The following is a 96,815-nucleotide window of genomic DNA, read 5'->3' on the forward strand; positions in this document are numbered from 1 at the left end:
CGAAGTAGCCTCATTTTCATTGAAGATTTTGAAGAATATATTCATTTTTAGCATCAAATAAAGTTATGATATTAGCATCAAATAATTTGACGTTCAATACTTTGTTCTCCATTGGGTTTTTGGTTTTGTTCAGGGTTTATGGGAGATGTGCTGGGTTTCGGGGAGAAACGGGGGAATTGTTATTTAGTTACATTTGTTGTACTCCCCCCATAAACCCTGAACACTTTCACCCCCTCCAATCTCCCACCATTCCTACATTTCAATTTTTATACCCATAAACCTTGAACACTATTTTTGACCAAAAATGATGGTATCAAATACCACTTATGCGTTCAAGGTTTAGTGTAATTTCCCTTAAACCTTGAACATTTTGCCCCTTTTAAATTTCCAATTTATTTCCCATAGAAATTCTTCATATTTCCCTGTTTTCATCCTGTTATCAAATCACCTCTAAAGCATGTATTTATCTAGGTTTACAGTCTTTTTATTTTTCCTTCATTTCTTGCAATAATTCCCCTTTCAGGTCGGATAGCGAAGCATCAATAATTCAAGGTTTATGAGGTTTTGTTCAAGGTTTAGTGTCATAAGAGCTTCTTCATATATTCCTTGTATTTATCCTTGTATCTCTCATTATTACTGGTCTTAGTCCTGTTTTCTTCTTCATTTATCCCCATAAAGTTTGAACAGATAAGTAGTATCTGATACTTCTTATCTGTTTAAGATTTAGTGTCTTTTCCATTAAAGATTGAACAGAACTTTTTCATTATTATAATAGGACTAACTAGCTATCGCTCCGAATGGCTTTATTCCTAGGTTCCTGGCATTTCTATTGATTGAGTATTTCCTATTATTTTCTTATCTATTTGCTACTTCGAAGCATGAAAAAAGAGCTAGGGATTTTCTCATTAGCTCTCTATTTTGCTTGGTTTATTCTGTTTTTGCTTCTCCCTTTTGGGTTTCCAGGCTTTATTCTCCATTGGGTTTTTGGTTTTGTTCAGGGTTTATGGGGTTTGGGCTGGTTTTCGGGGAGAAACGGGGGAATTGTTATTTAATTACATTTGTTGGGACAAAAGGACGCACGTCTCCACATGGCTCGAGAGGACTTTTATAATGTCAACTCAACCTACTTTCGTTTAGGTAACATATTATAATAACTTCGACCGAGTTTCACCCTTATTTTTACCATATTATGTTAAAAATCATACAACTTCCTAAGACATATCGTTGACAACCGAAAGGTTGTGGGGATAGGTGGAATATTAAGTAATAATTTCATTGAAAGCTGTGTTATTGTCAATGCAGCAAATTATTGAACGGTTATGTAGCAATAACACACCTCCATTATCTTTTCTTAATATGACTAAACTGTATCTAGTGCGTATAATCTATAATAGTTACACTATCGCCTAGTTTTTTAATAATTGCTTCTTTCATTTCCTTAGCGTGTGGACAGGCAAAACCAATGGGATTCCCTTTCGTAATACAAGAGCACAAAACTATTGTATCAGCACCTCTTTTAACCATTTCTGCAGCTCTTGTTACTGCTTTTTTGCCAGGGCATCCTCCGCAAGTATTAAACCCTATAATCTCAATATCTCCTTCTACTCCTTCGAATGCACACTTTTTTTCTTTAATGACTTTAAAATCTGTTGTTCCAGGACACATATCCTCTGTTTGCATACATCTAATTAATCCAACCTCCATAAAAAATTCCTCCTTAATATAATCTTTTAAAAAATAGTAACTAATTTATTTTAAAGAATTTCAAATTCATTCTTATTGAATTTTAACAATCCTTCATCTCGCATATTAGATAGCTCACGTGACAGTGCACTTCTATCTACACAAAGATAAAATGCAAGTCCTTCTCGGTTATAAGGTATTAAAAATTTTTTTGAATGATTCATTTGAACTTGTGTATTGAAAAATGCTAATAACTTTTCTCTTGTAGTACGTTTTGATAATATCTCCATTTTTTGATTCAGCCTTATATTTTTTCTTGCAATCATAAAAAGCATATTTTCCATCAGATTCCAATGAAAAACACAGGCATTATTACACGTTTTGATGATTCGTTTACAATCAATAAACATTATTTCGCAATTCTCAGTGGCTTGCACTGTAATAGGACATTCATAAATATCAGCATATGCAAATGCTTCTGCAAAAATATCATTAATACCTAAATGAGAAAGAATATTGATATTACCTTCGATATCTTCTTTTATTATTTGAATGCCACCTGACAAAACTATTCCAACATAGTGAATATGCGTACCTTGTTGTATTATCAAATCCTTTTTTTTATAATAATTAACCTTTGCAGATAGACAATTTAAAATACTTTCCAAATCATTCAAATTAAAATTATTGAACAATTCATTATTTTGTAGTTGCTTAAGATATTTCTTCATAGCTCACCTCTTATGTTGCAAATGCAACAGACATCTTATGTTCATTATACTATACTAATACTATAAAAAACAAGGAGGACTTCAAAATGATTAGAAAAATAATAAAAATAGATGAAGATAAATGTAATGGTTGCGGATTATGTGTTACAGCCTGTCACGAAGGAGCCATTGGTATGGTAAACGGAAAAGCAAAGCTTCTTCGTGATGATTATTGTGACGGACTTGGTGACTGTTTACCGGCTTGCCCAACCAATGCAATCAGTTTTGAAGAAAGAGAAGCAGTAGCATATGATGAGGCGGCGGTAAAGATGAATATGGAAAATAAGCAACCTCAAAATTTGGCTTGTGGTTGTCCTGGTACTCAATCAAAAACGTTCAAGCGTAATGTTATTAGTGAAACCAAGGCAGAAACATCTGCAACAATACAAACCCAATTGAACCAGTGGCCAGTACAAATTAAACTTGCTCCACCAAACGCACCTTACTTTAATAATGCTCACCTACTAATTGCAGCCGACTGTACAGCATATGCATATGGCAATTTTCACAATGAATTTATGAAAAACAAAATAACCCTTATAGGCTGTCCAAAGCTGGATGAAGGTGATTACAGCGAAAAGTTCACTGCCATACTAAAAATGAATAATATAAAATCTTTGACAGTAGTAAGAATGGAAGTTCCATGCTGTGGTGGTATTGAAAATGCTGTTAAGACAGCCCTTCAAAACAGTGGAAAACTCATTCCTTGGCAAGTCATAACAATTTCAACTGATGGCAAAATTCTTGAAGCATAATTCATAAACTATATATCTTTACACCCGCAAAGTCTAGGACACTAAATCTTGCGGGTGTTCTTATTTTTTCTATATCAAAAAGTATTCTTAATTCTTAGTTTAGACTATGATAAATACATTTGTTTCAAAAAGTTTATCCCTGCATCCGTTTTATAATAATTGTCTCTTATTTTACAAATTGCTTCCTGCGAAATTTCATCTTCATATATATTGATTAAAAAATCTGCTTCAACAAGAATTTGAAAATCTATGCCATCAATAGCTGTATATGTATGATGATGTCCTACAATAAAACACACTCTTGAAATTATAGTGTCTTCAAAATCAAGCTTTTCAAGTAATTCCTTTGCTAAAGCAGGTCCTTCAATTTGTTGATACTTTCCTGAACTCGAATTATATTTCTGCTCACTTAATTTAATTCCAATATCATGAACAATTGCTGCAATTTCTAAAACTTCTTGGTTTAAGCAATCTACCTTCTCCATCTCTCCAATTGTTTTTGCGAAGCTATATACTTTCATAAAATGATTAATTCTTTTCACATCACTTGCATAATATTTAATCATTTCATTTATTAAAACAGATTTTTTATCCATGCTGTATCCCTCCGTTTATAAAACAACTCCTGACAAAGGCTATCAATTGTCAGGAGTTATATATTGTTTATTTATTAATTTTATGACATGAATAACTTAATATCATCCTCAACTGTACCAATACCTGCAATACCGAATTTCTCAACCAAAACCTTTGCCACATTAGGAGACAAAAAGCCAGGTAGTGTTGGTCCTAGATGTATGTTTTTCACACCTAGATACAGTAATGCCAAAAGAACAATAACTGCTTTCTGTTCATACCAAGCTATATTAAAGGCAATTGGTAACTTATTGATATCGTCCAGACCGAAAACTTCCTTAAGTTTTAGTGCTATAACTGCTAGTGAATAAGAGTCATTACACTGACCTGCATCAAGTACTCTTGGAATTCCGCCAATGTCACCTAAATTCAATTTGTTATAACGATATTTAGCACAACCCGCAGTAAGTATTATAGTATCCTTTGGAAGCTTTTCAGCAAATTCTGTATAATACTCTCTTGACTTCATTCTTCCATCGCACCCTGCCATAACAAAGAACTTCTTAATTGCACCAGATTTAACAGCCTCAACAACTTTGTCCGCAAGTGCAATCACCTGATTGTGAGCAAAGCCGCCTACAATGCTTCCCGTCTCAATTTCTTCTGGCGAAGGCAGTGTCTTAGCAAGTGCTATGATTTGTGAAAAGTCTTTTTTTCCATTTTCATCGGCTTCAATATGTGTGCAGCCAGGATAACCGGTAGCTCCAGTAGTAAAAATTCTGCCCCTTACTTCTTCGCTTCTAGGCGGAACAATACAGTTCGTTGTAAAAAGAATAGGGCCACGGAAGGATACGAATTCGTCAAGCTGTTTCCACCATGCGTTTCCGTAATTTCCTGCAAAGTTGTCATATTTCTTGAAAGCAGGGTAATAATGTGCAGGAAGCATCTCACTATGAGTATATACGTCAACGCCTGTGCCCTTAGTTTGCTCAAGAAGCTGCTCAAGATCAGTTAAATCATGACCCGAAATAAGAATGGCAGGATTTTTTCTTACCCCGATATTTACCTCGGTAATCTCTGGATTTCCAAATCTCGTTGTATGTGCCTCATCCAACAAAGCCATTACCTTAACACCGTATTCTCCGGTCTTGAGTGTTAATGCAACAAGGTCATCAGCTGTAAGAGAATCGTCTAGTGTTGCCGCCAATGCTTCGTAAATAAAAGCATTAATATCTAAATCCTCTTTGCCAATATTCTTTGCGTGTTCGCCATAAGCCGCCATACCCTTAAGTCCATAAATAATCATTTCACGCAAGGAACGAATGTCTTCATTCTCTGTTGAAAGCACACCCACGGATGTTGCTTTTTCAATCATAGTTTCTCTTGAATCCACCGTGAATATTGATGCATCGTGCAAATCTTTGACTTTGACAGTATTTTTCAGTTCATCTCTTAGCACTATCATTTTCTTAATTTGATTTTCAATATGACTGTCGTCAAAATTTGCGTTGGTAATAGTCATAAATAAGCTGCTTAAAACTTCATAATTAGTCTTATCCAGATTATTAATATCAACCTTTCCTTTTACAACAATATCTGAAATGCCTTTAAGTGTGTATATCAGAAGGTCCTGAAGCTTTGCAACCTCTTCATTCTTTCCGCAAACACCTTTCACTGTACAACCTGTGTTTTTTGCTGTTTCTTGACATTGATAACAAAACATACTCATTTTAAATCCTCCTTTTATTATTAAAATTTTTAGAAATTAGAATTACAAATCTATTCATATTTATTATACTGCTAAATTTTGCATAAGTATGTTGCAAAAGCAACATAACTGAACTAATCTACAAATTTTTTAAAAATATGGGCTGTCGAATCAATTTAGCATATAATATAAACACAGAATCAAAAAAGCCTCAGAAAATCATTAGCCTATAAAATAAGACTAATGATTTTTTAAAACTCCCTAGTCAACTAGTAATTTATTGTTATTATTTCCCTTTATACGACAACTTCAAACCATAATATTAATTAATATTATTGACCTAAAATTGCTTTTAAATCTTCTTCAGGTGTTGAAATAGGTTTTAAACCAAATTTGTCAACTAATACTTGTAATATATTTGGTGTAATAAATGCAGGTAGTGTTGGTCCAAGACGAATATCTTTAATCCCTAAAGATAATAACGTAAGAAGTATACCCACTGCTTTTTGTTCATACCAAGAAAGAACTAATGAAAGTGGTAACTCATTTACTCCACAGTTAAACGCTTCTGCGAGTGTAAGAGCAACCTTAATAGCTGAATATGAATCACTACATTGACCACAATCAAGCACTCTTGGGAAACCTGCTACTGTTCCTAAATCAAGTTTATTAAAACGGTATTTACCACAGGCTAAAGTTAAAATAATAGTATCCTTTGGAGTTTTTTCTGCAAATTCTGTATAGTAATTTCTACCTGGTTTTGCTCCGTCACACCCTCCTATCAAAAAGAAGTGTTTAATTTTGCCGCCTTTAACCGCCTCTACGATTTCATTAGCATGACTTAAAATAGCATTATGGGCAAAGCCAATGGTAATTCTCTTTTCAGGCTCATCTTCTTGCCATCCACCTAATTCTAATGCTTTTTGAATAATAGAAGTAAAATTTTTTTTACCATTAACTTCTTCAATATGTGGACATTCAGGCATCCCAACTATACTTGTTGTAAATAATCTATCTTTATAGCTGTCTCTTGGTTTTTGTATACAGTTAGTAGTCATTAGTATACATCCAGGAATTCCGTCAAACTCCTCTTGCTGTTTCTGCCATGCACCTCCAAAGTTACCAATTAAATTCTTATGCTTTTTCAATTCTGGATATGCATTTGCAGGAAGCATTTCACAGTGAGTATAAATATTAATGCCTTTACCTTCTGTTTGTTCTAAAAGTTCCTTTAAATCCTTGTAATCATGTCCTGAAACTATAATAAATGGACCTTTTTTCTTTGTAATTAATACTTCTGTTGGCTCAGGATCACCAAAAGGACTAGTAACAGCAGAATCTAATACTTCCATACATTTAAAGTTGGTTTTACCAAGTTCCATGTTTAAATTAAATAAATCTTCAACCGTTAAACTCTCATCAATCGTACCCGCTAAGCCTTTGTAAAAGAAATTATTGACTTCATCCTCAAATTTGCCGAGTATATAAGCATGATGCGCATATGCAGCCATTCCTTTAAATGCGTATATTAACAATTCTCTTAAAGAACGTATATCCATATCTAATTTTTCATCAGACATAATCCCTATATTCTTAGCATCTGCCACCATTTCTTCCATAGTGTTTGGTGCTCTGTAATTTGCCGCTTTAGGTACATTTTCAATTTCACCAACTGCATTTTTAAGTTCTTCTTTTATTTCTTCGGCTTTTTTAATATACTCTACAAATCTAGTCGGATCAAAATTAACATTAGTAAGAGTAGAAAACATAGTATCTACCACAAACTTATTGATTTCACTCCTAATTTTTAACCCTTTCTCCAAATTTTTTTGACCATAAAAACCAATACCTTTCAATTCATGGATAAGTACATCTTGTAAATTAGCAACCGTAGGATTTTTACCACATACACCTGATTTTACACAGCCTTTAGCACCTAATGTTTGCTCACATTGATAACAGAACATTGAATTTTCCATAATAAACCTCCTAGTATTTTGGGATAGTTATATTATTTCCAGAATGAATAAAATATATTATAAAATATCAAAACTCCGCAAAAATGCTGCGGAGTTCAGTTTTTATTAGGATAATAATCCTTTTTTACATAAAATTTTCTGAATTGCTTTTAAAGCCTGTATATCTCTAATACATCTAAATATTATTTACTCTCATTATAAATATAACCCCATCAATGAATTTTATGATGAGGCAATACATATTAACTATTACATTGATATTCAATTGTTATTACAGATACAGGGCAACCGTCTCTTGCTTCTAATGCTGAATTCTCTGCATCTGATGGTATAGGATCAACATAAACTTCAGCCGGACCATCATCACCCATACGAAATACTTCTGGACACATAGACACACAAAGCCCACAGGAAATACAACCTTCTCTATCAATTTCTGCTTTCATCTCATTCACCCTTTCATATTTTTACATTTTGGGAGCTGGTGCTTTTACAACAATAAGCTCCAATGTTTCATGATGCATATTTTTCACATTCATCTTCGTTTGAAACGGTATTTTTAATAAAGTACCTGCCTCATACTCATGGATATCCTGATCATTAAGTCCTATTGAAAGCTTTCCTCTAATAACTGTCATATAAACGTTTGAATTAGAAAAATGTTCAGGAAGCCCTTCATCTTTATTGAAAATCATGTGAAGATAATGTACATTTTCGTCAAATACAACTTTCTCAACAGCTTTTTCATTGCCTCTAGCCAGTTCAAATATTTGTTCAATCAATATTTAACACCTCCAACCCAATTATTATTTCAATATATTTAGAATTTAATACTACAAATCAATATACATTTATTATACTGTTAACCTTTGCAAAAATATGTTGCAAATGCAACAAATATTATTATTTTTTGCTATAATCAATATTCTCTTTATAAGTTTGTGCTTAAAGATTAAGATGATTTTATATATGCTTTAATATTGTTATTTTTCGGTTATCAATGCTGATAATGCCGTCAAGTTGCATTTTTTTAATTTCTCTAAAAAGCGAAGGACGCTGTACTCCGAGATAATCGGCAAATTCTTTTTTACTAAAAGGCAAATACACTGTTTGCGAATGTTGAGCGATTGATTGTTGTAATAAATACTCATAAATATTCTGGCGAAGTGTTTTTCGTGAAAACATAGCAATTTTGTGATTAAGTCCAAGAGAATTTTGCGATAATGATCTTACATATGACATTACAAAATCATAATTGTGAAGTAATATTTCTACAGCTGTTTTTTCTATATGAATAAGACTACATTCAGATGAACAATATATGTTAAGAGGGTAGATATTATTAGTGGCAAATAACAGATTTGCACCAATAATACTATCCTTTTTAAATTCAAACATTATTGTTGAAGAACCACTCTCGGTAAGAGAATAAGCTGTAAGACTGCCCGTAACGACAATATCGAGAGAGTTACATAAACAGCCTTGATTATATAAGGTTTCCCCTTTTGCATACTTTTTAATTTTGATTTGACCTTGAGAAACGAGTAATTCAATATCAGTAACAGGTTTCAAAATCGGAACACATTTTATAATGTCAATATCTTTCATACTATGCCCCCTTTTTTATATTGAGTTCTCACGGAAACTCTTAGTTGCCCATGAATACTCTCTTGTCTTAATTTATTTTTTTCTTAATTCCCCCAACTTTTTTGCATAAAAGCCTTGACAAATGTATAGAAATTTGCGGCATCCTCCTAAAAACATACTTTTTTGGAGGATTATATTATGCTTAAAAATTGGACATCTCATGCTGAATATCAGCAATTTATTATTTCAAATTTCTCATCATCTAATCAAACTTTTTATAAAAGAGTTTTAGAATTAGAATCATCTATTTCTAAACTATATTGTTTAGATTTAGATATACTTGGAGAAATATTGAAGCCTTATTATTCTAACACGGGCAGGCCTGCCGCCCAATGTCGTCAACTTAAGAGAAAATGATAATTTAATAAAAAAAACACTTGACAATAGTGGAAAATTTTGCAGCCTCGCTATAGAGAAATAAATTTATAGCGAGGTTTTACATTATGAAAAATACTAGATTATTATCTTTAATTTTAAAAGAAACAAACGATTTAATTACTTCAAGTGAGTACAAAGAAGCATACAGCTTAGGTAACTCATTCTCAAGGAATAGAAAACTATCCTTTTCAAATACGGTTCATTTTATTTGCTCCGCATTGCGAAAATCCATCTCTTCTGAAATTGATAATTTTATTGAAGATCATAAATGTTTAAAATTTCCGTCAATAACAAAACAAGCATTTTCTAAGGCAAGACAAAATATATCACCAGAAGCCTTTAATGAATTATGCAGACTTTTTGTTGATAAATTTTATAGTATAAATAAAAATTTAAACACTTGGAATGGTTTTAATATTCTAGCTGTAGATGGAACTAGTCTACAAGTGCCAGATACAAAAGAATGTGGTGAATATTTTGGATTAAGCAGTAATCAAAATAAGACAAGAACTGCTATTGCGACGGCGTCAGCCTTATATGATGTATTAAATGACATTATTGTAGATTCTAGAATTACTAAATATAAGACAAGTGAAAGACATATTGCAAAACAACATATAGAGTCAATAGGAGATAAATTCTGTCCTCGAAAAAGCATTGTTATTTTTGATAGAGGCTATCCTTCATATGATATGTTTGATTATTTAAATTCCAAGGAATTACTATTTTTAATGCGAGTATCAACATCTTTTAAACTTGCACAATCAATAGATTCCCCTGACTTTATTTTAAAATATAAAGTTAAAGGTGAAATAAAAAAAATAAGAGTAGTAAAAGTTAAGCTGTCAGATGAGGTGACAGAAACTTTAGTGACTAACATCTATGATGATACTATTACGCCTTTAAAATTCAAAGAACTCTATTTCTTAAGATGGGGCGTTGAATCTAAATATAAAGAATTAAAATGCAGTCTTAAAATCGAAGAATTTTCAGGTACTAAGCCAATTGCCATAAAGCAAGATTTTTACGTTTCTATTTATTTATCGATGATTGCAGCTCTTATAAAAAAAGATGCCGATGCTGCGATATCAAATGATAATAAGGATAAAGATTTAAATTCAATATATCAATCAAATAGGAATTTTATTTTGGGACAGGTATTCAAACGAATTATAGCTTTATTAGTTAAATCTAGATTAAGAAATAAGCTGTTAGAATTAATACTTGAAAAAGCTATAAAAATACGCTCACAAATACGTTGCAACCGATCTTGTGAGCGCAAAAACAAACATCCAAGAAAAAAGCACCATCATAATATTAAATCCTGTTTTTAATATTAAATATAAATAAATACATATTTAAAATTCACTTTATCCAGTGGATTTATTTAGTGTACCATTTTTTAAGATAAATTAAAATAGACATCAAAAATGATTTCTTTCAATTTATTTTTGCATAGCTTAATCTACTAAGTTGACGACATTGGCCTGCCGCCCTTCAACCTGAAATATTTCGTTCCTTTTCATTAATGCTTTTTCTGAAAGAAACTAGTATTACAAATTGGGTAAAAAAATTAAATTGTGATGAATTCCTTGCAATATGCATCGGTTGCACCGCCGGTAAAACACCATCACTTGGTGCTCATTATGATTTTATATCTAGACTTTGGATGTCTGACTTAGCATCTGATAGAAAAAGGCTTAAAATTGTACGACCTTACAAGAAAAAACCATCTAAAGTAAAATCACCAGGACAAAATAAGAAGCTTCCTAATAAAAAATCTGGATCTGTGAAAAAAATATGCGATTTTTTTGAAACAGACCATTCATTTTCACTTAGAGCTGAAAAATTGCTTCAACACATATTTTCTCTTGTTGCTGTTAAACCATCATTTGATCTTAATCTAATAAAACAACAGAATCTTACACTCGCTGGTGATGGCACATGTGTTCATTGTCATTCATCTTATTATGGTTCAAAAGTTTGTAACTGTCGTGAAAATGGTATTTACGATTGTAAATGTGCCCGTAAACTTTCTGATGTTGATGCTAATTGGGGCTGGGATAGTCATGAAAACCGTTGGTTTTACGGTTATACTCTTTATGCGCTATCTACTTATAACCCTGAATATAAAATATATTTACCAGTATATCTACGCTTTGTAGAAGCAAGTAGACATGATAGTATAACTGGAGTAGTTGCATTGGCTGAATTTAGAGAACTGTTACCGCAGTTCAAAATATCAAATTATGTGCTTGACTCAGCCAATGATAACTATCCTACATATGAATTATGCTCCAAATGGAACATTAATCCCTTCATTGATTTGAATTCCAAAAATAAAGGAAATTCAAAATATCCTACATCCTTATCAATTAATGAAAAGGGTGTTCCAATATGCATAGGCGGCCATGAAATGATTTATAATGGCTTTGAAAAAAGCCGTTCAAGAGTTAAATGGCGCTGTCCTTTAGCATGTAAAAAAATTAAATCATGTTCTTGTACTGACCAATGCTCGCCTTCGGCATATGGCCGAGTAATATATACTAAACCATCATGGGATTTACGTTTATTTACAAAAATCCCTCGTGGTTCAAAACAATATAAAGAAATTTATAAAACCAGAACCTGTTCCGAAAGAATCAACAATCGTATTCTTAATGACTATAAAATTCATTCTTTAAAAATACGTGGTAAAAAGCGTTATTCTTTCATGACTATGATTGCTAGCATCAATATTCATCTTGACGCTAGAATTAAAGCCTTTGGATTTTCTATCTTAAATTTATTAAAATAGACTTTCAATCAAATTGAATATTTTTTTAAACTTACATTTGTAGGTTTGTTTGCTATGCCTATTTTTAAATAAAAACTAAAGTTTTTATTTAAAAATACTACTTGTATAAATAATCACAATTACTAAATTAGTTTCCGTGACTACTCATATTATATCAAAAAGAAACATTGGTGTCTATTATCTCATATAAAAATCACTTATAATCGGATTATTAAATAACAAGGGGGATTTAAAATGGATATATTCACTATAGCAATCTGGATAGGAACAATTATTTTTCTTATTTTTTCTTTGACAAAAAACAGAGAAAAAACAAAAAACGCACTTAGAATGGCTTTTGGCATGGGCAAAAGTATGATTCTCAGTATATTGTCAATTATTTTACTAATAGGTCTTGTTTTGGCACTACTTCCACCTGAACAAATTGCAGGATATGTTGAGAATCAAAATGTTTTAATTGCTACCATCGTATCTGCACTGTTTGGGACAATTACTCTTATTCCTGCTTTTATTGCATTTCCTCTTGTTGGAACACTTATTGGTGCAGGTGTTGGGGTTGTCCCTTCTATTGCTTTTTTAACAACATTAACTATGGTTGGAGTGGTTACATTTCCACTTGAAAAAAAAGAATTCGGAATGAAATTTACAGTTGTCAGAAATGGACTTAGCTTTGTATTTGCTATAGTTATAGCACTTGTTATGGGGGTGATAATATGATAAAGATTACAAAGATACTTAAAGAAAATTTATTTACAGCAATAATTATTATTGCATACGTATTAATATTTATTCTTAAACCTGAAACTGGTATGACTGCGGTAGGCAACAGTGGGTACTATTTAAAAGAAATGCTTATGATTATGCCGGTTATTTTTGTTTTAACAGCCTTGCTTGATGTATGGGTGCCAAAAGAAACAATAATGAAATATCTTGGTAGGCAATCAAAATTTAAAGGCACTATTCTATCATTCCTTCTTGGAGGAATATCTGCCGGACCTATTTATGCTGCTTTTCCAGTCTGTATTATGTTGCATAAAAAAGGAGCATCAATAAAAAATATTGTCATAATACTCAGTTCTTGGGCGGTTATAAAAATCCCTATGCTTCTAAATGAAATAAAATTTCTAGGAATTGAATTTATGGTTGTTCGTTGGATTCTCACTGTTATTGCCATTGTTATTTTCTCATGGATAACTTCGAAAATTGTTAAAGATGAAGATATACCAAGCGAGTCCACACCTGAACAAGAAGGGGTAATAATAAATCGAAATGCTTGCATGGGTTGTTCTCTATGTGTAAAGAACTATCCAGAACTTTTTGAAATAAGTAATAAAAAAGCACAAGTTAAAAAATACGATTTCATTCTTGATGATATAAAACTTAATAAAGCAATTGATAATTGTCCTGTTAAAGCTATTAGCTTTTATAAAAGATAAACTGATAAAAATCTGCTAATCCAATCTAAAGTAAGAATTAAAGCTACGATTTCATATCGTAGCTTTAATTCTTATAAAAATATATTTTAATATATAATCCAAAATAGTAATTCAATCATCCGTTTATTTACTATTGTATTTAAATGCTCAGCACGAGTGTATTCGATAGAGTTGCTATAAATTCATCAGTTATGCTTAATATTATCCCTAAAATTTTAATATAGGGTGATTTGTTTATTTGGCTCACCCTATATCTCCACATCAATCTCCATCCCAGATTTAAAGGCAACAGTGACTTTTTCATCATAAACAGTAATTTTTTCTATCAGCTTGCGGACTATCTGTTCATCATACTTATTGAACGTCAAATTATTTGATGCTAATATCATAACTTTATTTGATGCTAAAAATGAATATATTCTTCAAAATCTTCAATGAAAATGAGGCTACTTCGTTACGGTTTATGATGATAAATATTCTGAATATTACAAAAAAATCCACAAATACCTTATTGATATTTGCAGATTTTACTTTTATCCAAGTTCAGTTTCATTAACAGCAAGCATTATTATGTCACTATCAATTGTATTCATATTTTTTGTATTGCCTATCATAAGGCTAGAATCACAGATTTTATTAACAATTCTAGGAACTCCGTTCGAAGCGTTAGCAATTGCTTCAAGAGCGGTATCATCAAAAATATCAGTATTACATTTAGCACCAGTAAGCTTTGCTAATATATAGTCTTTAGTTTCTGATTTTGTGAGATTATCTAAATTATAATTCATTGTTATACGTTGTCTTAAAGGCTCATTAGCAACTAGCCTCATGGTATTATTTAACTGAGGAAGCCCCACAAGAAGTACTATTGCACGATCTCTTGAATCCATGTCAAAATTAAAAAGCATTTTTAAATCATTAAGTATTCCATTACTTACATAATTAGCTTCATCAATAATTATTACAGGAGTTATACGTTTTTCAACTGAATATCTAGTTATTTCATTTTGGATAATTTTGAAATTATCAATTTTTCTGCACATTGGCTCTAGTCCAAGCTGGGCAGCCATATTTTTATAAAATTCTGCAACAGTAAGTGTAGAAAGGGAACTATAAATAACTTTATAAAGTGATGAATTAAGGCTATTAGACCAGTTTCTTATTATTGTAGTTTTACCTCGCCCTGGACCTCCGGTCAGGATTCCGAAACCTTTATTATTAAGTAAATAATTAAGTCTACAAATAACTTCTTTATAGTCAGAAGTTTCTACTACTATTTCCTTAGAATTTTTTATAAACGGATTAAAATCCATTCCATATCTACTTATATAATCCATTATTCTTGACCTCCAGTAAGTTTTATTTTTTCCCTTTTTATAACAGAATTATCATGCTTATTTAAAAGCTTTATTTCTGTAAGTTCAGAAGTGTTTTTATCAACTACATAAATTTTGCTTAAATCAGGTGAATATCTTAGGGTTATTCTTTGTTTTGAGTATCTATAATCAACTTCATATTCTGTTTCATCTATCATAACTACGTTATCGGCTGATACTCTTCTTTCATATTCAAGTAAAAAGGAAGTTTCAATTTGTTCATCTGTAAGCCTTTTAATCATGTGAGATTCCTTGAAAAACCTGTCCTGTGGAGATAGTCCATCTAGAGAAGAATGTATATGCTGATTATAGCTATTAACATATGAAATAAGGCTTATCCTAAGTTCATCTAAATTATTAAAATCATTCATATTAAGCTGGGACATCCATTGATCTTTTAATGTACGAAACCACCTTTCAATTTTAGCTTTTGATTGTGGGGTATAGGGTGCACAATAACTAATAGTTGTACCTATTCTAGCTGCTAAAAGTTCCATTTGCTTGTTCTTATATGAAGCACCATTATCAAAGTTTAAGATTTTAGGTTTCCCGAATCGTGTAACAGCAGATTTTAAAACAGACATAAGATTTACAAAATTATCATTAAAAAATACATCTATTCCTGTTATGTATCTTGAAGCATCATCAATAAGTGCTATTATGTAAACGCGTTTCTTTTTACCATCTACCTTCAAATAAGGTCCAACGCTGCTGTCACCACACCATACTTCATTTATATGAGCACGCTCATATCTTTTCATATCTTTATTTTTAGAATATTTATTCTCAAGCTTAAGAACATTAACATACCTATTAATTGTTGAAAGTGAAATATCTCCTTTAACAATAGTTCCATTGTTAATAAGCTTTTGATAGATAAGTGTTGCTGGGATTCTTGGATATTCTTGTTTTAAATATTTAATCTGTTCTGTAATATCAGAATCTAATTTACGTGTTCTTCCAGTGTCGCATCGTTTTACAGGTATGAGTGCCTCAAAGCCCTTATTCTTGTAATTGTAATACCAACGTTCAAGAGTAGCAGCAGCTACCTTAGTATCTTCACCATCTGGAGTCTGATATACTTTGCCTGCGGCATCTCGGAAAAATTGTTTAACACTTTTATTTTCATCATAAGTACCACTTATCAGAGGAGCCAAGATTCCGTACCTGAAAAGTGCTATTTCTTTTCTAGTTTTTTCGTCCATATTTTGAAAAAGCCTCCTTTGTTTTATTACAATATAAGCTTATATCTACATAAATTAACAGTAAAACTAAGTTATGTGGTTTTACGAAAATAAAATATTATTGATGCATTTAATTTGCATAAATTGTCTTTTAAAGTTTTTTAAACATTGCTTTGAAATACTTAAATCTAATGAAATTTTAAATGAAGTAATACGTTCCTTCCAATGCTCTAGATATTGTTTTATTATATAAAAAATATTGCTTTCATCGATAAATTCATTAGCTATCATAATGGGTTCAAAAGAAGCTTTGGAATTATAAGCATTAATAATTGAAATATGATCACATAAAAGAATTTGAGAATAAGGTACAATACACTCTGGAAATATAGCATGAGTTTTATTGCAACATGTACACTTTGCTCTAAGAATTGTTATAGATATCTTGCCATCACTGTTTTTAACAGTTCTCTTGTAGTAACCATGCTTTACAAGCTACCCGGACCTTCCGCAGGAACAAGTAAGTTTGTGAAAATCTATGTCTTTAATAAATTTATCATAGGATTTTTGCGTTAATGACTTGATTTTTGAATCTAAATTAGATATGATTTTTGTATCATAAATATTAGTTATCATAGAATTTATGGTTAGCAGAGCAACAAAACTTTGGTCGGTGGTGTTGCTCTGCTTTTTTCCTTTCTAAGAATAATATAAAATAATAATATACTAAAAAAGGCAAGCATTAAATACTTTGACTAAAATTTAGTCATGCAAATAATGCTTGCTCTTTATTTATTTTGAAGATATTTAAATTTTTTAACATCATATAAAATGCTATTCTATATGGGAGCAGCTGAAACTTCAATCTCTAGTTGATTATATACATTGGATATTTCATTTTCCTCATAAGGAAAATTAAACATAATTGACTCATCTTCTTTTCTGTCGATTCTTTTTAATCTAATTAGCATATCTGTCCTCCATCCTATTTTTTAATTGAAAATACATCTGCACCATACTTTGCTATTAATGATGCATTGATTATTATCTTAAATGCAGTATCATCGATAAGTTCTTTATCTGCTATCTCACTGATTCTTATATATTCTTTTCCTGACCATATGGTTTTTGCTGTTTGGTAAAGGGCATAGCCTTCTGTACTAATTTGTCTAAGATGTATCTGTGAAAAATCAAATCCATTTAGGCAAACTGCATTCTCCGAGATATCCCATAGTACTTCATTAGCAGTTAGAAGAAATATTACTGCAAGGTGGCTTGGTGTCCTTTCCCATATTTCAATATCTTGCTTATAATGTGCATAATAAAATCTTTCTTTATGATTGTGATTTACAAATAATTCACCTGTAAATCTATTGTTAAGTAATTTCAATCTGTTTTTTAGAGCATAATTTTTTATTCTTCCAAAGCAATCTCTTATCAGATCCGTATATTCAATTTCATCTGCCTCTAGTTTTTCTTTAAAACAAAAACAATCATTAGTGTTACATCTGCTTTTAACCTTGGCTATACAGCCATTACAAATCTTAATACCTCCCTTACAATTAAAATGATTATTAATGACTATACCACTTCTTCTTTGAGGAAAATTAGGTGCCAGCATCATCAGCTGCTCTATCCCTCCTAGTGATGTACCATACATAAAATATCTTGACATTGTTCTCAGTCCTTTCTTTCTATTAGTTTTTGAAATAAAAAAGAGGCGAAGCCTATCGGTCATAAGTTGACCGAAGACTTCGCCTCTTTGGGTTTCTTTATTTAGTTTAAAATTTATATAAAACAAAAGCACCAAGAGTTTTTCATCTCAGTGCTATTGAAGTTTTTTCATGTTATTGATAGTATAAAATATATGCTCATTTTATGCTAATGGTATAACCTATTTTTTCACTATCGCAATACTCAAAACAATAATCATTTCATAATTAATCCTTTATCTATCGCATCTTGGATTATTTGATGACAGCATTTCCCTAGCGGATTTTTCTTTTGACATTGTGAGTTACTCATTGCTCCAGTAATCTCTAAAACCTCTTTCATACTGATAGCTCCATGTTTTACTACCGCATTTATTACTTCTTCTTCTGTAACTTCACTACAATAACATGCATATTTAGGATTTGCATCATTTTTAAACCATATTGGTACTTTTACTTGCTGTTTATTAAATTTAATGTTAGATTCTGTGTTATAGTAAGTAATATCACATTCCTTACTCATACATAAAAAATAATCACTATCCTCAACTTGTTCGACTAATTCGTTAAGTATCAAATGTTTTACTGTAACTTTTTTTACAGCATTACCTCCCTCACCGCATACAGGGCATAAATTGCTTTTTCCTACGCTACTGTTAGAATTTGAATGTTCTTCACAACAAGACTTATTAAGACTTTTTTCTTCCATTATTTTTCGCTGACCTCCTTTGATTTTATTTTTTCATTTTCTAATATTTCGCAAGTGCATTTCCTTGCTGTGTTTTCTTCTGCTATAGATTACCCAAGTTGAATAAGGACTTTATTCTTTCGTCTGCAATATAGTACTAAATATTCTTTTCTTCTTGTGTGGATTTCACAAAATTGCACCGCTTTAAACATTTTAATTGCATTGATAAAGACTTTAAGAGCACCCTATATCTTGTGCCAGTTCACCTTCATTCATCTCCCCATTTACTAGAGAAAGAATATTTTTGTACCGTGCCGGATTCGATAATCCATGGAAAAACCTTGTATATACCTCAATCTGTCCATCTGTTGTTTGCATATTTTACCTCCCAGAAAAAAACGATATATAATTAACCCTTCAGATACTATTTTTGAAATCAATAATTCGTGCACTTTTTGTGGTTTTAGGATTATTAATTACTAAGTAATGTACTGTTAGTAACGTAAAGAAATCGCTATATGGCGATATTTAATATCACTGTAATGATAGGTACAGTTTAGGCAGGGGGATCAGTAGCTGATATAATATCACCGTTATCTGCACAAATGTCAGACAAATCCTACGGAAATCACCTTACTACCTCTTTTCTATATTTAATATCTAGAGTGGTAGCTACTACTATTGCTTATGTGATTGTAGGCTTTTATGATTGAATTATCAATAATAAAAGGAAGCATTTTATAATTTATTCCTTTTATTATTGCAAGATTAGTATGATCCATATCTAGATTGTTTTAGATTTCAACAGAAGAAGCAATCTCTATTTTTGGTACTGTTTTACATTTTTAAATTCTTGAAACAAAATCATATATGATAACAATATTGTGCCTGAAACTACAAATATATCTGCAAAATTAAAAATCGCAAAATTTATCAATGTAAAGTTAAAGAAATCAATTACAAAATTTAATCTAACCCTATCAATTAGATTTCCCAGTGCACCACATATTATAAAAACAAGAGAAAAGTTGAATAGAAACATACTTTTTCTTAAGTTTTTTATTAAATAGAATATTAGACCTAAAACAACAATCGATGAAATAATTATTAAAAAAATTTGATTGTTCTGTAATATGCTAAATGCTGCTCCAGTGTTTCTTGCATAGGTTAAGTGAAATATATCTTGTATTAAAGGATATGAACCAATTGGCTTAAGATATAGTTCTGCTAGATACTTGGTATACTGGTCGATAAATAATAATATAATAGCTAATAAAATATAAAACATAATTTCCCTCCAATTATTTTAGGTACTAATCTAGTAAACATACCATTATTTTTTTAATAAATTTTCTAATCTCATACTTCATCTTCATTCAATATTATTACAGATATTTTAAGCGTATATACTAATTACTTATATTAACTATACTTGAATATTTGTTGTTCACATATTCATTGTATCGAAATTGTTTAATAGCGCCATTTAATTATCATAACCATTATACAATATCATCATTAATTATTGTTCTTAATTTAAACTATAAAAATAATATATATATATAATGTTTTGGGAGAGATAATTATATGAGTAAAATTATGAACACAATACTAATTACAGGGGGTTCGGGTTATCTTACTGCTTGGATGGGGATTCTTACTGGCATTTTATTCTCATTTTTTATTAAAGATAGAGGGAGACGCTTTAAAGGAACTGTACTTGGTTTTATTGGTGGATTGATGTTAGCCATTGTTTGTTTTGACTTACTTCCAGAGTCATTTGAGGCAGGCAGTATTTATATAGCTTCAATTGGAATTACTTTTGGACTAGTTTTAGCTGTATTATTAGATGGAAAATTAGGTCATGATCATATACATGCTACCAACAATAAAAAGGATAGGTTTTTAAAAGCAGGCATATTTATGGCCATAGCTATAGGAATACACAATATACCAAGTGGTATTGCACTAGGATCTTTATTATCAACTTCTCCAATTAAAGGCCTCCATCTTACTATAGCTCTAATATTACATGGGATTCCTGAAGGCCTTGCTGTAGGGATTTTTTTTAGAGAAAGTAGCCTAAGTACATTTTCTCTTGTTGTAATATCTATTATAACTTCAATTCCAATGGGCTTAGGAGCCTTACTTGGAGGTATGATGAGTAAAATTTCACTTGTTGTAATCAGTATAAGTCTTGCTTTTGCAAGTGGAATGATTTTATACATTATTTGCAGCGAAACCCTGCCAAATGCCAGAGAGACATGGAAAGGCAGGTTATCCACCATTGGAATTGTAGTTGGTGTGATTGTTGGCTTATTAATTGTATCCTTTTTAGGTTAGATTATTTTATAATTTATCATTAGTTTTCATAATCCTCATAGCATTTATAATAGCAAGGATTGAAACACCTACATCTGCAAAAACAGCTTCCCACATAGTAGCTATTCCACCTGCACCTAGAATAAGTACTATTGCCCTAACTCCCATAGCAAGTGCTATATTCTGCCAAACTATCCTTCTAATTTTTTTGCTATTTTTATTGCAGTAACTATTTTAAATGGTTCATCTGTCATTATTACAACATCAGCAGCTTCTATTGCCGCATCCGAACTAACAATGTCGTCAACTTAAGAGAAAATGATAATTTAATAAAAAAAACACTTGACAATAGTGGAAAATTTTGCAGCCTCGCTATAGAGAAATAAATTTATAGCGAGGTTTTACATTATGAAAAATACTAGATTATTATCTTTAATTTTAAAAGAAACAAACGATTTAATTACTTCAAGTGAGTACAAAGAAGCATACAGCTTAGGTAACTCATTCTCAAGGAATAGAAAACTATCCTTTTCAAATACGGTTCATTTTATTTGCTCCGCATTGCGAAAATCCATCTCTTCTGAAATTGATAATTTTATTGAAGATCATAAATGTTTAAAATTTCCGTCAATAACAAAACAAGCATTTTCTAAGGCAAGACAAAATATATCACCAGAAGCCTTTAATGAATTATGCAGACTTTTTGTTGATAAATTTTATAGTATAAATAAAAATTTAAACACTTGGAATGGTTTTAATATTCTAGCTGTAGATGGAACTAGTCTACAAGTGCCAGATACAAAAGAATGTGGTGAATATTTTGGATTAAGCAGTAATCAAAATAAGACAAGAACTGCTATTGCGACGGCGTCAGCCTTATATGATGTATTAAATGACATTATTGTAGATGCTAGAATTACTAAATATAAGACAAGTGAAAGACATATTGCAAAACAACATATAGAGTCAATAGGAGATAAATTCTGTCCTCGAAAAAGCATTGTTATTTTTGATAGAGGCTATCCTTCATATGATATGTTTGATTATTTAAATTCCAAGAAATTACTATTTTTAATGCGAGTATCAACATCTTTTAAACTTGCACAATCAATAGATTCCCCTGACTTTATTTTAAAATATAAAGTTAAAGGTGAAATAAAAAAAATAAGAGTAGTAAAAGTTAAGCTGTCAGATGAGGTGACAGAAACTTTAGTGACTAACATCTATGATGATACTATTACGCCTTTAAAATTCAAAGAACTCTATTTCTTAAGATGGGGCGTTGAATCTAAATATAAAGAATTAAAATGCAGTCTTAAAATCGAAGAATTTTCAGGTACTAAGCCAATTGCCATAAAGCAAGATTTTTACGTTTCTATTTATTTATCGATGATTGCAGCTCTTATAAAAAAAGATGCCGATGCTGCGATATCAAATGATAATAAGGATAAAGATTTAAATTCAATATATCAATCAAATAGGAATTTTATTTTGGGACAGGTATTCAAACGAATTATAGCTTTATTAGTTAAATCTAGATTAAGAAATAAGCTGTTAGAATTAATACTTGAAAAAGCTATAAAAATACGCTCACAAATACGTTGCAACCGATCTTGTGAGCGCAAAAACAAACATCCAAGAAAAAAGCACCATCATAATATTAAATCCTGTTTTTAATATTAAATATAAATAAATACATATTTAAAATTCACTTTATCCAGTGGATTTATTTAGTGTACCATTTTTTAAGATAAATTAAAATAGACATCAAAAATGATTTCTTTCAATTTATTTTTACATAGCTTAATCTACTAAGTTGACGACATTGTCCGAACTAAGCCCTCGCATGGCTATCCCTATATTTGCTCTTGCTAGTACTGGTGCATCATTGATTCCATCTCCTACAAAAGCGAGTTTTCCTTTAGTTGATTTATCTTTATCTAACCTTTCTAATTGTTCAACCTTCTGGTCTGGAAGAAGTTCTCCATGTACCTCTTCTATACCCAAAAATCTCCCTACCTTTTCACCAACAGATTTAGCATCTCCAGTAAGCATAACTATCTTTTTTACTCCAATTTTTTTAAGCTCGTTTATTGCTCTTTTTAATCATGTTTAACTTCATCAAAAATTACAATATACCCTGCATATTCTTTATCTATTGCTATATGAACCACTGTACCTAAAATTGCCGATTAAGATATATTCCACTCCCAATCGGCATTAAAAGGATTACTAATTATAGATTCTTTACATTCAAAGCTCTAAAAGCATTTAATACTGCGATGATAGTTACACCTACATCTGCAAATATAGCTGCCCACATAGTAGTTATTCCAAAAGCACTCAAAATAAGAACAATTATTTTTATTCCAATTGCAAATACTATGTTTTGATGTGCAATTTTTAGTGTCTTTTTAGAAATTTTCATTGCAGTAGCAATTTTCGATGGCTCATCAGTCATAATTACAATATCAGCAGCTTCAATGGCTGCATCAGAACCTAAACCACCCATTGCTATTCCAATGTCTGCACGGGCTAATACAGGTGCATCATTGATTCCGTCACCAACAAAAGCAAGTTTACCTTTTTTAGATTTTTGCGAAAATAATTCTTCTAGTTTTTCAACTTTGTCTGCTGGCAATAGTTCTGCATAAACCTTATCAAGACCAAGCTCTTTAGCAACTTTTGAACCAACACTTTTATTATCACCTGTCAACATAACTGTTTGTTTAATATTAGCTGCCTTAAGTTCCTTGATTGCTTGTGCTGAATCTTCCTTTACCTCATCGGCAATTAGAATATAACCTATATATTTGTTATTAACAGCAACATGTACAGCAGTACCGATCAGCTCTCCCTTGAAATAAGGGATATCCATCATTTTCATAAGTTTGATATTTCCTGCCATAACCTTTTTGCCATCTACTGTTGCAATAACACCATGACCTGATATCTCTTCTACATCTGAAATACGTCCATTGTCTATTTCTTTGCCATATGCACGTTTCAGTGAAAGTGAAATCGGATGATTGGAATAGCTTTCCACATATGCAGTTAATTCTAGTAGCTCTTCTTTGGAAACTCCTTCTGGATGAATTTCCTGTACATTAAATACACCTTTCGTTAGTGTTCCAGTTTTATCAAAAACAACAATTTCAGTTTCTGCTAAAGCCTCTAAATAGTTACTACCCTTGACTAAAATACCTTTTTTTGAAGCTCCACCTATTCCACCGAAGAAACTCAAAGGAATTGAAATAACTAAAGCACACGGACAGGATACCACAAGGAATGCTAGTGCTCTATATATCCAATCACTAAAAGTCGCCCCGTCTATAACAAGAGGCGGTATAATAGCTAGAAAAACTGCAATTATAACCACAACCGGTGTATAATATCTCGCAAACTTCGTAATAAATTGTTCTGAATTGGATTTTTTACTACTTGCATTTTCAACTAAATCAAGAATTTTACTTACTGTAGATTCTCCAAATTCCTTGGTAACCTCCGCTGTAATAACTCCATTAATGTTGATGCACCCACTTAGGATATCACTTCCAACTTCTACTTCACGAGGAACAGATTCGCCTGTTAGTGCCGATGTATCAATCATTGAACTTCCCTCAATTACCTTGCCATCAAGAGGAATTTTTTCTCCTGCTTTAATTACAATAATATCTCCAATTTGTACTTCATCTGGGTCAACTTTGACAAGTTCATCGCCTTTTTTAACATTTGCATAATCTGGTCGAATATCCATAAGGCTTGCAATTGACTTTCTCGACTTGCCAACTGCATAGCTTTGAAACAGTTCTCCAACTTGATAAAACAGCATAACTGCAACACCTTCAGGATACTCACCAATAAAAAATGCACCAATTGTTGCAATACTCATTAAAAAGTTTTCATCAAAAACTTGACCTTTAAAAATATTTTTTACAGCTCTTTTTACAACATCTCCGCCTACAATAATGTAACTTATTATAAAGAGAGCAATCTGTAACCATTCATTATTAAAATTAATAATTGTTGCTGCAACTAACACGGCTGCACCAATTATTATTCGCCATAGTCGTTTTGTCATACTAAACAGCCTCCTTTAAGCCTTTTTCATAGTTGTATCGGGTTCAATTTTTTTAACTATTTTTTCGGCCTCTGCTATTATTGTTGGCATTTTTTCATCCTCACCATCAATAACGAGTTTTGTGGTCATAAAGTTAACAGTAGCTTCTTTTACTCCATCAAGCTCATTAATAGCTTTTTCCATTTTTGCCGCGCAATTTGCACAATCCAAGCCTTCAAGTATAAATTTCTTTTTCATTATTAAATCCTCCTAAATATTATTTGTAATTTTATTTTAAATACTACAAGTCTTTTTCAAATTTTATTGAAACATAGCTCATTTGATATGAAGACTTAAATATCTGCCCAAATATCTTCAAAAAATATTCTATTATACCACATTACTACTTCTCGTTGATATGAATTAGACCTTGGTCAAATATTTCTCTTACATGATCATCAACTAATGAATAATATACTACTTTCCCTTCTTTTCTGTTTTTCACTAAATTAGCTTGTTTTAAGACTCTCAGCTGATGGGAAATTGCTGATTGTGTCATGTTAAGTAATAAAGCGATATCACAAACACACATTTCAGCTTCATGTAAAGCCCATAATATCCTGATTCGTGTTGAATCTCCAAATACTTTAAATAATTCTGCTAGATCATAAAGGCTTTCTTCTTGAGGCATTTTATCTCTAACTTGATTTACAATATCCTCATGAATTACATTGCAGTCACATCTTTCAATTGAATTAAATTTTTCAGTCATATTATCACCTCTTTTTAAATCATTTCATCTGAATACTTGAGCAAGCATTCATACGTTGTGTATTTATTATATTATTGTTTTTCTCATATGTCAATAGTTATATGAGCATTTATTCAAGTGTTTTTTATATTATTTGAAATATCTCAAAACCATCTATTACGACATTAATACCATAAAAGGGTGATTTCTATACAAACCTATTTTAAAAACACAAATATTGTAGGTTCTATAATAGTTTGAAATAAAATTTCAAACTATTAAAAAACTATAGTGGTAGCTGTTTCAAAACAACTACCACTACATTAGATTATATAAAATTCTTATCATCCCAGAGGATTATTTCTCCCTCTTTCTGAGCCATCAATTTTTCCACCTTTATAATGTCATCACTCTTTTTACCCTATGTCATCTATAAAGCACCCCAAAAATAGGGGTCAAAAAACGGTGTTTTTTCGCTCATTTTTTGCTCCAAAATCACTCTTGAACCACTATATGTTGTGGTCAACTTCTACTTTTCGCCCCCTGAACCACAATACGTCATCAGAATTATACTCTCAACGTGCTTAGTCTCAGGAAACATATCAACAGGTTGAGCTTTTCTCACTTCATATTTTTCGCTGCATAAATATTTCAAATCTCGTGCAAGAGTGCTTGGATCGCATGATACATAAACGATTTTTTTAGGTTCAGCCTTTATGATTGAATCAAGAAGAAACTTATCGCATCCTTTTCTTGGTGGATCAACAACTATAACATCCGCAGTAATACCTTTTTCTATAAGCTCTGGTATTACTTTTTCAGATTTTCCTGTATAGAATTCTGCATTATTAATATTATTTATTTCTGAATTTACTCTAGCACTTTTTATAGCTTCATCTACTATTTCTACACCATATACTTTTTTCGCTTTTTTAGATAAAAATAATGAAATACTGCCTGTTCCGCAGTAAGCATCAAATACTGTTTCATCGCTTTTTAAATCTGCATATTCTAATACTTTTTTATATAAAACTTCAGTCTGAACTGGATTTACTTGAAAAAATGATAATGGAGATATTCTAAATTTTAAATCACTTATACATTCTTCAATATAATCTGTTCCATACACTGTTATATTTGTATTTCCATAAACTCTACTTGTATTTGAATCATTTATATTTACTATTACACTTTTTAAAAATGTAACTTTAGATTTCAAATTTTCAATAAGTTTATCAAGCTTTGGTATTTTCTTTTTTGTAGAAACTAATATTATCATTAATTGATTTGTTTTAAATGCTTTTCTTATTATAATGTGTCTTATTATTCCTTTTTTATAAAATGCTCCATCTTTATTTGCTGGTTCTATATTATTTTCAGTCATCCACTCTTTAATTAAATTTACAATCATAGAATTTTCTTTAGGCTGAATCATACATGAATCTATATCTATTACATCATGTGTCTTTTCACTATAAAAACCTATTACTATTTTTCCATTAATTTTTGCTACTGGAAGCTGAACTTTATTTCTATAATTTAAAAAATCACGCATTCCTAAAGGATATTCTACTAAATCCGGATTTAATCCTCCAATTTTACTTATGCAGTCTCGTACTCTGTCATATTTAAAGTCAAGCTGCCCACTATAACTTAAATTTTGAAAGTTACACCCTCCACACTTTTCAAAATTTTTGCACTTTGCTTCTTCTCTTTTTTCAGATTTTTCTAGTATTTCTAAAACCTTAGCATATGCATACTTTTTCTTCTTTTTAGTTATTACTACTCTAGCTTTTTCTCCTTTTAATGCACCTAAAACAAATATAGGAAAGTTATCTATTTTAGCGACGCCCTCTCCTTCATAACCGAATGATTCTATATTAACTATATATTCTTTATTTATTTCTATCATAATAACCCTCTGAATTCATTAATTTTAAACTATATTTATTATACACTGAACTATTTAATTAAGTAAAATAAAAAAGCACCTTTCGGTGCTAATACAGAATCAGTTGCCATTTAATTCCATACACTATTAAGTATTCCATTTTTAGTCTGTAGTATACATTATATACTAAAACCATTAAAAGTAAATGTTAATTTTTTGTTAACATTTTTAAAATGTATAAAAAATAAGAGGCCTGTCACAGAATTTAAAACATCTGTGACAAACTTCTTATTTATATCTTAATCTATATTTAAGTCAAGATTATTCAACAACGCTTACCTTTAAAAGGTTAGTAGCTCCAATTTTGTCAACTGGAACTCCAGCTGCTAATACAACTGTATCTCCATCTTCAACAAACTTGTTTGCCTTTGCGATTTCAACTGATTTTTCTAACATTTCATCTGTTGATTCCATCTTGTCTGCTACGATTGGGAATACTCCCCATGAGAATACTAACTTCTTAGCAACTCTTTCGTCTGGTGTAACAGCGATAACTGGGCATTCTGGTCTGCACTGAGAAATTCTTCTTGCAGTAGCTCCGCTCTGTGTTGATGAGATAATTGCTTTAGCTTTTAATTCATTAGCTGCATTACATGCTGCTCTTGAAATAACTCCTGCTACAGCTGGTACATGATGTTTTGCTTTTGAAACTGATACTTTGTATTCTAATTGTTTTTCAGCTTCTTCACAAATTCTAGCCTGAGTTTTAACTGCTTCTACTGGATAATCTCCATTAGCACTTTCTCCTGAAAGCATAACAGCGTCTGTTCCATCAAAAATAGCATTAGCTATATCTGAAACTTCTGCTCTTGTTGGTCTTGGGTTTCTGATCATAGAATCAAGCATCTGAGTTGCTGTAACAACTGGCTTTCCAACTGCGTTACATTTCTTTATGATCATCTTCTGAACTCTAGGAACATTTTCTATTGGAATTTCAACTCCTAAGTCTCCTCTTGCAACCATGATTGCATCTGAAACTTCGATAATTGAATCTATATTATCTACTCCTTCTTGGCTTTCTATCTTAGGGCAGATTAATATGTCTTCTCCACCATGTTCAGTAAGAACTTTTCTTATTGCTAATACATCTTCAGCTTTTCTTACGAATGAAGCAGCAATTAAGTCAACTTTCATTTCGCATCCAAAGATTAAATCGTCCTTATCTTTTGCAGTCATTGCTGGTAATTTTATTGAAACTCCAGGAACGTTAACTCCCTTATGTGTTCCAACTAATCCAGTATTGTTAACACCACATTTAACAGCATTTCCTTCAACTGATTTAACTGTTAATCCAACTAAACCATCATCTATTAAAATTGTGTCTCCAGGCTTAACATCTTTTGCTAATCCTTCGTATGTAACAGCACACTTAGTTGTATCACCAATAACTGACATATCTCCAGCATATATAGTGAATTCAGAACCCTTTTGAAGTTCAACCTTGTTTGGTTTAAAGTCTCCAGTTCTGATTTCTGGTCCCTTTGTATCAAGAATGATTGCTATTTGCTTATTATGCTTCTTAGCAAGCTTTCTTACATTTTCAATTCTTCCTTTATGTTCTTCATGATCTCCATGTGAAAAATTATGTCTTGATGCATTCATTCCTGCTAAGACTATTTTTTCAAGAGTTTCAAGATCTTCACTAGCTGGTCCGATAGTACAAATCATTTTAGTTTTTCTCATTAACGTACACTCCTCTTTCTACTTAAAACTTATTTAAAATTAAATTTTGACTATATTTCAATCTGATAAAACATGAATCTATATTCTAAATTATAAACACATCGCCTTACCAACACTTATTGTACATAATCTAAGAGAATTTATCAATCGAATTTGACTATTTTTTTTTAATTCTCTAAATTAATTATATAAAAATACAAATTATAATACTATTTATATTATATTCTACAATTAACTTTATAATATTTAGTCAACTACTTTTACATTTTCTTTTCCAAATTTATTTTCAAAGATTTTTACAATATCAGTATCCAGTGATACCCATTTATCATGAGATACTCTAAACTTCTGTCTTTCCTTTGCTGCAAATATAAATACTGCATTTTCTCCTCTTACTGAATCGTTAACTATATGTTTAAGCATTGCATTTATCTTTTTAGCAGCACCTTTATTATCTGCTCTTATATAAACTTTTGCATTATCTATTTTTTCAAGAGGTTCTATAGATTCACAAATTACTCTTGTCTCTTCGTCCTCTTTAATGCTTAATCTTCCTTTGATTACTACAAGACTATCTGCTATACAAAGTTTTTTAACTCTTTCATACGTTCTAGCAAATACTATTACTTCTATATTCCCAGATAAATCTTCAAGCCTTAAAAAAGCCATTATAGTATTATTTCTTGTAACTTTCTGATTTACAGAGGATAATATTCCTCCTACTATAACTCTATCACCATCCATAAATACTTCGTCATTCTTGAAGATATCTATATCATCATTAGGCATATCATTATCAGTATTATTTTCACTTTTAGCAAAAATATCTGCAATCTGTGTGCTTACCTGAACACTTAAACTCTTTTTATAATCATCAAGAGGATGCCCAGTTATGTAAAGTCCTGTCATCTCTTTTTCCATAGATAGTAAATTCTTTTTAGTGAATTCCTTAATATCAGGATACTTTATCTGAGTTTTCTTTAATTCTGATGTTGCAAAAAGGCTTATTTGTCCATCAATATTTTTCTTTCTTTCATTTGATGTATTATCCATAAGTTTTTCATAAACAGCAAGCAGTTTTGACCTATATACATCAAATGTATCAAATGCTCCAGCTTTTATAAGACATTCAACTGCTCTTTTATTTACGCATGATAAATCAATTTTACTTACAAAATCTTGAAGTGATGTAAATTCTCCCTTTTTTTCACGTGTCTCTACAATTGAATCTATTACATTTGATCCCACATTTTTTATTGCAGCAAGCCCAAACTTTATATCATCATCTTTAACTGTAAACTTAGCTTTTCCCTCGTTTATGTTTGGAGGAATAACTCTTATGTTAAACTTTGATGCTTCTCTTATATAATGTGATACCTTATCACTTTTGGTTATTACTGAATTTAGCATTGCAGCAAGCATTTCAACAGGATAATATCTCATAAGATATGCTGTCTCATATCCTACAACTGCATATGCTGCTGCATGTGATTTATTAAATGCATAAGATGCAAAATCCATCATAGAATCAAATATCTTATTTGCTGCCTCTTCACTAATTCCGTTTCTTATACATCCAGGTACATTTACAGTTCCATCTTCATCTACAATTCCATTTATAAAGTTTTTACGCTCTTCTTCCATAACTTTATGTTTTTTCTTAGACATGGCTCTTCTTACCATGTCACTTCTACCCATAGAATACCCTGCAAGGTCTCTTACAGCCTGCATAACCTGTTCTTGGTATACAAGACACCCATATGTTACTTTAAGTATAGGTTCAAGCTCAGGAGTCGTATAAGTGACTTTTGAAGGATTTTGTTTTCCTTCTATATATTTTGGAATTTCAGCCATAGGACCTGGTCTATATAGTGATATACCTGCTATGATATCTTCAATAGAATCTGGCTTAAGTTCTTTCATAAATGATGTCATTCCTGATGATTCAAGTTGGAATACTCCTACAGTCTTTCCTTCTCCTATCATCTTAAAAACATTCTGATCGTCAAAATCTATCTTATCAAGAACTATGTTTCTATCCCTATTTTCCTTTATCATTCTTACTGCATCATTCATTACAGTAAGTGTTCTAAGTCCTAAGAAATCCATCTTTAAAAGTCCCAGTTCTTCAAGTGTCGTCATTCCAAACTGAGTTACTATCATATCTTCATTTTTTTGAAGCGGTACATATGAAACAAGTGGATTTGATGCAATTACAACTCCTGCTGCATGTGTAGATGAATGTCTTGGAAGTCCTTCAAGTCTTAATGATACATCTATAAGTTCTTTTACACGTTCATCAGTATCATATGCATTTTTAAATTCAGGATTTAATGTAAATGCACTCTGAATTGTAGTTCCTACTTTTGTAGGTATCATCTTTGCAACTTTATCAACTTCCGCATAGCTGTAATCCATTGCTCTTCCTACATCTCTTATACACTGACGTGCAGCCATTGTTCCAAAAGTTATTATCTGAGATACATTATCTTTTCCATATTTACGCACAACATAATCAATTACTTCCTGACGTCTTTCATAACAAAAATCACTATCTATATCTGGCATAGATACTCTCTCTGGATTAAGAAATCTCTCAAAGATAAGATTGTACTTAATAGGATCTATTTTAGTTATTCCAAGCGTATATGCAACTATTGAACCCGCTGCTGATCCTCTTCCTGGCCCTGTAGGAATTTTATTTTGATATGCAAAATGTATAAAATCCCATACTATAAGGAAATAGTCTACATATCCCATCTGCTTTATTATGCCAAGCTCATATTCAAGCCTATCTACATACATCTTTACTTTTTCATTTTTATCTTTGAGTTCATTTATTTTTGAATAATCAAGCTCTTTATTTTGCAAATCACTAAATTCATCATATCTCTCTATAAGCCCGCTATAACATAAATCTTTTAAATATGTATAAGGATTCTGTCCTTCTTTAAGTGGGTATTTAGGAAGTTTTGATTCATGAAATTTGTAATCGAAGTTGCAACTATCTGCTATTTTTATTGTATTTTCTAGAGCCTCTGGAACATATGAAAACATATCCCACATTTCTTCTGGAGACTTTAAATAAAATTGGTCAGATGGATATCTCCTTCTATGAGGATCATCAAGAGTTTTTCCGGTCTGTATACACATAAGAACATCATGTGCTTTAGAATCTTCTTTTGTAATATAATGAACATCATTTGTAGCTACAAGTGGTATACCTGTTTCCTCTGATATCTTTATGTTTAGTTCATTTGTCTTATGCTGTTCCTTCATGCCATGATTTTGAAGTTCTAAATAAAAATCACCGTTAAATATTTTACTATAAAAAATAGCAGTTTCTTTAGCTTTTTCATAATTTCCATTTAGTTCATATGACTGAACTTCACCAGCCAAACATGCACTTAAAGCAATAAGCCCTTCACTATGATTTTTAAGATACTCATGATCAACTCTAGGTTTATAATAAAAGCCATCAATTGAAGCCTTTGAAGCTATCTTCATAAGATTTTCATAACCTTTTTCATTCTTTACAAGAAGAACAAGATGATGATTTGAGTTTTCCCTATCAGCCTGTTTTATATACATTGATTTTGCAACAACATATATCTCACATCCAAGTATAGGTTTTATTCCTACATCTTTTGCCGCTTTATAAAAATCAACAAGACCATACATAACCCCATGGTCTGTAATTGCTACGCTCTTCATTCCCATTTCTTTAGCAGCCTTAATTATCTCCTTAATTTTTCCAGATCCATCAAGAAGACTGTATTCAGTATGAAGATGAAGATGACAAAATTCATTTTTGCTCAAACTTTTACACCTCCTCTTTTTTTATAGTATTTTATTCAAAATCAAGTGTTTTACTACATTCAATATATGGTTTTATAACCTTTTTAACTTCATTTACATGAAATGGATGTACATCATAAGTTAAATAATCTTCTTTATTATCAAAACGAGTTATAATTCCAACATCATAACTTCTATCACTTCTTATTAAGTCAACTCCTACTTCAAGTTTTCTAAGTACAGAAACTTTTCCATCCATTTTTAAGAACGTATTTTTTAAGAATTCTAAATTTTCTTTTGTAGGATTTTTTGCTTTAAATAATACTATATGTGTAAACATTGTTTTTCTCCCCTTTATTTTAGTTTTTAGTTTTTAATTCATCTGCTATTTTCTCTATTTTTCTAAGTCTATGATTTACACCTGATTTTCCTACAGGTGGATTTAGCATTGTTCCAAGTTCTTTTAATGATTCATCAGGATAGCTTAATCTAAGTTCTGCAACTGCTCTTAAATTTTCAGGAAGTCTTTTAAGACCAATTGTTGATTCAATAAGCTTTATACTTTCAACCTGTCTTACTGCCGCATTTACTGTCTTTGAAAGATTTGCTGTTTCACAGTTAACAAGTCTATTTACATTATTTCTCATTTCTTTTACAATTCTTATATTTTCAATTTGAAGAAGTGATGTATAAGCTCCTATTATATTTAAAAGATCTACTATCTGTTCTCCTTCTTTTATATAGACAATAAAACTATTCTTTCTCTGAATAACTTTTGAATTAAGTCCAAAAGAATTTATAAGATTCCTTAGTTCTTCAGCATATTCCTCTATATGAGTTACAAATTCAAGATGGTAAGTTTTTTCAGGATTACTTATACTTCCACCTCCTATAAATGCACCTCTTATATATGCTTTTTTAAGCTTATCATCTTTAGAAATATAGTCTTCAATTCTATAATCTATATTTATCATTCCGTCTATTTGTTTCAATATTCCAGTTTCCTTAAGCAGCTCCTTTACACCCATCTCTTCCGTTATAACTACCATGTAAATATTATTCTTTTTTAAAGAGTTACTCTTTTTGACCATAAGTCTTGAATGAATATTAAAATATTCTTTAAGAAGTGTAAATATTAATCTTGCACTTGCAGGATTTTCAGTTACCATTTTAAAACTGAGTCCACTTCCACTAAAAGCGAGTGCACCACTTACTTTCATAATTGCAGATATCTCCGATAAAGCTTCTTCTTTAGACATATCTACGTATCTGCATATTTCTCCTTTTACCTTAGATGAAAATGACATTTCTTTTTCCTTTCTGGTGTATCTATATTTTCTTTTTTTCTTCTTCTACTCTCTGTTTTATTCTCTGTGACAAATACATATATTCGATTATCTTCTTCTTATCATATAAAAGTTTCTTTTCCATTATTGTATCTGCAAGAACTTCAGCAAGTTTATCAGCATCATGTTTTATAAAACCATTCTCCATTTTTATAAGATTTTCTCCTATTATATTTACGCCCATTGACGATATCTTCTGCTTATCAATGTCTACAAGTTCTGAACCTTCTTTTTTATATCTTTCTTCTAATTCAGAAGATATTTCACCTGTATTTGCAATAACGTAATCTACAATATCAGATCCTCCATACTTTCTTAAAACTTTTAAATGATCAGATACTTTAAATCCTGTAGTTTCTCCAGGTTGAGTCATTATATTTGAAATATATATTTTAATCGCTTTTGATTTTCTTACCTCTTTTGCTATATCCTTTATTAAAAGATTTGATGTAATGCTTGTATAAAGGCTTCCAGGTCCCATTACAACTGCATCAGCTTCTCGTATAGCATCAAGAGCCTCTTTTAAAGGTTTTGCATTTTCAGGTATCATTTTAAATGTATCTATTTTCGAATTTTGTTTTACTGATTCTTTAGGAATTAGAGATTCTCCTTCTACAGTATTTCCATTTTCAAGAACTGCAACAAGCTTCATATTATCAAGTGTAACTGGTATAACCTTTCCTGTTACAGCAAGTACAGAACTCATCTTCTGAACAGCTTCTTCAAAATTATCCGAAATTCCATCCATAGCTGCAAGAAATAAATTACCAAAACTTTGATTTTTAAGTCTTCCATCTTTAAATCTATATTGAAGAAGATCCTCCATTATAGGTTCTGTATCTGCAAGTGCTAATATACAGTTTCTTATATCTCCTGGTGGAAGCATTCCAAGATCCTCTCTTAAATCTCCAGATCCTCCACCATCATCTCCTACTGTAACTATAGCTGTAATATTTGAAGTATAGTATTTAAGTCCACGAAGCATAGTAGAAAGTCCTGTTCCTCCGCCAATTACTACTATTTTAGGTCCTTTTATTAAAAGTCTCTTCTCATAAATAAGACTTTCAATCTTTCTACTATCAAGTGATACTTTTATATACCCTCTATTTACAAGTGCAATTATAGATTTCATTGTTTCTGCTACTGAAACATAAAGTACAAATACACCCGTAATATTTAAAAATATATAAAATATTAAATAATAAAAATTATATACTCTGTGAGTTACAAGTTCAGTAAATCCAAAAGCTATTAAAAGTATTCCAAATATACCAAAAGCAAGCCATCTCTTTACTCTTATTCCTGGTTTTAGCCAGTCACGCATTCTCATAGTTTCTTTTCTCCCATATGAAGATCTTCTGTTACATCCCTATGTTCAATTTTACAATCATAATTTGTTTCACTAAGCATTCTATTAAGCTCATTAGCTATTGCAACAGATCTATGTCTTCCTCCTGTACAACCTATAGAAATAATAAGCTGTCTTTTTCCTTCTTTTATATAATTTGGAATTAAATATTTAAGCATATCTAATAATTTATCTAAAAATGTTATTGTTTCCTGTTGCTTTAATACATAATTTCTTACTGGCTCATCATTGCCTGAATACTGTTTAAGCTCTGGAATATAAAAAGGATTTGGTATAAATCTAACATCAAAAACAAGATCAGAATCTACTGGTATTCCGTATTTAAATCCAAAACTAAGAACAGTTATAGAAAGTCTTCTCTTAACTTCAACATTATCTCCATAAAGCTCATTTATTTTTTCTCTTAAATCTTTTATAGCATATTTTGAAGTATCAACTATTATATCCGATATATCTTTTACTTTTCTTAATTTTTCTCTCTCTTCAGTTATTCCTGTTAAAACTCTTCCATCTGGAGATAGAGGATGACTTCTCCTTGTTTCTTTAAATCTTTTTATTAAAACCTCATCAGAAGCTTCTAAAAATAACACTTCATATTCAAATTCATTTCTCTTTAAATAATTGAGGCTTTCAAATAAATCATTAAAAAAGACACCACCTCTTATATCAATTACAAGTGCAACTTTTTCTATTTTGCCACTGCTCTGAGTACAAACTTCTGCAAATTTTGATATTAACTTAGGTGGAAGATTATCTACACAAAAATAACCTATATCTTCAAGTGTCCTTGTCGCCTGAGTTTTTCCAGCTCCCGAAAGACCGGTTACTATTACAAATCTCATTTTATTACCTCCTTTTATTACGATATTTTTTTATACATAAAAGTATATCATAATCATTTATTATTTAAAATAAAAGAAAAAAATCCCCTTTTTGGGATTTTATCTTGTAATTCTTTAATCTTCACCAATAATTCTAACTTCCGGGTAAAGATCTACATTGAAATTTTTCTTTACTTCTTCTTGAACATGTTTTATAACATTAAGTACATCAGAAGCGGTTGCATTATTTTTATTTATTACGAAACCTGCATGTTTTTCTGAAACACACGCACCTCCAACAGCATATCCCTTAAGTCCTGAATCTTGTATAAGCTTTCCAGCAAAATGACCTTCAGGTCTTTTAAATGTACTTCCTGCAGATGGATATTCAAGCGGTTGTTTTTCTTCTCTTCTTCTTGTAAGATCTTTTATTCTAGCAGTTATTTTCTCTTTGTCTCCCTTTTCTAATTTAAATACAGCATCTAATACTATATATCCTCTTTTCATTATTACAGATGTTCGATAACCTAATTCGAGTGAGTCACTAGTTATCGTTATTATATTATTCTTATCATCAAGTACTGTTACTTCTTTTATTACATTTGAAATTTCACCATTATATGCACCTGCATTCATAAATACAGCTCCGCCTACACTTCCAGGAATTCCACATGCAAATTCAAATCCAGTAAGTGATTCATTTTCAGCTTTTTCTGATACATCTTTTAATAATGCACCACACTCTGCTTTTATATCATTTTCAGATGTAAGAGTTATTTTATTTAACCTTGTAAGTTCTATTATAACACCTCTTACTCCTCCATCTTTTACTAGAATATTTGATCCATTTCCTATTACATAAAAAGGAATATTGTTCTTTTTACATACAGATATTGTTTTTTTTATCTGCTCTACATTATGAGGTACCAAAAGAATATCTGCAGGTCCTCCAACATTAAAGTTAATATGATCTTTCATCGGTTCATCAACTTTAATCTGTGATTTTTCGTAAATTATATTAAATAAATCCATATATTTTTTATACTGATTCATGATAAAACTCCTCAAAAACTGATATTGCTATTTTCTTTTAATAAAAAACGCTACTTTTTATTATATCATAAATTAATCACTTTGTTCATGTTTTTTGAAATATGAATAAATACTCTCTGCAGCCTTCTTATCTATCGATTCTGTATCAAGAAGATCCTCTAATGAAGCTTTTTTAATATTATCTATACTCTGAAATTTCATAAGAAGTGCCATCCTTCTTTTCTTTCCAACATTTGGTATATCATCAAGAATAGAATGAAGGATTCTTTTGTCTCTAAGTGATCTATGGTATGTTATCGCAAATCTATGAACCTCATCTTGTATTCTACGTATAAGCTGCATTAAATTGGATGTCCTATTTATATTAAGCTCTTTATTATTATAAATAATTCCTCGTGTTGCATGATAATCATCCTTTACAAGACCACATACAGGAATATCTATATCAAGCTTTCTTAACACATCAAGGGCTATATTTACCTGTCCTTTTCCTCCATCCATCATTATAAGATCAGGGAAATTAGAAAACTTTCCTGCTGAGAATTTAATGTTTCTCTTCTGTATTTCCTTAATTTCCTTTAAACCATGAACAAATCGTCTTTCTAATATTTCATACATGCTCTGATAATCATTAGAATTCTTAACTGTCTTTATTTTAAATCTTCTATAATCGCTGTTTTTAGGTTCTCCATTTTCAAAAACTATCATAGAACCTACAGAATCAACACCTTGAATATTTGAAATATCATATGCTTCTATTCTTTCTGGAAATACATCAAGTTCTAAAAGATCTTGTATTTCGTTAAGACATACTCTATTTATTTCTTTATCTATAAGTATTTTATCTTTAAATTGCTCTAATGTTATTTTTGCATTATTTCTTACAAGTTTAAGCATATCTTTTTTCTCACCTTTTATAGGTATTCTTACATATACTTTTGATCCTCTTTTTACTGTAAGAAATTCTTCTAAAATATCTATTTCATTACTTTCTGAAATATATATGTTTTTGGGAACAGATGATGTACCTTTATAAAACGAAACTATAAACTGAGAGATTATTTCATTATTATCTTCATCTGCTCCATTTTCAATAATAAAATGCTCTCTTCCCGTTATTTTTCCATCTCTTAGAAAAAATATCTGAACGCAGCAATCTTTTTCATCTTTATAAAGATCAATAAAATCTTCATCCGTTTCATTTGATCTAAAAACCTTCTGTTTTTCTTCTATAGCACTTATAGCAAGAATTTTATCTCTAAATAATGCTGCTTTTTCAAATTGAAGATTCTCTGATGCTTCATTCATATGTTCTTTAAGAGTATTTATAAAGCTTTTATCTTTTCCAGATAGTATATCAATAATTTGAGATATCATTTTTCCATACTCTTCTTTTGATATCATCCCATTACATGGTGCCTTACATTTTTTTATATGATAATTTAAACAAGGTCTTGTATATGCTGCACCTTCTTTAATATATTTTTTACATGTTCTAAGTGGGAAAATTTTTCTTATAAGATTTATTGTTTGGTGAACCGCTCCTGCATTAGGATACGGTCCAAAATACTTTGAACCATCTTTTGCAAACTTTCTTGTTATAAATACTCTTGGAAAATCTTCATTTATTGTTATTTTTATAAAAGGATATGTCTTATCATCCTTAAGAAGAATATTGTACTTTGGAGTATATTTTTTTATAAGATTGCATTCAAGTATAAGCGCTTCCATCTCTGAATCTGTAACTATATATTCAAATTCAGCTACATTTTTTACCATCGCTTTTACTTTCTCCGTATGATTCTTTGAATTTCTAAAATACTGTCTTACCCTATTTTTTAATATTTTAGCTTTGCCAACATAAATTATTTCACCTAATGAATTCTTCATCAGATAAACTCCTGGTTTATCTGGCAGTATTTTTAATTGTGCTTCAAAATCAAATATTGTAAACACCCCCAAATAAAACTATTTAGAAATTCCTGTTCCACTTTTTATTACCTTTCCTGCAACTTGTGCTGCTGCAACTGAACCATATCCTCCATTTTCAACAATTACAGCAACTGCAATAGTTGGTTTCTCAGCTGATGCAAATCCAATAAACCATGAATGTGGTTTTGCTGGCTGACCATTTGAAAGATTATAATCTGCAGTTCCTGTCTTTCCTGCCGCATTAGTTCCCTGAAAATATGACCATGATCCATTTACTTTAGAATCTACAAGATTTTTCATATAATCTGTTATTGTAGCAGCTGTTGATCCGCTTATTACCTTTTTAAGTTCTTTAGGCTGATATGTACTTAAAGTATTTCCATCTTTGTCTACAATTTCTTTTATTATTGTAGGTTTCATCATCTTTCCATCATTAGCTATTGTTCCTGCAATTAATGCCATTTGCATAGGTGTCGCAACATCACTGCTCTGTCCTATACCAGACTGTGCAATACTTCCTTTTTCATAACTTTTTAAAGTAGGAAATTTACTTTGTGAAATATTGAATCCTTCTGCCTCTATAGTATTATTAAATCCATATTTTTCTGCTGTAGATTTAAGCTTATCATTTCCAAGTTCAAGCGCAATTCCTCCAAATACTACATTGCTTGACACTCTAAATGCATCCTTTAAATCAAGTGTTCCATTTACAGCTCCACCTGCATTACTTAAAGATTGGTTTTCATTAAATACAAGTTTACCATTATCTTCAAACGTTCTTGTTTTTATATCTGAAATATTTTCAAGTGCACTTGATAAAGTTACAGTTTTAAATGTAGATCCTGGTGGATAAAGACCTGCTATAGCTCTATTTATTAAAGGACTATTATCTGCAGAACCTGCATTTGCAGTGTTTATAGCATTTTCTAAATCATTAGGATTATATGATGGCTTTGATACCATTGCAAGCACCTCTCCTGTAGTAGGATTAAGTGCAACGACTGCTCCTTTATTAGATCCAAGAGCATCATATGCTATTTTCTGAAGATTTGTATCTAATGTTGTAACCACACCATTTCCTACTTTATCTTCATCCTTTTTTCTATTTTCAAACATTTCTTTAATTTTTTCTTTACTAAAATTGTTAAATAAATTTTTTAAATTGTTAGATAATTTATCATATTTTATAAGCTCACTATCAAGGCTTTTTTCAAGACCTGATATATCATATTTAGGATCAACGTATCCTATTAAATTTGCAAAAATTTCTCCTTGAGTATAAGTTCTCTTCTGCGTAAGTGCATTTACTCTCTCACTTTTTGTAAGAGGAGTCTTATTTCTGTCATAAATTGTTCCTCTTAATACTTCATTTCTAACTGCCCATAATCTCTTATTTCCTGTCTGAGTTGCAAGATTAGGTGCAGAAAAAACCTGAAAATATGCTATATAAGAAATAAGAGCTACAAAGCAAAAAAGAAATACCACCATTATCTGTTTTACAGTATTTTGTAAGTCTTTCATACGTTAGCCCTCCTCTGATATTTTCTGAAGTAGTGCGAGTGAAAAATACATAGTAAGCATAGAAGATCCACCATAACTTATTAAAGGGAGTGTAATTCCTGTAAGTGGAATTATCGCAAATATTCCTCCTATAATAACAAGTACCTGACATGCTATCATTGTACTTAATCCTATCGTCGTAAACTTTGAAAATGAATTTTCAACTCTAAATGCTGCTCTCATTCCTCTATAGAAAAACAAGAAATATATAATCATAATTCCAAGTCCAAATACCATTCCAAGTTCTTCACATATTACTGCAAAAATATAATCTGATGTATTTATAGGAATGAATCCAGGATATCCTTGACCTAAGCCTGAGCCAAACATTCCTCCTGATGAAATAGCATAAAGCCCCTGTATTATTTGATAACTTCCATTTTGTTTATCAACATAATCCCAAGGATCTCTCCAAATAAGGATTCTCTGGCGTACATGTGGAAATAGTTTATATGCTATAAACGCTCCTATTATAAATAAAGCAAACGCTATTACTACATACTTCTTTTTTCCTGTAGCAACATAGAGCATAGTAACTGCTATTCCAAAAAATATTAAAGCTGATCCTAAATCCTTCTGCAAAACAAGACATGCTAAACTATACATTGATACTAATGCAGGCTGCCATAGCTGCTTAAAATCATCTCTTACATTTTTTTTATCCTTATAATTCATAAGGGCCGCTGCAAGATACAAAACAAACGCTATCTTACCAAACTCTGAAGGCTGAAATCCAAAACCTCCAATAATAACCCAATTATTTGCACCATTTTGTTCCTGATTCTTTAAAAACATTCCTGCAACAAGAGCCATAGGCATTATTGCTAATGTTGTTATCATAAATATGTTTTTATATCGTGCAAAATCACGTAAATCAGGAATTAATATTACAAGTGCTATAAATATTACAATACCTGCTGCAAACCAAGCAAACTGTTTTATTGAAACAGCTGTATCAAGCCTATATAGTACAGCTATTCCAATTACCGAAAGTATGCATGCAAAAGTTATTAAAAACTTATCTCCCTGTGGATAAAATTTTCTAATTAAAATCTGAGTAGCTGTTATAAATGCACATAGAAAAATTCCCATATAAATAGCACCTTTATCAATCGGAGTTTTAAGTACTGCAAGATTGATAAATAGAGCCATGCATAAAACATATGTAAGCAATAACAGTTTTACTTCGTCCTTCCTTATTTTCAAAATATTCACCTCATTAGATATTATTTACGCAAGAACTTTAAATACAGCCGTTCCTATGCCTATTTTATCTTTATCTGCTAATTTAACTCTACCTGTAATTTTTTTGTTATTTACAAAAGTTCCGTTTGTGCTATTTAAGTCTTCTATAAAAACACTATTATTTCTAAGACATATTTTAGCATGAATACCTGAAACATGAGGTTCTCTTATTATAATTCCATTTTCATTTTTTCTTCCAATAGTAAAATCCCCTCTTATCGGGATTACTGAACCTTCTCTCAGAGTATTATCCTGCGTTCCAATCATAACTTCAAGACCAAAATTGTCAAGTCTCCTTCTAACTCTCTTTTTTTTGCCACCATTTTTAACATCCTTATACATAATTTTTAATGCATAATAAATTATTACATATAGTATAATAATGAAAATAGTTACGAATATGCCGCTTATTATTTTTGTAAAACTCATATTTTCACCTCAATAACATATTTACTGTTCACAATAAAGATTATACAACAAATACATAAATTATAACATTAATTTACGGAGGCATTTATTTCTATTTTATTAATTTTTTTAGATATCTGCCCGTATAAGATTTTTCTTCATTACATATCTTTTCAGGAGTTCCGCATTTTACAACATTTCCTCCTCTATCTCCTCCTTCAGGACCTAAATCAATAAGATAATCTGCACATTTTATCATATCAAGGTTATGTTCAATTACAATTACTGTATTTCCAACATCAACTAGCCTTTGAAGTATTTCAATAAGTCTTTTTACATCATCTATGTGAAGTCCTGTTGTTGGTTCATCTAATATGTAAAGAGTCTTTCCTGTTCCTCTTTTTGATAATTCATAGGCAAGCTTTATTCTTTGAGCCTCTCCTCCTGAAAGTTGTGTTGATGGCTGTCCAAGCCTTATATATCCAAGTCCTACATCATATAATGTCTGAAGCTTGTTTTTTATTCTTGGCATATTTTCAAAGAACTTTAACCCTTCTTCTACAGTCATATTAAGAACATCTGAAATATTTTTTCCTTTGTATTTAACCTCTAATGTTTCTCTATTGTATCTCTTTCCTTTACATACTTCGCATGGAACATATACATCTGATAAGAACTGCATTTCTATCTTTATTATTCCATCTCCAGAACATGCTTCGCATCTTCCACCTTTTACATTAAAACTAAATCTTCCAGGCTTATATCCCCTCATCTTAGCTTCATTAGTTTGAGAAAAAAGTTCTCTTATTATATCAAATGTTCCTGTATATGTAGCTGGATTTGATCTTGGAGTTCTTCCAATAGGACTTTGATCAATATCTATTATCTTATCAATATTTTCAGCACCTAAAATCTTTTTAACTTTTCCAGCAGGTTTTTTACTCTTATTTACAATCTTATTAAGTCCTTTATATAAGACTTCATTTACAAGTGTACTTTTCCCAGAGCCTGAAACTCCAGTAACAATTGTAAATGTTCCAATTGAAAATGAAACATCTATATTCTTAAGATTATTTTCACTTGCTCCTTTAATTTTTATAAATTTTCCATTGCCTTTTCTTCTCTTATCTGGCATTTCAATTTTCTTTAATCCTGTAAGATACTGACCTGTTATTGATTCTTTGCATTTTTCAATTTCTTCTAAAGTTCCTGCTGCAACTACTTTTCCGCCATGTTCCCCTGCTCCAGGACCTATATCCACTATATAATCTGCATTTTTCATTGTATCTTCATCATGTTCAACAACTATTACAGTATTTCCAACATCTCTTAATTTTTTAAGTGTCTTTATAAGTCTATCATTATCTCTCTGATGAAGCCCTATGCTAGGCTCATCAAGTATGTATAATACTCCCATTAAAGCTGAACCTATTTGAGTCGCAAGCCTTATTCTCTGAGCTTCTCCTCCTGAAAGTGTGCCTGAGCTTCTTGATAAAGTTAAATAATCAAGTCCTACATCAATTAAAAATTGAAGTCTGTTTTTTATCTCTTTTACAATCTGATTACTTATTATTTTATCTTTTTCAGAGAATTTAATACTATTTATATATTTTAATTCATCTTTTATAGACATATTTGTAAATTCATATATATTTTTATCTCCAACTGTTACTGCAAGAACTTCTTTTCTAAGTCTTGCTCCATGACATTCTGGACATAAATCATCACTCATATACTGTTCTATTTCATTTTTTATCATATCAGATGAAGTTTCATTATATCGTCTTGTCAGCTCATTTATAACTCCTTCAAATGGATAGTTATATACCGCAGAAACTCCTTCTTTTTTATATATTATGTTAAGTTTTTTTCCATTTGTTCCATATAAAATAAGATCTAGCTGCTCTTTTGGCATATCTTTTATAGGCCTGTTTAAATCAATTTTATACTCTGTGCTAAGTGCCTTAAGTGAGCAAAATGTCCATGAATCTTCTTTAAGTCTTCCATCTCCCCAACATGCTATAGCACCTTTCATTATACTTAAGTTCTTATCTGGAAGAATTAAATTTTCATCAATTTTAAAAAGTGTTCCAAGTCCATCACATTTATCGCATTTTCCAAAAGGAGAGTTAAACGAAAACGATCTTGGTGCAAGTTCTTCAATATTTATTCCACAATCAGGGCATGCAAAATTTTCACTAAATAATATATCTTGCTCATTATTTATATTTGCAATTACAAGTCCTTCTCCAACTTTCAATGCTGTTTCAACAGATTCTCCAATTCTCTTTTCTATTCCATCTTTTATTATTATTCTATCAACAACAGCTTCAATATTATGTTTTTTATTTTTTTCAAGATTAACAATTTCATCTGTAAGATCATACATATTTCCATCAATTCTTGCTCTTATAAATCCAGCTTTTTTTATCTTTTCAATAACCTTCTGATGCTGTCCTTTTCTGCCTCTTATAACAGGTGCTAATATTTGAATTTTGGTTCTATCTGCACACGATCTAATTTTATCAACAATCTGATCAATAGACTGCTTTGAGATTTCTTTTCCACATTTAGGGCAATGTACAATTCCAACTTTTGCATAAAGGAGTCTTAAATAATCATAAATTTCTGTTATTGTCCCAACTGTCGATCTCGGATTCTTACTTGTTGTTTTCTGATCTATTGAAATTGCAGGAGAAAGTCCTTCAATACTTTCAACATCTGGTTTATCCATTTGACCTAAAAACTGCCTTGCATATGATGATAATGATTCAACATATCTTCTCTGTCCTTCTGCATATAACGTATCAAATGCAAGTGATGATTTTCCAGAACCTGAAAGCCCTGTAAACACTACAAGTTTATCTCTTGGTATTTCAAGGTCAACATTTTTCAAATTATTTACTTTTGCACCTCTTATGACTATATTATTCAATCTTAACACCTCACTTATTTTTGTTTTTTAAGTTCTTCTATCTTATCTCTAAGACGTGCTGCCTCTTCAAACTGAAGATTCTTAGCAGCTTTTTCCATTTCTTTTGTATAATCTTTTATCAGTTTTTCTCTCTGTTTTTTATTAAATTTCTTTTCTGTTTTATTTTTATCATTTTCTTTATAATCCTCTGCTTTTGTAGCTTCAATTACATCTCTTATTCCTTTTACAATTGTTCTTGGAATTATATTATGTTTTTCATTATATTCTGTCTGTATCTGTCTTCTTCTATTTGTTTCTTTTATTGCATAATTCATTGACTTTGTTATTGTATCTGCATACATTATTACTTTACTTTCTGAATTTCTTGCTGCCCTTCCTATTGTCTGAATAAGCGAAGTCTCTGACCTTAAAAATCCTTCCTTATCAGCATCAAGTATTGCTACAAGCGCAACTTCAGGAATATCAAGACCTTCTCTTAAAAGGTTTATTCCTACAAGAACATCATGTTTTCCAAGTCTTAAATCTTTAATTATCTGCATTCTCTCTATTGTATCTATATCAGAGTGCATATATGTAGCTTTAACTTTAAGTTCTAATAAATACTTTGTAAGATCCTCTGCCATTCTCTTAGTAAGTGTTGTTATTAAAATTCTATATCCTCTTTTTACTGTATCTTTAATTTCTGAATATAAATCGTCTATCTGTCCTTTAACTGATTTTATAATAATTTTAGGATCAAGAAGTCCTGTAGGTCTTATTATTTGCTCAGCTATTTCATTTGAATTATCAAGTTCATATTTTGAAGGTGTAGCACTTACAAATACAACCTGATTTATCTTCTTTTCAAATTCTTCAAATTTTAATGGTCTGTTATCATATGCACATGGAAGTCTAAAACCATAATCTACTAAAGTATTTTTTCTAGATCTATCGCCTGCATACATTGCTCTTACCTGAGGAAGTGTTACATGACTTTCATCTATAAACATTAAGTAATCTTTAGGGAAATAATCAAGAAGAGTATATGGAGGCATACCTTTATCCCTTCCATCGAATATCCTTGAATAATTTTCTATTCCGCTACAGTAACCCATCTCTCGTATCATTTCAATATCATAATTTGTTCTCTGCCTTAATCTTTGAGCTTCTAAAAGTTTATCCTGTGAATTAAGTTCTCTTAATCTATCTTCAAGTTCATTTTCAATAACATTTATTGACCTATCTATAACTTCTTTTGATGTCGCAAAGTGTGATGCTGGGAAAATAGAAACATGCTCTCTATCTCCTATAATATTTCCTGTAAGTACATCAAACTCCCTTATTCTATCAACTTCATCTCCAAAAAATTCAATTCTTATTCCGCTCTTAGATGATGATGCTGGAATTATATCTAAAGAGTCTCCTCTTACCCTAAACGTTCCTCTCTTAAAATCAATATCATTACGCTCATACTGTATATCAACAAGCTCTTTTATAATTTCATCTCTTTCTTTTTCCATACCTTTTCGTATACTTATTGTAAGTTTTTTATATTCATCTGGATTTCCTAAACCATAAATACATGATACAGATGCTACTATAATCACATCACGTCTTTCAAAAAGTGCTGATGTTGCAGAATGTCTAAGCTTATCAATTTCATCATTTATAGATGCATCTTTTTCAATAAATGTATCAGTCTGTGGAACATATGCTTCTGGTTGATAATAATCATAGTAACTTACAAAATATTCAACAATATTATTTGGAAAAAATTCTTTAAATTCAGAACATAATTGTGCTGCTAGAGTCTTATTATGAGCAAGTACAATAGTTGGACGCTGAAGACGTTCAATTATGTTTGCCATAGTAAATGTTTTTCCAGAACCAGTAACTCCTAATAATGTCTGACATCTATTTTTGTTTTGAAGAGAATCTATAATTTTTTCAATAGCCTGAGGCTGGTCCCCTGTAGGTTTATACTTTGAATGGATTTTAAATTTTGGCATAATCTCACTTCCCTTTTTGCGAACATTCATTCGATATTCTATATTGTACGTTTCTTAATTAAGTAAGTCAAGCCATAAATATTCTATTATTAACTTTCTGTAATTTTACCTAAAATGGTAGAAAATCTATCGTCTCTATATGGAACTATCATCATTCCTGTTCTTCTTCCTTTAGTATGTTTATAATTAATGTCCTTTATAACATTTTTTAAATCAATTATTTTAATAACTGCCAATTCTTCTTTTTCTAATAAAGAATATATTTCTTCTTCACTCTTTATTTTTTGTCCTGAAACAGATATTATTTTAAATCCAGATTTTATACCATACGTATCTGCTTCAGAACCTCTGCAAACTTCAAGTATAGTAAGTTCTCTATCACTGCTTACAAATTTAAACGTATCTCTTTTTTCAATTTTTCTATTTAAAATGAGCATAGTCTCATGAAGAAATGGCATTAATATAATAAGAAAAAGCGATGTTTTTTCTGTATTTAATATAAGTGACATACCATATAAAATAGAACCATATAAAACTATAAGAATCCCTGAATATAATGACTTTCCTCTTTTACTCATAGTATGTGTAGATGAAGAATATCCCAAAAGTGCATATATTACAAAAAAACCTGATAAAATATTATTAACCATAACGATAAATGGAACTCCATAATATTTTCTTAAAGTAAATCCTCCATACGTTATTCCACTTTCATTTTTTATAAAAGGAACTGCACATTTATGACCGTCTATAATTATAAGAAATCCTTCCACAATATGAAGTAGCGCTACAAATAAAATAAGATTAATTAAATTAAAATGCGCATCTATAAAAAGTACATTAAATAGTCCAAAGATTGAAGCAGAATATGAAAAGCATATGAGATGATGATTTATTTTATATAGAATTATTGAAATAATAAAAATTATAAATACTTCTTTTACATTAGAAAACTTTATTTGAAAAGCATTAAATAAAACTGTAAGCACAGTCCCTGCAAAAACTGAAAGAAAGAAATCTTCTATAGTAACATAAATTGCAGAGAATGTACTCTCCCCCATCTTTTTTATCTGCATATCTTCAATTTTTTTATTTTTCCTATACATAATAAATATGACACAGATTATAAACAAACATTGTATACTTATATTTTCAAGCATATTTTCCACCTAATCTATATTTTCTTCAATTTTTTCTATTGCTTTTTTCATTTGTTCGTCATTGTCGCTATTATACGAAACATCACTTACTCTCTCATCTGAATCAACTTCAATATCTGGTTTTATACCTATTTCATGAATATTTTCACCATTAGGTGTGTAATATTTAGACACTGTTACTTTAAGTCCACCTATTCCATCTAAAAATTTATATGTCATTTGGACTATTCCTTTTCCAAACGTATTCTTTCCAATTATAGTTGCTGCTTTATAATCACGAAGTGCTCCTGTTACAACTTCAGATGCACTTGCACTATTCTCATTTACTAAAAGTACAAGAGGCATTTTTTGTGCTATTCCGCCTTCAGATACTGATATATCCTTATTATTATATTTATCAACAGTATATGTTATTGTATCTCCTTTAGGTATAAACTGAGATGCAACCCCTACAGCCTCATCAAGTAAACCTCCAGGATTTTCTCTAAGATCTAAAATAAGTCCTTTCATCCCATCTTCTTTAAGATATTTTATTTCATTTTCAAAATCAATTGATGTTCTCTCATTTATAAATGTCTTTATTCTTATATAACCTACATTTTCATTAATCATTTTTCCATCTACAGATGATACTTTAACTACCGCTGTATCAACATCAGTATCAACAATAGATTCGTTTCTCTTTAACTTAACAGAAACTGGTTTTTTTTCTTCTGCTGCACTTCTTATAATTTTTGTAGTATCATCAAAAGTATCTGCAGTTACATCATTATCATCTACTTTTAATAAAATATCACCTTTTTGTATATCTGCTTCTGATGCAGGTGAGTCCTCTATTATATCTGCTATTTCAACTTCATTATTATCTGTTGCTGTTACTTCTATACCTATTCCTTCAAAAGAAGCTTTACTCTCATTTAAAAATTCATCCATTTCTTCTTTGTTATAAAATTTAGTATATTTATCGCCAACCGCATTTGTCATTCCCTTTATTGCACCTTCAAGAAGTTTATTATCATCAATATCAGAATAGTATTTTTCGAGAAGCTTGCTTCTTACCTCAAAAAGAGCTTTATAATTTGCAGCACTATTAGACATAGTAATATCATTAACTACCTTTGGTGTTGTTTTTACTAAAAAAATACCTTTTGAACCCATATAGTTTCCAGCAAAAAAGCATAACAATGAACATATAACAATGCTTATTCCTATAATTATATCTATTATTCTAGATTTTGCTTTTTCACTCAGCTTATCTTTAACTATATTTTTCATTACAAAAACTTCCTTTCACACAGTTTATTTTATTGTAATGTAAAAATGCACGATGCACAATAAAATTGTGCATCGTGCATTATAATTATATTCATAATTTAGAAATTTTATACTATAAGGAATTTTCTAAGTGACAATGCACTTGCACATCCTCCAATAAAAATTCCTCCAATAATAAATTTCCATAAAAGACTACTAAATATAAATCCTGTCGATACAAGATTTACAATCATAAGATGTGACGCAATCCATGAATACATTCCGCTATATGCTGCAAATAGAAGTAAACATGATAATGTTGCTCCTAAAAATCCTATAACCATACCTTCTATAACAAACGGCCATCTGATAAACCAATCAGTTGCACCAACAAATTTCATAATACCAACCTCACGTCTTCGTGAATATACAGTAAGTTTTGTGGTATTCATAATAAGGAATATAGAAACGCCTATAAGTATAGCAAATAATCCAAATCCTATTATTCTAATTCCAGATACTACATTTACTATTTTATCAATTGTTTCCTGCTGACTATCTATTTTGTCTACTCCACTCATATCTTCAACTGCATCTGTTACATTTTGAGCATATTCTGGTGATTGAAGCTTTACAACAAACGAACCTGTATATGGATTATTCTGAAGAGTATATCCACTTAAAAGTCCTTCATTTCCATGAGTTGACTCTTTTAAATCATTAAATTCCTCTTCTTTTGATTTATATTTAACCTCTGTAACTCCCTCAACTTCTCTAAGTTTTACTTCTATTTCTCTTTGATCTATAAGCTTAATATCTTCTTTTAATACTACTCTTACATCAACTTTATTTTTTACATCTTGAACAATGTTATTTATATTACTTGCAACTAATGAAAATATACCTAATACAAAGAAAGTAATAATCACAGTTATTATCGAAGCAATACTTATAGTTCTATTTCTCTTTAAACTCTTAAACGCATCTTTTATATAATATGTTATAGTACTAATCTTCACCTGTATACATACCCCTTTCTTCATCTCTTATAAGTTCACCTTTTTCAATTGCAATAACTCTCTTTTGCATATAGTCAACTATCTCTTTTGCATGTGTTGCCATAACTACAGTTGTTCCAGATTTATTTATATCATCTAGAAGCTGTACTATTTCTTTTGCAGTTTCAGGATCAAGATTTCCTGTAGGTTCATCTGCAATAAGTACTGAAGGATTATTTACAAGTGCTCTTGCAAGAGATACTCTCTGCTGTTCTCCTCCTGACAGTTCATTTGGAAACATCTTATATTTGTGTGACAATCCTACAAGTGATAAAACCATAGGAACTCTTCTACGAATTTCTTTACTTGATGTTTCTATTACTCTCATCGCAAACGCAACATTCTCATAAACATTTAGTGTAGGGATAAGTCTAAAATCCTGAAAAACCATTCCTATCTTTCTTCTGTAATATGGTACTTGTTTTCTTGTTATTTTTGAAAGATCTTTATTTGAAACAAAAATTTTACCTGTTGTAGGTTCAACTTCCTTTAATAGCATTTTTATAAAAGTAGATTTTCCAGAGCCACTAGGTCCAACTAAAAATACAAACTCTCCAGATTCTATTTCGACATTAATATCTGACAATGCTTTTACATTATTACCGTATATCTTAGATACTCCTCTAAATTGAATCATTATACTACACTCCTTAATTTGCTATAATTTCGTAGAAAATATACAAAATCTACTTTTTATTATAACATACTACAATACTCTCATGTTACAAAATTATTAAAGATAAATTAAGGTTTTTTTATGTCAGAAAATCCCTGACCTAAAACTTCATGTACCTCACCTACTGCTATAAAAGCATCTGGATCAGTTTCTTTAATAAATCTTTTTAATTTAATAAACTCATTTCTACCTAATACAGTATATATAACATCATTTTTATTCCCAGAATATGCTCCTGAAGCTCTTAGAAATGTACATCCTCTTGTAAGTTTTTGCATTATGAAATCTGAAATTTCCATATTTTTATCACTTATTATCATTACACTCTTGCAAATGTTAAATCCTTCTATAATCCTATCTATCATAATTCCTAAAAGGATAACAGATAAAAGTGCATAAAGACCTATATTAACTCCAAAAACTATCATACCAGCTACTGTTATAAAGAAATCAACTATAAGAAGTGATTTTCCTATATCAATATGGAAAAATATGTTTAATATTTTAGCTATAATATCAGTACCTCCAGTTGATGCATTCTGATAAAAAATAAGTGCCATTCCAACTGCTGAAATAAGAGTTCCAAAAATAGTAGCCATTATAAGATCATCTGTAAACGCATATGGATTAAAAAACTTTTCAATAAACCATAAAGAAACCGATAATCCCATTGTTGCATAAAGTGTTCTGATTCCAAAATCTCCATTTATAAATACAAATGCAACTATAAAAAGAAAAAGATTGAATACAAGTGTAACTTCACCAACAGAAAATTTAGGTATTACTGCATTTATTATGATTGCCACTCCAGTAATGCCTCCTGCTGCTAAATTGTTTGGCGCATAAAAATATTCTACAGATATTGCAACTAATATTATTCCAAGAGTTATAACTGCATATTCTTTTAAAAAATCATCTTTCATTACATCATCTCCTGTAATTTTTAATATAAATAAAAGCCGCTACCTACAAATTTATTGCAGGTGGCAGCCCCCTTATAGAAATAAATTATAAAAATCTATTTTATTTTAACTACTTTCTTAACATTTTGAACTATGTCTTTTGCTGTAAGTCCATATTTCTCAAGAAGTTGAGCTGGTTTTCCGCTCTCTCCAAATGTATCCTTAATTCCAACTCTAAGAACTGGTACAGGGCATAATTCTGTAACTGTTTCTGTTACAGCTGAACCAAGTCCTCCTATAACACTATGTTCTTCAGCAGTTACTATAGCTCCTGTTTCCTTTGCTGCCTTTTCTATTAAAGCAGTATCTATTGGCTTTATAGTATGAATATTTATAACTCTTGCACTTATTCCATCTTTCTTTAATTCATCTGCTGCTTCAAGTGCAGTCTGAACCATTATTCCAGTTGCTATAATAGTAGCATCTGTTCCTTCTCTTAATGTAATTCCTTTTCCGATCTCAAACTTATAATTATCTTTATCATTTATTGTTTCAACAGCTAATCTTCCAAGTCTTACATAACATGGTCCTTGGTATTTTGAAACAGCAAGTATAGCAGCTTCAGTTTCAACTGCATCACATGGATTAATTACAGTCATATTAGGAATACTTCTCATAAGTGATATGTCTTCTACAGACTGATGTGTAGCACCATCTTCACCTACTGTAAGTCCTGCATGTGTTGCACATACTTTTACATTCATCTTAGGATAGCAGATTGAATTTCTTATCTGTTCAAATGCTCTTCCTGTAGCAAAAATAGCAAATGAACTTACAAAAGGAACTTTTCCACATGTTGAAAGTCCTGCTGCAACTCCCATCATATTTGCTTCTGCAATTCCCATATCTAAAAATCTGTCTTTTGCAACAGCTTTAAATTCTGCTGTTTTAGTTGATTTTGAAAGATCTGCATCTAATACAACTACGTCTTTATTTAGGTCCGCTAATTTAACTAATGCTTTACCATAAGCTTCTCTTGTTGCAATCATTTTTCCCATTAGTTCTCCCCTCCTAATTCCTTTAATGCCTGTGCACATTGTTCCTTATTTGGTGCTGTTCCATGCCATGAAGCCTGATTTTCCATAAATGAAACGCCTTTTCCCTTAATTGTATTACAAATTATTGCTGTTGGCTTTCCTTTAAATTTCTTAGCTTTATCAATAGCATCTAAAATTTCATTATAATCATGTCCATTTATTACAAGAACATTCCATCCGAAGGCTTCAAATTTCTTATCTATTGGCTTAGGATTCATTACATCTTCAATGTTTCCATCTATCTGTAAGTTATTATTATCTATAAAAGCAGTAAGGTTATCTAATTTATAATGAGCTGCAGACATTGATGCTTCCCACACCTGTCCCTCTTCTAACTCACCATCTCCTAAAATAGTATATACTCTATAAGATTTATTATCTAATTTTCCTGCAAGTGCCATACCAACAGCTGCTGAAATTCCCTGTCCTAATGAACCTGTTGACATATCAATTCCTGGAACGTCATTCATGTTAGGATGTCCTTGAAGTTTTGAATTAATTTTTCTTAATGTATTTAATTCTGCTGGATCAAAAAATCCTTTTCTTGCTAAAGCACTATATAAGGCAGGTGCTGCATGTCCTTTAGATAATACAAATCTGTCTCTATTAGGATCCTTAGGATTTTTAGGATCTATGTTTAATTCTTTAAAAAATAATACTGACATTATATCTGCTATTGAAAGAGATCCACCTGGATGTCCTGAAGCTGATTCTGTAAGCATTGATACAATGTCTTTTCTAATTTGTTTTGCCATATCCTGAAGCTCGTTAATATTATTCATTGCGTAACCCCCTGTTAATAATTTTCACATTTTATTATTTCACTTATTAAGCAGTTTTATTCTATCATAAAAAATTTATTTTGTATATACTATTTTTCAATGTGCTATACTTTTTAAAATGTAAATTATTTTAAATAAAAATAGAGTATGCTTACTGTGGTTGTCCACAAGTTTTGCATACTCCATTATCTTTATAAATTTAAACTAATTGATAAAGCCCTGTTGACTTTTTTCATATCGTTTTCAGTCATATGTCCAATTTTTTCTTTTAATCTTTTCTTGTCTAATGTTCTTATCTGTTCTAACAAAACAACAGAATCTCTATTTAGTCCATAATCTACCGAAGAAATTTCAACATGTATAGGAAGTTTTGCTTTATTTATTTGTGATGTAATTGCTGCTACAATTACTGTAGGACTATATCTGTTTCCTATATCATTTTGTAGAACAATTACAGGGCGTATTCCACCCTGTTCTGAACCTATAACCGGGCTTAAATCAGCATAAAAAATATCTCCTCTTTTAACAAGAATATTTGTCATTTTTCATAATCACTCTCCGCAAATCCATGCCTCATACTGAGTAACATCATCTAAAAAATAATCAAATCCTATACCAGAATACTCAAGATCTATTTGAGACATTTCAATATATCCATTTTTCATTTTCTCAAAAAAATCTGATTCCTGAATATAATCATTACTATATGATATTAACTGGTTATCAAAAATTCCACTGTTTTTTTCATTTTTCTCTGTAACTATCTTTTTCAACGACATATTAGATGACATAATTATTCCTCCACTCAAATATTCTATATTTGATTATAAGACAAATAATTACAATTTGCAAAAAAAACTCGTCCCTTTTCTACTATTTTTTTGATAATTACATAATATTTAGAGTTTAAATGTAAAATTTTTGATAACTTTATGTATATACCTCCTATACAAACTACTTTATAAAACATGGATAAATATTAAATTAAAATAAATCACTATCTAACTCTTTTTCTATTTTGAAATTAGTATACCTAATTATTATTCTTTCGTTCTTATTTTCATCTGTGATTATAAGCATTTCAGGTGATTTTGTATTTTTATCTATATAAAGTTTAGCCACATAAAAATATGAATTTTTACTGTTATAGTTTATTTTTGCTTCAATATACATTTTATCTGCCCATTCAGGCTGAATTTCATTAAGTTCAACTTCTTTATCATCCATAAAAAAATTATTCATAAAAGCTAAAGGATAAACACAGTCTATATCTGAATCTATTTTGAAATTTTCATCATTTATATCTTTAATTTTTATTTCTGTGCCGTTATAAACCTTTACTCTTTTATATAAGTCATCAAATTCTATTCTGCTTCCATACTTTCTACTATAAAACTGTTTGGTCATTTCTTTATACTCAGATCTGCTATTTTTAAATGTGTATTCTGCACTGCAGCTATAATTTTCTACATTTTTTAAATTGTTCACAATTTCAGAATCTGATGGTGTTACCATTTTTCTTGAAATAATAATACACGAAATTATTATTATAGGAATCATAAGTAGAACAATTTTAGGCACATTCCTTTTGATGCTTTCTTTATTAATTTTCATTAAATATCCTCCGAATTTCAAATACTATATATACTAATCATTATGAAAATCAAAAGATATTTATTCTTATTTTAGTAGATTTTCAATCTCTTTAGGAAGATTTGATATTATATCTCTCGCATTTACTATGTAAGAACTTTGTGCAATAGTGTCTGCTATATTTCCATGTATATATGCTCCAAGCACAGCAGCATTAACTGGAGACATTTTCTGCGATAACAATGCATTTATTATCCCAGTTAATGCATCACCCATTCCCCCTGATGCCATTTTGCTATTTCCTGTTTTATTAATATAAGTATCATTGCCATCAGTAATTACAGTATTATATCCTTTAAGAAGTACCACAATACCATATTTTTTAGCTATGCTTTTTGCTATACCAATTCTATCTGATTCTACACTCTCTATTGTAGTATCAGCAAGTCTTGCCATTTCTCCAGGATGAGGAGTAATGACTGTTCTGTTTTTTAGTTTTGTAAATAATTCTTTATTTCTACTTAAAATAGTAATTCCATCTGCATCTATAACAAGATTACAATTACTATTTTCAATTACTTTTTTCAAAAAGTTTTCCTCCAAGATAGAAAACCCAAATCCAGGTCCAAAAGCAATTGAATCAGCTGCTTTTATTTTTTTTATAACATTTTCATCTTCTAACCCCATTGTCATCGCTTCAATTAACTTAGATGACATTAAGTTTTTTATATTCGGATGTGTAATAAGTGTCGTAAGACCTGCTCCAGCTCTTACTGTACACTCAGTACATATAAATGCTGCTCCCGTAAAACTATCTTTGCCAGAAACAATTACCGCATTACCATAATTTCCTTTATGTCCATATATCTTTCTACATGGAATTAAATATTTATATTCATCTCTCTCCATTATATAAATATTTTCAGAAAATTTTCTTTTTACCTTATCAGGTATCCCTATTTTTATTATTTTTATATTTCCAATATACTCAATCGCATTATATATTAAGAAGGCTAATTTCATATTTTCAATTGTATATGTAGTATCTGCATGTACTGCAGCTTTATAAATCTTTCCCGTATCACAATCTAACCCAGACGGAATATCTATTGATACTTTATATTTTCCATAATCATTTATTATATCAATTAATTTTACATACATTTGACTAAGATTTCTGCTTAAACCTGTTCCAAACATAGCATCTATAATAATATCATTTTGCTCTACTTCTTTAATGACATCATCATAATTTTCTAAAGTATCAGCTATATTTCTTATATTTTTTATTTCCATAATATTATTTAAAATATTTAAATAAATCTTATTTTCATTACTCAGCTTTTTAATATTTCCTACTATATATACAATTACTTCTTTTTTTGTTTCAATTAAATGCCTTGCAATTGCAAGACCATCTCCCCCATTGTTGCCTGTTCCACAAAATATTAAGAACTTATTTCCTTTGTCCTTTATATCATAAAAAATTTTTAAAGCTGCATTTTCCATAAGCACAACTGACGGAATTCCTACTCTCTCAATAGTTTCCTTATCTTGCATCCTACAATTTTTTGATGATAATACATCTATCATTCACTGAACACCTCCAATACTGCAAAAGCCGTTGCATTTTCCATACTATGAGAAATACTAACATGTAATTTAAAATCTTTCTCACCTATTATACGTTTTAGCTTATCACTCACATTAGCAAAAGGTTTTCCCAAATTATCTCTAAGTACTTCAATATCCTTTAGAAAAAATCCTCTAAACCCTGTACCTATTGCCTTGCTTATTGCTTCTTTTGCCGCAAAATTTCCAGCTATAACGTTCGCTTTCATTCTCTTGCTTTTGAAATACTCTACTTCAGCTTCAGTAAAAAATCTTGTAATAAAATTATTGTTTTTATTAACCGAGCTCTCAATTCTCTTAATCTCCACAATATCAGTTCCAACGCCAAAAATCATATACTATATTCTCCTTATAATAAATATTATAATTTATTATATCACTTTAAATAAATATATTTGTTAGGCATTCAAAATCTGATCATCAAAAAAATCACTATATATACATTCATCAACATAATACCCTATTACATCAATAAGTTGAATTGGAGAAACTTTATTCTCAAATAACTTTTTAAGAAGTTTCTCAACCTTATATTTTTGTGTGGAAATTATTTCTACTTGTTCCCTTTCAATATTAATATTTTTAGAGTTTTTATAATCATCCCTTTCTATTTCAATACCATAAACATTTCTATTTTCAAAATCTGTTTTAGTTAATCTGTATATATATTTGTAATTTATGCTGTTGTCACAAATCGACTCCACATACTCCTCTACAATTACCAACCCTTATACCTTCCTTCTAAAACAATAATTTATATTACAGTGTATATATTACCATATTTACACTGCCTTTTTTGTCATATTTTGTATCCCTTTTCAAACTTTTTTTGTCTTTTATTTTACACTTGAATACAAAAAAATCTATTTCCCGTCAATTTTATTGCTTTGTTAAATTTTTTGCAAAGAAAAAAAGAGACTTTCGTCTCTTTTTTCCTCTCTCATTCTCTCTATTAAAATCCCATAATTGAAAAACTTTTTATATCGTTTACATATATATTATAACACACTTTGAAACGATTTCAACACTTTCGTTAACTTTTTCTAAATTTTTTTTATTTTGTCAATTACACAATTAATTTCAACTCCAATAATAAATATCATTGAAACCAAAAAAATCCATGTCATCATGATAAATACCGCTCCAAGACTCCCATAAAATTTAGAATAATTATTAAAATTATTTACATAAAAAGAAAATCCAACTGATGCTAGCATCCATCCAATTGTACTGAAAACTGCTCCTGGAAGACCATCTTTCCATTTTAAATGCTTAGATGGGGCCAAAACATAAATAGTTGTAAAAATAGAAATCATAAAAATAATTACAAAAGCATATCTAAAAATTCTAATTAAAACAACTGCCATAATTTTAAATTTAATAAATTCTCTAAGATACCTTCCAATAATTGTTCCAAATACTATAAGACCAAGTACCATAACAACTATTATTGACAATGCTAAAACACTTAGCATTGCTATTAATGAACGCTTTATAAACGATCTTCTTTCTGTATATTTATATGCTTTATTTACTCCTTTAATTACTGCACGAAAGCCTGCAGATGCACTCCATAATGTAGCCAAAAAAGAAAAACCAAGTATCTCTTTACTAGATCCATTAAAAACTTCAAAAACCGTTTCCTCTGTAAGATCAACAACACTCCTTGGAAGAACGGTTAACATAAGCTCAAGTATTTTTTCTGAACTAAAATCACTAGATCCGACTACTGTCATTATAAACATAACAAATGGGAAAAAAGACATTATTAAATAATACGCAAGCTGTGATGCTAATGCAAAAATATCATCCTCTTTTATTTTCGCTATTAGATAAATAATAAAATTAACATATTGCTTACTTTTCATGTCTCTTCTCCCATTTGTTTTTATTATTATATGCTATTTTATATGAAATTATTATAACTTATATATTTTTTCTCTATTATTTACAACATCCTTAGTAGCATTTCTTGTATCATAAACTAATTTTGCTCTTGATACAATCTCATCATAGTCATAGCATGAGTGATTAGTTGTAATTATAACTATATCAGAATCATCTATTACATCTTTCCAATCTACTGAGTGATATTCATGTCCTTTATATTTTGATACTGGACAATATGGATCATTAATTAAAAGATCTGCACCATTTTTCTCTAATAATTCTATAATCTTAAATGCTGGTGATTCTCTATAATCATCGATATCGTTCTTATATGCAACTCCCATTAATAATACTTTTGCACCATTTAATGCTTTTTTATGAGTATTTAATACCTTCATAACATTATCAAGTACAAATTCAGGCATTGAATCATTTATTTCTCCAGATGTTTCAATTAACTTAGTGTGATAATCATACTCTTTTGCTTTCCACTCTAAATAGAATGGATCTAGAGGTATACAATGTCCACCAAGTCCTGGGCCTGGGTAAAATGGCATAAATCCATATGGTTTTGTCTTTGCAGCATCAATAACTTCCCATACATCAATGCCCATTCTATTACATAGAATTGCCATTTCATTTGCAAGTCCTATATTTATATTTCTAAATGTATTTTCAAGTATTTTTTCCATTTCTGCAACTGCTGGAGATGATACTGTATGAATATCTCCTTCAAGAACATTTCTATATAAAGCTGCTGCAACTTCAGTACACTCTTCAGTGCATCCTCCAACAACTTTTGGAGTATTCTTTGTATTATAGCTCTTGTTACCAGGATCTACTCTTTCTGGTGAGAATGCTAAGAAGAAATCCTTACCACATTTTAAACCGCTTTTTTCAAGAATTGGTTTTAATACTTCTTCTGTAGTTCCTGGATATGTTGTACTTTCAAGTATAATAAGCATACCTTCATGAAGATATTTTGCAACGCTTTCTGTTGAAGAAACAACATATGATAAATCTGGCTGCTTATATAAATCAAGTGGTGTAGGAACACATATACAGATTGTATCAACATCTTTTACAAAGCTAAAATCAGTTGTTGCTCTTAATTTTTTTTCGTCAACAAGTTTCTTTAATTTTGAATCGACAACATCTCCTATATAATTCTTTCCTTCATTGACCATACTAACTTTCTTTTCCTGAACATCAAATCCTGTTGTCTTGTATCCAGCATTAGCCTTTTCAACAGCAAGTGGAAGACCAACATAGCCTAATCCTACTACTCCTACTTTAGCTGTTTTATTATTAATTTTATCTAACAATTCCTGCTTTAATTTTGACATATTATGCCTCCTAAAATTTTTATTATATAAATTTAGTTAATATTCACATACTCTGCCGCTATCATCTATTTTGTATTTCTTTTTGCATGCACTACACTCAGCTTTATTATTTTTAAAGACAAGCCTTTCACCGCATTCACAAACGTATCCTAGAACTTTTCCTGGATTTCCAACAATAAGTGCATAATCTGGTACATCCTTTGTTACAACAGCTCCTGCCCCTATAAGTGCGTATTTTCCTATATTATGTCCACATACAATAGTAACATTTGCTCCTATCGACGCTCCCTTATGTATTACTGTTTCTCTATACTCACTTTTTCTTTCTATAAAGCTTCTTGGATTAATTACATTTGTAAATACACATGATGGTCCTAAGAAAACATAATCTTCACATTTAACTCCAGTATATACTGATACATTATTCTGAATTTTTACACCTTTTCCTAGAATAACACCTGGTGAAATAACAACATTTTGACCTATATTACATTTTTCACCTAAAGTGCATCCACTCATTATATGCGAAAAATGCCATATTTTAGTTCCTTTTCCTATAGTAACATTATCATCAACATAACTTGATTCATGTACAAAATATTCTTTATCCATATTAATCACCTGCTTTACTCACAAATAGCAGATACTACGTAATCAATCTGCTCAGAAGTCATCTCTGGGTAGACTGGAATTGCAAATGTTCTATCTGCTAAATACTCAGATACAGGAAGATCTCCTCTTTTATATCCAAGATTTTTAAATACTTTTTGAAGATGAAGTGGAACAGGATAATATACTCCAGTTGCAACACCTTTTTCCTTTAACTTCTTAAGCATCTTTTCTCTATCTTCACACTGAATAACATATTGATGATAAATGTGTTCATTACATTCCTTAACTTGTGGAGTAACAACACATGAACCTGCAAGTTTCTTACTATATATTGAAGCATTTTTTCTTCTCATTTCATTCCACTTATCTAAATGAGGAAGTTTAACTCTTAAAATTGCTGCTTGAATAGCATCAAGTCTTGAATTATATCCTACGAAGAAATGATAATACTTTAGAGGATTATAAACTGTATCATCTCCATCATTTTCTATGTCAAGGCTTTCATTAGTATGATTTATAAGATTATATGCCTTTTGTCCGTTTTCTCCACATCCATGAGTTCTTAAAGCTCTTGCTATAATAGCTACATCATCATCATTTGTAACTATCATACCGCCGTCTCCTGTGCATGATAAATTTTTTGTAGGAAAAAATGAAAAGCATGCTGCATCAGCAAGATTTCCTGCTTTCTTTCCTTTATAAGTAGCACCTGCTGCCTGACAAGCATCTTCTATAACCTTTAAATTATGTTTCTTTGCTATTTTATTAATTTCATCCATATCTGCACATTGTCCGAATATATGTACAGCTATAATTGCTTTTGTTTTATCTGTAATCTTTTCTTTTATAGATTTAGGATCAATATTAAATGTATCTTTCCTTACATCTGCAAAAACTGGTGTAGCACCTACTGCTGCAATAACTTCTGCAGACGCAAAATATGTAAAAGCTGAAGTTATAACTTCATCTCCCGGCTTTATTCCTAAAGATCTTAGTGTAATTATGAGTGCATCTGTTCCATTTCCAACAGAAACTGCATGTTTTACTCCTAAATATTTTGCAAATTCTTCTTCAAAGCCTAGTACATTTTTTCCCATAATGTATCCTGCTGAAGAAAGAACTTCCTTAGTAACTTTATCTATATCATTCTCTATTGATTTATATTGAGCTTTTAAATCAATTAATGGAATATTCATATCTTTCGCTCCTTTTAATGTGTCTTTATAATATTTCTTACAACTGACATCAATATTTTAGCATACTTAGGTATATAAATAAACTTTTTTTCAAATTTTTCTAGTACTTTGCCATAGGAAACCATTCTTGCGGAAGAATATTTTTTATATTATTATTTAAATACCTATCATCTATAAGAAGTGCTCTTCCTTTATCTGTTTCTGTTCTTATAACTCTTCCAACAGCTTGAATAACTTTTATTATTCCCGGATAAAGATATGCATAATTTAATCCTTCTTCTTTAAAAAATTCTTTTATAATTTCATTTTTAAATGATATTTTGGGATATCCAATTCCTACTACTATACATCCTTTTAGTTGCTCATCTGGAAGATCTATTCCTTCAGAAAAAGATCCCCCTATTACACATATACCTACAATATTCTTTTCCTTCTTAAATAAATCTATAAATTTTTTCTTTTCTTCTTCATTCATATCCCTTTTCTGATAGATAAGTTTTTTATTATCTATACATTTTTCAGATTCAAGTTTTTTATAAAGCATATCCATATATACGTACGAGGGAGAAAAAATCATATAGTTTCCTTGTTCTTCTTTCATAAATGTTGCTATTTTTTCTGCCACTATATCTAGCGTTTGCTGCCTCTTTCTATATCTTATATCTATAGGACTTATAGACACCTTAAGATTTTCTTTTTCAAATGCAGATGGAAGTTTTACTCTATATGATTGTGGATCGCATCCATAAATATTTATATAATATGTAAATGGAGATAATGTTGCTGAAAAAAATATAGTGCTTTCACATTTGTCAACTACATTTCTTATTATTAATGAGGGATCTATGCAAAAGAGTGTAACTCGGACCTCATTTTTATCTATTTCTATACACGTACAAAAATGATTATCATATAAATCAGCTACAGTCATAAATCTGTTAAAGTCAAAATATAAATCTAAAATTTCATCATACCCTTTAAGCTTTTTCTCTTTTGATAAAAAGTCTTCACTTTCTAATACAAATCTTTTGATTTGTTTTATAAGTTCTTCCGGTTTATCGATGCAGTGGATCTTTTTTTCTTCTGTTTCCTCACAAATATGCCTTAAATTTATAAACTCACTATTTATTTTTCCAAGCAATCTATAGAGAATAATAGATTTACCTTTTAATATATTTCTGCATTTCATTATATTACTCTTGAAAAGATTTATTGAATACATTTCTCTTGCTCTTGAAGCAAGATTATGTGCTTCATCTATAAGTACAATATTTCCTTTCATTTCCTGAATAAATGTTAATTTAGATCCCGGATCAAAAAGATAATTATAATCACAAATAATAGCATCGCAATATTTAGATAAATCAAGTGAAAGTTCAAACGGGCATATATTATATTTTTCTGCATATTTCAATACTATTTCCTTGGAAATATCATTTTCAGCATCTATTATTTCATTTATAACATCTCTTATCTTGTCATAATATTTTGAAGCATATATACATGCCTCAGGATTACATTCACATTTATCATTTAAGCAGATTTTCTCTTTCCCTGTAATTACTATTGTTTTTATCTTAATTCCTCTACTTCTTAAAAAAGAGAATGTATCTTGTGCTGCCTTTTTATTGGTCTCCTTTGGTACTAAATATAATATTCTTTCTCCAAAGCCAGCTTCAATACTTTTTAAAGATGCAAAGATTGCTGAAATAGTTTTTCCAATTCCTGTAGGTGCCTGTGCGAACAGCACTTTTTTCTCTTTTATAGTAAAATATATATTCTTTAAAAGTTTCTTTTGTCCTTTTCTGAAAGATTCAAAAGGAAATTCTAATTCTTTAATAGTTCTATTTCTCTCTTGTCGGCTTTTTAAGATCATAAGACATATTTTTATATATTTACTTATAAGTTCTTCTATAATTTTTTTTAAATCTATTATAGTAAATTTTCTTTCAAAACTTTTTATTTCATATGTTTCAAGCTGAACGTATGAAAGCCTAACTGTAACTTCATCTATATTATTATTTTCTGCATATATATAAGCATAAACTTGAGCCTGTGCTAAGTGAAGTATATTTTTATCTGATATTAATGAATATGGAACATATGTTGACTTAATTTCTTCTATAATTATTGAATCTCCATCATGTATTATTCCATCAGCTCTTCCTTCAATTGTTATATTAACGTTTTCAGTAATAAAATCATGAGAAAGATATACTTCTTTTTGATAAAGTGGATATCTTTTTTGATTGTTTTTTTGAAGTTCTATATGTGCTTTAGTTCCTTCTACTGCTCTTGCTGCTTTCCCCGAAAATCTATTATCTATATCTCCTGTTTTTAAACAAAATTCAACAAAATTTCTTACAGACTCTTTAACAATATATTTATCCATTAATGTAGTTCCTTTCCTAAAAGAATAGTTTTAAAAAGATATTTTAAAGTTATGTTTTAATAAACTTTAAAATATCTTTATTTATCTAATCTTCATCTACATAATATTCGTTTACAAGTTTCTGCACTATCTTTTTTATAATACTTGCTTCTTGTATAAGTATTAGTACTATTATAAATATTTTTATTCTGTCTTCTTCTTTATTCTTTAAATCAAAATTCTTAATTATCTTTTCAAGTTTTTCATCATTAATTAAAGAAGATATTATACACTCGTGTGTACTATCTTCCTGTATATTTACAAAAGTCTTAAACGTTTCTTCCCATGTTATTATGTCATCATTCCTATCATTTATTTCATTAAATGCAAGTCGGAATACCTTTTTTATCTCTTCTGTTGTTAATACAGGCCTCATATAGCTTAATAAGACAAGCTGAATTAGATGAACTTTAGTATATCCTCTTTTTTTTCTATCTTCAGGTTTAGTAATAACTTCACTTTTTATATAATTCTGAACTATATTATTCGTAAATTTTTCATCAGGAAACTCATCATTTAAATAGTCTATTACCTGTGAAAGAAATAGATCATATTTAGGCAATTCATCAAATGTAACAATACTTTTTTTTGACATTTCTTCTGTCAATTTCTTAATATAATTAACATCAAGTCTTTTATCCATTCTATTCACCAGCGTTCTTATAATACTTTATATATATTATATAGTATTTATAAACCTTTTACAACTTTTATCTTTATTTTTGTCTAAGTGTAAAATTTGCCTAATTATTATTCAAAAATATATATAAATGATTATTGACTTTTCAAAAATTTGGTAGTATATTTATAATATAGTTTTTAAAGTTGAAATTTGTAACTTTAATAAATATTTTGAAATCTTTATTGATATTTTTTGTTTTTTTTGCTAAAATATCATAGTAATATGTCGAATATTGTAATTAATCTAGGAGGTATTTATATGAAATCAACAGGTGTAGTAAGAAGAGTCGATGAGTTAGGAAGAATTGTTATTCCTATAGAATTAAGAAGAACATTAGACATCGCAGAAAAAGACGCTCTAGAAATTTATGTTGACGGAGAAGAAATCATATTAAAGAAATATGAACCAGCTTGTATTTTCTGTGGAGATGCAAGAGATGTTGTCAATTATAAAGGTAAAAATATTTGTAAAAAATGTCTTGCCGAATTAAAGAACGACAAATAATATAAAATATTAGAAAATAATACTTACTATTTATAGAGACAGTTATCTTAATATTTCGATAGTTGTCTCTATTTTTCTGTATTTATCTATATATTGTTTATAGGAATTGAATATTTATATACTTCATTCTTAGGCATATTTCTATCTAAAGCAACCATCTTTATAGCTTCTTTTTTTGTTTTTCCTTCTCTAATATATTTTACAATGTGATCCTCAATTGATAAATCTGCCCATTTTTCTTCATTTTCTTTTTTAATTTCCTCATCTGTTTTTCCTTCAACAACAAGTACGAATTCACCTTTTGGTTTATTTTCGGAAAAATATTCTATGCTTTGCTGTATGTTTCCTCTAAAAATCTGCTCATATATTTTTGTAAGTTCCCTGCATACTGCAATGTTTCTGTTTCCAAATGTTTCATTAAGATATGAAAGTGTAGATAAAAGTCTATGAGGTGCTTCATAAAAAATAAGTGTTTCTTTATTAGATGATATCTCATCAATTATCTGTTTTCTCTCTTTATTCTCTCTAGGAAGGAAACCTCTAAACAGAAATTTAGTTGTATCAAGTCCAGAATATACAAGTGCAGTAGTAATTGCAGTTGCTCCAGGAAGTACTTCAAAATCCACATTTTCCTCTATACATTTTGTTACTATAACACTCCCTGGATCAGAAATTCCAGGTGTTCCTGCATCTGATATAATGGCAATTTTACTTCCACTTTTTGCAAGCTCTATTATTTTATTTCCTTTTCCTTGTTCATTAAATTTATGATAACTTAGCATTGGTTTTTTTATGTTAAAATGATTCAGAAGTTTAAGTGACTGCCTTGTATCCTCTGCTGCTATATAATCAGCTGCCTCAAGAGTTTCCACAGCTCTAAAAGTTATGTCTTTTAAATTTCCTATTGGTGTTGGGATTAATGACACTTTTCCATTTCCCATTTTATATCCTCCCGTATATTCTATTAATTTCTTCAGTATATGAACCATCTTCATTGTGAACATATATAGATGGTTCCCATTTTAAATATTTTCCAGAATTATTTCTTCCTTCTACAAGAACTATATTAGGTGCTTTATTAAGCTTTGGGTAAACCATTTTTATTCTTTTTGGTTCAATTTTATATTTCCTAAAAAGAGTGAAGATATCAACTAATCTTTCTGGTCTATGGACCATAACAAGTTTTCCATTATCTTTAAGTGAACTTTTTGCAGCTACTATTACTTGCTCCAGATTACAGAGAATTTCATGTCTTGCTATTGCCATTTTATCAGATAGATTTTTTATTCCAGAATTACTTAATTTATATGGTGGATTTACAGTAACTACATCAAATTTCTGTAGTTTTTTTAAAAATTCTATATTTTTAAGATCTTCTGCAAAAAAATCAATTTTATCAGTAAGATTATTAAGTTTTACACTTCTTTTAGCCATTTCTATCATGCTTTGTTGAATTTCTATTCCACATATATATTGTGGCTGGTACTTTCCATATAGTAGAAAAGGGATTATTCCTGTTCCACTGCATATATCAAGAACTCTATCACGTGATTTTATATCTGCAAAATCAGATAATAGAACTGCATCAACTCCAAAGCGAAATCCATCCTTTTTTTGAATTATTCTAAGTGATTTAAGCTGAAGATCGTCTAAAGTTTCATCTGTATTAATTATAACATCATTATAAATCATATATTTTCCTCTTCATAATTTTAATTATTTACATTCTATCCTAATTTATAACATAATAAAAGGACTGTTACAATAAATTATAAACAGTCCTCATTTTTTTAATTAGATAATTATAAAATTCTTCTTGCTGCGTAAAACTTTCCTATTGTTGAAACTTTAACAACATCACCTGTTTGCGGTGCATGAATCATTTGACCATTTCCAACATATATTCCTACATGTCCTGAATGTGGGAACACTAAGTCTCCTGGCTGAAGTTCACTCCTGCTGACTGCTTGTCCAACATTTATTTGAGAATATGTAGTCCTCGATATGTCTATTCCTGTTGCCTTTTTATATACATATTGAGTAAAACCAGAACAGTCAAAGTTTGTTGGTCCTGTTGCGCCCCAAACGTATGGAGTTCCAAGATGTCTATACGCTTCGTTAAGTACAGCTTGTGCATTTCCTGCATTAGGTGCTGAAACCGAACCTGAAGAAGCAGTAGCTGCTTGTGCTTTTGAAGCACTTCTATTAATCGAAGCAGCTGTTTCTTCTTGCTGTTTCTGACTTGCTGTTACTTTTGCTTTTTCTATTTTTTCATTAACTTCTGTTATAACTGTAGGACTCTTAAGCTGATTATCTCTAATACTTCTAAGCTGAGAAATTGCAGCATTTATATCTGAGCTTGTACTACTGCTACTATCTATTATAGCAAATTGTGGTTTTACAACCTCTTCTTCAATTTGTGATAAGTACTCAGTATCAAACTTGTCTCTTTCATCTTTTGCCTGTTCAATTAAAGTCTGTTGCTCTTCCTTTTTAGAATCTAAATCTTCTAAAGAGCTCTGTACTTTACTATTTAATTTATCGATTTCATCTTTTTTATCATTTAATGTATTAATTTTATCATCAAGTTCTTTATTTTTATCTTCTATTTTTGAAATTGATTCTTTGTCTTTTCTAACTATAGTAGAAATAGCCTGAACTCTTCCAAAGAAATCACTTGTTGATTCTGATTCAAAAAGATAATTTAGATAATTTGCTTCTAAATCTCCAGATGAATACATAGCTTTAACTCTTTTTCCTAAAGCTAAATCAAGATTATTAAGAGTCACTTTACATTGCTCTATATCTTTATTATTATTCTCTATCTGAGATGTTATATCTTCAATTTCTTTATTATTTTTATCTACTGTAACCTGAAGTGGTTCAATCTGACTATCTAAATCATATATTTTATCCTGTATATCTTGAATTTTCTGCTCAATTTCAGCATATTTTTGTCTTGTTTGTGATAATTTTCCAGAATCTGGTTCTGCTAAGACTGGCATTGGAACACTCATAACTGTCATAGCTGTCATAGCCGCTAAAATAACTGCTAAAATTTTATTTTTCATCTATCTCCGGTTCTGCTTTGAACCTTCCCCCTCTCAAGTCTTCGAGTTCTCACGGAAACTCTTAGTTGCCCATGAATACTCTCTTGTCTTAATTTATTTTTTTCTTAATTCCCCCAACTTTTTTGCATAAAAGCCTTGACAAATGTATAGAAATTTGCGGCATCCTCCTAAAAACATACTTTTTTGGAGGATTATATTATGCTTAAAAATTGGACATCTCATGCTGAATATCAGCAATTTATTATTTCAAATTTCTCATCATCTAATCAAACTTTTTATAAAAGAGTTTTAGAATTAGAATCATCTATTTCTAAACTATATTGTTTAGATTTAGATATACTTGGAGAAATATTGAAGCCTTATTATTCTAACACGGGCAGGCCTGCCGCCCTTCAACCTGAAATATTTCGTTCCTTTTCATTAATGCTTTTTCTGAAAGAAACTAGTATTACAAATTGGGTAAAAAAATTAAATTGTGATGAATTCCTTGCAATATGCATCGGTTGCACCGCCGGTAAAACACCATCACTTGGTGCTCATTATGATTTTATATCTAGACTTTGGATGTCTGACTTAGCATCTGATAGAAAAAGGCTTAAAATTGTACGACCTTACAAGAAAAAACCATCTAAAGTAAAATCACCAGGACAAAATAAGAAGCTTCCTAATAAAAAATCTGGATCTGTGAAAAAAATATGCGATTTTTTTGAAACAGACCATTCATTTTCACTTAGAGCTGAAAAATTGCTTCAACACATATTTTCTCTTGTTGCTGTTAAACCATCATTTGATCTTAATCTAATAAAACAACAGAATCTTACACTCGCTGGTGATGGCACATGTGTTCATTGTCATTCATCTTATTATGGTTCAAAAGTTTGTAACTGTCGTGAAAATGGTATTTACGATTGTAAATGTGCCCGTAAACTTTCTGATGTTGATGCTAATTGGGGCTGGGATAGTCATGAAAACCGTTGGTTTTACGGTTATACTCTTTATGCGCTATCTACTTATAACCCTGAATATAAAATAGATTTACCAGTATATCTACGCTTTGTAGAAGCAAGTAGACATGATAGTATAACTGGAGTAGTTGCATTGGCTGAATTTAGAGAACTGTTACCGCAGTTCAAAATATCAAATTATGTGCTTGACTCAGCCAATGATAACTATCCTACATATGAATTATGCTCCAAATGGAACATTAATCCCTTCATTGATTTGAATTCCAAAAATAAAGGAAATTCAAAATATCCTACATCCTTATCAATTAATGAAAAGGGTGTTCCAATATGCATAGGCGGCCATGAAATGATTTATAATGGCTTTGAAAAAAGCCGTTCAAGAGTTAAATGGCGCTGTCCTTTAGCATGTAAAAAAATTAAATCATGTTCTTGTACTGACCAATGCTCGCCTTCGGCATATGGCCGAGTAATATATACTAAACCATCATGGGATTTACGTTTATTTACAAAAATCCCTCGTGGTTCAAAACAATATAAAGAAATTTATAAAACCAGAACCTGTTCCGAAAGAATCAACAATCGTATTCTTAATGACTATAAAATTCATTCTTTAAAAATACGTGGTAAAAAGCGTTATTCTTTCATGACTATGATTGCTAGCATCAATATTCATCTTGACGCTAGAATTAAAGCCTTTGGATTTTCTATCTTAAATTTATTAAAATAGACTTTCAATCAAATTGAATATTTTTTTAAACTTACATTTGTAGGTTTGTTTGCTATGCCTATTTTTAAATAAAAACTAAAGTTTTTATTTAAAAATACTACTTGTATAAATAATCACAATTACTAAATTAGTTTCCGTGACTACTCGTCTTCTATTTAATCTATTACATTATAGCACTCATTACATTTTAAGACAATGGAATTATATGTATTATTTTGTAAATACGTATTATGTTTGATATTTATTAAATTTAAAATGACATATATTGAAAGTTTTATTAGAAATGATACATTCTTAATTGACAATACAAGAATTTTGTACTATAATTTAAATGCTTTCGGGGTGTGGCGCAGATGGGAGCGCGCGTGGTTTGGGACCATGAGGTCGCAGGTTCAAGCCCTGTCACCCCGACCAGATTTTATTAACTGCCATTTAAGATATATCTTAAATGGCAGTTTTTTTGTATTATACTGTAATTTATTTTTTTAAAAAGTCTTTATACATAAGGCTTGGTTGTATTCCAGTATTATTTTGATATTTTCCGCTATTATAAAGATCATATTCTCCCTTTATATCATGATAATATATTTGACATATTTCTACATCAGGATATATTTTTATAGGCTGAACACAGAACATCTCCAAAGTCCAATATCCTGCAAATCCTACATCTCCAAATCCAGCTGTAACATGAATAAATAGCCCAAGCCTTCCTGTTGAAGAACGTCCTTCAAGCATCGGTACAAATTTATCTGTTTTTGTATACTCGTTTGTTCTTCCAAGATATAATTTATTAGGTTCAAGAACAATTCCATCTTTAGGAATTATTATTTTTCTTGCTTTATTTTCTTTTTTCATATCTAGAATATTGTTTTCATAAACCATAAGCTCATTATTTAATGATAAATTGTAGCTATTCGGATTAATTCTACTTTTATTAAAAGGCTCAATAATTATTTCTTTTCCCATATGTCTTAATATTTCTTTTCCGGACAAAATCATATTTTATTCCTCCTAAACATAAAAAATGAGGCTTAGTATAAAATATACCAGCCCCATAAAAAGAAAAATACTATTTTCTTTCAACACCATATTTCTTTTCAAGTTCTGAAATCATTTCTTTATATTTCTTATCCTGTCTCTGTTTTAAAAGTTGATTTAATACTGTATCTTTAACTTCATCGTATGATTTAGTAGAAGCGTCTTTCTTTCCTTCAACTACTATTAAATGATATCCAAACTGAGTCTTTACAGGATCACTTATTTTGCCTATTTCAAGCTTAAATGCTGCATCTTCAAATTCAGGGACCATCATTCCTCTTGAGAAATATCCAAGTCTTCCTCCCTGTTCTTTAGATGGGCATGATGAATACTTCTTAGCTGCATCTTCAAAAGATAATCCTTCATCTATTTCTTTTTTAATGCTAGATGCTTTTTCTTCACTATCTACTAATATGTGTTTTGCTGAAACCTGTTCAGGTTCTCCAAAAGATTCTTTATTATCTTCATAATACTTTTTGCATTCTTCATCAGTAACTGAAACATCAGCTAACGCTTTATTAATAGCCATTGATGTAATTACTTCTTTTGATATATTCTGCATAGATTTTTTGTATTCTTCTGTCTCATCTAATTTGATTTCCTGACCAAATTTATTCATTAATTCAAATGAAATTAATTGTTCAACTAATTGTTTCTTTCCTGCTTCATTCTGAAACATAGCTTGCTGCTGTTTTGGATATCTTGAAATTACCATATCAAGATCCTTTTCTGTTATTTCATTTCCAGCTGCTACAGCTAACACTTTATTTTCCATTTATTTTCTCCTTTATAAAAAATTTATTTTCCTTTTTATTTTATCAGTATATTTTAATTGTAACAATATTAAAATATAATTATACATGATTTTGTTAAATCTACTTACTACATGATATAATAAAAAGGGTGATTTTATGACAGAAATATTAAAAAACGACTGGAAAACATACTTAGATTCAGAATTTAAAAAAGATTATTATTTAAAATTAAGACAATTTCTAATACAAGAATATAAAACCCAAAAAATATACCCCAATATGTACGATTTATTTAATGCACTTCACTATACACCTTATTCAAAAGTTAAAGTAGTAATTTTAGGGCAGGATCCTTATCATGGGCCTAATCAAGCTCACGGATTAAGTTTTTCTGTAAATAAAGGAGTAAAGACTCCTCCTTCACTTGTTAACATATTTAAAGAACTTCATGATGATATCGGATGTTACATACCTAATAATGGATACTTAAAAAAATGGGCTGATGAAGGAGTTCTTCTATTAAATACTGTATTATCTGTTCGTGCAAAAGAAGCTAATTCTCATAGAAAAATGGGTTGGGAAGAGTTTACCGATAAAGTTATAGCAAGTCTTAATGAAAAAGAAAATCCTATTGTATTTATTTTATGGGGAAACAATGCAATCTCTAAAGAAAAATTAATAACAAATAAAAAGCATCTTATATTAAAATCAGTTCATCCAAGTCCTCTTTCAGCATCACGAGGATTTTTTGGAAGCAGACCTTTTTCAAAAACTAATAAATTTTTAAAAGAAACAGGTCAAACTCCTATTGACTGGCAAATAGAAAATATATAAGCTTGAAAGGATTAAATTAATGGAATTTGAATATAATAGCAAAAAATATTTATTAAATGAAGAAAACTGTGATGGATTTTTTAACGATGAAAATAATGAAGTAAAAGATATATCACTTGAAATAGTACTAGACTCACTTTCTCACTCAAAAAAAAGCATTGACTTTTCTAAAGAATACTATGCTTCTAAATGTCCATGTGAAAAACAAGAAGCTTTTGGCAGAGCCTATCCTTATCTTGAATATCATTTTTATATTTATACAAAAAATAACGCTTATGTAATAAATGATATATGCCCTGAATATGAAAATACAACTTTCACAAGACTTCAAAGAGCTGGAAAAGTTGATAACAGCTATATAGTAAGTTTAATAGTTTGTCCTGAATGTGGCAGATATACAGTTGAACTTGAAGAATGTCTTGTATAATAAAAAAATCTATTATACTAAAAAAGAGTTTCTGAAAAATATTAGAAACTCTTTTTTAGTATTAATTTTTTTATTTATCTATATTTTAAATCTTGAAATTTCATTATAAAGCGTCCTACTAAGTTTTCTCTGATTCTTAGCATTATCAGAAATAATCTGAACTTCCTGTGTAGTTTCATGTACACTTTTTTGAATAACATCAGCATTTTCAGAAGCTTTCTGCGCATTCTTAGCTGTAACATTTATAGCCTCTCCAATTTGTCCTACAGTAGCTGTAAGCTCTTCTGACATTGCTGCAATTTCTTCTGACATATTGCTTACAAACTCAGAACTTTTATAAAACTTATTTGACATATTTTCTACTATCTCAGATTGTTTTTCGATATTTTCATTCATAAATTTTAAAATTTCTTTACTATTGCTTGAAAGATTATTAAAGCTTTTTTGAACTTCTGAAATTACATTTTTTATTGTATTTACAGCTTCAGTTGACTGACCTGCAAGATTTCCAACCTCCTGTGCAACAACAGCAAACCCTTTTCCTGATTCGCCAGCTCTAGCTGCTTCTATAGATGCATTAAGCGATAAAAGATTAGTCTGTTCTGCAATATCTGAAATAGTATCTGCAAGTATCGCAATTTTTTTAACAACTTCCCCTTCTTTAAGTGCTTTAATTTCTGATTCCTTTTTCTGACTATAAACTTCTCTTGTTTTAGATGTATATTCATCAGCCATATTTTTAATATTTCTTGAGTTGTCTTTTGATTCTTCAGCCTTTGCACTTCCTTCAGTAGCCTTTACTGAAAGTGTATCCGAGCTTGTATTAACTTCATTTATCGATGCACTTATTTCCTCAGATGATGCACTTGTTTCTTGTACACTATCTGATATACCCTTTACTGACGAATTTATACTCTGCATTCTTTCTGTAAAACCTTCTACAATATCTGAAAGCTCATTACTGTGCTTGTCCATATCTTCAGACTGCTTGAGTATTTCTTTAAGAAGAGATTGAATTTCACTTCTCATTTTTTCATAAGCATTTGAAAGTACTCCTATCTCATCTTTATATTTAAGAAGGCTATCAATATCAGGATCATATGTAAGGTCAAGATCTGAGGCTTTTTTTATAGCTTTTGTAACTTTTTGAATAGGAGATGCAATTCTCTTTCCTACAACGTAAGATATTAAAATTCCTACTACCAGAAGTGCTAAAGCAGCAACTATTATTTTTTTTGTAATATCAGCTGCATTTTGAAGTATCTCTTTCTCAGAAGCAGTAATAATAAACATCCATCCATTTGATGTTTTATCAAATGACAAAACCTTGTTTTGATTATTAGATTTATATTTAATATAATTTTCATCTGAATTAAATTTATCAGAGATTCCATTTATTCCTGTTATTTTTTCAACATTTTGATTAATATCTAGATTAGGATGATACATTATATTTCCTTTATTGTCAGTTATGAATGCATACCCAGAATTATATGCTTTTGTTTCTTTTGCAACACTGCTTATTGCATCAAAATCTATGTCCATTCCAACAACTCCTACATTTTCTCCATTTTTAATAATAGGAACTACATAAGAAACCATGTATATATTAAGATTTGAATTAAGATATGGTGACATCCAAATGGCCTTCTTTGCTTTTACAGGTTCATAATACCAGCCAACATGTTCTATGTCATCTTTATCATACTTACTAAAATCGGTAGGCGTAAGTTTTTTAAATTCACTGTTTTCACTATCTCTTGAATAAAAAAGGCCTGATGTAGGTTCTGTATATTCAGGATTGAACCTTATGTAAAAACTTATCGCACCTTTTGTATTGTTTGCACATTCAATTGAAGATCTCTCCATTTTCTTTTGATAATCCTTAACATACTCAGGATCAGTCTTAAATTTATTTAAATCATCAATCTCTGTTTTTGCAATATTGGTTAATGTATTAACAGACTGTTCAATTCCCAATATTTTTTGATTAAGCTCTTCTGTCTTGTTCTCAGTCATAAGGCTCAGCATATTTTTTGAGTCATTAATTGCACTATTTCTAGCATTTGCTATACTAAATCCTCCAATCAATAATGCTGTAACCATACTACATAAAAAAATAGAAATAAAAATTTTAAATCTTATACTATTCATATTATATACCCCCATATATAAATAAAATATACCATATATACCATCTTTATTTAAAATATTATCATATTTTCTATTTCTTTACAACAAAATTTATGTTAAAAAAAAAGCACTAACTTTTGTTAGTGCTTCTTGGTGGCTCGAACTGGAATCGAACCAGTGACACGAGGATTTTCAGTCCTCTGCTCTACCGACTGAGCTATCGAGCCATGCTTACCTGGCAACGTCTTACTCTTCCACACAGTCACCCGTGCAGTACCATCAGCGCTGTAGACCTTAACTGTCCTGTTCGGTATGGAAAGGAGTGTTACCTCTACGCCATCGCTACCAGATGTATATAATTATATATAACAAGTCGCATTATGTCAACTATTTTTTTTAAAAAGTTTTTTATTTCTATTATCTATACATTATTAAGCTAGATATCATGCCAGTTATATAATACTCCTATTTTTTTATTTTTATCTATTTTGCTCTTCCATAATCATTTAAATATCGTACCTCTATTTTCATATTAGGATGTTTTTCTAAAAATTGTTCCATAACATAATAACAACTTGGGCATGGCTGCCATCTGCTTTTTAAAATTACTTTTCCATAATTTAAAACAATATTGTTTTCAATACACTCATCTATCTTCTCAAATATCTTCTTTTCACTATCACAGAACCTATCATAACCTGTTCCTATTTCACCAAACCTATTTACCCTAAAGCTTTTAAACCTCTCTAAATCTTTAATTGGAGCTTTAATAAAGCCATTAACTTCATCATTTCCACTTAAAGCTTTAAAATTAATACTACAGAATTCAACTTCTGCAACATTTATAGAATCTTGAATCGCCTTACTCTGATTTATTTCAATGATATTGCTATCCTCATTTTTAACATATTTTTTAATATTTAAAATAAGTCTATTCATTCTTAAAACTGCATCATTTAAAAAATTGTGATATTCAATACTTCCATTTTTGAATTTTATGAAATCAATTGTAAACAGATCAGGCTTTTTTATAAATAAAGTTTTCTGCCTTTTTTCATAATCATATTTTTCTTTTACATCTGAGTTATTAAATAACAATATCTTTTTTAAAAGTTCTACATCTTTTGCATAAACACATTTTGTGCTTATTTCACTATCAAGTTCATCTATATCAAATGTTATATGTGAATCTTTTATAGATAAAATATCTTCATGCGCTTTAGAAACCATCTTTTCAAAATAAGACACATCATAAGCCTTCACTCTAATTTTCTCGTATTCTATTCTTTTTATTATTATGTTTTCTACTTTTAGCAAAAGATTATTAAGTATCTTAATCTGCTCTTTAAATAAAATTTTCTTTTTAAAATAATCAATAAAATCAGAACTGTCATATGCTCTGTATTCTGTTTCTGAATTTTTAAGAGATTCTTCTATTATCTTTATGATTTTTTGATCAATATGAGTTTTATCTTCTTTCATCATATTTTCAAAATCCACTACATTTCGTATTTTTATTTTATTATGCTGCACAATCAAATATCGGTCTCCTTCTTAATTTTTAATCCATAAATATATCATACTATTCTATCACTAAATTTAAGAATAGACAGACATATTTTTAATATTATCATGTTTTATATTACATTGTTTTGTTGTTTGGGTATATAATATTTTTATTAGTATAAGAATTTTACTCTAATACAGAAAGAGGGAATATTATGGCTTTAGATAAAATTTTTTACAAAAATCTATTTAAGAATTTATTTTCAGATTCTTTTGAACTAATATTATGGGATGGAAGTTCAAAAATTTATGGTGAAACAACACCAAAATTTAAAATTAAATTTAATAAACCAATTCCTAAATCTTCAATATTAGCTGACCCATCAATTGCATTTGGCGAAGCTTATATGAATAAAGATATTGAAATTGATGGGAACCTTCAATTAGTAATTGAATCTCTATATAACAGTACAGAGAGTTTTTTAGGTTCTAATAATAAATTTTCACATATTACAAAAAAAATATTAAACAATATAAAAAATAGTAAAGAAAACATTGAGCATCATTACGATATAGGTAATGATTTTTATAAATTATGGCTAGATAAAACAATGACATATTCTTGTGCATATTTCAAAAATAAAGATGATTCCCTATATGATGCACAGATAAATAAAGTAGACTATATTTTAAAAAAACTTAATCTTAAAAAAGGCGAAACTCTCCTTGATATAGGCTGTGGCTGGGGAGAACTTGTAATTAAAGCTGCTAAAGAATATAAAGTAAAAGCTGTTGGAATTACTTTAAGCAATGAGCAATATGAAAAAGGAAAAGAAAGAATTAAAAATGAAAATCTTGAAAATTTAGTTGATATAAAAATTGAAGATTACAGAGAAATAAAAGACAAAAAATTTGATAAGATTGTAAGCGTAGGAATGCTTGAGCATGTAGGAAGTCAATACTTAAATGAATACTTTTCTTGCATAAAAAATCTATTAAATAATAATGGACTTGCTCTAATACATTGTATTACTACTAATTCTCCTACATCTTCTACAAACAGTTGGATAAATAAATACATCTTTCCAGGTGGATTCATTCCATGTGTCAATACTCTTGTAAATGACATTATAGAAACTGGATTTAATCTTATTGATGTTGAAAATCTAAGAATGCACTATGCTAAAACACTTGAAATGTGGCATCAAAATTTTATAAATGTACTTCCTGAAGTAGAAAAAATGAAAGATTCCACATTTATTAGAATGTGGGATCTTTACTTAAGTGCATGTGCAGCCTCATTTAAATGTGGAAATATAAATCTTCATCAGTTTCTATTTAGCAATGGAACAAATAATTCTCTTCCACTTACAAGAGAATATATGTACAAATAAATATATAAAATAAATATGGAGGTGATTTAACTATGAATACTGAAATAGAAAAGTTAACTCAAATACTTAAAGAAAGTAACAACATAGTTTTCTTCGGAGGGGCTGGAGTTTCAACTGAATCAAATATTCCTGACTTTAGAAGTTCAAACGGTCTTTGGAATGAAAAATTAAAAATCAATTTTACTCCTGAGCAGCTTGTATCACATACATTTTTTATGAAATATCCAGAAGAATTTTTTAATTTTTATAAGGACAAATTAATCTATAAAGATGCAAAACCAAATAATGCACATATTGCACTTGCAAAACTTGAAAAAATGGGTAAATTAAAAGCAATAGTCACTCAAAATATTGATGGACTTCACCAAGCAGCAGGTTCTAAAAATGTTTATGAACTTCATGGATCTGTTCTTAGAAATTACTGCATGGATTGTGGTGCTTTTTATGATGAGAAATTCATCTTAGAATCAAAAGGAATTCCTACATGTCCTAAATGTGGTGGAAAAGTTAAACCAGATGTAGTTCTTTATGAAGAAGGACTAGACAATTCAGTTATAACTGCTGCTGTGAATGCTATTTCAAAAGCTGACACTTTAATAATAGGAGGAACTTCTCTTGTTGTTTATCCTGCTGCCGGACTTATCGATTACTTTAGAGGAACAAATCTAGTGTTAATCAATAAAAGTTCAACTTCTGCTGATAATAGAGCTGATTTAATTATTCATGATTCTATAGGAAAAGTTTTAGGAGACGCTGTTAATAATTTATAACAGAGAAAATAATTTAGAATAAAAATAAAACATGACTTTATGGTAGAGAATTCATAAAGTCATGTTTTCATATATTAATCACTAATAGGATTTTTGAGAGAGCTTTTTTATAATTTTTCTAAAGCTTTATCATAGCCTTCTTTAAATAAAGATTTTAAAAAATTCTTATTATAATTCATAGAATCACTGCTACTATAAAGACTGTCTCTATGAATTAAAATTATATCTTCAGGTCTATAAGTATCCTTTATAAATTTAGGTACTTTAAAAGAATTACTTACAGATATAAGATAGAGTTTGTCCACCTTATTTTCTACAAAAGGTTCCATAAATTCATTATTTAAAATTCCTCCATCAAGATTCATATTGTTAAACTTGCCTATTTGGAATTTTTTATTAAATTCATCCATTACTTCTGATGATTTAAAATCATCTGTAATTTCTGAGAATCTAATTTTTTCCCTTCCATCATTAATTACATATGGAAGAGATGAACTGTAATTTATACAATCTATTGCTTCTTCTTTTGTTAGTGTAGTAAGGTCTTTTCTTATTTCATTCATTTGTTTATCAGCAATATGTGTATAATTAACGTAAAATTTCTGAACATCTTTATTAATTCCATTTAAATCAGCAAGTCTTCTTATAAAATGGTTATTTGGGATTGTATTTTTAATATAGGATTTTTGGGTTTCATCAAAAAGGTCATCTTCTGTATATAAGTCTTTTAATTTATATAAATTATTTGTGTATATATAATAACCATTTACTGAACCTACCGATGTACCTGAAACAATATTGAATTTTATTCCTTTTTTTAATAGTGCATATAAAGCTCCTGCTTCAAATGCTCCTTTGGCACCTCCGCCCTGAAGATATAATCCAATTATCATTATTTATTCCTCCCTGGTTTTTCTATTTAAGTTCAGGGAAATACTTTTTATTCACTTCGATGTAATCATCTAAGATCTTTTTAGCAATTCCTACTGATGGTACTATAGGATTTAGTGTAAGTGCCATAAGTGCTTTTTCATAAGAGCCTTCTAAGGCTGCTTCTACTGTAAGTCTTTCATAAGCATTTACTGCTTCCATAAGTCCTTTTTGAAATAGTGGAACTTTTCCTATTGAAACTGGATGTGCTCCGTTAATATCAACGTAACATGGAAGCTCTACTATTGAATCATAATCAAAGTTTTCAATTGCACCTCTATTTGGTACATTTATTATATATCTTTCTCCAGTATTATTTGCTATTGCTGTTGCTACATCAACAATAAAATCGCCATGTGTATCTTCAGATAAAGAACATCCCTTTGCAGTTCCTTTCTTTACTACTTCACCACACTCTTTATAAACCTTCTTTTCTCTGTTTTCTATTACCATATCCGCTCTTGTATATTTAGGATCTTCATCTTCAACAATTTCATCTGGATATAGATAATATTGAAGATAAGTTAAAGGAATATATCCTCCATTTGGAAAATATTTTACTCCTTTTGGTATTCTGTTAAAGGTCTTTTTCCAATCATCATCTATAAATGATAAATTGCTAACATCAATTCCATCTTTCTTTAGTTTATCTGAAAGTTCTGGAAGATAATCTTTTCCATTTTTATCATAGATTGAAGTAAACCATCCTAAATGATTTAATCCAAAGTAATCAAATGTAAGTTCTTCTGATTTCTTTCCTAAGTTGTATGCTAAAATTTCTTCTTCTGCAACCGGCATATCACATATACATAAATTCTTAGCTTCTGGTACTGCTTTATGAACTGCAGCAGCAACTATTGCTGTAGGATTGCTGTAATTAATTATCCATGCATCTGGTGCATATTTTACAACATCTTTACTTATAGCTATCATTTGTGGTATTTCTCTCATTGCAAATGCGAATCCACCAGGTCCACATGTTTCCTGTCCTGGTACATTATATTTTAATGGGATTTTTTCATCGAGAGATCTTTGAGGAAGTCTTCCTGATCTTATTTGAGCAAATAGAAAATCCATTCCAACAAATGCTGTTTTTCTATCTGTAGTAAGAACAACTTCTATGTCAGGATATTTTTCTTTTATTAAAATCTCAACATAATCACCTATCTTATGAAGTCTGTCCTCTTCATTATCAAGTAATGTAATTCTCTTTATTGGGAGTCTTTTCATATTCACCAAAATACTGTTTACTATTCCTGGTGTATAAGCACTTCCTGAACCAATAATTGTAATACTGTATTTTTTCATATTAATCCTCTCCTTTGTTTTTTTTCATAATTGATATCATCTGTTTTATTAGATCCCTTGCAAGGATTGCATTCATAAAATGATCCTGTGCATGGGTAACTAAAACATTCATTTCTATTTTTTCTCCTGATGAAAATTTCTGCAAGAGGCTTGTATGCATATCATGTGCTTTAAGGATTTCATTACTAGCCTCCTGTATTAATTTATCAGCTTTATCAAAATCCTTATTTCCAGCAGCCTCTAACGCTAAAAGACTGTTACTCTTTGAATCACCTGCGTATGATATAATTTCAAATACTATTTGTTCCATATTGTTCTCTGTATTAGATACTGCCATAAATATTTCCTCCTATGTAATGAAAAATTTTAATTTTAATTATTATTTGTTATTTGCTAATTCTTTTTCTTTTGCTAATTCCTGTTTCTCCATTATCTTAAAGAATGGATAATATATAATAGCTGAAAGTGCACAAACTACAACTACTAATACTACTGATCTCCAATCCATGTTTGTTAAAAATCCGGCTACAATTGATGGTGTACACATTGGTGGATCAATAAATGGTCTAGTAAGCCATCCCCAGTAAAATGGAAGATATGCTACTAACGAACATATAGCTGGTCCAATTACAAATGGAATAAACATAACTGGATTTAAAACTAAAGGTACACCGAATGTAACAGGTTCATTTATATTAAATATTGCAGGAATAACTGATAATTTTCCTACTGATCTTAAGTGCTCTGATTTACTAAATAACATCCAGATTACTAAGCCTCCTGTTATACCAGAACCAGTAAGAAGTACGAAGTTTAAATAGAATCCATATGTGAATACATGATCCATTGGAAGTCCTGCCATTTTATTTGCAGCATTTGCAGCTAAATATGAAGTTGCAAGTGGTAAATATATTGGGCTTGTTACTGCCATACCATGAATTCCAAAGAACCATAATAACTGTGTTACTAATACTAATATTACAAGTGCAAATGGATTATCAAGACTGTTTATAGCTGGAGCTAATACTTTTAATATAAGCTGTGGTACATTAAGACCTGTTAAATGTTCAACTCCTACACCTATTCCAAAAAATAACATAACATTTACAAACATTGGTACTATACTCTGAAATACTCTTATTATTATAGGAGGTACTGTATCTGGCATTTTAAATGTTATATTGTTTTTCATCAAAACTCTTGTTATTTCAACTGTTGCAATTGCTATAATCATTGCAACAAATAAACCTTTTGAATCAAGATATGTAACATCAAGCTTTCCATCTACAAGTTTTCCACATAATACAAGCTGTACTATAATAGCTGTCATCATTCCTGATAGCGGCTCTAAGTTATGTGCCTTTGAAAGATTATATGAAATTGTAGCTGCTGCATATATTGAAAGTAATCCGAATGTAAAATTAAAAACAAGACTTAAAATTGCGACTGTATTTGCTGAAAATTGTACTCCAAAAATTGAAGGAACATTTGCAGCAAGAAGACTTACGCATCCAACTATAATTACTGACATTAAAGACATCATACCATTTTTTAACGCTTGAAGTTGTGTCTGGCTTTGAAGTTTATCTGCTAAAGGCATAAGCCATTTTTCAAGAACCCCTTGAAATTTCTCAAACTTAGACTGATTTTCACTCATATAAATCATTTCCCTTCTAAATAATTCATTTATTTATTATCTTCATACATTTTTATAGCTAATTTTAAGACATTATCGCCTCGCATCATACCATAATCAGCTATTGGAATTATCTTCATTGCAATATGTGAATCACTGCATAGCTTTCCAAATTCCTTTTCCTTAAATCTTATTTGAGGTCCTAGAAGAACAACATCATAATTTTTATAACTTTCTTTAAAATTATCTGCTGATATTGCTCTTATCTCCAAATTAGATTTGTCAATTGTGCTGTCACTTTCTGCAGCGGTTTTCATTTTATTAACCATAACCCCTGTAGATGCTCCCATTGCACAAACTAATAATATTTTCATATTATCCTCTCCTCTCATGTTTATCTTTATTATTTACTCTTCACTATTTATATAGCATTTTGTGTGCCAACTTTTTTCAATATTTTTGCATTTTCGTCAAACTTAGATTTTAAGCGGTTTCAGAAAACAATTACACTTTTTTTATTTTTACTGTATAAATTGTATAATTAATTTTGTCAAAAATTGCTTATATAAAAATAGTGTATAAAAAATTTATACACTATTTTTATATATCTTCTATTTCTAATATAATAATAATAATTGCACATATTTCATCGTCTGAAATATGAATATCGTATTTATCTTCAATAAATTTAAGTTCTTCTTTTATTACATTGTACTCATAAAAATACTTTTTACGAATCTTATCTTTATTTTTAAGTTTTCTGTCTCTCTTGCCACTTATAATCTGATCAATCATAAAACATAGATGAAGTACGCATCCTATAATAATATTTGGTTCTTGAGGAATATCAAGTTTTTTAGTTATATTATCTATAAACACTTTTAAATCACTTATAAGCTTATATGGTTCTAAATTAATAAGATGATTTTTAAGTGAATCAGACATTTCAATATAGAAATTTTCTATTCTCATTATGTTTTCTATCTTTTGAATCGCCGCTTTTGTAAATATATCATCCGTTTTTATAAATGGTATGCTATATATTTCTGGATTTGTCATGGCTATTATGGCAATTATATTTCTATGCTTTTCTAAATTATGTATAGTTTTAAAACATTCATCAACATTTTCACTATATATTGAAATAACTTCTGTTTTATAATTGTCCATATTAATATTTTTACACAAAGTAGCTTTTATATTAACATTACGTTCATCCTCAGAAAAATGCACAATAACAATAAGATTTCTATTTACATTTCTTTCTATATCTCCTATTATTCTTTTACCCAAATATGGATTAGTATCAACTACTGTATTATAAATTTCTTCAAGTGTCATTCCCATCTGAGCTTTCTGAGCAGCCTCAATAACCATAGGTGTACTTGACATTTCAATTGTCTTTATATTTAAGCCATTTATATTACGTTTAAGTTTTGAATCAAATGTAGTTAAAGATCCCATATCCACCATTAAAAGAATATTTTTTATATTTTCTTTTCTTATTAAGTCTTCAATTTCTTTGTATACTATATTGGGCTTTACATTTATATTCATATCAACAGCATCAACTATATCAGTCTTTAATATTCCATTCACAAAATTTTTCATGCTTTTTGCAGTACTTTCACCATGAAAGCATAATATAACTTTAACATTCTTACTTTTATAAAACTCATTACTGCTTACTATATTATCTTTTAAAAACAGTGCTATATATCCTATTTCATCAAGTGGAATCTGTATATTAAATTTATCCTCAATTATCTGAATAATTGCAACAGATACTTTAAATTCTTTAGGCATCTTTATTCTTATATCATTAAGTTGTGGATTCGTTATTTCTCTTCCTTGTTTTACTTTTTCAATAACATTCTTTATATGTACCGCAAATCCTAAAAGAACTCTATTTGAAAAACTTCTATCTAATTCGTTTTTAACTAATTCTGAAATTTTAACTACTACAGTAAAAATTTCCTCTCCAAAAAGTTCTTTTATATGTTTAATATTTATATCAGAATGAAATTTATCCATATACGTATCTATATCTTCTTCTATTACTGAAAGCTTATTCACATCTGATAAATTATATATTTCATTTTTCAAATTTCTATCATTGTATATATTTGTAATTGAGAGGTCTTTATTAAATCTTATGTAATCTATATTTTTTAATAAAGTATTTACCTGCTCATTATTTCCATTATTATATGTAAGTCCATTTTTTATATTATTGTTAAAATCATCAATTTTTAATTTAAATTTTGTATTAGTATTTTTTTTATACTGCAAAAAACTTTCCGCACATGCAGTTTTTATATCACTTTTAAGTTGTCCTATATTGTTACTGCATTTATAAATAAGAAGTGATTTCATTGTAGATTTATCAACATAAATAGACTCATTAATTGTTTTAGCTTCTTTAGATAAAAAACTATCCACAAGCTCTTTTCTTTCATATACAGTTCTTTCATTAAGAGATGGGAGTTTTATCATCATAGGAATTCTTCTTGTAAAAGTATCTAAAAGGGCAGATTTAGGATTTTCTGTAGTCGCAGCTATTATCCTCACCTTTACACTAATTTCACTTGTTGAACCAAGTTTTCTAAATGTCCCCTTATCTATAAAAGTAAAGAGCATTTCTTGTCCTTCTGGAGGAAGTCTATGAATTTCATCTAAAAATAAAATTCCACCATCAGTCTTTTTTAATAATCCTTCTTTTTCCTTCTCAGCTCCTGTATATGCTCCTTTTTCTACTCCAAAAAGTTCAGACATTAATAATTGTGGATTATTTGAATAATCTGCACAATTAAATGTTACAAACGGAGAATTCTCATTTAATTGTTTACATTCTAGAGCATATTTGTACATTAGATATGCAAACATACTCTTTCCTACTCCTGTAGGACCAGTTATTAAAGTATTTAATCCATCCGGTGGATATATGATTGCCGCTTTAGCCTGCTGAACTGCTCCTTTAAGACTTTTATCATAACCAATTATATTAAAAACATCAGTTTTTCTTTTATAAGATACATTATTATTTTCTAAAATAGGTTTAAATAGAACAGGACGTGAATTTATTTTCTCTAATTTTTTTTGTTTACATAATAAATTTAAATAGCTGCTTGCATTAGTTCTTTGCATCTGCATTTTGTCTGCTATTTTATCTGCTGTAATCCCATTTTCATTTTCCTTAAATAGCTCTTTTATCGTTTCGTAAACTGTATCAATTTTTTTCAATTCTATCCCCCTTTTCATCATTATTTCTAAATATACTTATACTTAATTATATCACTATTTACCACTTATTACTTATTTTATATTTTTTTATAAATAAATAAAAATCTGTCTAAATAGATATTTTAAATCCATTTAGACAGATTTTTTTAAAACATAAGTTATTTAGTTATTATTTATTTTTAACAGCTATAAATATAGTTGTTAATAATCCTCCATATAAAACGGATGATCCTGCTGCAAGACAGGCTACTGCTACTGTAGTCATAATCATTCCTCCTCATCTACAAATTCATTCAAATTTTTATTTTTCCATGGTAATCTAGTTATTATAATTGCTATTATAATTGCTGCTCCAACAACGCCCCATCCATAAATAAATGTAGCCGCAAATGAATAGCCACCATATGTACTATTAATTTCCTTTATTATACTAGATATAAGCATAAATCCTAAGATAAAAGGTGTTATATATTTTATTGTTAAGTTCCACCATTTTCCTATTTTAAAATAAGATACTGAATTAGTATGATTTCTTATTGTATCTGGTTTTAGTATCCATCCTACAAAAACAGCTTCAAGAAATCCTATTGTTATTATACCGTAATTATTAATAAAGTTATCAATTATATCTAAGAAATATAATCCAGCATTGGTTGCAAATGCTATACTAAGTATACTTCCTGTACCACATATCAAAGAAACAACTTTCTTTCTTGACCATCCTGATTTATCAATTATAGGAGATGATACAGCTTCTACTAAAGAAACTGTTGATGTAGTTCCTGCAAAGATAAGACATGCAAAGAATAAAGTTCCTAAAATATTTCCCCATGTTCCCATAATTGAAAATACTTTAGGGAAAACTATAAATGCGAGTCCAATTCCAGATGAAACAACTTCATCAACAGGAACGCCTTCACTTGTTGCCATAAAACCTAATATAGAAAAGACTCCTATCGCACATAAAAATTCAAAACCGCAATTAGCAAAACTTGTCATAAATGCACTATTATTTATATCGGATTTCTTAGGAAGATAACTAGAATAAGTCATCATTATTCCCATTCCTATACTAAGTGAAAAGAATACCTGCCCGTATGCAGCTACCCATACTGATGGGTCTCTCATTTTATCAAAATCCGGTGTAAATAATTTATTAAGTCCTGCAGATGCTCCATCTAAAGTAACTCCTCTTATAACTATTATAATCATTATAATTATAAGCATTGGAAGAAGAAGTTTGTTAATTTTTTCAATTCCTTTTTTTATCCCTCTATAACAGATAAAAAAGTTAATAGCCCATAATAAAAGTATACATATAAATATAGGCCATATTATTGTTGTAACTTCAAATGGTGAACTTGAAAGATGAAGAAAATCATTATAAAAATAATCATTAGGATTTTCTCCCCATCCTTTTGTAAAGCTTAATAAAAAGTATTTGATAGCCCAGCTTAAAATCATAGAATAATATACTAAGATTATAAATGCACTAACTGTAGGCCACCATCCCATCCATTCCCATTTTTTATTTGCTCTCGCAATTGCAAGTGGTGTTGAGCCTTTATACTTATGTCCCATTCCATATTCAAGTATTAAAAGTGGTATGGCAGCTGTAATAATTGCTACAAAGTACGGAATTAAAAAAGCTCCTCCTCCATTAGCATATACAAGGTACGGATATCTCCATATATTTCCAAGACCTACAGCGGATCCTACTGCTGCAAGAATAAAGCCTAATTTATTATTCCACTCTTCTCTCTTGTTTTCCATTAATATTCCTCCTTCAACTTTTTGATGTCACTATCAAATATAAAATAAAAATGCTAATAATTCAATATATTTTTAAAATAATTATCAGTTTAATAATTTAAAGGCATATTTTTTACACTTTATTATAAAATTAATGCGTATAAAAAAATGAAAGTGGGTAATACTTATTAATGAAGTAATAAACTTCATTGTTTAATCGCCTCTCCCCCATTTTTATTTATATAATAAAAGAGATGTCTTGAAATTAAAAATTTCAAGACATCTTAATTTCTATCTAATTTTTAAAAGTTCTCTTCTAAGCATATCAAGTCCTCTTGCTGTTGCTCTTAACCTTACTTTTGCTCTGTTTCCATTAAATACATGTTTTTCAACTATTGTTTTTCCTTTTACATATACACCTATATATACAAGTCCAACAGGTTTATCCTTAGTTCCTCCTCCTGGTCCTGCAATTCCAGTTGTAACAATACTTGTATCAGTACCTGCATTTTTAGCTATTCCTTCTGCCATTTCTGCTGCTGTTTCTTTGCTTACTTCAGTATATTTTTTCAAAGTTTCTTCTTTAACTCCAAGTCTCTTATGCTTAGCTTCATTTGTATATGTAACTGCACCCTCAAGAAATACTTTTGAAACACCTGGATAATTAATAAGTGCTGCTGCTATCATTCCACCTGTACATGATTCTGCTGTTGATATTGTAAGATTTTTATCTATAAGCATTTTTGCAACTACATTCTCAATTGGTTCATCTTCTGTTGTAAAAACATTTTCTTTAAACCTTAATTCAACTTCATTTTGCATTGGCTTTATAAGGTTTAATGCTTTTTCTTTATTTTCCGCCTTTGCTGTAATCCTTAATACAACCTCTGTATCTTTTGCATACGGTGCTATTGTAGGATTTGTTTGAGAATCCAATATGTCTTTTATTTGTGTAGCTACACTGCTCTCTCCAATTCCAGCAATCTTTATCATCTTTGATACAATAACAAAATCACTTTTTTTCTGAAGATATGGTACTACACTATTTTCAAACATAGGCTTCATTTCTTTTGGAGGTCCTGGAAGTATTATCATAACTTTATTATCTTTTTCTATTATAACTCCAGGAGCTGTTCCATTATCATTTTGAAGAACTATGCTTCCTTCTGGAACATATGCCTGCTTTAAATTATTATCAGGCATACTTCTATTACTAGATTCAAAATATTTTATTATCCTTTTTTCTGACTCTTCATTTTTAATTAAATTCATATTAAAATATTCAGCTGCAACTTCTTTTGTTATATCATCATTTGTAGGTCCAAGACCTCCTGTTGTTACAATTATATCGCTTCTTTTATATGCCTCATCAAACGCATATAAAATTCTTTTTTTGTTATCACCAACAACCTGTTGATAATACATATCTATTCCTAATGAAGCAAGATTAGCTGCTAAATACTGTGAGTTTAAATTAACTATATCTCCAAGAAGTATTTCAGTACCAACTGCTATAATTTCAGCTTTCATAAATTATCTGCACTTCCTTTTTAATTTTCTTTTTAACTTATTGTATTATATCTTTTTAAAAAAGTAAAACCCATTCATAAATGAATGGGCTAAACAGTTACATTTAATATTGCTACCCTCTAAAAAAGAGGATAGCTATATAAAAAATTTCTTCTTCTCAATCTAAGCTAAATAAAATTTAATCCAAAATGATTTAATTTAGATTGATTATATGTATGAGAAGAAAAAACTTATAACTAAGAAAACTCTTTTACATTAATATTATATTCAAAACTTTTCTTAGTATTCATATTAATTTTCTATTTATCTTGAGTTTCAAGTAAAGCTAATGCAACTGCTCCTATAACTCCTGCATCTTGACCTAATCCTGCAGGTACAATCTTTACAGATGAAGCCATTGATTTAAAGCATCTTTTATCAACTACTTTTCTAACAGTATCAAAAACTATATCTCCAGCTTTTGTTACTCCTCCACCCATTATTACAACTTCAGGATCAAAAATTGTTACTGCATTTGCAACTGCTATACCTAAATAATTTAATGCAGAACTTATTATATCTTTTGCTATAGTATCTCCTTTTTTAGCTTCTTCAAAAACTTCAGCAGAAGTTACTTTTTCATACTGTCTAAGAGAAGTTTCTGCTTTACTCTCTAAAGCTTCTTTTGCTCTCTTTGCAATAGCTGTTCCTGATGCTAATGCTTCAACACATCCTATATTTCCACAATTACATCTAGGTCCATTCTGTTCAATTGTCATATGACCTATTTCTAACGCATTAGAAGTATGTCCTCTGTAAATTTTTCCATTTAATATGGCTCCTCCGCCAACACCTGTACTAATTGTGAAGAAAATAACATCTTTAGAACCTTTTCCTGCTCCAAACATATATTCACCAATAGTAGCAACATTTGCATCATTATCTAAAAATACAGGTAAATTAAATTTCTTTTTTAATGGTTCAACTAAATTAAAGTCTTTAAATGGAAGATTTGGTGTATAAATTATTACGCCCTTCTCAGCATCTAAAGGTCCTGGTGAGCCTATTCCTATTGCTTTTATTTCACTTAAATCAGCTGAACTATCTTCTATAACGCTACTTACAGAATTTATTATTCTATTAAGTACAGGTATTTCACCTTCATCAGCTTTTGTAGGCACAGTAGTTTGACTCACTATTTCACCATTTAAATCCGATAAGGCAGTACTAATCTTCGTTCCACCTAAATCGATACCAATAACATATTTTTGCATCTTTTTCTCTCCCATCATTTAAATGAATTTATTATATCGTATACAATTCATATTTTATCTATTAATTAATTGTATTATATTTATATAATACATAAGTTTACTCTTTTTTTAAAGTGTTTAAGTAAAAAAAGATGCTATAAATATAGAAATATAATTCTAAGAATACATTCTTTTAGCAGTAATATAACAATTCCCACTACTATCATAAATTTTACTATTAACAATAAAATTACTTTTTATTAGCATTGAATCTATTATCATAATATTATTTTGACTATTACTGTGAACTTTAATAATAAAATTATCATCTGATTCAACTATATTTAAATAATCATAAATACTGCTATAATCTCCTAATTCTATTCTGCCATTTATGTCCATAATATAATCTGACATAGAGACACCATCCTTAATATTATTAAATCCTCTATAAATAGTATCCCTTTTTCTACAAAAATCTATCCCTTTTTTTAATGTATTTTATACAATAAATCATTTTTTTCGAAGTTTATTAAATATAAATACAATTATAGCTAGAGTAAAACCACCTAATGTATCAATACATATATCCCTTAATGCACCTTCTCTTCCTGGTACAAAAAGTTGATGAAATTCATCTAAGCATGCATAAACAAATACAATAATAATGCTATATACATATATCATTTTTTTAGTATTTAAAAAATTTTTTAATGTATTTATCACTAAAAATGCTAAAATCATATACTCAGTAAAATGTGCAATTTTTCTTAGTAAAAAATTAGCAAAATCAATTCTATCTTTATTAATATTAATACCCATACTATCCAATATAGACAGTACCCCATAACTTTGACTATCTGAAACTTCACCCGATTTTGCAGACATAAAAAAAATAAAAATCATCCACAAAATCAAAAGAGTTAGATAAATAAAAGCTTTCCTCCTATTTTTCATTGTTCCTCCATTTTAAATTATCAAAACATGATTTTCTTAAGTATATAAATTCTAATTTATTTCAGAAATATATTTATTTATATATGCAAGTGACTCCTCAACAAGTTGCTGACTTTTCTCAAAATTTTCAATTTTCATTTCAAGACTTGATAACTTCTCTTCTTGTCTTATAAGTATCTTTCGTACATCTTTTAAAAGCTTTGCTTCATAAGAAACTTGAATTCCATCATCATCAATAAATATTTTTTCAGGTGGTTCTCCACATTTTGTACATTTTTCATATATCTTATTTTTATCTTCATCATAAAAAACTTTAAATGTATCATTAGCACATTTTGAACAATTTGATAATATTCTATAATCATAATCCGTAAGATTATACTCATACTTTGATCCACATTCTTTACATACAATCTTTAACTTACTATCGTCTTCATGTATATAAAACTGATTTCCATTGCATCCATTTTTTTTGCACACAATAGTCTTAATCATTATTAATCACAACCCCTAACAATTGTATATTTTTTACATTTATTATACATCGCTAAAGTAAATTTGTACATAAAATAAAAACTAGTATTTTCTACATTTTATACTTATTTGTCAAATAATCCGCCACCATTGCCTTGTCTTGAACCTTGTCTTGAATGACCTATTACCTTCTTAGGTTTTAAATTGCCTTGAATATTTTTACCTTTTTTCTTCTTTTGTTCTATTATTTTTTTCATCATTTCTATATTTTTTTCCAAAATAACGACACCTCTTTTATTATATAATAAAAAAAGACTGTTGATTAAACAACAGTCTAACTAAATGGTGGAGATAAAGGGATTCGAACCCTTGACCCCCTGCGTGCAAGGCAGGTGCTCTCCCAACTGAGCTATACCCCCATAAACTAACCTGGCGACGTCTTACTCTTCCACACAGTCACCCATGCAGTACCATCAGCGCTATAGACCTTAACTGTCCTGTTCGGTATGGGAAGGAGTGTTACCTCTACGCCATCATCACCAGATATTTTTGAAAGATTTGTTCTTTCAAAATTGCATATAAATCATGTATTACAACTTTTTTTAATTTGGTCAAGCCCTCGACCTATTAGTATCAGTCAGCTAAATATATTACTATACTTACACCCCTGACCTATCAACCTTGTCGTCTTCAAGGGGTCTTACTAGCTTACGCTATGGGAAATCTTATCTTGAGGTGGGCTTCACACTTAGATGCTTTCAGTGTTTATCCCGTCCCGACTTAGCTACCCAGCTATGCTTCTGGCGAAACAACTGGTACACCATAGGTCAGTCCATCCCGGTCCTCTCGTACTAAGGACAGCTCCTCTCAAATTTCCTACGCCCGCGACGGATAGGGACCGAACTGTCTCACGACGTTCTGAACCCAGCTCGCGTGCCGCTTTAATGGGCGAACAGCCCAACCCTTGGGACCTACTTCAGCCCCAGGATGCGACGAGCCGACATCGAGGTGCCAAACCTCCCCGTCGATGTGAACTCTTGGGGGAGATCAGCCTGTTATCCCCGAGGTAGCTTTTATCCGTTGAGCGATGGCCCTCCCACGAGGTACCACCGGATCACTAAGCCCGACTTTCGTCCCTGCTCCACCTGTATGTGTCGCAGTCAGGCTCCCTTCTGCCTTTGCACTCTTCGAACGATTTCCGACCGTTCTGAGGGAACCTTTGGGCGCCTCCGTTACATTTTAGGAGGCGACCGCCCCAGTCAAACTGCCCACCTAACAATGTCCTGTCACCAGTTTCATGGCATCCAGTTAGAACTTCAGTACTGTCGGGGTGGTATCCCAACAACGACTCATTCAGATCTGGCGACCTGAATTCCCAGTCTCCCACCTATCCTGTACAGACAATACCGAAATTCAATGCTAAGCTACAGTAAAGCTCTACGGGGTCTTTCCGTCCAATCGCGGGTAACGAGCATCTTCACTCGTACTACAACTTCGCCGGATTTGCAGTTGAGACAGTGCACAAGTCATTACGCCATTCGTGCGGGTCAGAACTTACCTGACAAGGAATTTCGCTACCTTAGGACCGTTATAGTTACGGCCGCCGTTTACTGGGGCTTAAGTTCATACCTTCGCTTGCGCTAAGTATTCCCCTTAACCTTCCAGCACCGGGCAGGCGTCAGCCCCTATACATCAGCTTACGCTTTAGCAGAGACCTGTGTTTTTGTTAAACAGTTGCTTGTGCCTATTCTCTGCGACCTGCTCTCGCAGGCACCCCTTATTCCGAAGTTACGGGGTCAATTTGCCTAGTTCCTTAACTGCAATTCTTCCGTCGGCCTTAGGATTCTCTCCTCATCTACCTGTGTCGGTTTGCGGTACGGGCACTACTTCTCTCTCTAGATGCTTTTCTTGGAAGCATGGAATCAGATACTTCGGTTCACAAGGAACCTTCCCCATCACACCTCAGAATTATAGGAACGGATTTTCCTGTTCCTACTCCCTAAATGCTTAGACTAGCGTCCAATAGCTAGCACATCTTATCCTTCTCCGTCACACCCTCGATAATAACGATGGTAGTGGTATTGGAATATCAACCAATTGTCCATCACCTACGCCTTTCGGCCTCGGCTTAGGTCCCGACTAACCCTCAGAGGACAAACCTTCCTGAGGAAACCTTAGATATTCGGCCTGTAGGATTCTCGCCTACATCTCGCTACTAATGCCAACATTCTCACTCGTAATCAGTCCACCGCTCCTTACGGTACGACTTCAACCCAATTACGACGCTCCTCTACCGCTCATACTAAAGTATGAACCCGTAGCTTCGGTGGTAAGTTTGAGCCCCGGACATTTTCGGCGCAGGATCTCTTGACTAGTGAGCTATTACGCACTCTTTTAATGAGTGGCTGCTTCTAAGCCAACATCCTAGTTGTCTTAGAAATCCCACATCCTTTTCCACTTAACTTACACTTTGGGACCTTAGCTGACGATCTGGGCTGTTTCCCTTTTGACCATGGAACTTATCTTTCATAGTCTGACTGCCGGACTGATAGTATATGGCATTCGGAGTTTGATAAGGTTCGGTAAGCTCTATGCCCCCTAGCCTATTCAGTGCTCTACCTCCACTACTCACATTTTCCGACGCTAGCCCTAAAGCTATTTCGAGGAGAACCAGCTATATCCGAGTTCGATTGGAATTTCTCCGCTATCCACAGCTCATCCCATGCTTTTTCAACAGCAACGTGGTTCGGTCCTCCACAAGGTTTTACCCTCGCTTCAACCTGGCCATGGATAGGTCACCCGGTTTCGGGTCTACAGCATGCAACTAGTCGCCCTATTAAGACTTGGTTTCCCTTCGGCTCCGTACCTTAAGTACTTAACCTTGCTACATACCGTAACTCGTTGGCTCGTTCTACAAAAAGCACATCATCACACACATAAGGTGCTCTGATCGGTTGTAGGCACATGGTTTCAGATTCTATTTCACTCCCCTCCCGGGGTTCTTTTCACCTTTCCCTCACGGTACTTCTTCACTATCGGTCATCAGGTAGTATTTAGCCTTGGGAGGTGGTCCTCCCAGCTTCCCACAAGGTTTCACGTGTCTCGTGGTACTCTGGTGCAGAACTTGAAGAATATGATTTTTACTTACAGGACTTTTACCTTCTACGGTCTAACTTTCCAGCTAGTTCAGTTAATTATATGTCTTCGTTATGTTCTGTCCGCAACCCCGGAAATAAATTTCCGGTTTGGGCTCCTTCCATTTCGCTCGCCGCTACTTTGGAAATCGATTTTTCTTTCTCTTCCTCTAGGTACTTAGATGTTTCAGTTCCCTAGGTTTACCCTCATAAAGCTATTTATTCACTTTACAATACATGGGGTTTCCCATGTGAGTTTCCTCATTCGGA

84 protein-coding genes, 3 tRNA genes, 3 rRNA genes and 2 pseudogenes (1 of these 92 running past the window's edge) are annotated in these 96,815 nt (G+C 30.3%); 15 read left to right on the top strand and 77 right to left on the bottom strand.

Translation table 11 applies throughout. The features are described 5' to 3' along the window. Positions 1-1,371: 1,371 nt before the first annotated feature. A complete protein-coding gene (locus MTX53_RS11550; protein ID WP_244833928.1) occupies positions 1,372-1,704 on the bottom strand; it encodes a CGGC domain-containing protein in 333 nt (110 codons plus the stop codon). Positions 1,705-1,754: 50 nt separating this feature from the next. Next, positions 1,755-2,414 carry a Crp/Fnr family transcriptional regulator gene (locus tag MTX53_RS11555; protein WP_244833929.1) on the bottom strand — a complete coding sequence of 220 codons (660 nt, stop codon included), beginning with the start codon at positions 2,412-2,414 and terminating at the stop codon, positions 1,755-1,757. Positions 2,415-2,500: 86 nt separating this feature from the next. On the opposite strand from MTX53_RS11555, the gene MTX53_RS11560 reads away from it, so the two are divergent. Further along, positions 2,501-3,208, top strand: coding sequence for a 4Fe-4S binding protein (locus MTX53_RS11560; protein WP_244833930.1), 708 nt, complete (start codon positions 2,501-2,503; stop codon positions 3,206-3,208). A gap of 104 nt (positions 3,209-3,312) precedes the next feature. Here MTX53_RS11560 and MTX53_RS11565 read toward each other — a convergent pair whose 3' ends face one another. The 6 genes from MTX53_RS11565 to MTX53_RS11590 form a co-directional block, all read right to left on the bottom strand. Beyond that, positions 3,313-3,804, bottom strand: a complete 492-nt coding sequence (locus MTX53_RS11565; RefSeq protein WP_106008132.1) for an HD domain-containing protein — start codon at positions 3,802-3,804, stop codon at positions 3,313-3,315. A gap of 80 nt (positions 3,805-3,884) precedes the next feature. After that, positions 3,885-5,513, bottom strand: coding sequence for a hydroxylamine reductase (hcp, locus tag MTX53_RS11570; protein ID WP_244833931.1), 1,629 nt, complete (start codon positions 5,511-5,513; stop codon positions 3,885-3,887). A 311-nt stretch (positions 5,514-5,824) separates the two neighbouring features. Continuing rightward, on the bottom strand, positions 5,825-7,471 hold the full coding sequence (gene hcp, locus MTX53_RS11575; RefSeq protein WP_244833932.1) for a hydroxylamine reductase: 1,647 nt from the start codon (positions 7,469-7,471) through the stop codon (positions 5,825-5,827). A gap of 242 nt (positions 7,472-7,713) precedes the next feature. Then, a complete protein-coding gene (locus MTX53_RS11580; protein WP_244833933.1) occupies positions 7,714-7,917 on the bottom strand; it encodes a ferredoxin in 204 nt (67 codons plus the stop codon). A gap of 21 nt (positions 7,918-7,938) precedes the next feature. Continuing rightward, on the bottom strand, positions 7,939-8,253 hold the full coding sequence (locus tag MTX53_RS11585) for a cupin domain-containing protein (protein ID WP_106008136.1): 315 nt from the start codon (positions 8,251-8,253) through the stop codon (positions 7,939-7,941). Positions 8,254-8,434: 181 nt separating this feature from the next. Continuing rightward, positions 8,435-9,079: a Crp/Fnr family transcriptional regulator gene (locus tag MTX53_RS11590; RefSeq protein ID WP_106008137.1), complete on the bottom strand. Its 645-nt coding sequence runs from the start codon at positions 9,077-9,079 to the stop codon at positions 8,435-8,437. 177 nt (positions 9,080-9,256) lie between these two features. On the opposite strand from MTX53_RS11590, the gene MTX53_RS11595 reads away from it, so the two are divergent. The 5 genes from MTX53_RS11595 (at position 9,257) to MTX53_RS11615 (ending at position 13,729) form a co-directional block, all read left to right on the top strand. Continuing rightward, positions 9,257-9,475: a hypothetical protein gene (locus MTX53_RS11595; RefSeq protein ID WP_244833934.1), complete on the top strand. Its 219-nt coding sequence runs from the start codon at positions 9,257-9,259 to the stop codon at positions 9,473-9,475. Positions 9,476-9,561: 86 nt separating this feature from the next. Then, on the top strand, positions 9,562-10,830 hold the full coding sequence (locus MTX53_RS11600; protein ID WP_244833863.1) for an IS4 family transposase: 1,269 nt from the start codon (positions 9,562-9,564) through the stop codon (positions 10,828-10,830). A 194-nt stretch (positions 10,831-11,024) separates the two neighbouring features. Further along, complete coding sequence (locus tag MTX53_RS11605) at positions 11,025-12,293, top strand: transposase (protein ID WP_244833935.1); 1,269 nt, start codon at positions 11,025-11,027, stop codon at positions 12,291-12,293. Positions 12,294-12,527: 234 nt separating this feature from the next. Beyond that, entirely contained in the window at positions 12,528-13,010 is a 483-nt protein-coding gene (locus MTX53_RS11610) for a permease (RefSeq protein ID WP_244833936.1), read from the top strand. After that, positions 13,007-13,729: a permease gene (locus MTX53_RS11615; protein ID WP_156212870.1), complete on the top strand. Its 723-nt coding sequence runs from the start codon at positions 13,007-13,009 to the stop codon at positions 13,727-13,729. The genes MTX53_RS11610 and MTX53_RS11615 overlap by 4 nt, the downstream gene beginning before the upstream one ends. A 533-nt stretch (positions 13,730-14,262) precedes the next feature. Here MTX53_RS11615 and MTX53_RS11620 read toward each other — a convergent pair. The 6 genes from MTX53_RS11620 to lspA all read right to left on the bottom strand — a co-directional run bounded on the left by MTX53_RS11620 (position 14,263) and on the right by lspA (position 19,977). Continuing rightward, the gene (locus tag MTX53_RS11620) at positions 14,263-15,066 is read right to left on the bottom strand and encodes an AAA family ATPase (RefSeq protein WP_244833337.1); all 804 of its coding nucleotides are present in this window, start codon (positions 15,064-15,066) and stop codon (positions 14,263-14,265) included. Continuing rightward, on the bottom strand, positions 15,066-16,310 hold the full coding sequence (locus MTX53_RS11625) for a DDE-type integrase/transposase/recombinase (RefSeq protein ID WP_244833926.1): 1,245 nt from the start codon (positions 16,308-16,310) through the stop codon (positions 15,066-15,068). The genes MTX53_RS11620 and MTX53_RS11625 overlap by 1 nt, the downstream gene beginning before the upstream one ends. An 818-nt stretch (positions 16,311-17,128) precedes the next feature. After that, a complete protein-coding gene (locus MTX53_RS13100) occupies positions 17,129-17,260 on the bottom strand; it encodes a hypothetical protein (RefSeq protein WP_280527247.1) in 132 nt (43 codons plus the stop codon). 14 nt (positions 17,261-17,274) lie between these two features. Beyond that, positions 17,275-17,964: a hypothetical protein gene (locus MTX53_RS11630; protein ID WP_244833937.1), complete on the bottom strand. Its 690-nt coding sequence runs from the start codon at positions 17,962-17,964 to the stop codon at positions 17,275-17,277. Between the two features lie 254 nt (positions 17,965-18,218). Continuing rightward, entirely contained in the window at positions 18,219-18,710 is a 492-nt protein-coding gene (locus MTX53_RS11635; protein ID WP_244833938.1) for a Csac_0668 family 2Fe-2S cluster-binding (seleno)protein, read from the bottom strand. 799 nt (positions 18,711-19,509) lie between these two features. Next, on the bottom strand, positions 19,510-19,977 hold the full coding sequence (gene lspA / locus MTX53_RS11640) for a signal peptidase II (protein ID WP_244833939.1): 468 nt from the start codon (positions 19,975-19,977) through the stop codon (positions 19,510-19,512). A 299-nt stretch (positions 19,978-20,276) separates the two neighbouring features. Between lspA and MTX53_RS11645 the strand changes: the two genes are divergently transcribed. Further along, positions 20,277-21,032, top strand: coding sequence for a ZIP family metal transporter (locus MTX53_RS11645; protein ID WP_244833940.1), 756 nt, complete (start codon positions 20,277-20,279; stop codon positions 21,030-21,032). 6 nt (positions 21,033-21,038) lie between these two features. On the opposite strand, the pseudogene MTX53_RS11650 reads toward MTX53_RS11645, so the two are convergent. Next, positions 21,039-21,307: pseudogene (locus MTX53_RS11650) on the bottom strand (heavy metal translocating P-type ATPase); the annotation flags it as partial. 112 nt (positions 21,308-21,419) lie between these two features. Here MTX53_RS11650 and MTX53_RS11655 point away from each other — a divergent pair. Then, entirely contained in the window at positions 21,420-22,688 is a 1,269-nt protein-coding gene (locus tag MTX53_RS11655) for an IS4 family transposase (RefSeq protein WP_244833941.1), read from the top strand. A gap of 150 nt (positions 22,689-22,838) precedes the next feature. On the opposite strand, the pseudogene MTX53_RS11660 reads toward MTX53_RS11655, so the two are convergent. The 37 genes and pseudogenes from MTX53_RS11660 to MTX53_RS11840 all read right to left on the bottom strand — a co-directional run. Next, positions 22,839-23,194 (bottom strand): annotated as a pseudogene (locus MTX53_RS11660) (HAD-IC family P-type ATPase); the annotation flags it as partial. Positions 23,195-23,247: 53 nt separating this feature from the next. Continuing rightward, on the bottom strand, positions 23,248-25,092 hold the full coding sequence (locus MTX53_RS11665; RefSeq protein ID WP_104409635.1) for a heavy metal translocating P-type ATPase: 1,845 nt from the start codon (positions 25,090-25,092) through the stop codon (positions 23,248-23,250). A 15-nt stretch (positions 25,093-25,107) separates the two neighbouring features. Then, a complete protein-coding gene (locus MTX53_RS11670) occupies positions 25,108-25,329 on the bottom strand; it encodes a cation transporter (RefSeq protein WP_003145146.1) in 222 nt (73 codons plus the stop codon). Positions 25,330-25,474: 145 nt separating this feature from the next. Then, positions 25,475-25,843: a metalloregulator ArsR/SmtB family transcription factor gene (locus MTX53_RS11675; RefSeq protein WP_244833942.1), complete on the bottom strand. Its 369-nt coding sequence runs from the start codon at positions 25,841-25,843 to the stop codon at positions 25,475-25,477. 508 nt (positions 25,844-26,351) lie between these two features. Next, on the bottom strand, positions 26,352-27,734 hold the full coding sequence (gene rlmD / locus MTX53_RS11680) for a 23S rRNA (uracil(1939)-C(5))-methyltransferase RlmD (protein WP_244833943.1): 1,383 nt from the start codon (positions 27,732-27,734) through the stop codon (positions 26,352-26,354). Between the two features lie 300 nt (positions 27,735-28,034). Beyond that, complete coding sequence (pyk, locus tag MTX53_RS11685) at positions 28,035-29,456, bottom strand: pyruvate kinase (RefSeq protein WP_244833944.1); 1,422 nt, start codon at positions 29,454-29,456, stop codon at positions 28,035-28,037. Positions 29,457-29,702: 246 nt separating this feature from the next. Further along, entirely contained in the window at positions 29,703-33,275 is a 3,573-nt protein-coding gene (locus tag MTX53_RS11690) for a DNA polymerase III subunit alpha (RefSeq protein WP_244833945.1), read from the bottom strand. A gap of 31 nt (positions 33,276-33,306) precedes the next feature. Continuing rightward, a complete protein-coding gene (locus tag MTX53_RS11695) occupies positions 33,307-33,594 on the bottom strand; it encodes a Dabb family protein (protein WP_244833946.1) in 288 nt (95 codons plus the stop codon). A gap of 19 nt (positions 33,595-33,613) precedes the next feature. Then, on the bottom strand, positions 33,614-34,561 hold the full coding sequence (gene whiA / locus MTX53_RS11700; protein ID WP_244833947.1) for a DNA-binding protein WhiA: 948 nt from the start codon (positions 34,559-34,561) through the stop codon (positions 33,614-33,616). Positions 34,562-34,583: 22 nt separating this feature from the next. Continuing rightward, entirely contained in the window at positions 34,584-35,930 is a 1,347-nt protein-coding gene (locus tag MTX53_RS11705) for a YvcK family protein (RefSeq protein WP_244833948.1), read from the bottom strand. Then, positions 35,927-36,811, bottom strand: coding sequence for an RNase adapter RapZ (rapZ, locus tag MTX53_RS11710; protein WP_244833949.1), 885 nt, complete (start codon positions 36,809-36,811; stop codon positions 35,927-35,929). The genes MTX53_RS11705 and rapZ overlap by 4 nt, the downstream gene beginning before the upstream one ends. A gap of 114 nt (positions 36,812-36,925) precedes the next feature. Beyond that, the gene (gene murB / locus MTX53_RS11715) at positions 36,926-37,843 is read right to left on the bottom strand and encodes a UDP-N-acetylmuramate dehydrogenase (protein WP_244833950.1); all 918 of its coding nucleotides are present in this window, start codon (positions 37,841-37,843) and stop codon (positions 36,926-36,928) included. A gap of 72 nt (positions 37,844-37,915) precedes the next feature. Further along, on the bottom strand, positions 37,916-39,790 hold the full coding sequence (gene uvrC, locus MTX53_RS11720; protein WP_244835496.1) for an excinuclease ABC subunit UvrC: 1,875 nt from the start codon (positions 39,788-39,790) through the stop codon (positions 37,916-37,918). Positions 39,791-39,811: 21 nt separating this feature from the next. Then, a complete protein-coding gene (locus MTX53_RS11725) occupies positions 39,812-41,296 on the bottom strand; it encodes a penicillin-binding protein 2 (RefSeq protein WP_244833951.1) in 1,485 nt (494 codons plus the stop codon). A gap of 3 nt (positions 41,297-41,299) precedes the next feature. Beyond that, positions 41,300-42,541: an FtsW/RodA/SpoVE family cell cycle protein gene (locus tag MTX53_RS11730; protein WP_244833952.1), complete on the bottom strand. Its 1,242-nt coding sequence runs from the start codon at positions 42,539-42,541 to the stop codon at positions 41,300-41,302. Between the two features lie 24 nt (positions 42,542-42,565). Then, positions 42,566-43,009 carry an FHA domain-containing protein gene (locus MTX53_RS11735; protein WP_244833953.1) on the bottom strand — a complete coding sequence of 148 codons (444 nt, stop codon included), beginning with the start codon at positions 43,007-43,009 and terminating at the stop codon, positions 42,566-42,568. A gap of 91 nt (positions 43,010-43,100) precedes the next feature. Then, positions 43,101-45,923 carry an excinuclease ABC subunit UvrA gene (uvrA, locus tag MTX53_RS11740; protein WP_244833954.1) on the bottom strand — a complete coding sequence of 941 codons (2,823 nt, stop codon included), beginning with the start codon at positions 45,921-45,923 and terminating at the stop codon, positions 43,101-43,103. Positions 45,924-45,937: 14 nt separating this feature from the next. After that, entirely contained in the window at positions 45,938-47,911 is a 1,974-nt protein-coding gene (gene uvrB / locus MTX53_RS11745) for an excinuclease ABC subunit UvrB (RefSeq protein ID WP_244833955.1), read from the bottom strand. An 89-nt stretch (positions 47,912-48,000) separates the two neighbouring features. Further along, a complete protein-coding gene (locus MTX53_RS11750; protein ID WP_244833956.1) occupies positions 48,001-49,071 on the bottom strand; it encodes a hypothetical protein in 1,071 nt (356 codons plus the stop codon). A gap of 9 nt (positions 49,072-49,080) precedes the next feature. After that, positions 49,081-50,346 (bottom strand): S41 family peptidase, encoded by a 1,266-nt coding sequence (locus MTX53_RS11755; RefSeq protein WP_244833957.1) that lies wholly within the window; start codon positions 50,344-50,346, stop codon positions 49,081-49,083. Between the two features lie 107 nt (positions 50,347-50,453). Further along, positions 50,454-51,344 carry a permease-like cell division protein FtsX gene (gene ftsX, locus MTX53_RS11760; protein ID WP_244833958.1) on the bottom strand — a complete coding sequence of 297 codons (891 nt, stop codon included), beginning with the start codon at positions 51,342-51,344 and terminating at the stop codon, positions 50,454-50,456. Continuing rightward, positions 51,334-52,020 carry a cell division ATP-binding protein FtsE gene (gene ftsE / locus MTX53_RS11765; protein WP_244833959.1) on the bottom strand — a complete coding sequence of 229 codons (687 nt, stop codon included), beginning with the start codon at positions 52,018-52,020 and terminating at the stop codon, positions 51,334-51,336. Before ftsE ends, ftsX begins: the two co-directional genes overlap by 11 nt. A gap of 107 nt (positions 52,021-52,127) precedes the next feature. After that, a complete protein-coding gene (locus tag MTX53_RS11770; RefSeq protein WP_244833960.1) occupies positions 52,128-52,982 on the bottom strand; it encodes a YitT family protein in 855 nt (284 codons plus the stop codon). Between the two features lie 95 nt (positions 52,983-53,077). Then, positions 53,078-54,019, bottom strand: coding sequence for a transketolase family protein (locus MTX53_RS11775; protein ID WP_244833961.1), 942 nt, complete (start codon positions 54,017-54,019; stop codon positions 53,078-53,080). Next, complete coding sequence (locus MTX53_RS11780; RefSeq protein ID WP_244833962.1) at positions 54,019-54,840, bottom strand: transketolase; 822 nt, start codon at positions 54,838-54,840, stop codon at positions 54,019-54,021. The genes MTX53_RS11775 and MTX53_RS11780 overlap by 1 nt, the downstream gene beginning before the upstream one ends. A gap of 191 nt (positions 54,841-55,031) precedes the next feature. Further along, complete coding sequence (locus MTX53_RS11785; protein ID WP_280527248.1) at positions 55,032-55,382, bottom strand: type II toxin-antitoxin system PemK/MazF family toxin; 351 nt, start codon at positions 55,380-55,382, stop codon at positions 55,032-55,034. A 9-nt stretch (positions 55,383-55,391) separates the two neighbouring features. Then, on the bottom strand, positions 55,392-55,631 hold the full coding sequence (locus tag MTX53_RS11790; RefSeq protein WP_244833963.1) for a hypothetical protein: 240 nt from the start codon (positions 55,629-55,631) through the stop codon (positions 55,392-55,394). Positions 55,632-55,824: 193 nt separating this feature from the next. Continuing rightward, the gene (locus MTX53_RS11795) at positions 55,825-56,454 is read right to left on the bottom strand and encodes a germination lipoprotein GerS-related protein (RefSeq protein ID WP_244833964.1); all 630 of its coding nucleotides are present in this window, start codon (positions 56,452-56,454) and stop codon (positions 55,825-55,827) included. A gap of 66 nt (positions 56,455-56,520) precedes the next feature. Continuing rightward, positions 56,521-58,026, bottom strand: a complete 1,506-nt coding sequence (locus MTX53_RS11800; protein WP_244833965.1) for an NAD(P)H-hydrate dehydratase — start codon at positions 58,024-58,026, stop codon at positions 56,521-56,523. Then, positions 58,023-58,400 (bottom strand): holo-ACP synthase, encoded by a 378-nt coding sequence (acpS, locus tag MTX53_RS11805; protein ID WP_244833966.1) that lies wholly within the window; start codon positions 58,398-58,400, stop codon positions 58,023-58,025. Before acpS ends, MTX53_RS11800 begins: the two co-directional genes overlap by 4 nt. A gap of 63 nt (positions 58,401-58,463) precedes the next feature. Further along, entirely contained in the window at positions 58,464-58,790 is a 327-nt protein-coding gene (locus tag MTX53_RS11810; protein ID WP_244833967.1) for a DUF6514 family protein, read from the bottom strand. Positions 58,791-59,108: 318 nt separating this feature from the next. Beyond that, a complete protein-coding gene (locus MTX53_RS11815) occupies positions 59,109-59,933 on the bottom strand; it encodes a YihY/virulence factor BrkB family protein (protein WP_244833968.1) in 825 nt (274 codons plus the stop codon). Positions 59,934-59,984: 51 nt separating this feature from the next. After that, entirely contained in the window at positions 59,985-61,301 is a 1,317-nt protein-coding gene (locus MTX53_RS11820) for a nucleotide sugar dehydrogenase (protein WP_244833969.1), read from the bottom strand. Positions 61,302-61,337: 36 nt separating this feature from the next. Then, positions 61,338-61,913, bottom strand: a complete 576-nt coding sequence (locus MTX53_RS11825) for an acyltransferase (protein ID WP_244833970.1) — start codon at positions 61,911-61,913, stop codon at positions 61,338-61,340. A gap of 14 nt (positions 61,914-61,927) precedes the next feature. After that, positions 61,928-63,109, bottom strand: a complete 1,182-nt coding sequence (locus MTX53_RS11830; protein WP_244833971.1) for a DegT/DnrJ/EryC1/StrS family aminotransferase — start codon at positions 63,107-63,109, stop codon at positions 61,928-61,930. Positions 63,110-63,209: 100 nt separating this feature from the next. Continuing rightward, a complete protein-coding gene (locus MTX53_RS11835; protein ID WP_244833972.1) occupies positions 63,210-65,501 on the bottom strand; it encodes a helicase C-terminal domain-containing protein in 2,292 nt (763 codons plus the stop codon). A gap of 85 nt (positions 65,502-65,586) precedes the next feature. Then, positions 65,587-66,183 (bottom strand): DUF1836 domain-containing protein, encoded by a 597-nt coding sequence (locus tag MTX53_RS11840; protein WP_244833973.1) that lies wholly within the window; start codon positions 66,181-66,183, stop codon positions 65,587-65,589. 297 nt (positions 66,184-66,480) lie between these two features. Between MTX53_RS11840 and MTX53_RS11845 the strand changes: the two genes are divergently transcribed. Further along, positions 66,481-66,726: an AbrB/MazE/SpoVT family DNA-binding domain-containing protein gene (locus MTX53_RS11845; protein ID WP_244833974.1), complete on the top strand. Its 246-nt coding sequence runs from the start codon at positions 66,481-66,483 to the stop codon at positions 66,724-66,726. Positions 66,727-66,812: 86 nt separating this feature from the next. Here the strand turns inward: MTX53_RS11845 and rsmI are convergent, their stop codons facing one another. From rsmI to MTX53_RS11860, 3 genes are all read right to left on the bottom strand, one after another. Further along, on the bottom strand, positions 66,813-67,667 hold the full coding sequence (gene rsmI, locus MTX53_RS11850; RefSeq protein ID WP_244833975.1) for a 16S rRNA (cytidine(1402)-2'-O)-methyltransferase: 855 nt from the start codon (positions 67,665-67,667) through the stop codon (positions 66,813-66,815). A 1-nt stretch (position 67,668) separates the two neighbouring features. Further along, entirely contained in the window at positions 67,669-68,418 is a 750-nt protein-coding gene (locus tag MTX53_RS11855; protein WP_244833976.1) for a tRNA1(Val) (adenine(37)-N6)-methyltransferase, read from the bottom strand. A gap of 110 nt (positions 68,419-68,528) precedes the next feature. Beyond that, a complete protein-coding gene (locus MTX53_RS11860) occupies positions 68,529-69,797 on the bottom strand; it encodes a C40 family peptidase (RefSeq protein ID WP_244833977.1) in 1,269 nt (422 codons plus the stop codon). A gap of 198 nt (positions 69,798-69,995) precedes the next feature. Between MTX53_RS11860 and MTX53_RS11865 the strand changes: the two genes are divergently transcribed. Next, complete coding sequence (locus MTX53_RS11865) at positions 69,996-71,489, top strand: transposase (protein WP_024038583.1); 1,494 nt, start codon at positions 69,996-69,998, stop codon at positions 71,487-71,489. Between the two features lie 338 nt (positions 71,490-71,827). Further along, positions 71,828-71,903: transfer RNA gene (locus MTX53_RS11870), tRNA-Pro, on the top strand. Positions 71,904-71,966: 63 nt separating this feature from the next. Here MTX53_RS11870 and dcd read toward each other — a convergent pair. Next, positions 71,967-72,491 (bottom strand): dCTP deaminase, encoded by a 525-nt coding sequence (gene dcd, locus MTX53_RS11875; RefSeq protein ID WP_244833978.1) that lies wholly within the window; start codon positions 72,489-72,491, stop codon positions 71,967-71,969. Positions 72,492-72,561: 70 nt separating this feature from the next. Next, positions 72,562-73,305, bottom strand: coding sequence for a peptidylprolyl isomerase (locus MTX53_RS11880; protein WP_244833979.1), 744 nt, complete (start codon positions 73,303-73,305; stop codon positions 72,562-72,564). Positions 73,306-73,441: 136 nt separating this feature from the next. Here MTX53_RS11880 and MTX53_RS11885 point away from each other — a divergent pair, with 136 nt between their 5' ends. Together MTX53_RS11885 and MTX53_RS11890 are read left to right on the top strand one after the other, a co-directional pair. Next, positions 73,442-74,119, top strand: a complete 678-nt coding sequence (locus MTX53_RS11885; protein WP_244833980.1) for a uracil-DNA glycosylase — start codon at positions 73,442-73,444, stop codon at positions 74,117-74,119. A gap of 19 nt (positions 74,120-74,138) precedes the next feature. Then, positions 74,139-74,546 carry a DUF3785 family protein gene (locus MTX53_RS11890; RefSeq protein ID WP_244833981.1) on the top strand — a complete coding sequence of 136 codons (408 nt, stop codon included), beginning with the start codon at positions 74,139-74,141 and terminating at the stop codon, positions 74,544-74,546. Positions 74,547-74,624: 78 nt separating this feature from the next. Here the strand turns inward: MTX53_RS11890 and MTX53_RS11895 are convergent, their stop codons facing one another. The 4 genes from MTX53_RS11895 to MTX53_RS11910 form a co-directional block, all read right to left on the bottom strand. Continuing rightward, complete coding sequence (locus tag MTX53_RS11895) at positions 74,625-76,700, bottom strand: methyl-accepting chemotaxis protein (protein ID WP_244833982.1); 2,076 nt, start codon at positions 76,698-76,700, stop codon at positions 74,625-74,627. Positions 76,701-76,830: 130 nt separating this feature from the next. Continuing rightward, positions 76,831-76,906, bottom strand: a tRNA-Phe gene (locus MTX53_RS11900). Positions 76,907-76,912: 6 nt separating this feature from the next. Next, a 5S ribosomal RNA gene (gene rrf, locus MTX53_RS11905) occupies positions 76,913-77,029 on the bottom strand. Positions 77,030-77,162: 133 nt separating this feature from the next. Continuing rightward, positions 77,163-78,212, bottom strand: a complete 1,050-nt coding sequence (locus MTX53_RS11910) for a deaminase domain-containing protein (RefSeq protein WP_244835498.1) — start codon at positions 78,210-78,212, stop codon at positions 77,163-77,165. A 188-nt stretch (positions 78,213-78,400) separates the two neighbouring features. Between MTX53_RS11910 and MTX53_RS11915 the strand changes: the two genes are divergently transcribed. Together MTX53_RS11915 and MTX53_RS11920 are read left to right on the top strand one after the other, a co-directional pair. Further along, positions 78,401-79,579: a cyclopropane-fatty-acyl-phospholipid synthase family protein gene (locus tag MTX53_RS11915; RefSeq protein WP_244833983.1), complete on the top strand. Its 1,179-nt coding sequence runs from the start codon at positions 78,401-78,403 to the stop codon at positions 79,577-79,579. Positions 79,580-79,611: 32 nt separating this feature from the next. After that, a complete protein-coding gene (locus MTX53_RS11920) occupies positions 79,612-80,349 on the top strand; it encodes an NAD-dependent protein deacylase (RefSeq protein ID WP_244833984.1) in 738 nt (245 codons plus the stop codon). Between the two features lie 107 nt (positions 80,350-80,456). Here MTX53_RS11920 and MTX53_RS11925 read toward each other — a convergent pair whose 3' ends face one another. From MTX53_RS11925 to MTX53_RS12000, 16 genes are all read right to left on the bottom strand, one after another. Continuing rightward, a complete protein-coding gene (locus MTX53_RS11925; protein ID WP_244833985.1) occupies positions 80,457-81,242 on the bottom strand; it encodes a patatin-like phospholipase family protein in 786 nt (261 codons plus the stop codon). 22 nt (positions 81,243-81,264) lie between these two features. After that, complete coding sequence (locus tag MTX53_RS11930; RefSeq protein WP_244833986.1) at positions 81,265-82,587, bottom strand: 6-phospho-alpha-glucosidase; 1,323 nt, start codon at positions 82,585-82,587, stop codon at positions 81,265-81,267. 1 nt (position 82,588) lies between these two features. Then, on the bottom strand, positions 82,589-82,924 hold the full coding sequence (locus MTX53_RS11935; protein ID WP_244833987.1) for a PTS lactose/cellobiose transporter subunit IIA: 336 nt from the start codon (positions 82,922-82,924) through the stop codon (positions 82,589-82,591). 42 nt (positions 82,925-82,966) lie between these two features. Then, positions 82,967-84,244 carry a PTS transporter subunit EIIC gene (locus MTX53_RS11940; RefSeq protein ID WP_244833988.1) on the bottom strand — a complete coding sequence of 426 codons (1,278 nt, stop codon included), beginning with the start codon at positions 84,242-84,244 and terminating at the stop codon, positions 82,967-82,969. Positions 84,245-84,273: 29 nt separating this feature from the next. Continuing rightward, complete coding sequence (locus MTX53_RS11945; protein ID WP_244833989.1) at positions 84,274-84,597, bottom strand: PTS sugar transporter subunit IIB; 324 nt, start codon at positions 84,595-84,597, stop codon at positions 84,274-84,276. 226 nt (positions 84,598-84,823) lie between these two features. Continuing rightward, complete coding sequence (locus MTX53_RS11950) at positions 84,824-87,466, bottom strand: sigma-54-dependent transcriptional regulator (protein WP_244833990.1); 2,643 nt, start codon at positions 87,464-87,466, stop codon at positions 84,824-84,826. A 267-nt stretch (positions 87,467-87,733) separates the two neighbouring features. Beyond that, a complete protein-coding gene (locus MTX53_RS11955) occupies positions 87,734-89,239 on the bottom strand; it encodes a sodium-dependent transporter (RefSeq protein ID WP_244833991.1) in 1,506 nt (501 codons plus the stop codon). A gap of 270 nt (positions 89,240-89,509) precedes the next feature. After that, entirely contained in the window at positions 89,510-90,748 is a 1,239-nt protein-coding gene (locus MTX53_RS11960) for a competence/damage-inducible protein A (protein WP_244833992.1), read from the bottom strand. Positions 90,749-91,047: 299 nt separating this feature from the next. Further along, a complete protein-coding gene (locus tag MTX53_RS11965; protein ID WP_244833993.1) occupies positions 91,048-92,001 on the bottom strand; it encodes an ROK family protein in 954 nt (317 codons plus the stop codon). Positions 92,002-92,157: 156 nt separating this feature from the next. Next, on the bottom strand, positions 92,158-92,397 hold the full coding sequence (locus MTX53_RS11970; protein WP_244833994.1) for a hypothetical protein: 240 nt from the start codon (positions 92,395-92,397) through the stop codon (positions 92,158-92,160). A 96-nt stretch (positions 92,398-92,493) separates the two neighbouring features. Further along, positions 92,494-92,937 carry a VanZ family protein gene (locus MTX53_RS11975; RefSeq protein WP_244833995.1) on the bottom strand — a complete coding sequence of 148 codons (444 nt, stop codon included), beginning with the start codon at positions 92,935-92,937 and terminating at the stop codon, positions 92,494-92,496. Between the two features lie 51 nt (positions 92,938-92,988). Further along, positions 92,989-93,432 (bottom strand): hypothetical protein, encoded by a 444-nt coding sequence (locus MTX53_RS11980; RefSeq protein ID WP_244833996.1) that lies wholly within the window; start codon positions 93,430-93,432, stop codon positions 92,989-92,991. Between the two features lie 104 nt (positions 93,433-93,536). Beyond that, positions 93,537-93,689: a hypothetical protein gene (locus tag MTX53_RS11985; protein ID WP_244833997.1), complete on the bottom strand. Its 153-nt coding sequence runs from the start codon at positions 93,687-93,689 to the stop codon at positions 93,537-93,539. Positions 93,690-93,754: 65 nt separating this feature from the next. Further along, positions 93,755-93,830, bottom strand: a tRNA-Ala gene (locus MTX53_RS11990). 8 nt (positions 93,831-93,838) lie between these two features. Next, a 5S ribosomal RNA gene (rrf, locus tag MTX53_RS11995) occupies positions 93,839-93,955 on the bottom strand. 63 nt (positions 93,956-94,018) lie between these two features. Beyond that, positions 94,019-96,815 (bottom strand): 23S ribosomal RNA (locus tag MTX53_RS12000) (it continues 112 nt past the right edge of the window).

The sequence above is a fragment of the Clostridium sp. BJN0001 genome, assembly GCF_022869825.1.
Classification (GTDB): Bacteria; Bacillota; Clostridia; order Clostridiales; family Clostridiaceae; genus Clostridium.

Coding starts and splice junctions, on each gene's coding strand:
- MTX53_RS11895 (WP_244833982.1), bottom strand. CDS start 76,700: ATGAATAGTATAAGATTTAAAATTTTTATTTCTATTTTTTTATGTAGT.
- MTX53_RS11820 (WP_244833969.1), bottom strand. CDS start 61,301: ATGTCAAAATTAAAGCAGGAATTGTTAGATAAAATTAATAATAAAACA.
- hcp (WP_244833931.1), bottom strand. CDS start 5,513: ATGAGTATGTTTTGTTATCAATGTCAAGAAACAGCAAAAAACACAGGT.
- MTX53_RS11885 (WP_244833980.1), top strand. CDS start 73,442: ATGACAGAAATATTAAAAAACGACTGGAAAACATACTTAGATTCAGAA.
- MTX53_RS11605 (WP_244833935.1), top strand. CDS start 11,025: ATGCTTTTTCTGAAAGAAACTAGTATTACAAATTGGGTAAAAAAATTA.
- MTX53_RS11595 (WP_244833934.1), top strand. CDS start 9,257: ATGCTTAAAAATTGGACATCTCATGCTGAATATCAGCAATTTATTATT.
- MTX53_RS11735 (WP_244833953.1), bottom strand. CDS start 43,009: ATGAGTTTTACAAAAATAATAAGCGGCATATTCGTAACTATTTTCATT.
- acpS (WP_244833966.1), bottom strand. CDS start 58,400: ATGATTTTTGGCGTTGGAACTGATATTGTGGAGATTAAGAGAATTGAG.
- MTX53_RS11960 (WP_244833992.1), bottom strand. CDS start 90,748: ATGAAAGCTGAAATTATAGCAGTTGGTACTGAAATACTTCTTGGAGAT.
- MTX53_RS11750 (WP_244833956.1), bottom strand. CDS start 49,071: ATGCTTGAAAATATAAGTATACAATGTTTGTTTATAATCTGTGTCATA.
- MTX53_RS11980 (WP_244833996.1), bottom strand. CDS start 93,432: ATGATTAAGACTATTGTGTGCAAAAAAAATGGATGCAATGGAAATCAG.
- uvrB (WP_244833955.1), bottom strand. CDS start 47,911: ATGCCAAAATTTAAAATCCATTCAAAGTATAAACCTACAGGGGACCAG.
- MTX53_RS11945 (WP_244833989.1), bottom strand. CDS start 84,597: ATGAAAATATTATTAGTTTGTGCAATGGGAGCATCTACAGGGGTTATG.
- MTX53_RS11755 (WP_244833957.1), bottom strand. CDS start 50,346: ATGAAAAATATAGTTAAAGATAAGCTGAGTGAAAAAGCAAAATCTAGA.
- MTX53_RS11915 (WP_244833983.1), top strand. CDS start 78,401: ATGGCTTTAGATAAAATTTTTTACAAAAATCTATTTAAGAATTTATTT.
- MTX53_RS11775 (WP_244833961.1), bottom strand. CDS start 54,019: ATGGGAAAAATGATTGCAACAAGAGAAGCTTATGGTAAAGCATTAGTT.
- lspA (WP_244833939.1), bottom strand. CDS start 19,977: ATGTTTTATATTTTATTAGCTATTATATTATTATTTATCGACCAGTAT.
- MTX53_RS11785 (WP_280527248.1), bottom strand. CDS start 55,382: ATGACAAATATTCTTGTTAAAAGAGGAGATATTTTTTATGCTGATTTA.
- MTX53_RS11630 (WP_244833937.1), bottom strand. CDS start 17,964: ATGTCAAGATATTTTATGTATGGTACATCACTAGGAGGGATAGAGCAG.
- MTX53_RS11565 (WP_106008132.1), bottom strand. CDS start 3,804: ATGGATAAAAAATCTGTTTTAATAAATGAAATGATTAAATATTATGCA.
- rapZ (WP_244833949.1), bottom strand. CDS start 36,811: ATGAGATTTGTAATAGTAACCGGTCTTTCGGGAGCTGGAAAAACTCAG.
- MTX53_RS11835 (WP_244833972.1), bottom strand. CDS start 65,501: ATGGATAAATATATTGTTAAAGAGTCTGTAAGAAATTTTGTTGAATTT.
- MTX53_RS11590 (WP_106008137.1), bottom strand. CDS start 9,079: ATGAAAGATATTGACATTATAAAATGTGTTCCGATTTTGAAACCTGTT.
- MTX53_RS11780 (WP_244833962.1), bottom strand. CDS start 54,840: ATGAATAATATTAACGAGCTTCAGGATATGGCAAAACAAATTAGAAAA.
- MTX53_RS11840 (WP_244833973.1), bottom strand. CDS start 66,183: ATGGATAAAAGACTTGATGTTAATTATATTAAGAAATTGACAGAAGAA.
- MTX53_RS11560 (WP_244833930.1), top strand. CDS start 2,501: ATGATTAGAAAAATAATAAAAATAGATGAAGATAAATGTAATGGTTGC.
- MTX53_RS11705 (WP_244833948.1), bottom strand. CDS start 35,930: ATGAGAATGCGTGACTGGCTAAAACCAGGAATAAGAGTAAAGAGATGG.
- MTX53_RS11855 (WP_244833976.1), bottom strand. CDS start 68,418: ATGATTTATAATGATGTTATAATTAATACAGATGAAACTTTAGACGAT.
- MTX53_RS11675 (WP_244833942.1), bottom strand. CDS start 25,843: ATGACTGAAAAATTTAATTCAATTGAAAGATGTGACTGCAATGTAATT.
- MTX53_RS11975 (WP_244833995.1), bottom strand. CDS start 92,937: ATGAAAAATAGGAGGAAAGCTTTTATTTATCTAACTCTTTTGATTTTG.
- MTX53_RS11935 (WP_244833987.1), bottom strand. CDS start 82,924: ATGGCAGTATCTAATACAGAGAACAATATGGAACAAATAGTATTTGAA.
- MTX53_RS11670 (WP_003145146.1), bottom strand. CDS start 25,329: ATGAAAAAGAAATTTATACTTGAAGGCTTGGATTGTGCAAATTGCGCG.
- MTX53_RS11880 (WP_244833979.1), bottom strand. CDS start 73,305: ATGGAAAATAAAGTGTTAGCTGTAGCAGCTGGAAATGAAATAACAGAA.
- MTX53_RS11970 (WP_244833994.1), bottom strand. CDS start 92,397: ATGTCAGATTATATTATGGACATAAATGGCAGAATAGAATTAGGAGAT.
- MTX53_RS11790 (WP_244833963.1), bottom strand. CDS start 55,631: ATGTCATCTAATATGTCGTTGAAAAAGATAGTTACAGAGAAAAATGAA.
- MTX53_RS11655 (WP_244833941.1), top strand. CDS start 21,420: ATGAAAAATACTAGATTATTATCTTTAATTTTAAAAGAAACAAACGAT.
- MTX53_RS11920 (WP_244833984.1), top strand. CDS start 79,612: ATGAATACTGAAATAGAAAAGTTAACTCAAATACTTAAAGAAAGTAAC.
- MTX53_RS11600 (WP_244833863.1), top strand. CDS start 9,562: ATGAAAAATACTAGATTATTATCTTTAATTTTAAAAGAAACAAACGAT.
- MTX53_RS11725 (WP_244833951.1), bottom strand. CDS start 41,296: ATGAAAGACTTACAAAATACTGTAAAACAGATAATGGTGGTATTTCTT.
- MTX53_RS11665 (WP_104409635.1), bottom strand. CDS start 25,092: ATGACAAAACGACTATGGCGAATAATAATTGGTGCAGCCGTGTTAGTT.
- MTX53_RS11770 (WP_244833960.1), bottom strand. CDS start 52,982: ATGAAAGATGATTTTTTAAAAGAATATGCAGTTATAACTCTTGGAATA.
- MTX53_RS11620 (WP_244833337.1), bottom strand. CDS start 15,066: ATGGATTATATAAGTAGATATGGAATGGATTTTAATCCGTTTATAAAA.
- pyk (WP_244833944.1), bottom strand. CDS start 29,456: ATGAGAAAAACTAAAATGATTTGTACTATCGGACCAGCTAGTGAAGAT.
- hcp (WP_244833932.1), bottom strand. CDS start 7,471: ATGGAAAATTCAATGTTCTGTTATCAATGTGAGCAAACATTAGGTGCT.
- MTX53_RS11635 (WP_244833938.1), bottom strand. CDS start 18,710: ATGGAAGAAAAAAGTCTTAATAAGTCTTGTTGTGAAGAACATTCAAAT.
- MTX53_RS11800 (WP_244833965.1), bottom strand. CDS start 58,026: ATGATAGATGTATTATCATCAAAAAATTGTAGGATGCAAGATAAGGAA.
- MTX53_RS11830 (WP_244833971.1), bottom strand. CDS start 63,109: ATGAATATTCCATTAATTGATTTAAAAGCTCAATATAAATCAATAGAG.
- murB (WP_244833950.1), bottom strand. CDS start 37,843: ATGAATCAGTATAAAAAATATATGGATTTATTTAATATAATTTACGAA.
- rsmI (WP_244833975.1), bottom strand. CDS start 67,667: ATGGGAAATGGAAAAGTGTCATTAATCCCAACACCAATAGGAAATTTA.
- MTX53_RS11645 (WP_244833940.1), top strand. CDS start 20,277: ATGAGTAAAATTATGAACACAATACTAATTACAGGGGGTTCGGGTTAT.
- MTX53_RS11795 (WP_244833964.1), bottom strand. CDS start 56,454: ATGAAAATTAATAAAGAAAGCATCAAAAGGAATGTGCCTAAAATTGTT.
- MTX53_RS11815 (WP_244833968.1), bottom strand. CDS start 59,933: ATGAAAAGTAAGCAATATGTTAATTTTATTATTTATCTAATAGCGAAA.
- MTX53_RS11930 (WP_244833986.1), bottom strand. CDS start 82,587: ATGAAAAAATACAGTATTACAATTATTGGTTCAGGAAGTGCTTATACA.
- whiA (WP_244833947.1), bottom strand. CDS start 34,561: ATGTCATTTTCATCTAAGGTAAAAGGAGAAATATGCAGATACGTAGAT.
- ftsE (WP_244833959.1), bottom strand. CDS start 52,020: ATGATTCAATTTAGAGGAGTATCTAAGATATACGGTAATAATGTAAAA.
- MTX53_RS11860 (WP_244833977.1), bottom strand. CDS start 69,797: ATGAAAAATAAAATTTTAGCAGTTATTTTAGCGGCTATGACAGCTATG.
- MTX53_RS11940 (WP_244833988.1), bottom strand. CDS start 84,244: ATGAGTGAAAATCAGTCTAAGTTTGAGAAATTTCAAGGGGTTCTTGAA.
- MTX53_RS11965 (WP_244833993.1), bottom strand. CDS start 92,001: ATGCAAAAATATGTTATTGGTATCGATTTAGGTGGAACGAAGATTAGT.
- MTX53_RS13100 (WP_280527247.1), bottom strand. CDS start 17,260: ATGCTAATTAGATTAAAAAGAATCGACAGAAAAGAAGATGAGTCAATT.
- MTX53_RS11865 (WP_024038583.1), top strand. CDS start 69,996: ATGCTTAAAAATTGGACATCTCATGCTGAATATCAGCAATTTATTATT.
- MTX53_RS11955 (WP_244833991.1), bottom strand. CDS start 89,239: ATGGAAAACAAGAGAGAAGAGTGGAATAATAAATTAGGCTTTATTCTT.
- MTX53_RS11580 (WP_244833933.1), bottom strand. CDS start 7,917: ATGAAAGCAGAAATTGATAGAGAAGGTTGTATTTCCTGTGGGCTTTGT.
- MTX53_RS11825 (WP_244833970.1), bottom strand. CDS start 61,913: ATGGATAAAGAATATTTTGTACATGAATCAAGTTATGTTGATGATAAT.
- MTX53_RS11550 (WP_244833928.1), bottom strand. CDS start 1,704: ATGGAGGTTGGATTAATTAGATGTATGCAAACAGAGGATATGTGTCCT.
- rlmD (WP_244833943.1), bottom strand. CDS start 27,734: ATGATAGAAATAAATAAAGAATATATAGTTAATATAGAATCATTCGGT.
- MTX53_RS11555 (WP_244833929.1), bottom strand. CDS start 2,414: ATGAAGAAATATCTTAAGCAACTACAAAATAATGAATTGTTCAATAAT.
- MTX53_RS11610 (WP_244833936.1), top strand. CDS start 12,528: ATGGATATATTCACTATAGCAATCTGGATAGGAACAATTATTTTTCTT.
- MTX53_RS11625 (WP_244833926.1), bottom strand. CDS start 16,310: ATGGACGAAAAAACTAGAAAAGAAATAGCACTTTTCAGGTACGGAATC.
- MTX53_RS11890 (WP_244833981.1), top strand. CDS start 74,139: ATGGAATTTGAATATAATAGCAAAAAATATTTATTAAATGAAGAAAAC.
- dcd (WP_244833978.1), bottom strand. CDS start 72,491: ATGATTTTGTCCGGAAAAGAAATATTAAGACATATGGGAAAAGAAATA.
- MTX53_RS11695 (WP_244833946.1), bottom strand. CDS start 33,594: ATGTTTACACATATAGTATTATTTAAAGCAAAAAATCCTACAAAAGAA.
- MTX53_RS11925 (WP_244833985.1), bottom strand. CDS start 81,242: ATGATAATTGGATTATATCTTCAGGGCGGAGGTGCCAAAGGAGCATTT.
- MTX53_RS11845 (WP_244833974.1), top strand. CDS start 66,481: ATGAAATCAACAGGTGTAGTAAGAAGAGTCGATGAGTTAGGAAGAATT.
- MTX53_RS11615 (WP_156212870.1), top strand. CDS start 13,007: ATGATAAAGATTACAAAGATACTTAAAGAAAATTTATTTACAGCAATA.